110 protein-coding genes and 1 tRNA gene (2 of these 111 running past the window's edge) are annotated in these 114552 nt (G+C 60.5%); 59 read left to right on the forward strand and 52 right to left on the reverse strand.

Annotated elements, in window-relative coordinates; translation table 11 throughout:
* The 5 genes from AB1462_RS05155 to groL all read left to right on the forward strand — a co-directional run.
* On the forward strand, positions 1-722 hold the 3' portion of the coding sequence (locus AB1462_RS05155; RefSeq protein WP_259191453.1) for a DUF481 domain-containing protein. It extends 286 nt beyond the left edge of the window; the window shows 722 of its 1008 coding nt (coding positions 287-1008); its start codon lies beyond the left edge, outside the window; the stop codon is at positions 720-722.
* 94 nt (positions 723-816) lie between these two features.
* Entirely contained in the window at positions 817-1548 is a 732-nt protein-coding gene (locus tag AB1462_RS05160; protein WP_259191451.1) for a HugZ family protein, read from the forward strand.
* A gap of 66 nt (positions 1549-1614) precedes the next feature.
* Positions 1615-2091 carry an FxsA family protein gene (locus AB1462_RS05165; RefSeq protein ID WP_024077215.1) on the forward strand — a complete coding sequence of 159 codons (477 nt, stop codon included), beginning with the start codon at positions 1615-1617 and terminating at the stop codon, positions 2089-2091.
* A 247-nt stretch (positions 2092-2338) separates the two neighbouring features.
* On the forward strand, positions 2339-2635 hold the full coding sequence (gene groES / locus AB1462_RS05170; RefSeq protein WP_003175874.1) for a co-chaperone GroES: 297 nt from the start codon (positions 2339-2341) through the stop codon (positions 2633-2635).
* 50 nt (positions 2636-2685) lie between these two features.
* Positions 2686-4332 (forward strand): chaperonin GroEL, encoded by a 1647-nt coding sequence (gene groL, locus AB1462_RS05175; RefSeq protein ID WP_090400617.1) that lies wholly within the window; start codon positions 2686-2688, stop codon positions 4330-4332.
* Positions 4333-4410: 78 nt separating this feature from the next.
* Here groL and AB1462_RS05180 read toward each other — a convergent pair whose 3' ends face one another.
* Both AB1462_RS05180 and AB1462_RS05185 read right to left on the reverse strand, forming a co-directional pair.
* Positions 4411-5130, reverse strand: coding sequence for a phosphatase PAP2 family protein (locus tag AB1462_RS05180; RefSeq protein WP_367246298.1), 720 nt, complete (start codon positions 5128-5130; stop codon positions 4411-4413).
* Positions 5131-5181: 51 nt separating this feature from the next.
* Positions 5182-7131 carry an LTA synthase family protein gene (locus tag AB1462_RS05185; protein ID WP_259191448.1) on the reverse strand — a complete coding sequence of 650 codons (1950 nt, stop codon included), beginning with the start codon at positions 7129-7131 and terminating at the stop codon, positions 5182-5184.
* 201 nt (positions 7132-7332) lie between these two features.
* On the opposite strand from AB1462_RS05185, the gene colR reads away from it, so the two are divergent.
* The 5 genes from colR (at position 7333) to AB1462_RS05210 (ending at position 11103) form a co-directional block, all read left to right on the forward strand.
* Positions 7333-8016: a two-component system response regulator ColR gene (colR, locus tag AB1462_RS05190; RefSeq protein WP_027605482.1), complete on the forward strand. Its 684-nt coding sequence runs from the start codon at positions 7333-7335 to the stop codon at positions 8014-8016.
* Complete coding sequence (locus AB1462_RS05195) at positions 8006-9286, forward strand: HAMP domain-containing sensor histidine kinase (protein WP_315336316.1); 1281 nt, start codon at positions 8006-8008, stop codon at positions 9284-9286. The genes colR and AB1462_RS05195 overlap by 11 nt, the downstream gene beginning before the upstream one ends.
* 188 nt (positions 9287-9474) lie before the next feature.
* Positions 9475-10155 (forward strand): class I SAM-dependent methyltransferase, encoded by a 681-nt coding sequence (locus AB1462_RS05200; RefSeq protein WP_090400613.1) that lies wholly within the window; start codon positions 9475-9477, stop codon positions 10153-10155.
* Between the two features lie 4 nt (positions 10156-10159).
* Complete coding sequence (locus AB1462_RS05205) at positions 10160-10879, forward strand: lipopolysaccharide kinase InaA family protein (protein ID WP_090400612.1); 720 nt, start codon at positions 10160-10162, stop codon at positions 10877-10879.
* Positions 10876-11103 (forward strand): hypothetical protein, encoded by a 228-nt coding sequence (locus tag AB1462_RS05210; RefSeq protein WP_090400611.1) that lies wholly within the window; start codon positions 10876-10878, stop codon positions 11101-11103. Before AB1462_RS05205 ends, AB1462_RS05210 begins: the two co-directional genes overlap by 4 nt.
* Before the next feature lie 93 nt (positions 11104-11196).
* Here AB1462_RS05210 and AB1462_RS05215 read toward each other — a convergent pair whose 3' ends face one another.
* The 3 genes from AB1462_RS05215 to AB1462_RS05225 are packed head-to-tail and all read right to left on the reverse strand — an operon-like array spanning position 11197 to position 14832.
* Positions 11197-12294: a DUF1513 domain-containing protein gene (locus tag AB1462_RS05215; RefSeq protein ID WP_259191499.1), complete on the reverse strand. Its 1098-nt coding sequence runs from the start codon at positions 12292-12294 to the stop codon at positions 11197-11199.
* Positions 12295-12296: 2 nt separating this feature from the next.
* Positions 12297-13361, reverse strand: coding sequence for an imelysin family protein (locus tag AB1462_RS05220; RefSeq protein WP_090400609.1), 1065 nt, complete (start codon positions 13359-13361; stop codon positions 12297-12299).
* A gap of 31 nt (positions 13362-13392) precedes the next feature.
* Entirely contained in the window at positions 13393-14832 is a 1440-nt protein-coding gene (locus AB1462_RS05225; protein WP_367246299.1) for a di-heme oxidoredictase family protein, read from the reverse strand.
* 139 nt (positions 14833-14971) lie between these two features.
* On the opposite strand from AB1462_RS05225, the gene AB1462_RS05230 reads away from it, so the two are divergent.
* Entirely contained in the window at positions 14972-15535 is a 564-nt protein-coding gene (locus tag AB1462_RS05230; protein ID WP_090400607.1) for an NAD(P)H nitroreductase, read from the forward strand.
* Positions 15536-15645: 110 nt separating this feature from the next.
* On the opposite strand, the gene AB1462_RS05235 is transcribed toward AB1462_RS05230, so the two are convergent.
* The 7 genes from AB1462_RS05235 to gap all read right to left on the reverse strand — a co-directional run bounded on the left by AB1462_RS05235 (position 15646) and on the right by gap (position 24908).
* Positions 15646-17784, reverse strand: a complete 2139-nt coding sequence (locus tag AB1462_RS05235) for a methyl-accepting chemotaxis protein (protein WP_090400606.1) — start codon at positions 17782-17784, stop codon at positions 15646-15648.
* Between the two features lie 140 nt (positions 17785-17924).
* Complete coding sequence (locus AB1462_RS05240) at positions 17925-18326, reverse strand: YbaN family protein (protein ID WP_367246300.1); 402 nt, start codon at positions 18324-18326, stop codon at positions 17925-17927.
* A 394-nt stretch (positions 18327-18720) separates the two neighbouring features.
* On the reverse strand, positions 18721-19329 hold the full coding sequence (locus AB1462_RS05245; RefSeq protein ID WP_367246301.1) for a biliverdin-producing heme oxygenase: 609 nt from the start codon (positions 19327-19329) through the stop codon (positions 18721-18723).
* Between the two features lie 134 nt (positions 19330-19463).
* Entirely contained in the window at positions 19464-22028 is a 2565-nt protein-coding gene (locus tag AB1462_RS05250; RefSeq protein WP_259191442.1) for a TonB-dependent receptor, read from the reverse strand.
* Between the two features lie 117 nt (positions 22029-22145).
* Positions 22146-23114, reverse strand: a complete 969-nt coding sequence (locus AB1462_RS05255; RefSeq protein ID WP_315336328.1) for a FecR domain-containing protein — start codon at positions 23112-23114, stop codon at positions 22146-22148.
* Between the two features lie 74 nt (positions 23115-23188).
* Positions 23189-23707 carry a sigma-70 family RNA polymerase sigma factor gene (locus tag AB1462_RS05260; RefSeq protein WP_090400601.1) on the reverse strand — a complete coding sequence of 173 codons (519 nt, stop codon included), beginning with the start codon at positions 23705-23707 and terminating at the stop codon, positions 23189-23191.
* A gap of 199 nt (positions 23708-23906) precedes the next feature.
* Positions 23907-24908, reverse strand: a complete 1002-nt coding sequence (gene gap / locus AB1462_RS05265) for a type I glyceraldehyde-3-phosphate dehydrogenase (protein WP_090400600.1) — start codon at positions 24906-24908, stop codon at positions 23907-23909.
* Between the two features lie 221 nt (positions 24909-25129).
* Between gap and edd the strand changes: the two genes are divergently transcribed.
* From edd to AB1462_RS05285, 4 genes are all read left to right on the forward strand, one after another.
* On the forward strand, positions 25130-26956 hold the full coding sequence (edd, locus tag AB1462_RS05270; RefSeq protein ID WP_090400599.1) for a phosphogluconate dehydratase: 1827 nt from the start codon (positions 25130-25132) through the stop codon (positions 26954-26956).
* On the forward strand, positions 26953-27909 hold the full coding sequence (locus AB1462_RS05275) for a glucokinase (protein WP_367246302.1): 957 nt from the start codon (positions 26953-26955) through the stop codon (positions 27907-27909). Before edd ends, AB1462_RS05275 begins: the two co-directional genes overlap by 4 nt.
* A 134-nt stretch (positions 27910-28043) precedes the next feature.
* Complete coding sequence (locus AB1462_RS05280) at positions 28044-28778, forward strand: response regulator (RefSeq protein WP_024077192.1); 735 nt, start codon at positions 28044-28046, stop codon at positions 28776-28778.
* A complete protein-coding gene (locus AB1462_RS05285; protein ID WP_090400596.1) occupies positions 28768-30237 on the forward strand; it encodes an ATP-binding protein in 1470 nt (489 codons plus the stop codon). The genes AB1462_RS05280 and AB1462_RS05285 overlap by 11 nt, the downstream gene beginning before the upstream one ends.
* Positions 30238-30361: 124 nt before the next feature.
* Here AB1462_RS05285 and AB1462_RS05290 read toward each other — a convergent pair whose 3' ends face one another.
* Positions 30362-31291, reverse strand: coding sequence for an AraC family transcriptional regulator (locus AB1462_RS05290; protein WP_090400595.1), 930 nt, complete (start codon positions 31289-31291; stop codon positions 30362-30364).
* Between the two features lie 327 nt (positions 31292-31618).
* Between AB1462_RS05290 and AB1462_RS05295 the strand changes: the two genes are divergently transcribed.
* Positions 31619-31960 carry an antibiotic biosynthesis monooxygenase family protein gene (locus tag AB1462_RS05295; protein ID WP_090400594.1) on the forward strand — a complete coding sequence of 114 codons (342 nt, stop codon included), beginning with the start codon at positions 31619-31621 and terminating at the stop codon, positions 31958-31960.
* 42 nt (positions 31961-32002) lie between these two features.
* Positions 32003-32248, forward strand: coding sequence for a hypothetical protein (locus tag AB1462_RS05300; RefSeq protein ID WP_027605503.1), 246 nt, complete (start codon positions 32003-32005; stop codon positions 32246-32248).
* A gap of 125 nt (positions 32249-32373) precedes the next feature.
* Here the strand turns inward: AB1462_RS05300 and AB1462_RS05305 are convergent, their stop codons facing one another.
* From AB1462_RS05305 to AB1462_RS05325, 5 genes are all read right to left on the reverse strand, one after another.
* On the reverse strand, positions 32374-33006 hold the full coding sequence (locus AB1462_RS05305) for a flavin reductase family protein (protein WP_259191438.1): 633 nt from the start codon (positions 33004-33006) through the stop codon (positions 32374-32376).
* Positions 33007-33142: 136 nt separating this feature from the next.
* Positions 33143-34462: an MFS transporter gene (locus AB1462_RS05310; protein WP_065925869.1), complete on the reverse strand. Its 1320-nt coding sequence runs from the start codon at positions 34460-34462 to the stop codon at positions 33143-33145.
* A gap of 167 nt (positions 34463-34629) precedes the next feature.
* Positions 34630-35964, reverse strand: coding sequence for a sigma-54-dependent transcriptional regulator (locus AB1462_RS05315; RefSeq protein ID WP_367246306.1), 1335 nt, complete (start codon positions 35962-35964; stop codon positions 34630-34632).
* Complete coding sequence (locus tag AB1462_RS05320; RefSeq protein ID WP_090400590.1) at positions 35958-37724, reverse strand: ATP-binding protein; 1767 nt, start codon at positions 37722-37724, stop codon at positions 35958-35960. The genes AB1462_RS05315 and AB1462_RS05320 overlap by 7 nt, the downstream gene beginning before the upstream one ends.
* A 106-nt stretch (positions 37725-37830) precedes the next feature.
* Entirely contained in the window at positions 37831-39354 is a 1524-nt protein-coding gene (locus AB1462_RS05325; protein ID WP_010208051.1) for a fumarate hydratase, read from the reverse strand.
* Between the two features lie 216 nt (positions 39355-39570).
* On the opposite strand from AB1462_RS05325, the gene AB1462_RS05330 reads away from it, so the two are divergent.
* Entirely contained in the window at positions 39571-40503 is a 933-nt protein-coding gene (locus tag AB1462_RS05330; protein WP_259191434.1) for an iron-sulfur-binding ferredoxin reductase, read from the forward strand.
* 30 nt (positions 40504-40533) lie between these two features.
* Positions 40534-41283: an enoyl-CoA hydratase-related protein gene (locus tag AB1462_RS05335; protein WP_259191432.1), complete on the forward strand. Its 750-nt coding sequence runs from the start codon at positions 40534-40536 to the stop codon at positions 41281-41283.
* Positions 41284-41394: 111 nt separating this feature from the next.
* Here the strand turns inward: AB1462_RS05335 and pyk are convergent, their stop codons facing one another.
* Positions 41395-42846 carry a pyruvate kinase gene (pyk, locus tag AB1462_RS05340; RefSeq protein WP_090400587.1) on the reverse strand — a complete coding sequence of 484 codons (1452 nt, stop codon included), beginning with the start codon at positions 42844-42846 and terminating at the stop codon, positions 41395-41397.
* Between the two features lie 175 nt (positions 42847-43021).
* Here pyk and AB1462_RS05345 point away from each other — a divergent pair, with 175 nt between their 5' ends.
* Positions 43022-43396, forward strand: a complete 375-nt coding sequence (locus AB1462_RS05345; protein ID WP_090400586.1) for a hypothetical protein — start codon at positions 43022-43024, stop codon at positions 43394-43396.
* 225 nt (positions 43397-43621) lie between these two features.
* Positions 43622-43981, forward strand: coding sequence for a PilZ domain-containing protein (locus tag AB1462_RS05350; protein WP_090400585.1), 360 nt, complete (start codon positions 43622-43624; stop codon positions 43979-43981).
* Between the two features lie 60 nt (positions 43982-44041).
* On the opposite strand, the gene AB1462_RS05355 is transcribed toward AB1462_RS05350, so the two are convergent.
* The 6 genes from AB1462_RS05355 to AB1462_RS05380 are packed head-to-tail and all read right to left on the reverse strand — an operon-like array spanning position 44042 to position 50703.
* A complete protein-coding gene (locus tag AB1462_RS05355; RefSeq protein ID WP_090400584.1) occupies positions 44042-45373 on the reverse strand; it encodes a DUF58 domain-containing protein in 1332 nt (443 codons plus the stop codon).
* Positions 45374-45380: 7 nt separating this feature from the next.
* The gene (locus AB1462_RS05360; protein WP_090400583.1) at positions 45381-46376 is read right to left on the reverse strand and encodes a MoxR family ATPase; all 996 of its coding nucleotides are present in this window, start codon (positions 46374-46376) and stop codon (positions 45381-45383) included.
* Positions 46373-47530, reverse strand: coding sequence for a DUF4350 domain-containing protein (locus AB1462_RS05365; RefSeq protein WP_367246310.1), 1158 nt, complete (start codon positions 47528-47530; stop codon positions 46373-46375). Before AB1462_RS05365 ends, AB1462_RS05360 begins: the two co-directional genes overlap by 4 nt.
* Positions 47527-49047: a DUF4129 domain-containing protein gene (locus tag AB1462_RS05370; RefSeq protein ID WP_090400581.1), complete on the reverse strand. Its 1521-nt coding sequence runs from the start codon at positions 49045-49047 to the stop codon at positions 47527-47529. The genes AB1462_RS05365 and AB1462_RS05370 overlap by 4 nt, the downstream gene beginning before the upstream one ends.
* Entirely contained in the window at positions 49034-50014 is a 981-nt protein-coding gene (locus AB1462_RS05375; RefSeq protein ID WP_090409787.1) for a stage II sporulation protein M, read from the reverse strand. Before AB1462_RS05375 ends, AB1462_RS05370 begins: the two co-directional genes overlap by 14 nt.
* Positions 50011-50703 (reverse strand): RDD family protein, encoded by a 693-nt coding sequence (locus AB1462_RS05380; protein ID WP_315336351.1) that lies wholly within the window; start codon positions 50701-50703, stop codon positions 50011-50013. Before AB1462_RS05380 ends, AB1462_RS05375 begins: the two co-directional genes overlap by 4 nt.
* A 166-nt stretch (positions 50704-50869) precedes the next feature.
* Here AB1462_RS05380 and sbcB point away from each other — a divergent pair, with 166 nt between their 5' ends.
* Entirely contained in the window at positions 50870-52297 is a 1428-nt protein-coding gene (gene sbcB, locus AB1462_RS05385) for an exodeoxyribonuclease I (protein ID WP_367246312.1), read from the forward strand.
* A gap of 89 nt (positions 52298-52386) precedes the next feature.
* Here sbcB and mvaT read toward each other — a convergent pair whose 3' ends face one another.
* Positions 52387-52761, reverse strand: a complete 375-nt coding sequence (mvaT, locus tag AB1462_RS05390; protein WP_003175830.1) for a histone-like nucleoid-structuring protein MvaT — start codon at positions 52759-52761, stop codon at positions 52387-52389.
* Positions 52762-53107: 346 nt separating this feature from the next.
* Between mvaT and purU the strand changes: the two genes are divergently transcribed.
* Both purU and AB1462_RS05400 read left to right on the forward strand, forming a co-directional pair.
* On the forward strand, positions 53108-53956 hold the full coding sequence (gene purU, locus AB1462_RS05395; protein WP_015885632.1) for a formyltetrahydrofolate deformylase: 849 nt from the start codon (positions 53108-53110) through the stop codon (positions 53954-53956).
* 86 nt (positions 53957-54042) lie between these two features.
* A complete protein-coding gene (locus AB1462_RS05400; RefSeq protein WP_367246314.1) occupies positions 54043-54216 on the forward strand; it encodes a hypothetical protein in 174 nt (57 codons plus the stop codon).
* Between the two features lie 32 nt (positions 54217-54248).
* Here AB1462_RS05400 and AB1462_RS05405 read toward each other — a convergent pair whose 3' ends face one another.
* Positions 54249-56138: a methyl-accepting chemotaxis protein gene (locus tag AB1462_RS05405; protein WP_367246316.1), complete on the reverse strand. Its 1890-nt coding sequence runs from the start codon at positions 56136-56138 to the stop codon at positions 54249-54251.
* 190 nt (positions 56139-56328) lie between these two features.
* On the opposite strand from AB1462_RS05405, the gene AB1462_RS05410 reads away from it, so the two are divergent.
* Positions 56329-57807, forward strand: coding sequence for a helicase HerA-like domain-containing protein (locus AB1462_RS05410; protein ID WP_367246318.1), 1479 nt, complete (start codon positions 56329-56331; stop codon positions 57805-57807).
* 4 nt (positions 57808-57811) lie between these two features.
* Here the strand turns inward: AB1462_RS05410 and AB1462_RS05415 are convergent, their stop codons facing one another.
* Entirely contained in the window at positions 57812-58267 is a 456-nt protein-coding gene (locus tag AB1462_RS05415) for a DUF721 domain-containing protein (RefSeq protein ID WP_027605525.1), read from the reverse strand.
* Between the two features lie 294 nt (positions 58268-58561).
* On the opposite strand from AB1462_RS05415, the gene secA reads away from it, so the two are divergent.
* The 3 genes from secA to AB1462_RS05430 all read left to right on the forward strand — a co-directional run bounded on the left by secA (position 58562) and on the right by AB1462_RS05430 (position 63601).
* A complete protein-coding gene (gene secA / locus AB1462_RS05420) occupies positions 58562-61297 on the forward strand; it encodes a preprotein translocase subunit SecA (RefSeq protein ID WP_090400577.1) in 2736 nt (911 codons plus the stop codon).
* Positions 61298-61420: 123 nt separating this feature from the next.
* Positions 61421-62638: a bifunctional glutamate N-acetyltransferase/amino-acid acetyltransferase ArgJ gene (argJ, locus tag AB1462_RS05425; RefSeq protein WP_259191421.1), complete on the forward strand. Its 1218-nt coding sequence runs from the start codon at positions 61421-61423 to the stop codon at positions 62636-62638.
* Between the two features lie 18 nt (positions 62639-62656).
* Complete coding sequence (locus AB1462_RS05430; RefSeq protein ID WP_367246319.1) at positions 62657-63601, forward strand: Nudix family hydrolase; 945 nt, start codon at positions 62657-62659, stop codon at positions 63599-63601.
* 129 nt (positions 63602-63730) lie between these two features.
* On the opposite strand, the gene AB1462_RS05435 is transcribed toward AB1462_RS05430, so the two are convergent.
* Genes AB1462_RS05435 through AB1462_RS05445 form a run of 3 tightly spaced genes read right to left on the reverse strand, consistent with a single transcriptional unit; the run spans position 63731 to position 67309 of the window.
* The gene (locus AB1462_RS05435) at positions 63731-64309 is read right to left on the reverse strand and encodes a cob(I)yrinic acid a,c-diamide adenosyltransferase (RefSeq protein WP_259191419.1); all 579 of its coding nucleotides are present in this window, start codon (positions 64307-64309) and stop codon (positions 63731-63733) included.
* Between the two features lie 2 nt (positions 64310-64311).
* Positions 64312-66345 (reverse strand): ATP-binding protein, encoded by a 2034-nt coding sequence (locus AB1462_RS05440; RefSeq protein WP_259191418.1) that lies wholly within the window; start codon positions 66343-66345, stop codon positions 64312-64314.
* Positions 66346-66391: 46 nt separating this feature from the next.
* Positions 66392-67309 carry a putative 2-dehydropantoate 2-reductase gene (locus tag AB1462_RS05445; protein WP_259191417.1) on the reverse strand — a complete coding sequence of 306 codons (918 nt, stop codon included), beginning with the start codon at positions 67307-67309 and terminating at the stop codon, positions 66392-66394.
* Positions 67310-67432: 123 nt separating this feature from the next.
* Here AB1462_RS05445 and AB1462_RS05450 point away from each other — a divergent pair, with 123 nt between their 5' ends.
* Both AB1462_RS05450 and AB1462_RS05455 read left to right on the forward strand, forming a co-directional pair.
* Positions 67433-67918: a YajQ family cyclic di-GMP-binding protein gene (locus tag AB1462_RS05450; RefSeq protein ID WP_367246320.1), complete on the forward strand. Its 486-nt coding sequence runs from the start codon at positions 67433-67435 to the stop codon at positions 67916-67918.
* Positions 67919-68054: 136 nt separating this feature from the next.
* Positions 68055-68897, forward strand: a complete 843-nt coding sequence (locus AB1462_RS05455) for a mechanosensitive ion channel domain-containing protein (protein ID WP_315336366.1) — start codon at positions 68055-68057, stop codon at positions 68895-68897.
* A gap of 189 nt (positions 68898-69086) precedes the next feature.
* On the opposite strand, the gene AB1462_RS05460 is transcribed toward AB1462_RS05455, so the two are convergent.
* The gene (locus tag AB1462_RS05460) at positions 69087-70385 is read right to left on the reverse strand and encodes an OprD family porin (protein WP_259191416.1); all 1299 of its coding nucleotides are present in this window, start codon (positions 70383-70385) and stop codon (positions 69087-69089) included.
* A gap of 745 nt (positions 70386-71130) precedes the next feature.
* Here AB1462_RS05460 and AB1462_RS05465 point away from each other — a divergent pair.
* Together AB1462_RS05465 and AB1462_RS05470 are read left to right on the forward strand one after the other, a co-directional pair.
* The gene (locus AB1462_RS05465) at positions 71131-71556 is read left to right on the forward strand and encodes an HIT domain-containing protein (RefSeq protein ID WP_259191415.1); all 426 of its coding nucleotides are present in this window, start codon (positions 71131-71133) and stop codon (positions 71554-71556) included.
* Between the two features lie 3 nt (positions 71557-71559).
* The gene (locus tag AB1462_RS05470; RefSeq protein WP_027605535.1) at positions 71560-71766 is read left to right on the forward strand and encodes a SlyX family protein; all 207 of its coding nucleotides are present in this window, start codon (positions 71560-71562) and stop codon (positions 71764-71766) included.
* Between the two features lie 69 nt (positions 71767-71835).
* On the opposite strand, the gene AB1462_RS05475 is transcribed toward AB1462_RS05470, so the two are convergent.
* Positions 71836-72438, reverse strand: a complete 603-nt coding sequence (locus AB1462_RS05475; RefSeq protein ID WP_090400569.1) for a cold-shock protein — start codon at positions 72436-72438, stop codon at positions 71836-71838.
* A 429-nt stretch (positions 72439-72867) separates the two neighbouring features.
* Here AB1462_RS05475 and AB1462_RS05480 point away from each other — a divergent pair, with 429 nt between their 5' ends.
* The 22 genes from AB1462_RS05480 to nadA all read left to right on the forward strand — a co-directional run bounded on the left by AB1462_RS05480 (position 72868) and on the right by nadA (position 89282).
* Complete coding sequence (locus AB1462_RS05480) at positions 72868-73341, forward strand: Dps family protein (protein WP_003193874.1); 474 nt, start codon at positions 72868-72870, stop codon at positions 73339-73341.
* 179 nt (positions 73342-73520) lie between these two features.
* Positions 73521-73862, forward strand: a complete 342-nt coding sequence (locus AB1462_RS05485) for a ribbon-helix-helix domain-containing protein (protein WP_090400568.1) — start codon at positions 73521-73523, stop codon at positions 73860-73862.
* Between the two features lie 179 nt (positions 73863-74041).
* Positions 74042-74263, forward strand: a complete 222-nt coding sequence (locus AB1462_RS05490) for an FmdB family zinc ribbon protein (protein WP_090400567.1) — start codon at positions 74042-74044, stop codon at positions 74261-74263.
* Positions 74264-74370: 107 nt separating this feature from the next.
* A complete protein-coding gene (aspS, locus tag AB1462_RS05495) occupies positions 74371-76146 on the forward strand; it encodes an aspartate--tRNA ligase (protein WP_027605538.1) in 1776 nt (591 codons plus the stop codon).
* Between the two features lie 149 nt (positions 76147-76295).
* On the forward strand, positions 76296-77042 hold the full coding sequence (locus tag AB1462_RS05500) for a YebC/PmpR family DNA-binding transcriptional regulator (protein WP_259191413.1): 747 nt from the start codon (positions 76296-76298) through the stop codon (positions 77040-77042).
* Positions 77043-77199: 157 nt separating this feature from the next.
* The gene (gene ruvC, locus AB1462_RS05505; protein ID WP_024077147.1) at positions 77200-77724 is read left to right on the forward strand and encodes a crossover junction endodeoxyribonuclease RuvC; all 525 of its coding nucleotides are present in this window, start codon (positions 77200-77202) and stop codon (positions 77722-77724) included.
* Positions 77725-77792: 68 nt separating this feature from the next.
* Positions 77793-78404, forward strand: coding sequence for a Holliday junction branch migration protein RuvA (ruvA, locus tag AB1462_RS05510; RefSeq protein WP_003175802.1), 612 nt, complete (start codon positions 77793-77795; stop codon positions 78402-78404).
* A complete protein-coding gene (gene ruvB / locus AB1462_RS05515) occupies positions 78405-79463 on the forward strand; it encodes a Holliday junction branch migration DNA helicase RuvB (RefSeq protein ID WP_003193867.1) in 1059 nt (352 codons plus the stop codon). It begins immediately after the preceding gene.
* The gene (locus tag AB1462_RS05520) at positions 79447-79593 is read left to right on the forward strand and encodes a hypothetical protein (protein WP_159440113.1); all 147 of its coding nucleotides are present in this window, start codon (positions 79447-79449) and stop codon (positions 79591-79593) included. The genes ruvB and AB1462_RS05520 overlap by 17 nt, the downstream gene beginning before the upstream one ends.
* A gap of 10 nt (positions 79594-79603) precedes the next feature.
* Positions 79604-80059 (forward strand): tol-pal system-associated acyl-CoA thioesterase, encoded by a 456-nt coding sequence (gene ybgC / locus AB1462_RS05525; protein ID WP_032890914.1) that lies wholly within the window; start codon positions 79604-79606, stop codon positions 80057-80059.
* A gap of 1 nt (position 80060) precedes the next feature.
* Positions 80061-80756: a protein TolQ gene (gene tolQ / locus AB1462_RS05530; RefSeq protein WP_090400565.1), complete on the forward strand. Its 696-nt coding sequence runs from the start codon at positions 80061-80063 to the stop codon at positions 80754-80756.
* Positions 80757-80779: 23 nt separating this feature from the next.
* On the forward strand, positions 80780-81232 hold the full coding sequence (gene tolR / locus AB1462_RS05535) for a protein TolR (RefSeq protein WP_161793227.1): 453 nt from the start codon (positions 80780-80782) through the stop codon (positions 81230-81232).
* Positions 81232-82305, forward strand: coding sequence for a cell envelope integrity protein TolA (gene tolA / locus AB1462_RS05540; protein WP_090400564.1), 1074 nt, complete (start codon positions 81232-81234; stop codon positions 82303-82305). The genes tolR and tolA overlap by 1 nt, the downstream gene beginning before the upstream one ends.
* A gap of 17 nt (positions 82306-82322) precedes the next feature.
* The gene (gene tolB, locus AB1462_RS05545; RefSeq protein ID WP_043293513.1) at positions 82323-83603 is read left to right on the forward strand and encodes a Tol-Pal system beta propeller repeat protein TolB; all 1281 of its coding nucleotides are present in this window, start codon (positions 82323-82325) and stop codon (positions 83601-83603) included.
* Between the two features lie 55 nt (positions 83604-83658).
* A complete protein-coding gene (gene pal, locus AB1462_RS05550) occupies positions 83659-84159 on the forward strand; it encodes a peptidoglycan-associated lipoprotein Pal (RefSeq protein ID WP_003209827.1) in 501 nt (166 codons plus the stop codon).
* Positions 84160-84165: 6 nt separating this feature from the next.
* Positions 84166-85002 (forward strand): tol-pal system protein YbgF, encoded by an 837-nt coding sequence (gene ybgF, locus AB1462_RS05555; protein ID WP_090400562.1) that lies wholly within the window; start codon positions 84166-84168, stop codon positions 85000-85002.
* Between the two features lie 164 nt (positions 85003-85166).
* Positions 85167-85814, forward strand: coding sequence for a 7-carboxy-7-deazaguanine synthase QueE (queE, locus tag AB1462_RS05560; protein WP_090400561.1), 648 nt, complete (start codon positions 85167-85169; stop codon positions 85812-85814).
* 1 nt (position 85815) lies between these two features.
* Positions 85816-86493: a 7-cyano-7-deazaguanine synthase QueC gene (queC, locus tag AB1462_RS05565; RefSeq protein ID WP_367246325.1), complete on the forward strand. Its 678-nt coding sequence runs from the start codon at positions 85816-85818 to the stop codon at positions 86491-86493.
* A gap of 63 nt (positions 86494-86556) precedes the next feature.
* Positions 86557-86632, forward strand: a tRNA-Lys gene (locus AB1462_RS05570).
* 188 nt (positions 86633-86820) lie between these two features.
* Positions 86821-87399 (forward strand): NAD(P)H-dependent oxidoreductase, encoded by a 579-nt coding sequence (locus AB1462_RS05575; RefSeq protein WP_090400559.1) that lies wholly within the window; start codon positions 86821-86823, stop codon positions 87397-87399.
* A gap of 159 nt (positions 87400-87558) precedes the next feature.
* Positions 87559-87942, forward strand: a complete 384-nt coding sequence (locus AB1462_RS05580; RefSeq protein ID WP_090400558.1) for a MerR family transcriptional regulator — start codon at positions 87559-87561, stop codon at positions 87940-87942.
* Positions 87943-88223: 281 nt separating this feature from the next.
* Positions 88224-89282 carry a quinolinate synthase NadA gene (gene nadA, locus AB1462_RS05585; RefSeq protein WP_090400557.1) on the forward strand — a complete coding sequence of 353 codons (1059 nt, stop codon included), beginning with the start codon at positions 88224-88226 and terminating at the stop codon, positions 89280-89282.
* Positions 89283-89358: 76 nt separating this feature from the next.
* On the opposite strand, the gene AB1462_RS05590 is transcribed toward nadA, so the two are convergent.
* The 12 genes from AB1462_RS05590 to arcD (AB1462_RS05645) all read right to left on the reverse strand — a co-directional run bounded on the left by AB1462_RS05590 (position 89359) and on the right by arcD (AB1462_RS05645) (position 103695).
* Entirely contained in the window at positions 89359-89847 is a 489-nt protein-coding gene (locus tag AB1462_RS05590) for an RDD family protein (protein WP_090400556.1), read from the reverse strand.
* Positions 89848-89941: 94 nt separating this feature from the next.
* Complete coding sequence (locus AB1462_RS05595) at positions 89942-90154, reverse strand: cold-shock protein (RefSeq protein WP_014339904.1); 213 nt, start codon at positions 90152-90154, stop codon at positions 89942-89944.
* 389 nt (positions 90155-90543) lie between these two features.
* On the reverse strand, positions 90544-91668 hold the full coding sequence (gene gcvT, locus AB1462_RS05600) for a glycine cleavage system aminomethyltransferase GcvT (RefSeq protein WP_367246328.1): 1125 nt from the start codon (positions 91666-91668) through the stop codon (positions 90544-90546).
* Positions 91669-91707: 39 nt separating this feature from the next.
* Positions 91708-93084 (reverse strand): L-serine ammonia-lyase, encoded by a 1377-nt coding sequence (locus AB1462_RS05605; RefSeq protein WP_259191395.1) that lies wholly within the window; start codon positions 93082-93084, stop codon positions 91708-91710.
* A gap of 151 nt (positions 93085-93235) precedes the next feature.
* Entirely contained in the window at positions 93236-96076 is a 2841-nt protein-coding gene (gcvP, locus tag AB1462_RS05610) for an aminomethyl-transferring glycine dehydrogenase (protein WP_259191394.1), read from the reverse strand.
* Positions 96077-96086: 10 nt separating this feature from the next.
* Positions 96087-96470, reverse strand: a complete 384-nt coding sequence (gene gcvH, locus AB1462_RS05615) for a glycine cleavage system protein GcvH (RefSeq protein WP_090400552.1) — start codon at positions 96468-96470, stop codon at positions 96087-96089.
* A 310-nt stretch (positions 96471-96780) separates the two neighbouring features.
* Positions 96781-98289: a sigma-54-dependent transcriptional regulator gene (locus AB1462_RS05620; protein ID WP_315336396.1), complete on the reverse strand. Its 1509-nt coding sequence runs from the start codon at positions 98287-98289 to the stop codon at positions 96781-96783.
* Between the two features lie 149 nt (positions 98290-98438).
* A complete protein-coding gene (locus AB1462_RS05625; protein ID WP_090400550.1) occupies positions 98439-98801 on the reverse strand; it encodes a DUF5064 family protein in 363 nt (120 codons plus the stop codon).
* Between the two features lie 18 nt (positions 98802-98819).
* A complete protein-coding gene (gene arcC, locus AB1462_RS05630; RefSeq protein ID WP_367246330.1) occupies positions 98820-99749 on the reverse strand; it encodes a carbamate kinase in 930 nt (309 codons plus the stop codon).
* 157 nt (positions 99750-99906) lie between these two features.
* Positions 99907-100917, reverse strand: coding sequence for an ornithine carbamoyltransferase (locus tag AB1462_RS05635; protein ID WP_015885593.1), 1011 nt, complete (start codon positions 100915-100917; stop codon positions 99907-99909).
* Between the two features lie 69 nt (positions 100918-100986).
* Positions 100987-102243: an arginine deiminase gene (gene arcA / locus AB1462_RS05640; protein WP_027605560.1), complete on the reverse strand. Its 1257-nt coding sequence runs from the start codon at positions 102241-102243 to the stop codon at positions 100987-100989.
* 24 nt (positions 102244-102267) lie between these two features.
* The gene (gene arcD / locus AB1462_RS05645; RefSeq protein WP_027605561.1) at positions 102268-103695 is read right to left on the reverse strand and encodes an arginine-ornithine antiporter; all 1428 of its coding nucleotides are present in this window, start codon (positions 103693-103695) and stop codon (positions 102268-102270) included.
* Positions 103696-104137: 442 nt separating this feature from the next.
* Between arcD (AB1462_RS05645) and arcD (AB1462_RS05650) the strand changes: the two genes are divergently transcribed.
* On the forward strand, positions 104138-105565 hold the full coding sequence (gene arcD / locus AB1462_RS05650; protein WP_065939153.1) for an arginine-ornithine antiporter: 1428 nt from the start codon (positions 104138-104140) through the stop codon (positions 105563-105565).
* 104 nt (positions 105566-105669) lie between these two features.
* Here arcD (AB1462_RS05650) and AB1462_RS05655 read toward each other — a convergent pair whose 3' ends face one another.
* The 7 genes from AB1462_RS05655 to AB1462_RS05685 all read right to left on the reverse strand — a co-directional run bounded on the left by AB1462_RS05655 (position 105670) and on the right by AB1462_RS05685 (position 111215).
* Positions 105670-107019 carry a CoA transferase gene (locus tag AB1462_RS05655; RefSeq protein ID WP_367246332.1) on the reverse strand — a complete coding sequence of 450 codons (1350 nt, stop codon included), beginning with the start codon at positions 107017-107019 and terminating at the stop codon, positions 105670-105672.
* Positions 107020-107059: 40 nt separating this feature from the next.
* Positions 107060-108403 carry a HAMP domain-containing sensor histidine kinase gene (locus AB1462_RS05660; protein ID WP_315872395.1) on the reverse strand — a complete coding sequence of 448 codons (1344 nt, stop codon included), beginning with the start codon at positions 108401-108403 and terminating at the stop codon, positions 107060-107062.
* Between the two features lie 68 nt (positions 108404-108471).
* On the reverse strand, positions 108472-108936 hold the full coding sequence (locus tag AB1462_RS05665) for an LTXXQ domain protein (protein WP_074847523.1): 465 nt from the start codon (positions 108934-108936) through the stop codon (positions 108472-108474).
* Positions 108937-109118: 182 nt separating this feature from the next.
* Positions 109119-109796 carry a response regulator transcription factor gene (locus tag AB1462_RS05670; protein ID WP_027605566.1) on the reverse strand — a complete coding sequence of 226 codons (678 nt, stop codon included), beginning with the start codon at positions 109794-109796 and terminating at the stop codon, positions 109119-109121.
* A 7-nt stretch (positions 109797-109803) separates the two neighbouring features.
* Entirely contained in the window at positions 109804-110211 is a 408-nt protein-coding gene (locus AB1462_RS05675) for a translation initiation factor 2 (protein ID WP_027605567.1), read from the reverse strand.
* A 106-nt stretch (positions 110212-110317) separates the two neighbouring features.
* Positions 110318-110617: a YciI family protein gene (locus AB1462_RS05680; protein ID WP_027605568.1), complete on the reverse strand. Its 300-nt coding sequence runs from the start codon at positions 110615-110617 to the stop codon at positions 110318-110320.
* Between the two features lies 1 nt (position 110618).
* Positions 110619-111215, reverse strand: a complete 597-nt coding sequence (locus AB1462_RS05685; RefSeq protein WP_065925914.1) for a septation protein A — start codon at positions 111213-111215, stop codon at positions 110619-110621.
* An 87-nt stretch (positions 111216-111302) separates the two neighbouring features.
* Between AB1462_RS05685 and AB1462_RS05690 the strand changes: the two genes are divergently transcribed.
* The 4 genes from AB1462_RS05690 to scpB all read left to right on the forward strand — a co-directional run.
* On the forward strand, positions 111303-112166 hold the full coding sequence (locus AB1462_RS05690) for a PHP domain-containing protein (protein WP_367246334.1): 864 nt from the start codon (positions 111303-111305) through the stop codon (positions 112164-112166).
* A gap of 13 nt (positions 112167-112179) precedes the next feature.
* Positions 112180-112809 carry an L-threonylcarbamoyladenylate synthase gene (locus AB1462_RS05695; RefSeq protein ID WP_090400538.1) on the forward strand — a complete coding sequence of 210 codons (630 nt, stop codon included), beginning with the start codon at positions 112180-112182 and terminating at the stop codon, positions 112807-112809.
* A gap of 120 nt (positions 112810-112929) precedes the next feature.
* Positions 112930-113628, forward strand: a complete 699-nt coding sequence (locus AB1462_RS05700) for a ScpA family protein (RefSeq protein WP_186731547.1) — start codon at positions 112930-112932, stop codon at positions 113626-113628.
* A gap of 12 nt (positions 113629-113640) precedes the next feature.
* On the forward strand, positions 113641-114552 hold the 5' portion of the coding sequence (scpB, locus tag AB1462_RS05705) for an SMC-Scp complex subunit ScpB (RefSeq protein WP_259191386.1). 15 nt of this gene lie beyond the right edge of the window; only the first 912 of its 927 coding nucleotides appear in the window; the start codon lies at positions 113641-113643; the stop codon falls past the right edge of the window.

The raw sequence follows: 114552 nt of genomic DNA on the forward strand, positions 1-114552 counted from the left end.
ATGGCGAGGCGCCCAAGACGGTCGAGCTGGCAAGTATCCAGCAGATCATCAAGCCCAAGCCGGTGATCGAAGACCTGGTGTGGAAGGGCAATGTCGATATGGCGCTGGACTACAAGCGCGCCGAAAAAGACACCAACGACTACGACATCGACTTCAAGACCACCGCGCGTCATGGCCAGTGGCGTCACACGGGGGAGGGCGAATACAACCGCGAGTTCCAGGACGACGTCACCACCACCGACAACTGGGCCCTGGAATACGACCTGGACCGCTTCATCACCGAACACTGGTTCTGGCAGGGCCGTCTGACCTATAAGCGCGACAAGGTCGAAGACTTGGCGCGCCAGCGCACCGTGGGTACCGGCCCGGGCTACCAGTTCTGGGACGACGAGCTGGGCGCATTCTCCCTTGGCTCGCTGGTCAACCGCACCGATTACGAATACGCCGATGGCGGAAAGGACAACTTCTATTCCCTGGCCATGAAGTGGAACTACAACCGCTACCTGGTGGGCAAGACCGTTGAGTTCTTCACCAATGGCGAGGTGGGCAAACCTATCGGTGGCCCGGCGGAGTACTCCCTGGATGCGGAAATGGGCCTGCGCTACAAAGTGACCGAGTGGGCGTCGCTCAACCTCAAGGCCGAGCGCGACGTGATCAGCGGCGATTCGGAAAGCAGTTTGAGCAAGACCCGCTATACCGCAGGCTTCGGCGTTGCCTGGTAATAGAGCCGCTGGCAACCGGCGCGTATATTGATTACCTTGTGTTGAGATCCATTCCCATACGCTATGGGCGGCTGAATACCCGAGGAGTTATACGTTGAGCGCGCAGGTTGCCAAGAACGCCCGAGAGCTGTTGCTCAAGGAATACCGTGGGGCTCTCTCCACACTGTCCAAGGCCATGCCCGGCTTTCCGTTCGGCTCGGTCGTGCCGTATTGCCTGGACGAGCAGGGTCGCCCGCTGCTCCTGATCAGCCGCATTGCCCAGCACACTCATAACCTGCAAAAAGACCCCAAGTGCTCGCTGCTGGTCGGCGAGCGCGAAGCCGATGACGTGCAGGCCGTGGGGCGCCTGACCTACCTGGCCGAGGCCGAGAAACTTGAGGAGGCGACCGCCATCGAAGTCGCGGCCGAGCGCTATTACCGCTACTTCCCCGATTCGGCCAACTATCACAAGGCGCACGATTTCGACTTCTGGGTGCTCAAGCCGGTACGCCACCGTTATATCGGCGGGTTTGGCGCGATTCACTGGATCGACCAATTGACCCTGGCCAACCCCTTCGCGGGCAAGGCCGAGCGCAGCATGATCGAGCACATGAACAGCGATCACACCAAGGCCATTGCCCATTACGTCGAGTTGGCCGGCTTGCCTGCTTTCGAGCCCGCGCAATTGGCCGGCATCGACAGCGAAGGCATGCACCTGCGCATCGGCCAAGCCCTGCACTGGCTGCCGTTTGCGGAGTCTTGCAACACGCCGACACAAGTACGCGAGGCCCTGGTTTCATTGGCCCACGCCGCTGTCTGGCCGAAAAAAGCCGCTGCTGAAGCTTGAATTCACGAAACGGCGACGTCATCTAAGGTGGACTGGCAAGGCATTCTTGCGTTGAGGAACCATTTGATGCGCCCTTTTTTATTGCTCTTTCTGCTGTTCCCGGTGTTGGAGCTGTTCGTATTCGTTCAAGTCAGCGGTGCGATCGGGTTCTTCCCGGCGCTGTTGCTGATCATTCTCGGCTCGATGCTCGGCGTTCTGGTGCTGCGCGTCGCCGGCCTGGCCACGGCGCTGCGTGCCCGTGAAAGCCTGAATCGTGGCGAACTGCCAGCCCAGACCATGTTGGAAGGGCTGATGATGGCGTTGGCGGGTGGCCTGTTGATCCTGCCGGGCTTTATAAGCGACGTGGTCGGCCTGGTGATGCTGCTGCCGTTCACCCGCAAGCTGTTGGCGGGCAAGATGCGCCAGCGCGCCGAAGAAGCCGCGATTCGCCAACGTGCGTTCGCCGACGACCTGCAACCCCGTGGCGGCCCGGCTCCGCGCCAGCCGTTGGGGCGAGAAGGCGATGTGATCGAAGGCGAGTTCGAACACCGCGACAGCAAATAACCGTTTCACTGGCACGGCACCTTTTGGGTGCCGTGCTGCTTTTATAGGCCGACCGACGCAAAAAAATTCATCCTCGGCCCCTTGTAATAAGCTTATGCGCCCTTATGTAACGGTCACCGCAAGGTTTCTGGTGGCAACACCAGACAGACTTCCGCGTTTCGCCCAGCGAACCGCGACCGGCACCGCCGGATTAAACCTGCCGGTACTGACACCGGCCGATGAAAAACACAATTAGGAGAGATCGACAATGAGCAAGCTTCGTCCTCTGCACGACCGCGTCGTAATCCGTCGCAGCGAAGAAGAAAAGAAAACCGCTGGCGGTATCGTTCTGCCAGGTTCGGCTGCTGAAAAAGCCAACCACGGTGTGATCGTCGCTGCAGGCCCAGGCAAGACTCTGGAAAACGGTGACGTACGTGCGCTGGCCGTTAAAGTCGGTGACAAGGTTGTATTTGGCCCTTACTCCGGCAGCAACACTGTGAAAGTCGACGGCGAAGACCTGCTGGTTATGGCTGAGAACGAGATTCTCGCTGTTCTGGAAGACTGATTTCCCCGCTCATTTTCCCGTTACTACAAAGTATTTAAGGAATATCGATCATGGCTGCTAAAGAAGTTAAATTCGGCGATTCCGCCCGTAAAAAAATGCTCACCGGTGTCAACATCCTGGCTGACGCAGTAAAAGCGACCCTGGGCCCGAAAGGCCGTAACGTGATCATCGAGAAGAGCTTCGGCGCTCCGACCATCACCAAGGACGGCGTTTCCGTCGCCAAAGAAATCGAACTGGAAGACCGTTTCGAAAACATGGGCGCGCAGCTGGTCAAAGACGTTGCCTCCCGTGCCAACGATGACGCAGGCGACGGTACTACCACCGCCACCGTTCTGGCTCAGGCCATTGTCAACGAAGGCTACAAGGCCGTTGCTGCCGGCATGAACCCGATGGACCTCAAGCGCGGCATCGACAAGGCGACCATCGCCATCGTTGCTGAGCTGAAAAACCTGTCCAAGCCTTGCGCTGACACCAAGGCAATCGCTCAGGTAGGCACCATCTCCGCCAACTCCGACAGCTCCATCGGCGACATCATTGCCGAAGCCATGGAAAAAGTCGGTAAAGAAGGCGTGATCACCGTTGAAGAAGGCACTGGCCTGGAAAACGAACTGTCGGTTGTTGAAGGCATGCAGTTCGACCGTGGCTACCTGTCCCCGTACTTCGTCAACAAGCCGGAAACCATGGTTGCCGAGCTGGACAACCCGCTGATCCTGCTGGTCGACAAAAAGATCTCCAACATCCGCGAAATGCTGCCAGTGCTGGAAGCCGTTGCCAAAGCCGGCCGTCCACTGCTGATCGTTTCCGAAGACGTTGAAGGCGAAGCCCTGGCGACCCTGGTTGTGAACAACATGCGTGGCATCGTTAAAGTCGCAGCCGTCAAGGCTCCAGGCTTCGGCGACCGTCGCAAGGCCATGCTGCAGGACATCGCAGTCCTGACCGGCGGTACCGTAATCTCCGAAGAGATCGGCCTGAGCCTGGAAAGCGCCACCCTGGAAAACCTGGGTAGCGCCAAGCGCGTGACCATCTCCAAGGAAAACACCATCATCGTTGACGGTGCTGGCGTTGAAGGCGACATCCAATCGCGCATCACTCAGATCCGTGCCCAGGTTGCCGAGACTTCCTCGGACTACGACCGTGAGAAACTGCAAGAGCGTCTGGCCAAGCTGTCCGGCGGCGTTGCAGTGATCAAGGTTGGCGCTGGTTCCGAAGTTGAAATGAAAGAGAAGAAAGCCCGCGTTGAAGACGCCCTGCACGCAACCCGCGCAGCCGTCGAAGAAGGCGTGGTACCTGGCGGTGGCGTTGCGCTGATCCGTGCCCTGGAAGCGCTGACCAACCTGACCGGCGACAACGCCGACCAGAACGTCGGTATCGCTGTGCTGCGTCGTGCCGTTGAAGCACCGCTGCGCCAGATCGCTGCCAACTCCGGCGACGAGCCAAGCGTTGTGGTCAACGAAGTCAAGAACGGCAAAGGTAACTACGGTTACAACGCTGCGACTGGCGTCTACGGCGACATGATCGAAATGGGCATCCTGGACCCTACCAAGGTGACTCGTTCCGCGCTGCAAGCAGCATCCTCCATCGGCGGCCTGATCCTGACCACCGAAGCTGCGATCGCTGATGCACCGAAGAAAGAAGGCTCGGCTGGCGGCGGTATGCCAGACATGGGCGGCATGGGTGGCATGGGCGGCATGATGTAAGCCAGCTTTACCCTTGTACTGAAAAAGCCCCGCCTGCAGTGATGCAGGCGGGGCTTTTTTTTGGGCGGTGACTTGGGGTCAGGTGGGCGTTGCGTGTTTGGATGGCCGGTAAAGCAACAGGCAATACAGCCCCAGGCAGATCAGCCAGCAGAAAATTGCCGTCCACACGTTATGGGAAAAGAAGTGCGCACCTTGCATCATACGGCTCACTGAAAAGACGCTGCCCAGGCCGACGGCAAAGATGAATGCGTAGCGCGCCATGCGCGGCTGTCGGTCACGCAGTGCAAAAAACAGGGCGAACAAGGCGAACCCGGTGGCGGCATGACCGCCAGGCCAGCAGCGCCCGGGTTTATCGGTGGGTGGGCGAGGGCTCAGCAGTTTGCTGTAGGTTTCCTGGCCGCCGAACTCCTGGACGCTCCAGGGGCACTGGACGCCGGTGATGGTTTTCAGCGGAGAGACAAACGCGGTCGCCAGTCCCAGTGAGAGCACCAGGCAGCCCAGTTCACGACGATAGGGTTTGAGCCGTCGGAGGATAAACGTGCCGGCAAATCCCAGGATCGCCAAGACCGAGAACAGGATGACCAACTGTTTGGCGCGGTCATGCAGGATGTCTTCGAGGAAGAAACTGTAGCGCCCGATGAAACCACCCTCCGCGCCGTTGTAGAACAGCTTGGCGAGGTCCATGTCCAGCGAGGTCAGCTCCAGCAACAGCAATACGAGCGCAGCGCCGCCGGGGAGGCCCAGGCAGAGCCATAAGTTGAGAAGTTTGGAGACGGGTACGGCGGGGGTGGTGCTCATGGTGAACCCTGGTGGAAAACGTCCCGTACTGACCTGCACGGGACGTTTTGGTTAGCGCATGCTCAGTGCCGGGGCCTCTTCCTTGGGTGCTCTCCAGCTCAGCAACTGTTGTTTGAAGTCATAACTGGCGGCCTGGTAGTAGGTGATCGCCCGCTGGATCAACGGGTCATCGCTGCCGACCCGCAACTCCTGGCTCTCACCCAGGGCCTGGTCGTGGCGGCGCAGGCCCAGGCGTGGGCTGAGAATGGCCAGGTCCTTGCCGTCGAACAACCCCAGGTGCTGGTAGTTGCCGACCACGACCCGAGGTGGCAGTGGGTTTTCCAGCAGCAGGTTGCGGCCAAAGAAGGTGGATTCGTAGCTAAGGTTGAGCAGGCCCAGCAGCGTGGGCGCCAGGTCGATCTGGCTGGCCAGTTGCGCGCTTTCCCGTGGGTCGATCAGCTTGGGTGCATAGATGAACAGCGGGATCTGATAGTTGGTAATAGGCAGGTCTTCTTTACCTGCGCTGCCGGCGGTGTGGTCGGCGACGAAGATGAAGATCGTGTTATCGAACCACGGTTTTTGACGGGCGGCGTCCAGGAATTGGCCGATGGCGTGGTCGGTGTATTTCACCGCGCCGTCGCGGCCATTCCCGGATTTGATGTCAATACGCCCATCCGGGTAGGTGTAGGGGCGGTGGTTGGAGGTGGTCATCAGTTGCAGCAAAAACGGCTGCTGCCTGGCGTAGTCGGTGTCGGCCAGTTTCAGGGTTTGGTTGTACAGGTCCTCGTCAGCCATGCCCCAGGCGTTCTTGAACGAGATTTGCGACTCGGGCACGCTGCTCTGGTCCACGACGCGATAACCGTTGCCGCTGAAAAACGCGTTCATGTTATCGAAGTAGCCGCGCCCGCCGTACACGAACACGCTGTCGTAACCGACGGCCGTGAGTTGTTGGCCCAGGCTGGCGAAGCCGCTTTCACGACCAATGCGCTTGACGATCGAGCGTCCAGGCGTAGGGGGGATCGCCAGGGTGATCGCCTCCAGGCCACGGTCGGTGCGGGTGCCGGTGGCATAGAAATTATTGAAATACAGGCTCTGTTTACGCAGCGCATCCAGATTAGGCGTGAGGTTGCGCTCGTCGCCGTTGCTGCCCATGTACTTGGCGCTGAAACTTTCGATGGTCACCAGCACGATATTGGGTTTGCGCGGCGTGCCCGGATTGGTGATGGCACGACGAATATCCAGCGGGTCCTGGCCGATAAAGCGGGCGTTGGGTTCACTGAGCTCTGCACGCAGTTGCTTGGCGACAACGTCGGTCGGCAAGCTTTTGTAGAACTGTGGGTAATCCAGCTCGTTGTTACGGAATGCGGCGAAAAACTGATACGGACCATTGCTGGCCAGTTCGTTCTTGTAGGCATTGCCGCCCTGGGCGCGCGGGCTGTCCTGACTGATCAGTTGCAGGCTGAGGCCGGCAACGACCAACAGGGCCAAGGCATTCACCAAGCGGCCGCGCATTGCCGGCAGTGGGGCGCTCATCGCCGCATTGAACGGTTTGCGCAAGGCCAGGCTCAAGACAATCGCCAGCATGGCGAGCAGGCTCAGCAGTTTGCCGATCGGGTAGGACTCGAGCAGGTTGTTCAACACCTCATCGGAGTACACCAGGTAATCGACGGCAATGAAGTTGAAGCGCACGCCGAACTCATCCCAGAACAGCCACTCGGCCACCGAGGTAAACAGCATGGCGAACAGGCTGACGGTGAGCACCGCCTGCAGGAACCAGCGGTGGCCGCGACGGCGCCACAGCGCGGGTGGGCACAACAGCAAGTACAGGCCCAGTGGCAGTGCCGCATAGGCGAGGAAACCCAGGTCGTACAGCAGGCCCACACTAAACACCGGCAGCAGGTTGCCGCCGACTTCATCCAAATGAGTGATGAGCAGCACGCTGCGAGTGAGCAGGAAAATAACCAGCCAGGCACCGGTTACCAACAGCAAATAGCGCATTGGCGCCGTCTTGAGAAACCCCATGTCCATGTTCCTTATATCAATGGGGGGCGATCTTCTGCCTGACACTGTAGTCAGTTTGTGAAGCTATAGTGAAAAACTCGTTGGTAAACTGAATCGGTTGAAAACCTTTATCGGCACGCCTTTCAGCTCTATCCCTGAGCCACACTTGGCCTTAAGCTGCGCGAGCCAACACGGCCGTTACCGCGTACGGAGACACTGCCCATGCGAATTCTATTGGTTGAAGACAACCGCGATATTCTGGCCAACCTGGCCGACTACCTGGGGCTAAAAGGCTACACCGTGGACTGTGCGCAGGACGGTTTGTCGGGCCTGCACCTGGCCGCGACCGAGCATTACGACTTGATCGTGCTCGACATCATGCTGCCTGGCATCGATGGCTACACCTTGTGCAAACGCCTGCGTGAAGACGCCCGCCGCGACACACCGGTGATCATGCTCACCGCCCGCGACCAGTTGGATGACCGGCTGCAGGGCTTCAAGTCCGGCGCCGATGATTATTTGCTCAAACCGTTTGCCCTGTCGGAATTGGCCGCGCGCATCGAAGCCGTGCTGCGCCGTGCCCAAGGAGGCGGTCGCCGCGCCCTGCAAGTGGCCGATCTGAATTACGACCTCGATACCCTGGAAGTTACTCGCGAAGGGCGCCTGCTCAAACTCAACCCGGTCGGCCTGAAGCTGCTCGCGGTCTTGATGCAGAAAAGCCCCCACGTACTGCGTCGCGAAGTGCTCGAAGAAGCGCTGTGGGGCGATGATTGCCCGGACAGCGACAGCCTGCGCAGCCACGTGCACCAGTTGCGCCAAGTGATCGATAAGCCGTTCGCCAAGCCGTTGCTGCAAACGGTGCATGGTGTGGGTTACCGCCTGGCCGAGGGCCGTGATGGAGTTTAAGCAAAGCCTTGCCCAGCGGATCATCATTGCCTTTGCCTTGATGAGTGCGTTGGTGGCGGGGGCCTTCGCCATGGGCATCGTCGCGACCGTGCACCTGGTGGAAGAGAAGTTGATTTCGGCAGGCTTGGGCGGTGACTTGCAGCGCCTGCTGTTGATGGACACCGTCGAGGACTGGCGGCACCGGCCCGAGCCCGACCAGCTGTTTTACTTCAGCGGTGGCCCCGGCGATTTTGAATTGCCCAAGGACCTGCGACATCTGGAACCAGGGTTTCATGAGGTGTTTCGCGAGGCGCTGTCGTACCACGCCATGGTCGAAGTGGTCGACGGTCGGCGCTATGTGCTGCTGCAGGATCAAAGCGATTTCGAAGAGCGTGAGCGCGTGCTGTTTGCCGTGGTGCTGGTGGGCTTCGTGCTCAGCCTCGCGCTGGCGGTGTTCCTCGGCTGGGTGCTGGCCCGCAAAGTGATGGCGCCGGTGGTGCGTCTGGCCCGCCAGGTGCGGCACCGCGACCAATTGCTTGGCCTGGCACCGCCCCTGGCACCGGACTACGCGGCCGACGAAGTCGGGGAGCTGGCCGTGGCCTTCGACGCCACGCTGGGGCGCCTGCGTCAGGCGCTATCCCGCGAGCAGTTGTTTACCAGCGATGTCAGCCACGAACTGCGCACGCCCTTGATGGTGCTGGCCAGCTCGTGCGAATTGCTGCTGGAAAACCCCGCCATCGATCAGCGTGGGCGCAACCAGGTCGAGCGAATTGCCCGTGCCTGTGAAGAAATGCGTGAACTGGTCCAGACCTTCCTGATGCTCGCTCGTGCGCAACATGACGACGGCAGCATGTCGCCCAAGGCCAACCTGTCGCAGGTGGCTGATGATCTGCTCGGCATCTGGCGCGAGCCCATCGAGCACAAGGGCCTGGAGTTGATCTACCAGCCGGGCAACCCCTTGGATACCCGCTACAACGCGACCTTCCTGCATGCCGTGATGGGCAACCTGTTGCGAAATGCCCTGCACTACACCGAGCGCGGCTTTATCCGGCTGACCCTCGAACCGACCGGATTTGTGGTGGAAGACAGCGGCGTCGGCATTCCCGAAGACAAGCGTGAAGCGATGTTCGAGCCGTTCGTACGCGGCAGTGAGAAGCGCGGTGAGGGCCTGGGGTTGGGTTTGTCTCTGGTCCAGCGCATCTGCGAGAACCAGGGCTGGAGCGTTACCCTCAGCACCATGGAGCCCAATGGCTGTCGCTTTCATGTCCAGTTGAGTCAGGTCAACGCCTGACCATTCCCCCTGCCGCTATCCTGCCAGAGATCCCCGTAATTCGGCGAAGATGGCCCCATGATATTGCTTGTGTCTGTAAAGTTTTGAAATGTATGAGAGTGGACAGGACAAGTTTTTCACAAAGGGTTGACCTGTTGATCACAGGTCGCTGCTTAAGGTCGTAGGCATCAGCAACAGGAGATCCGTTGATGCCTACCCCGATCAAGCTCGAATTTTCCGACAAGTACGACGATCAGCACGCCCAAGAATATTTGCTCAAGCATCAGGACAATCTGGCTCGCCGGTTGTCCCACAAACGCGACGAGCAACTGGCCCGTGGCGCGCTGGCAATGGCCGGCGAGCCTGGCCTGGTGCTGGACCTGCCGTGCGGCGCCGGGCGTTTCTGGCCGCTGCTGGCGGAAAAGCCCAACCGTGTGATCATCGGCGCCGACAATTCGGCATCCATGTTGAAGGTAGCGACGGTCGCCCAACCCGCGGATGTGGTGAAACGGGTACGGCCCTTGCAGACGTCTGCCTTTGATATTGATTTGCCGGATAACTCGGTCGACAGCATTTTCTGTATGCGCCTGCTCCACCACATTGGTGACCCGGCGCACCGGCTGGCGATTTTGCGCGAGTTTCAGCGGGTTACCCGTGACAGCGTGATCATTTCGCTGTGGGTCGATGGCAATTTCAAAGCCTGGAAACGCAAGCGTCTCGAAGGAAAGCGTCGCAAGAAAGGTGAGCAGGAAGGTTACCAAAACAGATTTGTGTTACCGGCTGCTACTGTTGAAGCAGAGTTCGAGCAAGCCGGTTTCCGTGTTCAGGATTCCCTGGACTTCATTCCGCTCTACGCCATGTGGCGTGTGTATGTATTGCGCAAGAGGTAACAGGATGGCAGTTGAGTGCGTAGCAGGCAGTCACGTAGCTCCCGAAGAACGCTTCGATTATTTCTGGCGTCAGCAAGGCGAATGGGTCGAAGAGCCCAATCGCCGGCGTGGCGGTGAGAGTGGTGTACAGCGTGTAATGACTGCCAATGGCCGTTTGCTCTACAGCAAGCGCCAGACGGGCCATATCTACCGCAGTTGGCTGCACCCGTTTGGACGCCCCACCGTGCTGCGCGAGCGTGATGCCCTCAGGGGCTTGCGGGGGTTGGATGTACGTGTCCCCGAAATGGTCTTTTGTGAGGCGCGTCGTGACCCCGAGCACCACTGGAAGGCACTGCTGGTTACCGCTGCCCTCGACGGCTTCGACGAAATTGAAAACTGGTACGCCGCCGGTGCCCGCGAACAGTACGGCGAGCGTGTGCATGAGCGCTTGCTCAAAGAGTTGGCCACCACCCTGGCCCGTATGCACAAAGGACGCTGGCAGCACGGTTGCCTTTACATCAAGCATATTTTCGTGCGGGTGACGGGCGAGGGCGACGCGGCCCAGGTGGAAGTGGCGTTGCTGGATTTTGAGAAGTGCCGCCAGCGCTTGACGGCTTATCGTGCGGCTTCCCATGACATGTTGCAGCTGCGTCGCCATTCGTCGTGGAATAGCACCGACTGGGAAAAACTCAGCTACTTTTACGAGACGGCGTTTGGCAGCGCTATCAAGGGTTTAACCAAATGAAGTTAGAAATAGCACGAGGTTTGTTCCTGATCGGGGCCCTGGGCATTGCAGCCCTGGCCCTGGCAGCATGGGAGCAACCTCGCACACAAGTGCTCAGCGCGGTGCCAGGTGGCGCGCAATGCCTGCTGCCGCGCGTCGCCAAGGCGAGCACGGCGGCCAAGCCTGATCATGAGCTGTTGCTGTTCATGTTTGGGATGTCTCAAGGGATGAGGCCGCAGAGTTGAAACGATTCAAACCCCCGAAAAAGGGCCTTGCGATGCGAGGCCCTTTTTTTTGCCTTTCAAACCTTATCCGCAACGCGTCTGACGCAGTTCAGTTCAGATCAGATGCAGATGGTTATCCCAAAGCCCCGCCGGTAATTCCAACGGTTTGGCGACCAGCTGTTTCTGGCGGCAATCGTAGTAGCGGCAACGGCCCTGGCCCGAGGTGACGACAAACCCGTCTGCCACCGCACCGACGCCTGCGCAATCGGGCAACGGTCCATCCAGGCGCAGCTCAGCGGTGTCCATGTCCCAGATAAAGAAGCGGTTGCCACGCGGTGCGGTCAACGCCACCAGGCGCAATTCGCTGTGCACTGCGACGCTGGCGGTGTAATGCCCCATGGCCTGCAACTGCTCATCGGCCGCTGGGAAGGCCACGAACGGCTGGCCCGGACGCTTGATCGCGAGCAACTCGGAACGCTCCTGGGAAGGCCCCATGAACTGCTGGCCGGTCAGAATGGTGCCATCGCTGGCGATGCCCATGTGGCGCACGCTGTTCATTTGCTGGCCGAGGGTTTCCTTGCTGATCAGGGTGCCATCGCGCTGCATCAGCACCAGGCTCGGTTCCATGGCGTTGAGGTTCATCTCCACGCGGCTTTCGGCTTCGGTGCGAATGCCGCCATTGGCCACCACCAGGGTTTCGCCGTCGGGCATCCACGACACCTGGTGCGGTCCGATGCCATGGGTGGAAATCTCGCCGCTGTGCACCAGCCGCTCGCCTTCAAACTTATACACACCGAGCAGGCCACGGCCGGGGTCGGACGTGTCGTTCTCGGTGGCGTACAGCCAATCGCCGCTCTTGTGGATGACCGCATGGCCATAGAAGTGGCGGTTGGCGTTCGAGGTGATGGTTTGCAGCAGGCTGCCATCGCGCAGGTCGATCAGGTAGCTCTCGGTGCCCGGCCGGCGGGCAACGAACAGCGCAATCGGCAGCGTCGGGTGGTTGATGATGTCGTGGCAGCGCTGGCCGACCTGGGTGGCAAACACCTGCTTGCCGTCCAAGTGAAAGCCTACGGCGTAGTGCTTGCCGTCTGCATCATCGCGCGCCGACAGCAGCAGCGGGCGCTTGTCTTTCCCTTTGAACAGCGTCCAGCCACCCAACGTGAGTGCGCTGAGCAGCACGCTGCCGATGGCCAAAGCCTGTCGCCTGAGCATCATCAGTCACCGTCGTTGGCATTGAAGCCCAGTTGGATCCCCAGCGCCTTGGCCAGCTCGCCTTCGTGCAGGCGGTGGACGACGTTGAGGCTGTCGTAAATGTCGTTGAGCTGCTGGCGCCCGGCGTCATCGTTCAACAGTTCGTTGAGGGTGCGCTGGTTGCTGGCGAACAGTTTCAGCGAGGCGGCATAGGCCGCGTCGATCTTGTCGGCCAATGGCTTTTGATCCGCCGGCAGCAAACCACGCAGGCCCTTGTTGTCGACGCCGACCCACACGGTCTGGGCGGCGGCGAGGCTGGCCTCCAGGCTTTGCAGGGACGACTGGCTGCGCCATGCATCGGCCTGGAACGGCTGCGGGATGCCCTTGGTCTGGCGGCCCATGGGCGTGCCGAGTTTTTTCTTCAGGGTGTCCAGTGCGGTCACTTGTACGCGCAGCAGGTCGGCGATGGCTTCGTGGGAATCGGCGTAGCGCTGGTTCGGAAACTTGCTCATCTGCGCGAGCATGCCGTCGGTGCTGTTCCAACTGGCCAGGATCTCTTCGGCCAGGGCTTTCTGGCGATCACCGATGGCTACCAGCAGCGGGCAGTAGCGGGCTTTCTGCGCATCGTCGGCGATGTCGGTCTTGGCGTCATAGAGAATGTATTCGTAGGCCGACAGGCCCTGAACCACCACGCTGGACTTGGCCAGTGCGGCGCCGTCGATCTGCGGCTGGGCGGCGACCAATTGCTCGACCTGGCGGCCCACGAGGTTCTTCTTGTCCGGCCAGAACTGCACCTGCCACGAGCGGTTGCCCTCGGCCAGCGGGCCGATCAGCAGCGGCTGCAACTCGGCCCAGGCTTTTTGCGCGTGGAGGAAGTCGGCGCGGGCGGTGTCCAGGCTTTCCTTGCCCTGGCAGTAGGCGAGGGCGCTGACGGCCAACTGGCGGTCGGCTTCGACCCAACGGCTGTAGGTCGGCAGGATCACCTGCTTGGCGATCGCCGCCGAGGTCACGGCTTGCGGGTCTTGGGGCGAGCAGGCACCCAGGGCGAGGGCGGCCAGGCTGGTGAACAACAACTTGGGACGGAACATGTCGAGCTCCCTTCTGTAATTGGGGCGAAGCTTATAAAGAATTCAGGAACGCCAGCAACGCAGCGCGCTGCTCGGCATTGAAGGACAACACATGCTGCTGCGCCGCTTGTGCTTCACCGCCGTGCCACAACACGGCTTCGAGCAGGTTGCGGGCGCGGCCGTCATGCAGGAACTGGGTATGGCCGCTGACGGTCTGCGTCAGCCCGATGCCCCACAACGGCGGCGTGCGCCAGTCGCGGCCACCGGCCTTGAATTCCGTGCGGTGGTCGGCCAGGCCTGGGCCCATGTCGTGCAACAGCAAATCGCTGTAGGGGCGAATCACTTGGTTGGCCAACTCGGGTTCGGCGGCATTCCCGGCGGTGGTGAATGTCGGTTTATGGCAACCCTGGCAACCGGCCTGGTAGAACAGGTTTTTCCCGGCCAGCACCTGCGGCGTGTTGACGTCGCGGCGCACGGGCACGGCCAGGTTGCGGGTGTAGAACAGCACTAGGCGCAGGATGTTATCGCTGACTTCCGGCTCGCCATCGCGGCCATTGCCGTTGGGCGCCTGTTTGCAGGCGACTTGGGCGTCGGTGCAGTCATCGAAGGGTCTCAGGGAGGTGGTGAGGCCCATATCACCAGAAAACGCGTGAACATTTTGTTGATTGAGGTTGGGTTGCCCGGCTTTCCAGCCAAAACGCCCGAGTACGGTTTTTTGCGTGTCGTCATCCCAGACCCAATTCGCCCGGCCGATGAGGGCTTCCTTGTCGGCGGTCTTCGGCTCGGTGTTGCGCAGGATGTCCGCGTCGCTGATGGCTTCGAGCAGGCCCAGGCCGATCATCGGCGGGGCGATGCGCGCGGAGAAGCGCGTGTCCGGGTGCATCGGGCCATAGCCGAGCTGGGTGATCTGCAGGTCGGGCTTGCGCAGCTCGACGACGCTGCCGTCCTTGAACGTGACGTTGACCGGTGTGTAGTCGACCCGGACCTTGCCTTCAGGCGGCACGCCGGGCACTGCCATGTCCTGCAATTGCCCGCCGTAGACGGGCTCGGGCACCACGCCCGCCTGCTCGATGAGCTTGGCGTAGAGCGGCTGCTCCTGGATAGACACGGGGATCGACAGGCGCACCAGCATCGACACCGCATTGGCCGCGTCGGGCAGCGGCGGGTGGCCACGGCCGTCCTTGATATGGCAGTTCTGGCAGGCGTTGGTGTTGAACAGCGGGCCCAGGCCATCACGGGCGGTGGTGGTGGACGGCGCGATCACCCAAGGGCTGCGAAAGAAGCTGTTGCCCACGCTGAAATCCAGGCGGCGCGTGGGCGACAGGTTGGCCGAGGGCAGGGAATACGCATTCTGGTCGCGCTTGTTCACCGTCGTCGCGCCGCCCGCTCGCGATTCACCCGGCTCGGCCTTGGTGAAGCGCGGGGCGTCATCGCAGGCGGCCAGGCTCAAGGCCATCAACGCTGCGCACAGGCGAATAAGCGAACGAAACATCGAGTTTCCCGGACGAAGGCTGAAAATAAGGTCGCAAAGTCTAACAGGGCCGGGCGGATTGAATAAGAGCAATTATCGTTTGGTGGCATCCCGATTGATTCCCGCTAGAATGAGCGCACATTTTTTCTGGAGGTGGCCAATGCAGGCTCTCGACGCTTTGCTCAACCGTGTTTCCGTGCCGCGTTTGCTGGAACCGGCACCGACCCAGGAGCAGCGCGATGTGCTGTTCGCCGCCGCCATGCGTGCGCCCGACCACGGCCAACTGCGCCCTTGGCGTTTCCTCACCGTGGAAGGTGCCGCCCGTGAGCAGCTGGGCACGCTGTTGGCCGAAGCCGCCCGCCTGCAAGACGCCGATGCCCCGCAAGCCGCCATCGACAAGGCCCAGAACGGCCCGTTGCGCGCGCCGCTGGTGGTGGTGGTGATTGCCCGCCTGCAGGAGCACTTCAAGGTGCCCAAATCCGAACAACGGCTGGCAGCCGCCTGCGCGGCCCACGGCATTCTGCTGGCGGCCTATGCCCAGGGGATTGGTGCGGTGTGGCGCACGGGTGAATTGTCCTACTCGGCCCACGTCGCCAAAGGCCTGGGGCTGACGGCGGATGAGGAAGTGATTGGCTTCCTCTATTTGGGGACACCACAGAATCCACCGCGTACCGCAGCTAAAGAAGATGTGGCGGCGTTTGTGAAGGCCTGGCCTGGTCTTTGACAATGTGGGAGGGGGCTTGCCCCCGATTGCAGTGTGTCAGTCAACTCATCTGTAGCTGACACATCGCCATCGGGGGCAAGCCCCCTCCCACATTGGTCCTGTGGTGTTTCTTAAACCTTGAACTGATCCATGAGTTTCATCTGCTGGCTGGCCAAGGCATTGAGCTGGCTGCTGATGGCCGCCGATTCGGTGGCCTGGCCGGTGAGGGTTTCGGTCACGGTGCGGATCGCCGAGACGTTGCGGTTGACCTCTTCGGCCACGGCGCTTTGCTGCTCGGCGGCGCTGGCGATTTGCAGGTTCATGTCACTGATCACCGTCACTGCATCACTGATCTTGCCCAAGGCCTGCACGGCTTGATGGATCTGTCCGGCATTGCTCTGGGCTTGGCTTTGGCTGGAGTGCATGGTCGCCACCACCCCTCGGGTGCCGCTCTGGATGCGTTCGATCACCAGGCGGATTTCCTCCACCGAATCCTGGGTGCGCTTGGCCAGGTTGCGCACTTCGTCGGCCACCACCGCAAACCCCCGGCCGCTTTCCCCGGCGCGTGCGGCTTCGATCGCCGCGTTGAGCGCCAGCAGGTTGGTCTGCTCGGCAATGCTGCGGATCACTTCCAGGACTGAACCGATCTGTTCGCTGTTGACGGCCAGGGCTTCGACTTCGCCCACGGCCTTGCTGACTTCTTCGGCGAGGGTGGTGATGTCGCGGGTGCTCTGCTCGATGATCGACATGCCTTCACGCGCTGACTGGTCGGCGCCGCGCGCTGCGTTGGCAGCATTGGAGGCGCTGTTGGCGACGTCGTGGGCGGTGGCGCTCATCTCGTTGGACGCCGTGGCCACTTGGTCGATTTCGCGGAACTGCACCTGCATGCCTTCGCTGGTCTGGCGCGCGATGGCCGAGGACTGGTCAGCCGTGCCGCGTGCTTCGGTGATGCTTTGCTTGATCTGCGCGATGGTCGGTTGCAGCTTGTCGAGGAAGCGGTTGAACCAGTTCACCAGTTCGCCCAGCTCATCCTTCTTGGCGTAGGCCAGGCGCTGGGTGAGGTCGCCGTCGCCGCTGGCGATGTCTTTAAGCATGGCTGCCACGCTGTTGATCGGACGGGTGACGCCGGTGGCGGTGAGCCAGATCAGCAGCAAGCCGAGCAGGCCGGCGGCGGCACCGACCAGCAGGGCCTTGAGGGTGCCGCTGGCCTGGGCTGCGTCGAGCACGCCTTGAAGTTTCGTGCTGTCGGCAAGCATCACGTGTTTGGGCAGTTTGATCACTACGCCCCAGGCTTTGGCATCGGCAATGGGCTTGACCGGGTAAACCGCGCGGATGGTGTCGCCTTGTTCGCGGTTGACATAGCTGCCACTGGCGAGCAGTTGCACGATCTCCTTGCCTTCTGCACCGAGGGTGTCGACCAGGTTTTTTCCAACCTTGGCGGGTTCGCCACTGTAGGCCGCAATCAGGCCGTTGCTGGAAATGATCTCAAGGTGTGCCGCACCGTCGAACAGCTCTTTTTGCGCGGCGTCCGTGCTGGCTTGCAGGGTGTTGAGGGCGATATCGACACCGACCACGCCAATGACTTTCCCGTCCACGATCATCGGCAAGGAGATGGTGGTCATCAGTACTGGTGTGCCGGTCACCGTGTCTTCATATGGGTCCAGCAGGCAGGTGCTTCGGGTGTCCCGGGGGCAGGTGTACCAAATGTTGTAGGGCGTTCCGCTGAGGTTGAGGGTGGTCTTGGTCAGGTCTTCCTCGAGCATGATGGTGTTCAATGGTTCACCACCGACGCGGTTCCAGTAGCTGGAGAAGCGGCCTTTTTCGTTGGACGCGCGGGTCTTGTCATTGGCGAACTCGCTGTCCTTGCCGTCCAGGCCATTGGGCTCGAACGCCAGCCAGATGCCGAGCACTTTGCTGTTGCGTTCGAAGGTGGTTTTCAGGCTCTGGTTGAGTTCTTCACGCAAGGCGCCGGGGTCCAGCGAGCGCTTGGTGGCCAGGTTGCGCAGGTCTTTGACCTGATCGGCGATGGCGGTGATCACGGTAAGATTTTCACCAAAGGTTTTCCGCAGCAGCACGGCTTGCTCCGCTGCCTTGGCTTGCAGCAGGTTCTGCACGCTGCTGGTGAGCATTCGCGAGCTTGAATCGCTGATCAGATGGTCGTTCTGGTTGGTTTCGTAAAGGTTGATGCTGATGATCAACGCTATTACGCCCAGCAGACATAGCCCGGACAGCAGCACGATTTTCAAACGTATGGAGAGGGTGTCGAACATAGGTTCACTCGCGAATGGGCGTGTGGAAATGCATGCAATCCAGGGCCAAGTCCATTCAGCGCTATGTCTGAAACATCGGCGTAACAGATCAATTCATGAGAGATAGGCGATGGGCGGTAGGAAAACACCTACAGCCAGCGTCACACGGGCTGTGCGAGCCGTTCGGGGCGTGACCAGATCCACAGGTTGCCCAGGCTCATCCCGGCAATCGCCAGGTAGATCGGCCAGCTGTGGTCGAGCATCACCAGCATCAGGATGGCGCACAGCAGCATGCTCACGGTGGCACTGACTTTGGCCTGGCGCGCGATGATCTTGCCGTTGCGCCAGTTGAACAGGATCGGCCCGAACAGGCGGTGGTTTTCCAACCAGGCACTGAGACGCGGCGAGCTTTTGGTCGCGGCCCAGGCGGCCAGCAGGATGAATTCGGTAGTGGGCAAACCCGGCACGACAATCGCCACCAGCCCGATGCCGAGGCTGACGTAGGCCAGCAGGCCGAAGAGGATCTGCGCGATTTTCGAGGTGGATTGGGGTTTGCGGGTCATGGTGTGTGCAAAGTAGGGGATAACAAAAGAGTCGGCATTGACATGCGGTTTAAATGTGGGAGGGGGCTTGCCCCCGATAGCCATAGGTATCTACACAATTTTCAGAGACTGGCGAGTTCCCCTGTGGCGAGCGGGCTGGTCCCGCGTGGGGCCGCGTAGCGGCCCAAAAACAGCCGCTATGGAGTTTCTGATACACCGCATTCTGCTTTACTGGGCTGCTACGCAGCCCAACGCGGGACCAGCCCGCTCGCCACAGGGAGATTTGTCAGGGGCTGAAAAGTTGTGTAGATACCCATGCCCCGATAGCGGTGCATCAGCCAACAAATAGGTAACTGACCCTACGCCATCGGGGGCAAGCCCCCTCCCACAGTTGATTGCATTTCAATGTGGGCGATCAGGCCAGTTCAGGGGCGCTAGCGTACGCCTGTTCCAGCAGCACGGTGAAGCGTACAAACGCATCCACCGCGCCTTTTTCCGCTGCGGCTTCTTCCTCGGCGCTCAATTGCAGCACATCCAGGGTGCGAGTGAAGCTTTTCCAGCCTTCGGCGCGACCACCGGCCGGCTCACCCAGGTGGCGGGCACCGAAGGTTTCGCTCAGGCCCAGGCCTACGGCGCGCTTGATCAGGAACGCAGCGCCCAGCTTGGAGCCTTCGGACACGAACAGCCAGCCCAGGGCTTCGGCCTTGCTCGGGTTCTTCAGTGCACCCGCGACCGGGGCAGGCACTTCGGTATCCAGGTCTGCCAGGTCCAGCTTGGCGGCCTCGGCGCGGCAGCGTTCGGCCAGGTCAGGCACGATCTTGATCAGTTCGGCATCGTTGTACAGGGGCGCCAGTTCCGACTGAAACAGGTACTGCGCGACCACGAAACGCGCGAAGTTGGCCTGGGTTTCAAACGGGCCGTGGGCCTTGACCAGTGCATCCAGCTTGGTGTGCGGCGCGTGGGTGATCTGGTTCAGGCGCTGGGAGCGCAGGCTTGGGCGTTCTGCGGTAGGAGAAGCGGTCATGAAAAAGTCCTTGAGAAGGGGAGCGCCTTGTTGCCCTAAAGAGAGCTGTTATCAACTAGACGAACAAGAAGACGCGGCACAGTAAAAAATCCTCACCTCGCCGCTGAAATTTCGACGAGGTGAGGAAAGCTTTGTCAGATGTCCCAGATCACGTTGATCGCAAAGTTGCGGCCTGGCTGGGTCAGGCGGTCGAGGTTGGCCGGGCCGGTCACAGCGGCTTCGCCGACACTGTCGTAGCTGCGCACGTCATCCCAGTTCCAGTATTTCTTGTCGGTGAGGTTGTAGAGGCCGCCGTTGATGGTCACGTCGTTGGTGACTTTGTAGAAGGCAGTCAGGTCGACAACACCGAAGCCAGGGGTTTTGAAGGGGCCGCTGGTGTCGCCGTCCGGCGCGTGGAAGGTACTGCTGTCGACGCGATCCTGCTTTTTCACCAGGGTCCAGCTCAACAGGCCACCGTAGTTGTCCTGGTCGTAGCCCAGGCCGAATACGCCCTTGAGCGGGTTGACGCTGTTCAGCGGCTCGCCGTTATCGTCGTTGCGGCCGTAGGCATAGGACACCGAACCCTGGGTGTAGAGCCCTTGCGGGGCTCCGAATGCATCCAGGTTCAGGCGGCCTTTGGCTTCGGTCCCCCTGATGGTGGCGCGCTTGATATTGACGGCTTGGAACTGCTCAACGGTGCCGCCGACGACGGCGTTATCTTCGTCGATAAAGTCGCGGTACTTGTTGTAAAACACGGCGATCTCGAAGGAGCCTTCGTCGAACTTGCCGCGAATCCCGGTTTCGATGCCTTTGCTGGTTTCTGGCTTGAGGTCGGGGTTCGGCTCGACGGTGTAGCCCAGGTTCAGGTTTTCAAAGCGGCCGTACAGCGCCTTGGCGGATGGCGTACGGAAACCTTCGGCATATTGACCGAACCAGGTGTATTGATCGGTCAGGGCATAGGTCAGGCCAAACTTGGGCGTCACACGGTGCCAGGTTTTTTCCTTGTCGCTCACCGGGTCCGCACCTGTCGGGTTGACGGTGTTGAGGAACTCCTGGGTCAGCTTGGGTTTGAGCTGGGTGTAGTCGTAGCGCACGGCGGGCAGGAAAGTCCATTTGTCCCAGGTGATCTGGTCCTGTGCGAACAGCGAATACGTGTTGATGGTCGGGTCGGGGAAGTCGCTGGACTTCTTCACACTGTCGGAAGCCATCGGGCTGGGCGCGCCGATGGCGGTGCAACCACTGCCGACGGCCACGCAGGTCGCGTTGCCCTCCCGTGAGCCGGTGACTTTCTGCTGCTTGAGGGTGGTGCCGTAGGTCACTTGGTGATCGGTTTCACCGAGGCTGAACGCTTTGTCCAACTGGGCATCGAAAATCCACTGTTTTTCCTGGTAGAGCGTGTCGCGGGTGCGCAGGACACGACGGCCTGACTGATAGATCTCGGCGGTGGTCTGGTCGGTCTTGGCGATCTGGTAATTGAGGCTGGTCTTGATCCGGTCGGCAATCGGCGACTCAAGGGCGAAGCTGTTTTCCAGGCCGAAACGTTCACGGGTAATGGTGTCGTTACCACGACGATCGCGGTAGAGGTTGAAGCCTCGGCCGCCGACGAACGGGCCGCCCACCGCGTTCTTCAGGTTGACGTCGCGATCATCCTTGTACTTCTCATAGGTCAGGCCCAGGCGGTTGTCATCGCCATAGTTCCAGCCGAGCTTGGCCAGGATGTTGGTGGTGCGCGCGTCCTCGGGGTTGGCGCCGGTACGGGCCAGGCCGGTGGCGTTGTTGCCGTCGTAGGACTCGGTCTCGTGGCCGTTGCGCTGGCTCAGGTGCAGCAAGCCATCGAAGTCCTGCACGCGGCCGGCGACAGTGCCGGAGGTGAGCCAGCTTTCATCGGCGGAACTGTAGCCGGTCTTCAGGCGTGCGCCGACGTCCTGGCCGGGCTTGATGATGTCATCCGGGTCGAGGGTGAAGTAACTCACGGCGCCGCCGATGGCGCTGCTGCCGTAGAGGGCCGAGGCCGGGCCGCGCAGGATCTCGACGCGCTTGACGATCTCCGGGTCGACGTAATTGCGACGGGTCTTGGCGTAGGGGCCGTTGAAGAAGTTGTCGGGCACTTCCACACCGTCCACCTGGGTGAGGATGCGGTCGCCGTCGATACCGCGGATGTTGAAGCCGGCATTGCCGGCACGGGTGCCTGCGCCGCCCACCGAGACGCCGGGCTCGTAGCGCACCAGTTCGCGGATGTTGTTGACGTTCTGGCGGTCCAGCTCTTCGCGTTCATGCACGCTGACGGTGCTCGGTACGCTGTTCACATCCTGCTCGTTACGGGTGGCGCTGATGGTCACCTGTTGCAGGTTGAGGGTGCTGCCCGCCGTACGCTTTTCCAGCACGATGTTGTTATTGCCCAGCTTGCGGTAGCTCAGGTTGGTCCCCACCAACAGCCGGTCCAGGGCTTTCTCCGGCGACAGTGCGCCGCGCACGCCAGGGGACGACACGCCCTGGCCCAGCTCGGCGGGCAGGCCGACTTGCCAGCCGGTCACGGTGGTAAAGGCGTTCAGGGCCGAGACCAGTGGCTGCTGCTCGATGCTGAAGCTGTAGTTACCGTGACTGCGGGCGGCAGGTTCGGCGGCAGTCGCGGCCATCACTGGCGAACCGGCCAGCAGGATGGCGGCGGTCAGCAAGGACAGCACGGGCGAGGAGGACCGGCGGTTGAAGCAAGAGGACATCGAGAGCGCTCCGGAAGGTACGAATCTTATAGTTGCGAACCGAATCAAATAGGAATCAGTTGCATTGGCTAAGACGAGACGTACCGCCGAGGGCTATCGAGTAAAAATAATTCTCATTTAGTTCAAGATCACCAGCGCGGGGTATTCCGACAACGTGGCGGAAGTGATGTGGGCCAGCGAGCGCACTACGTCGAGGGGCTGATCAAGGCGGTAATTGCCGGTGACGGCAACGCTGGCGAGCTTGTCGTTGGTGTTGACGATCCAACCGGGGTAGTAACGACGCAACTCGGCGAGCACTTCGCTCATCGGGCAGTTTTCGAAAATCAGCCGGCCTTGTACCCAGGCCAGGTCCTTGTTGGCATCCAGCCTGGCCGGTTGGCCAAAGCCCTTGGGCCCGATGCGGATGCTTTCCCCGGCGCGAAGGCGTACGCGGGCATCGTCGAAGGTGTTGCTCAGGTCGACATCGCCGCGTTGCACCTGCACCTGGGCTTCGCCATTGAGGTAGCGCACGGCAAAGGCGGTATCACGCACGCTGGCGCGCACGGGGCCAGCGTCGATCTCCAGCGGCAGGCCATGGCCGGGCATGATTTCGAAAAAGGCTTCGCCCTGATACAGGCGGGCGATGCGCTGGTGGTCCTTGATGCTGCTGGAAAACGCCGAATTGGTGTTCAGTAACACTTTCGAGCCGTCGTCCAATTGCAGGCGTTGGCGTTCGCCCACCACCGTGAGATGGTCGGCTTGCAGGCGCACCGGCAGGTTGCTGAAGCTGAACAGGCCGATCAACAGCACGGCGGCGGTGGCCAGCGGTTTCCAGTGCGGCTTGATCCGGCGCCAGCCGCTGGGCTTGCGCGGCGCGGCCAGGGCGACGGCGGCGCTGTGTACCGGCGCGCCACCCCAGGCGGCCTGGGCCTTGCCGAAGGCGTGGACGTGGGCGGGGTCTTGGGCCAGCCAGGCTTCAAACTCGGCCTGCTGCCCAGGCGCTGGGCACTGCAAGGCGATCAGCCAGTCGAGGGCTTGGTCCATCGCCGTGTCTTGCAACACCTCATGAGCCAGCTCATGGGGGCGCAGTTTATTCGGGTCCGTCACGGTGTACCTCGGGTCTTCGCCACGTTCTATTCATCTTTCCTACAGCTTGGATCGACACTTCTGTCGGCTGAAGCTTAAGGCCGATCCAGTCTTTCGGCCACACCTACACAAATAGCCATGATCAATTTCAGTTCCTTTTGCACGGTGCTCAAGGACACGTCCAACTGATCGGCAATCTCCTGGTAACTGCACCCGTGCAGGCGGTTGAGGATGAAAATCTGCTGCTGGCGAGCGCTCAACTGGCCGAGGCTGATGCTCAGGTGCTCAAGCAATTGCTCGGCCTGGGTTGCGTCTTCGGGGGTGCTGATGGGGGCGGCGACGCTTTGCAGGATGTCCAACGGTACATCTTCCTGCAACGTACGCGCCTGAATCCTGCGCGAACGCAAGTGATCCAGCGCCAGGTTACGCGCGGTTTGGTAGACGAAGGGTTCGAGGTGATCGATCGGCCGCTCGCTGAGGGCCCGGGTGACGCGCAGGTAGGTTTCCTGCAACAGGTCCTCGGCGGTGCTGTGGTTATTCACCATCCGCTGCAAGGTGCGTAGCAGAATCACCCGTTGGGTGAGAAAGACTTGATTGAAGCGAGATTGGCTCACAGTGATACCAGACCGATTTGCAGTTAATGATAATGCTTATCATCAACTTAAATGGCAAGTGGCTATTTCTGCAGGCGTACTTAGATCAAATGTGGGAGGGGGCTTGCCCCCGATTGCAGTGTGTCAGCAGTACATTCATAACTGACCCACCGCCGTCGGGGGCAAGCCCCCTCCCACATAAGCTCATCACAAGACGGGGTTACTCTGCGTTGCACAGCGCCAGGCAGTTATCCAGCATGCGGTTCGAGAAGCCCCACTCGTTGTCGTACCAGGCCAGCACTTTCAGCAACTTGCCGCTGACCTTGGTGTGGTTGGCATCGAAGATCGACGACAGCGGGTTGTGGTTGAAGTCACTGGAAACCAGCGGCAGGGTGTTATAGCCGAGGATCTTCGAGTGTTGGCTGGCTTCCTTGAGCAGTGCGTTGACTTCGTCGGCGGTGGCTTCTTTCTTCAACTGCACGGTGAGGTCCACCAGCGACACGTTGATCACCGGTACACGCACGGCCATGCCGGTCAGCTTGCCTGCCAGCTCCGGCAGCACCAGCCCGACCGCTTCGGCGGCGCCGGTCTTGCTCGGGATCATGTTCTGGGTGGCCGAACGCGCGCGGTACGGGTCGGTGTGGTAGACGTCGGTCAGGTTCTGGTCGTTGGTGTAGGCATGGATCGTGGTCATCAAACCGCTTTCGATGCCCAGCTCGCGGTGCAGCACCTGGGCGACCGGCGCCAGGCAGTTGGTGGTGCACGACGCGTTGGAGATGATCTGGTGGGATTGACGCAGGATGTCGTGGTTCACACCGTAGACCACGGTCGCGTCCGCGCCTTTGGCCGGGGCGGAGATGATCACCTTGCGTGCACCGGCGGTAATATGGGCGGCAGCCTTGTCGCGGTCGGTGAACAGACCGGTGCATTCGAACACCACGTCGACCTTGTGCGCAGCCCACGGCAGGTCGGCCGGGTTGCGAATGGCGCTGACGGCAATCCGGTCACCATTGACGGTCAGGCTTTCCTGATCGTGGGCGACCTCTGCATCGAAAGTGCCATGGACGGTGTCGTATTTAAGCAGGTGGGCATTGATCGAGCTGTCGCCCAAATCATTGATGGCGACGATCTGCAAATCCTGGCGATAGCCTTGGGTATACAGTGCGCGCAGGACATTACGGCCGATACGGCCAAAACCATTGATTGCGATACGAAGAGTCATTGGAAAGTGCCTGTCGTCGATTTGTTGTAAGAATTACAAGATTATTCGCATAAAAATAGAAAACAAGCCTTTTTAGTGGCAATATTTTGTTCAATCTACAACGAGTGACCTGAATCAACTGGTCCGATGATCCAAACGACTCCCTGCCATCCGATGAGCGGTGGGCGTTTGATCAGCATAGACACTCAGGTCGCCACATCCGTTAGCCTGGAGTTCTACACATGCATCCCCGCGTCCTTGAGGTCACCGAACGGCTTATCGCCCGCAGCCGCGCCACTCGTGAGGCTTACCTTGCGCTCATTCGCGGCGCAGCCAGCGACGGTCCGATGCGCGGCAAGCTGCAATGCGCCAACTTCGCCCATGGCGTGGCCGGTTGCGGCACCGAAGATAAAAACAGCCTGCGCATGATGAACGCCGCCAACGTGGCAATTGTTTCGTCATATAACGACATGCTCTCGGCGCATCAGCCGTACGAACATTTCCCCGAACAGATCAAGAAAGCCCTGCGCGAAGTCGGCTCGGTCGGCCAGTTCGCCGGCGGCACCCCGGCCATGTGCGACGGCGTGACCCAAGGCGAGCCCGGCATGGAGCTGAGCCTGCTCAGCCGTGAAGTCATCGCCATGTCCACGGCGGTAGCGCTGTCCCACAACATGTTCGACGCGGCGCTGATGCTGGGCATCTGCGACAAGATCGTGCCCGGCCTGATGATGGGCGCGCTGCGCTACGGCCACCTGCCGATGATCTTCGTCCCGGGCGGGCCGATGCCGTCGGGTATCTCCAACAAGCAGAAGGCCGACGTGCGCCAGCGCTACGCCGAAGGCAAGGCCAGCCGCGAAGAGCTGCTGGAATCGGAGATGAAGTCCTACCACAGCCCCGGTACCTGCACCTTCTACGGCACCGCCAACACCAACCAATTGCTGATGGAAGTGATGGGCCTGCACCTGCCCGGCGCCTCGTTCGTCAACCCGTACACGCCGCTGCGTGACGCCCTGACCCGCGAAGCTGCGCACCAGGTCACGCGCCTGACCAAGGCCAACGGCAACTTCACGCCGATCGGCGAGATCGTCGATGAGAAATCCATCGTCAACGCCATCGTTGCGCTCAACGCTACCGGCGGTTCCACCAACCACACCCTGCACATGCCGGCCATCGCCATGTCGGCGGGCATCCTCCTCACTTGGGACGACATGGCCGACCTCTCCGAGGTGGTGCCGACCCTGTCCCACGTGTATCCAAACGGCAAGGCCGACATCAACCACTTCCAGGCGGCGGGCGGCATGTCGTTCCTGATTCGCGAACTGCTCGAAGCCGGCCTGCTTCACGACGACGTCAACACCGTGGCCGGCAAGGGCCTGAGCCGTTATGTCCAGGAACCGTTCCTGGTCGATGGCGAACTGGTATGGCGCGACGGCCCGATCGAAAGCCTCGACGAAACCATCCTGCGCCCTGTGGCGCGCGCGTTCTCGCCGGAAGGTGGCCTGCGTGTGATGGAAGGCAACCTCGGTCGCGGTGTGATGAAAGTCTCTGCTGTAGCTCCTGAGCACCAGATCGTCGAAGCACCGGCGGTGGTGTTTCAGGACCAGCAGGACCTGGCCGATGCGTTCAAGGCCGGCCAACTGGAAAAAGATTTTGTCGCGGTGATGCGCTTCCAGGGCCCGCGCTCCAACGGCATGCCGGAACTGCACAAGATGACGCCGTTCCTCGGTGTGTTGCAGGACCGTGGTTTCAAAGTCGCGTTGGTAACGGATGGGCGTATGTCCGGCGCGTCGGGTAAGATCCCCGCCGCGATTCACGTCAACCCCGAAGCCCAGAGCGGCGGGCCGCTGGCGCGGGTGCGCGATGGCGATATCATTCGCGTGGATGGCGTCAAAGGCACCTTGGAGCTTAAGGTGGACGCCGAAGAATTTGCAGCGCGCACGCCTGCCACGGGCCTGTTGGGCAATAACGTGGGGGCCGGTCGCGAGCTGTTTGCATTTATGCGCTTGGCCGCAAGCTCCGCAGAGCAGGGCGCCAGCGCCTTTACCTCTGCCTTGGAGACGCTTAAGTGAAGTTAGCGCTGGTCGGTGACATCGGGGGTACCAACGCCCGTTTTGCGTTGTGGCGAGATCAGGCACTGCATTCGATTCGGGTGCAGGCCACGGCTGATCACCAAAGCCCTGAGGACGCGATCAAGGTCTATCTCAAGGAAGAAGGCCTGGAAATTGGCGACATCGGTGCCGTGTGCCTGTCCGTCGCCGGGCCGGTGGGTGGGGATGAATTTAAATTCACCAACAATCACTGGCGCCTGAGCAAGACTGCGTTTTGCCAGACGTTGCAAGTGGATGAGCTGCTGCTGGTGAATGACTTCTCGGCCATGGCCCTGGGCATGACGCGCCTCAAGCCCGACGAATTCCGCGTGGTGTGCGAGGGTACGCCGGAACCGTTGCGCCCGGCGGTGGTAATCGGTCCGGGCACCGGCCTGGGTGTCGGTACCCTGCTGGACCTCGGCGCTGGCCGTTATGCGGCGTTGCCAGGGGAGGGCGGTCACGTCGACCTGCCCCTGAGCAGCCCACGGGAAACCCAGCTGTGGCAGCATATCTACAACGAGATCGGCCACGTCAGCGCCGAAACCGCCTTGAGCGGCGGCGGTCTGCCGCGTCTGTACCGGGCGATTTGTGCGGTCGATGGCCATACACCGGTGCTCGACACGCCCGAAGCCATCACGGCGGCGGGCCTGGCGGGCGACCCGGTGGCCATGGAAGTGTTGGATCAATTCAGCATCTGGCTGGGCCGGGTGGCCGGCAACAATGTGCTGACCACCGGTGGACGCGGTGGTGTGTATATCGTGGGCGGGGTGATACCGAGGTTTGCCGACTTCTTTATCAACAGCGGTTTTGCCAAGAGTTTCAGTGACAAAGGCTGCATGAGCGACTACTTCAAAGGCATTCCGGTGTGGCTGGTGACCGCGCCGTATTCCGGGTTGACCGGGGCTGGCGTCGCGTTAGAGCAGGCATTTGCTTAGGCCGTGATGGCCTCATCGGGCGCAAGTCGAATCGTCGCACCGCGCCTCCCACATTGGAATGCGTTTCAAATGTGGGAGGGGGCTTGCCCCCGATGAGGCCATCAAGAACACCCCATAACAACAAGGAGGACCCCGTGAGCGTAATCAGTAAATCGATTCTCCTCGTCGATGACGACCAGGAAATCCGCGAATTGCTGCAAACCTACCTCAGTCGCGCCGGTTTCCAGGTGCGTGGCGTGCCGGACGGCGCGGGGTTCCGCCAGGCGATGAACGAGGCGCCGTGCGACCTGGTCATCCTCGATGTGATGCTGCCGGACGAAGACGGTTTCAGCCTTTGCCGCTGGATTCGCCAACACCCGCGCCAAGCTCAGGTGCCGATCATCATGCTCACCGCCAGTTCCGACGAAGCCGACCGCGTGATCGGCCTGGAACTGGGGGCCGACGACTATATCGGCAAGCCGTTCAGCCCGCGCGAGTTGCAGGCACGGATCAAGGCCCTGTTGCGTCGCTGCCAGTTCGGCCAGGAGCGCAGCGGAAATGGCGATGTGCTGGTGTTCGATGAATGGCGCCTGGACATGATCAGCCACCGGCTGTTCCATGTGGATGGCGAAGAGGTGATCCTCTCCGGTGCCGACTTTGCCCTGCTCAAGCTGTTTCTCGATCATCCCCAACAGATTCTCGACCGCGACACCATCGGCAACGCCACCCGTGGCCGTGACCTGATGCCGCTGGACCGGATCGTCGACATGGCTGTCAGCCGCTTGCGCCAACGCCTGCGCGACACCGAAAAACCCCCGAGGCTGATTCGTACCGTGCGCGGCAGCGGTTATCAACTGGCAGCCAGCGTGGTTGCCGGCAATGCCCACTGAACTGCTGACCGAGCGCCGCCGCCGCTTCCCGGTCCCGCGCTCGTTGCTGGGGCGCATGTTGCTGCTGACCTTGCTCGCGGTGCTGTTCGCGCAGACGCTGTCCAGCGTGATCTGGGTCTCGCAGTTGCGTGCCACCCAGCTCGAAGGCCTGGTCACCAGCGCACGTAGCCTGGCGCACTCGATGACCGCCAGCGTGAGTTACTTCCGTTCGTTGCCGGTGGCCTATCGCCCGTTGGTCCTCGACCAGTTGCGCAGCATGGGCGGGACCCGTTTTGTCGTGACCCTCAATGACCGGCCGCTCGACATGCAAGTGTTGCCGCAAACCCCGCGTAAACAGGCGGTGCTGGTGGCCGTGGATGACGTCCTGCGCCAGACCTTGGGCGCTGACGTACCTATCTCGGTGGAGTTCGTCAGTGCTGAAGACCTGCGCATCTTCAACGCCGGCTTGAAACTGGATGAGTTGCCACGCTCCTGGGCGCATTACGCGCTGACCCTGGAACCCGTCAACCCGCCGGTATTGGTCACCCAGATCGAACTCGCCCCCGGCGAATGGCTGTACATCGCTTCGCTGTTGCCCGAGCCCTACACCAGCCTGGAAGAACAGGGCCTGCCGTCCCAGCAAGTGTGGTTTATCGTGCTGACCAGCGGCTTTTTGCTGCTGTTCATCGGCCTGTTGGTGCACTGGCAAAGCCGGCCGCTCAAGCGCCTGGCGCGGGCGGCGCGGGACATGTCCCTGGGCGCCGATGTGGAACCGGTGGCCGAAGGCGGCGGCAGTGAAGTGGTGGAAGTGGGCCGCGCGTTCAATGCCATGCGCGAGCGCATCAGCCGTTACCTGACCGAGCGCAGCCAGTTGTTCAGCGCGATTTCCCACGACCTGCGTACGCCGATTACGCGTCTGCGCCTGCGCGTGGAATTGCTCGAAGACGAGAACCTGCAAACCAAGTTCGGCCGTGACCTGGATGAGTTGGAGTTGCTGGTCAAAGGCGCGCTGCAATGTGTGAAAGACACCGATATTCACGAGAACATCCAGCCGGTCGACCTCAACCATGTGCTCGAATGCCTGGTGGAGCCTTATGTGGCCCCCAACGGTAATGGCCGGGTTACCCTGGACGGCGCAGCAGTGGCGGCGTACCCGGGCAAGCCGCTGGCGCTCAAGCGCTGCATCGGCAACCTGATCGACAATGCCTTGAAGTACGGGCAGAACGCCCATTTGCATATCGAGGACGATGGCGCGGAGTTCATCCTGCACGTCGACGACGAAGGCCCCGGCGTGCCGGAACAGCGCCTGGAACAAGTGTTCGAACCGCACTTTCGCCTGGCCGGCCAGCAGCAGGGTTACGGTTTGGGGCTGGGCATTGCGCGCAATATCGCCCACAGCCATGGCGGTGAGGTGAGTCTGCAGAATTTGCGCGAAGGCGGCTTGCGGGTCACCCTGCAACTGCCCCGGACCTTGGACTGAAAAATACCATTGGGCAAATGTGGGAGGGGGCTTGCCCCCGATGGCGGTGGGTCAGCGACAGATAAACTGACTGATACTCTGCCATCGGGAGCAAGCCCCCTCCCACATTTTGATCTTCATTGGGTCAGACGCTTTGGCGCAGTCTGGCCAAATCCCTCAGCGGTGGTGCCCCAAACAACCGGCTGTACTCCCGGCTGAACTGCGACGGGCTTTCATACCCCACCCGATACCCCGCCGCCGACGCTTCCAGCCCTTCGGCAATCATCAGCCGACGTGCCTCCTGCAAACGCAACTGCTTCTGGTACTGCAGCGGGCTCATGGCCGTAATCGCCTTGAAACGGTGGTGCAGGGTCGAGACGCTGAGGTTCACTTCCTTGGCCAGGTCATCGATGCGCAGCGGTTGTTCGTAGTTGCCATTAAGCCACTTGATCGCCTGGCTGACGCGATGGCTCTGGCTGTTGGCCACGGCAATTTCGTACAGGCGATAACCCTGCGGCCCGCGCAGCAAGCGGTAGAGAATTTCACGATTGATCAGCGGCGCCAGCATGGCGATGTCTTTGGGCGTATCCAGTAAGCGTGCCAGGCGCAGTACTGCGTCGAGCAACTGGGGGTCGATGCGGTCCACATACATCCCGCGCGATGTCGGGCGCGTTGGCACGCCCATGGGGCCCGCCTCGGCGATCAAGGCCGTGAGCTGCGCCGGGTCGATATTGATGCGCACTGACAGGTTCGGATCTTCCGGCGTGGCATCGATGATCCGCCCGGCCACCGGCATCGCCACCGAGAACACCAGGTAATTGAGTGGGTCGTAGGCAAAGATTTCGTCGGCCAGGCGCACTTCCTTACTGCCGTTGGCGAGGATGCACAATGCCGGCTCCACCAGCACCGGCATGAAGTCACGCGGTGTGTTATGGCGGTTCAGGAACAGTGACGTAATCGCCGTGCCATAGGAGCCGTCTTCCCAAGTATGACGACGCACGATGCTCGCCAGTTCGGCGCGCTGTTTTTCCGTCTCGGCATCGAGGGGCATGGACTGATGTTCGGGCGACGGCATAAGGCGTCCTCTGCATGCTTTTTTGATGGGCTCAGCTTAGCGGCGGCTTTTCAAACAGTGTTAGGTCGATTCTGCACAATCCTTGCCTGATCCTGCGACACCGCGTGAATCAGGCAAGCGTCGGGGCTGTCATCTCCCTGAAACAAGGCGTTGGCCTGTGGAATAAACCGGCGGGGCAAACGTCCTGTCTGCGCTTCTCGCAGGATTGTGCAATAAGGCTGCAGGAATTGACTAACCGCGCCCGCACCCGCGCCGTTATCTTTGATCCTGTGGCAGCACGCCCTCACAGTGCTTGCCGAGCATCACTTCTCAACGGGAGAGTCGAACATGTCCACCCCCATTCCCGCGAGCCATATGGCCTTTATCCGCGCCCGCATCGGGTGCAGCACCGAACTGGGTGCACGCTTGAGCAGTTTGATCGAACCGGGCCGTCAGGCTCAGGGTTGCCTGCAATTCTCGTTGCAGCATTCCCAGGTCGATCCCGATGTCTGGTTGATCTCGGGTTTCTGGAGCAGCGAGCAGGCGATGAGCGCCTACTTCAACTCTCCGGCCCTGATGATCTTTACCGAGCTGTTGAACGACATGGTCGTGCGCAGCATGGACTTCCAGACCTTCACCGACGCAACCGCCGCGAATGCCTACGGCGAGTACCTGCAACTGGCCGGTTAATGGTTAGAATGGCCAACTTTTCCATTGGCCAGGACCTGCAACATGGCACGTAAACAATTTGCCCACCACGAAGCCGTATCCGCCGTAGTACCGGGTGAAGGGGGCTACAGCGCCGCCGTCGCCGTCAAGGCACTGGATGGCATGGGCGCACCGCAGTTTCACAAGATCCTGGATGGACAGACGTTCAAGACGGCCTCCGATGCCGATGATGCAGCCACCGTGCAGCTTGAGCGGTTGATCGGCGTGGATGAAGAGGGTCAATTGACCTGGGCGAGCGCCGCGAGCTGAACAACGCCGACCATCTAATGTGGGAGGGGGCTTGCTCCCGATAGCAGTGTGTCAGTCAACAACGATGTTGGATGTGCCATTGCCATCGGGGGCAAGCCCCCTCCCACTTTTTTGGTGTATTTCAGTCAGGGTTTGCTGGCGCCTGGGCGGTACATCTTGAACAACGCCTCCGGTCCCAGCTGGAAGTAATCCGCCGGGCCACCGCCACGCAAGATCGGCTCGGCGGCGGCGGTGTCGTACACCCCATCCTTGAGCAACCACTTGGCAATGTGCACCGCGACCACCTCGCCCAGCACCAACCAGCTTGGCACCAACTGCTGGTCGGCGCGCTGCAGCTGGATGATCTGCGTCACCTTACACTCGAAAGACACCGGACTCTCGCCCACCCGTGGTACGCCGACGATTTTCGACGCCACCGGCGTCAGGCCGGACAACTCGAATTCATTCACATCCGGCGAGACTGCCGCGCAACTCTGGTTCATCTGCTCGGCCAACGGGCGGGTGGCCAGGTTCCACACAAACTCGCCGGTCTGTTCGATGTTGTTCAGGCTGTCTTTGCGCCCGACGCTGGAAAACCCAATGATCGGCGGAATGTAGTTGAACGCATTGAAGAAACTGTAGGGCGCCAGGTTCAGGCGGCCTTCGTGGTCGTGTGACGAGATCCAGCCGATCGGCCGTGGTCCGACGATGGCATTGAAGGGGTCATGGGGCAGGCCGTGGCCGTTGGCGGGTTCGTAGAAATGGATAGCGTCAGACATGGCCGGGGTTCTGTTCTTAATTCTGGGGCAAACATCATAACCAATGTGGGAGGGGGCTTGCCCCCGATAGCAGTGTGTCAGTCAGCTGGTTTGTAGCTGATACACCGCCATCGGGGGCAAGCCCCCTCTCACATTTTTAGTCGGTGGTAATCCGCGAATGCTTGCGTGTGTCCTTCATGGTCACATAGACCACGAGTGACACCGCGATGCACGCGGTCACGTACCAGTAGTAACCGGTTTCCATGCCGATGCTCTTGAACCACAGCGCGATGTATTCAGCGGTGCCACCGAAGATCGACACGGTCAATGCATACGGCAGGCCTACGCCCAGGGCGCGGATTTCGGTCGGGAACAGTTCAGCTTTGACCACTGCGTTGATCGAGGTGTAGCCGCTGACGATGATCAGCGCCGCCATGATCAGGAAGAACGCGCCCCACCAGGTCTGGATGGTGTGCAGGGTGGTGAGGATCGGCACGGTGAACAGGGTGCCGAGGATGCCGAAGGCGATCAGGATCGGCCGACGGCCGACTTTGTCCGACAGCCCACCGACGATCGGTTGCAGGCACATGAACAGGAACAGCGTTGCCGCCGAGATGGTGGTGGAGTCGGAAATGCTCATGCCGACGGTGTTCACCAGGTACTTCTGCATGTAGGTGGTGTAGGTGTAGAAGGCCAGGGTGCCGCCCATGGTCAGGCCGACCACGGTCATCAGTTCCTTGGGGTGGCGCATCAAGGTGCGCATGGCGCTTTCCTTGGCTTTTTCCTTCTTGGTAAACGACTCGGTTTCTTCCATGCCGCGACGCAGGTATAGCGCGACCACTGCGCACAGGGCACCGATGGCAAACGGGATACGCCAGCCCCAGTCGTACAGTTGCTCGGTGGTGAGCACTTGTTGCAGCACGATCAGTACCGCCAGGGCGATGAGCTGGCCGGAGATCAGGGTCACGTACTGGAAGCTGGAGAAGAAGCCGCGACGCTCCTTGGTCGCCATTTCACTCAGGTAGGTGGCCGAGGTGCCGTATTCGCCACCCACCGACAAGCCTTGCAGCAAGCGGGCGAACACCAGCAGGATCGGCGCGCCGACGCCGATGGTTTCGTAACCGGGGCTCAGGGCGATGATCAATGAGCCGAAGCACATCAACAGGACCGAAGCCATCAGTGCCGCTTTACGACCCGCACGGTCGGCGTACAGGCCCATCAGCCAGCCGCCGATCGGGCGCATCAGGAAGCCCACGGCGAAGATCGCGGCGGTGTTGAGCAATTGGGCGGTGGTGTCGCCTTTCGGGAAGAAGGCTTTGGCGAAGTACAGCGAGAAAGCGGCGTAGACGTACCAGTCGTACCACTCGACCATGTTGCCGACGGATCCGCTGAAGATCGATTTGATCCGGCTGGTGGTGGTGCGTTCTTTAGCCGGCGCGGCCGCCGACCCCAGAGGCAAGGTGTTGGAGTTATCCATTAAAGGATCCTTCATCTAGTTGTTTTTATGGAGCGGCGCGAGCGCAGCCTGGCTGGGGCTATAGCACGAGCTGTGCCAGATAGATGAAGGCCCGGCCCAGAAGGGTTTGGGGTTTTTTTTGAGCGGAAATTCGCTGACGTTTTTGAGGGTGATGAGCGGAAATCCGCTTATTCGTCTTTGAGGAACATGTCCCTGGCCAACCCATGGCGCTGCATCTTTTCGTTAAAGGTGCGCCGTGGCAGCTGCAACTCCGCCAGCACCGCCTTGATGTCGCCTTTATGCCGGGTCAATGCGGCCTTCAGGCAATGCGCTTCGAACGCCTCCTGCTGCGCGGCCAACGATTGTCCGGCTTCGATACCTTCCGGCTCCGGCTCGCCAAGGCCCAACACCTGGCGTTCGGCGACATTGGCCAACTCGCGCACGTTGCCCGGCCAGTTATGGCTGAGCAGGCGCCCCAACTGCGCGCCGCTCAGCGGTTCCACGCTGCGGCCCAGGCGCTCGGCGGCGCTTTGGGCAAAGTGGTCGAACAGCAGCGGGATGTCTTCGCGGCGCTCGCGCAGAGGCGGCAGGCGCAGTTGTGCGACGTTCAGTCGATAGGCCAGGTCTTCGCGAAAGCGCCCGGCGCGGGCTTCTTCCAGCAGGTCCGGCTTGGTGGCGGCAATGATGCGTAAATCCACATGAATGCTTTGATTGGAGCCCAAGCGTTCCAGCTTCTGGTCCTGCAACACCCGCAACAGCTTCACTTGCTGGGCCAGGGGCATGCTTTCGATTTCATCGAGGAACAGCGTGCCGCCATGGGCGTACTCCAGTTTGCCGATACGCTTGCCCTGGGCGCCGGTGAAGGCGCCGCTTTCGTGGCCGAACAGTTCGGCCTCGAACAGTTGCTCGGGGATCGCCGCACAATTGAGCGCCACAAACTGCTTTTTCGCGCGGGGGCCGAAATCATGCAGGCAACGGGCGACCAGCTCCTTGCCGCTGCCGGTCTCGCCACGAATCAGGACGTTGACCGGCAAGGTCGCCAGGTCGAGTACCTGCCGGCGCAGGTTCTGCAAGCCACGGGAGACGCCGAGCAGGCTCGACTCCAACTGCGCTCGATGATCGGCTTGTTGGTGCAGGCGGCGGTTTTCGAGGATCAGCCTGCGCTTGTCCAGCGCGCGGCGCAGGCTGTTGAGCAGGGCATCGGGGCTGAAGGGTTTTTCGAGGAAGTCGTAGGCACCGTCGCGCATGGCTTCGACGGCCATCGGTACATCGCCATGTCCGGTCAGCAGGATGACGGGCAGGTCGGCGTCACGGCGCTGCACTTCGGCCAGCAGCTCCAGGCCGCTGAGCCCGGGCATGCGCACGTCGCTCAGGATCACTCCGGGAAAGTCCTTGGGCAGTTGTGCCAGGCAGGCTTCGGCGCGGCTGAACAGCTTCACCTCGAACCCCGACAAGCTCAACCATTGCTCGACGGCCGTACGAATGCTGGCTTCGTCATCGACCACAATCACCGCGTTCAACATAAGTCGGGTGTCTCCAGCGCGATAGGCAAGGTCAGGGTAAATACCGCGCCGTCGCCACGGTTACTGGCGATCAGGCGCCCGCCCAATTCGTGCACGATAGCGTAGGAAACCGCCAGCCCCAAGCCGAGCCCGTCGCCCACCGGCTTGGTGGTGAAGAACGGGTCGAACACGCTGTTGAGGTGCTCTTCGGCAATCCCGCCGCCGCTGTCGCTGACCGTGAGTTGCCACAGTTGCTGATCGGCGTGCAGGCGGATTTCCAGGCGCTTGCGTGGTTTGTCGGCCATGGCGTCGAGGGCGTTGCGCAGCAGGTTGATCAGCACCTGTTCGAGGCGGATCGCATCGCCACGTACCCAGGCGGGGCGGGTCAGGTCCAGCACGGTGCCGATGGCTTCATCACGCAGGCGTGCGTCGAGCAGGTGCAGGGATTGGTCGACCACGGTGGCCAGGTCCAGGCGTTCGCGCAGGCCGCTGGGGCTCTTGCGCGCAAAGGTCTTGAGGTGGCCGGTGAGCGCTGCCATGCGTGTGAGCATATCGTCCAGCGGGGTCAGGGCCTTGTAGGCGTCGTCCACCCGGCCGTGGTCCAGCAGCAATCGCAGGGTCGCCAACTGCATGCGCTGGGCGGTCAGGGGCTGGTTGATCTCATGGGCGAGGGCGGCGGACATCTGCCCCAGCGCCGCCAGCTTGGCCGATTGCACCAAGCCATCCTGGGCGGTGCGCAGGGCCTGGGTGCGCTCTTCGACAAGCTGTTCGAGTTCTTCGCGGCTGCGCTGGCGCAAACGGGCCAGTCGCCAGCGTTGGCTGAGGAACAACACCAGGAACACCAGCGCCAGCCAGGAGCCGGCGGCGGCGAGGCCGGCGTTGCGTTGGTCTTCAAAGGCGAACTGGGGTTTGCGCAGCAGGTGCAGGGTCCAGCCCTCGGCCTTCAGCGGGAGGGACTCCCAGATGTAATTGGCGTTGCCATCGGGGCCGTTGACGCGCATCAGGTGGCTGTTTTCGTCGAAGCGTTGCAACGTTTGGGTGTCCAGCGGCTGCAGTTGTTTCTTGTCGTATTGGCGGGTGGCCTTGAGTTCGGCGAGGTCACTGGCGGACAGCGCGCGCAGGTTGCGATAACGCCAGCCCGGTTGGTTGGCGATAAACACGATGCCGCGTGCATCGCTGACCAGCAACAGGTCATTGCCCTGGGCCCATTCGCGCTCCAGCTCAGGGAATTCCAGTTTCACCACCATGGCGCCAAGGAACTGCTCGTGTTCATCCAGCACCGCGCTGGAGAGGAAGTACCCCGGAATCCCGGTGGTCACGCCTACCGCGTAAAAGCGCCCGGTGCCCTGGCTCTTGGTCTGGCTGAAATATGGCCGAAACCCGTAGTTGTGCCCGACATAGCTGCTCGGCAACGCCCAGTTGCTGGCCGCCACGGCGAGGCCGGTGCGGTCCATCAACTCCAGGGTGGAGGACTGCGCCGCACCGTTGATGCGTTCGAGCTTGCGATTGAGCAGGTCCTGGGTGCTGGCATCCAACGGGCCTTTGAGCGCGTTGATCATCTCCGAGTCCAGCGCGAGCACGGCGGGCAGGGCGCGGTAGCGTTCAATCAGGGTGTGCAGGGAATTGGCGTACAGCGCGAGTTGCTGGTTGGCGCGGGCGGCATCGTCCACCAATGCCTGGCGTTCGGCATGGCGCGTGGCCAAGGCGGCGGCGAGCAACGCACCGGCGATGATCAGCAGGGAATAGAAGGTCAGGCGCAGGGGACGAGGGATCACGATCATACAGTGATGGGCAGGCACAGTAAGGGGAGTGCACCATAGCATGCGCCATGAAAAAGGCGACTGGGCCATGGGGCCGCAGTCGCCTTTATCCGTGCGGGAAAAGTGCTTACTGCACTTCTACCGCCAGGCTTTCACTGATCTTTTTCTGCCAGATGGCAGGACCGGTGATGTGGACGGATTCGCCCTTGCTGTCCACCGCAACGGTGACCGGCATGTCTTTTACGTCGAACTCGTAGATCGCTTCCATGCCCAGTTCGGCGAAGGCAACCACGCGCGACTTCTTGATGGCTTGCGCCACCAGGTAAGCGGCGCCGCCCACGGCCATCAGGTACACGGCCTTGTGGTCCTTGATCGCTTCGATCGCGGTAGGGCCGCGCTCGGATTTACCGATCATGCCCAGCAGGCCGGTTTGCTCGAGGATCTGACGGGTGAACTTGTCCATCCGCGTCGCGGTAGTCGGGCCAGCTGGGCCAACCACTTCTTCGCGCACCGGATCAACCGGGCCGACGTAGTAGATGAAGCGACCCTTGAGGTCCACCGGCAGGGTTTCGCCCTTGTTCAGCATCTCGACCATGCGCTTGTGCGCCGCGTCGCGCCCGGTGAGCATCTTGCCGTTGAGCAACACGGTTTCGCCCGGTTTCCAGCTCTGCACTTCTTCCGGGGTCAGGGTGTCGAGGTTGACGCGACGGGCCGATGGGCCGGCTTCCCAGACGATTTCCGGGTAGGCGTCCAGCGGAGGCGCTTCCAGCGACGCCGGGCCCGAACCGTCGAGCACGAAGTGCGCGTGACGGGTGGCGGCGCAGTTGGGGATCATGCACACCGGCAGCGACGCGGCGTGGGTCGGGTAGTCCATGATCTTCACGTCGAGCACGGTGGTCAGGCCACCCAGGCCCTGGGCGCCGATGCCCAGTTGGTTGACCTTCTCGAACAACTCCAGGCGCATCTCTTCGATACGGTTCTGCGGGCCGCGCTTTTTCAGCTCGTGGATGTCGATGGATTCCATCAACACTTCCTTGGCCATCACTGCGGCCTTCTCGGCGGTGCCGCCGATGCCGATACCGAGCATGCCCGGTGGGCACCAGCCCGCGCCCATAGTCGGAACGGTCTTGAGCACCCAGTCGACGATCGAGTCGGACGGGTTGAGCATGGCCATTTTCGACTTGTTCTCGGAACCGCCGCCCTTGGCCGCCACGTCCACTTCCACGGTGTTACCCGGCACGATGGAGTAATGGATCACGGCCGGGGTGTTGTCCTTGGTGTTCTTACGTGCGCCTGCCGGGTCGGCCAGGATGGATGCACGCAGGACGTTTTCCGGCAGGTTGTAGGCGCGACGCACGCCTTCGTTGATCATGTCGTCCAGGCCCATGGTGGCGCCATCCCAACGTACGTCCATGCCTACGCGCACGAACACGGTGACGATACCGGTGTCCTGGCAGATCGGGCGATGGCCGGTGGCGCACATGCGCGAGTTGATCAGGATCTGCGCGATGGAGTCACGGGCTGCCGGCGATTCTTCGCGCAGGTAGGCCTCGTGCATCGCCTGGATGAAGTCAACGGGGTGGTAGTAGGAAATGAATTGCAGGGCGTCGGCAACGCTCTGAATCAGGTCGTCTTGCTTGATCACGGTCATGAGTCGCGCTCCTCTATAAGGGAACATTCAATAAAGGTGGCTCCAGTGTTGCATCGGTCGGCTGAAACCACCTTTCCAAGGCACGCCAAAGTGGTGCAGGCGCGACGCTAAAAAGGCGCGGCAGTATAACCCGGCACGGTGGCCGATACACCCGACTATGGTCAAACTGTCGCAGGCATGATTCCCTGTGCGCGCCCCTTGTGATTGAGTCCTGATATGCCTGAACTGTACGTCGGCGAACGCCATTGGTCGGTAGCCACCGGCAGCAACCTGCTGGATGCCTTGAACCAGGCGGGTGTGGCCGTGCCTTACAGTTGCCGTGCCGGCAGTTGCCATGCGTGCCTGGTGCGCTGCCAGGGCGAGGTCGAGGACCCGCAACCCGATGCCCTGAGCCCGGTGCAACGCCAGGAGGGCTGGCGCCTGGCGTGCCAGTGCCAGGTGATCGGCGATCTGCAGGTCGAAGCCTTCGATCCGCTGCGTGACGGTTTGCCGGCCCAGGTCGTGGGTGCCGATTGGTTGAATGCCTCGGTGCTGCGTCTGCGGCTGCAACCGGAGCGCGGGTTGCGGTATCGCGCCGGGCAGCATCTGGTGGTGTGGGCGGGGCAGGTGGCACGGCCTTATTCCCTGGCCAGCCTGCCTCAGGAGGATGCCTTCCTGGAGTTTCATATCGATTGCCGCCAGCCCGGCGCATTCAGCGATGCCGCGCGCGCGTTGTCGGTGGGTGATCACCTGCGCCTGGGAGAGTTGCGTGGCGGCGCGCTGCAATACGATCCCGACTGGCAATCCCGGCCGCTGTGGCTGCTGGCTTCCGGTACCGGCCTGGGACCTTTGTGGGGTGTGCTGCGCGAGGCGTTGCGCCAGGATCACCAGGGCGCCATCCGCCTGATTCACCTGGCCCATGATGGCGACGGGCATTACCTGGCTGGGCCCCTGGCCGAGCTGGCGGCACATCATCCCAACCTGACGGTGGAGTTGTGGACCGCGGCGGAGTTGACCCAGGCATTGGCGCAACTGCGGCTTGTTTCCCGGCAAACGCTGGCCTTACTCTGCGGGCACCCCGTCAGCGTCGAGGCGTTTTCCAAACGCTTGTTCCTGGCGGGACTGCCGCGCAATCAACTGCTGGCCGACGTGTTCCTGCCCCGTGGTTGAGTGCTGAATTCCACTGCCGTGAGATTCGCCATGACCGACGCCATCCTGCAGCACCGCGAGCGCGGGCTGCTGACCCTGCAGCTCAATCGCCCGGACAAGAAAAACGCTCTCACTCGAGCCATGTACAGCCAATTGGCCGAGGCGTTGGAGCAGGCCGACGCGGACCCGGACATCACCGCCGTGCTGATCCAGGGCAGCGGCGAGTGTTTTACCGCCGGCAACGACATCGGCGATTTTCTCGAACAACCGCCCAGCGACCTCGACAGCCCGCCGTTTCACTTCATGAAAAGCCTGCTCAACTGCCGCAAGCCGGTGATCGCAGCCGTCGCGGGTGCGGCGGTGGGTATCGGCACGACCCTGCTGCTGCATTGCGACCTGGTGTACATCAGCCGCGATGCACGGTTGCGCATGCCGTTCGTCAATTTGGGGCTGTGTCCGGAGTTTGGCTCCAGCCTGATCCTGCCGCGTTTGCTGGGGCACGCGAAGGCGGCTGAATTGTTGCTGCTGGGCGAAGGGTTCAGTGGTGAACAGGCTGCCGCGTGGGGCATCGCCACCGAGGCGTTGGGCAGCGGTGAAGCTGCGTTGGCCAAGGCACGTGAGATAGCCTTGCGCTTTGAAACCCTGGCGCCGGGCGCGGTGCAGGTGACCAAGCAGTTGATGAAAAGCGTTGATCGCGAGCAGTTGAGGCAGGTGATCGAGGAGGAGGGCGCGCTGTTTACCCAGCGGCTGAGGTCGCCGGAGGCGATTGCGGCGTTGTCGGGTTTCAGGGACAGGCGCTAACCAAATGTGGGAGGGGGCTTGCTCCCGATGCGGTGTGTCAGTCAGCTAGTTTGTAGCTGATTCACCGCCATCGGGAGCAAGCCCCCTCCCACATTTTTTTCAGCGGGTCACTCAGACCATTGGGTCGCCAACGTGCAGGATCTTCATGCCGTTGGTGCCGCCGATGGTGTGGTAGCTGTCGCCCTTGGTCAGGATAACCCAGTCGCCTTTCTCTACAACGCCGCGCTTGATCAGCTCGTCGATGGCAGCCTGGCTGACTTCATGGGGCGGCAACGAAGCCGGGTCGAACGGTACGGTGTACACACCACGGAACAGGGCCGCACGGGCCTGGGTTTCGCGGTGCGGGGAGAACGCGTAGATCGGCACCGAAGAACGGATACGCGACATGATCAACGGTGTATAGCCACTTTCGGTCAGGGCAATGATCGCTTTCACGCCCGGGAAGTGGTTGGCGGTGTACATGGCTGCCAGGGCGATGCTCTGGTCGCAGCTCTCGAACACTTTGCCGATACGGTGGCTGGAGGTCTTGCTGGTCGGGTGCTTTTCGGCACCGACGCAGATGCGCGCCATGGCCTGCACGGCTTCCAGTGGGTACGGACCGGCGGCACTTTCAGCCGAGAGCATCACGGCGTCGGTGTAGTCGAGCACGGCGTTGGCCACGTCGGACACTTCGGCTCGGGTCGGCATCGGGTTCTGGATCATCGACTCCATCATCTGGGTCGCGACGATCACCGCTTTGTTGTGGCGGCGGGCGTGCAGGATGATCTTCTTCTGGATACCGATCAGTTCGGCGTCACCGATTTCCACACCCAGGTCGCCACGGGCAACCATCACGGCGTCGGACGCCTTGATCAGGCCGTCGAGGGTTTCGTCATCGGCCACGGCTTCGGCGCGTTCGATCTTCGCCACCAGCCAGGCGGTACCGCCGGCTTCATCGCGCAGTTTACGAGCGTATTCCATGTCGGCGGCGTCGCGCGGGAAGGACACGGCGAGGTAGTCCACTTCCATTTCAGCGGCGAGCTTGATGTCGGCCTTGTCTTTTTCAGTCAGGGCTGGGGCGGTCAGGCCACCACCGCGACGGTTGATGCCTTTGTGATCGGACAGCGGGCCGCCGATGATCACGGTGCAATTCAATTCAGTCGGAGTCGCGGTATCAACGCGCATTACAACGCGACCGTCGTCCAGCAGCAGCTCGTCACCGACACCGCAATCCTTGACCAGGTCCGGGTAGTCGATACCCACGACGTCCTGGGTGCCTTCGGTCAGCGGGTGGCTGGTGGAGAAGCTGAACTTGTCACCGATCTTCAGCTCGATACGCTTGTTAGCGAACTTGGCGATACGGATTTTCGGGCCTTGCAGGTCACCCAGCAGTGCGACGAAGCGGCCGTGCTTGGCGGCCAGGTCACGCACCAGCTTGGCGCGAGCCTTGTGCTCGTCCGGGGTGCCGTGGGAGAAGTTCAGACGGGCAACGTCCAAACCAGCCAGAATCAGCTGTTCGAGGACTTCCGGCGAGTTGCTGGCCGGGCCAAGGGTGGCGACGATTTTGGTACGACGGACGGACATGCACAGACTCCTGAGTTCAAGCGCTGAGGAAGGCTACTATGCTCTTTGGTTGTAGTCATTGTTCGTTTGCACTACTTATCGATGATTCGTTTGTTTTCGCTTCGATTGAATAGATGAACAGCCTTGAAGATTTTTGACGAGGGGTCGATACACTGCACAAGACAGGAGAACCCTCATGCGAATTTTGCTCATTGCTGCCCTGGCCGTCAGTGTTGGCGGCTGCACCCGTTGGTCGATGGACCACCATTTGAACAATGCCTACCGTGCGTACAAGGTCGGTGATTGCGAGCGTGTCACTTTGGAACTATCCCAGGTCGACCGCGAGAGCCGTACCCGGCGTTATGTACAGCCGGAAGTCTCGATGTTGCGCGGGCAATGCCTGGAACGACAGAAGCTGTTCGTTGACGCAGTGCAAACCTATCAATTCATCATTAACCAATATCCGTCGAGCGAGTATGCCTACCGTGCCCGCGCGAGGCTGGACACCCTGCAGCAACTGGGTCATTACCCTGGTGCGAGCGTGGCACAGCCGCGTCCTGCCTCGTTGTAATGGCATTCGTCGTTTAATCACTGGCCCGTTGCCAGTCTTGGGCTATTCTTTCAATGTTCGTTTGTACAAGTTTCTATTCGAGCGGATGCAAGGCCCGGATTCGGCAGCTGTCTAGTGACGAAATGTTGTTCGTTGTCACACCGAGATCCAGGGAGAGCGAGCGCTCGCGCTCGTTCCGAATCACTGGCACGGCCAGAGTCATGGCCACTGGATGGCGATCTCACCATGTTTACCGACCGACGGATCGAGCGGCATCAACTACCGTATTTCCTGCAAGTGTTTAACCGTCTCACCGACAAACCCATAGGTTTTCTGGGTAACGTCTCTGAAGATGGGCTGATGTTGATCAGCCAGTTACCCATGATGGTCGATGTTGATTTCGAGTTGTGCTTGAAGATACCCGGGGCGGACGACACGTTCCATGTCATCGACATCACGGCGACCTGTCTGTGGAGCCATGAAGATATTAACCCGCAGCACTACGATTCCGGGTTCAGCGTGCTTGAGGCTCCCGAGGAATATGGGCAACTGATCAACGTGTTGTTGCAGTACTTCAGTTTTGATCCCTTGCAGGCTTCGGCCTAGACGCAGCGCGTCGTCGACGCGGCCGGGGGCTACTGTCCCTGCCGCAGTCGTGCGCTTTTTTTAGAAAACCCCGGCTTTCTTCCAGCCCAGGTAGCGTGTCACCAGGGCCGCCCCCATTTCTGATGGCAACGTATCCAACACCGACAGGCCGTGGGCGGTCATGCGGTCATGCAATTCATCCCGCGTATTGAGGTAGTCGACAGTGCCGCTGTAGGCCAGGGCCTCGGGCAAGGTTTGTACGGGGGATTGGCGCAGCAGATCGAGTACTTCCTCACGCATACTGGCCACCAGCACCCGATGTTGGCGACTGATGCGCTTGACGGCGGAGAGCAGGGCTTCATCGTCCTCATCCCGCAGGTTGCTGACCACGATTACCAATGCCCGACGTTTTTGCCGGGCCAGCAGTTGGCTGGCTGCTGCCTGGTAGTCGGCGGTTCGGCGGGTGGTGTCCAGGTCATAGACCGTATTGAGTAACAGGTTCAACTGGCTACTGCCCTTGACCGGCGCCAGGTAGCGTGGCTGGTCAGTGGCAAAGGTGCACAACCCCACCGCATCGCCCTGGCGCAGGGCCACATAACTGAGCAGCAGGCAGGCATTGAGGGCGTGGTCGAAATGGGACAGCTCATCATCCTGGCTGCGCATGCGGCGGCCGCAATCGAGCATGAACACGATCTGCTGGTCGCGCTCGTCCTGATACTCCCGGGCGATGGGGGTACGTTGCCGCGCAGTAGCTTTCCAGTCGATTTGCCGCAGGCTGTCGCCCTCACGAAATTCGCGTAACTGATGAAACTCCAGTCCCAAGCCTCGTCGTTGCCGTTGACGTACCCCCAGTTGGCTCAGCCAGTTATCCACACCCAGCAGTTGTGCCCCGTACAGGCGGGCGAAATCCGGATAGACACGGGTGGCATCCTCGGCTTCGATAAAGCGTCTTGCAGACCAGAGCCCCAAGGGGCTGGGCAGGTGGATTTCGCAGCGACTGAAAGTGAAATGCCCGCGCCGCAAGGGGCGCAGGCGATAACCCAGTTCACTGCGTTCACCGGGGCGCAATTCGATGGCCTGGGGCAGGTTTTCCACACTTAACCCATCGGGGACGTGATCGAACACCTGCACCGTCAGCGCCTGTGGGTAGTCATATTCCAGGGTCAGACGGACTTCGCCCCAGCGGCCCAACGCCAGGCTGCCGGGCATCTGCCGGTACACGCGCGGCGACGGGCGACGGCGCAGTCGCAGCGCGTCCAGCATGGCCAGCAGCAACAGCGCCAGGAGCAAGCCCCACGCTATTGAGTGCAAGGTGTCGGGGACCTTGAACTGCAAGGCTGCCGCAGCGCCCAGCAGGATGCTCAAGCCCAGCAGTACGCCAAGCCAGGCCAATAACAGACGGGTCGGTTTCATGGACGGGTCATTGCCGGGGGGCCGGAATCTGGTCCAGCAGTTGCTTGAGCACCTGGTCGACCTCCAGCCCATCTATATCCAGTTCTGGCGCAAGACGTACACGGTGGCGCAGTACTGCCAGGGCACAGCCCTTGATGTCATCCGGCGTGACGAACTCGCCTGCACGTAACAATGCGCGTGCGCGTGCGCCGCGGACCAAGGCGATGGAGGCTCGTGGGCCGGCGCCTATGGCCAGTCCCGGCCAGCTGCGAGTAGCTCGCGCCAGGCGCACGGCATAGTCGAGCACTTGTTCATCCAAGGCCAGTTCACTGGCGACCAATTGCAGTTGCAGTACGTCCTCGGCCTTCAGCACGGTGCGCAACGGTTGCACGTCCAGCATGTCGGCCCGTGATGAGCGCGTCACTTCACGCACCATATCCAGTTCCTGCTGCGCTTCGGGGTAGTCCATGCGTACCTTGAGCATGAAACGGTCCAGTTCGGCTTCCGGCAGGGGGTAGGTACCTTCCTGTTCGATGGGGTTTTGCGTGGCAAGTACCATGAACGGCTGACCGATGGGCAGCGCCTCGCCTTCGAGGGTGACTTGCCGTTCCTGCATGGCTTCGAGCAGGGCCGCCTGGGTCTTGGCCGGGGCGCGGTTGATTTCGTCAGCCAGCAACAAGTGGGTGAACACGGGACCCTTGCGCAGCTTGAACTGTTCGGTGTGCAGGTCGTACACCGCGTGGCCGGTGACATCGCTTGGCATCAGGTCCGGGGTGAACTGGATCCGCGCGAATTCGCCGTCAAAGCAACGGGCCAGGGCACGCACCAGCAAGGTCTTGCCCAGCCCGGGTACGCCCTCGAGCAATACGTGGCCGCCGGCGATCAGGGCGGTGAGTACATCATCGATCACCTGATCCTGCCCGATCACCGCCTTGCGCAGTTCAATGCGCAGGGCCTGGGCCTGCTGGCTGGCACGTTGCAGGGGTTCGCCGGGCAGGGTGTTAGCGCTGGGAAATTCGCTCATAGGGCATTCCTGAGGGTTTGCAGGCACGCCACCTGCCGGCTGAAATCGGCACTGGAAAGCCGTTTTGCCGGGAGTGGGCCGAGGGCCTGGCTGATGACGTGAGAAGGTTGGCGCGTCAGGTGGGCAAGCACTCGCCCCCGTTCGGTGTTGTCGAGATGTTCAAAGCCGGGATGACGCCGCTTTGCGGCGCGCAGGATGTCGCGCTGCAAGGCCTGCAATAGCGTGCCTTGGCCGCTGCGGCGCAGCAGGAAGTCGGCGCTGGCCTTCAGGTGTTCCTGCAATTGCCGACGCGCCTTGGGGCCGGGCGCCTGGATTGGTCCCTGGCGCATCCCCGCCTGCCAGAGTGCCAGGGCAATCAGGGCAATGAGCGCCACCAACGCCTGGGGGAAGTAACGCAACAGCAGGGTGAACAGGTCATCCACATGGCTGTTGAACAACAAGGTCACGGCACTGCCCTGAGTCAGATACCACAGCAGCCAGGCATTGTCGTGCTTGCCAATAGCCGGTGTTTTCCACAGGTCGCTGTCGGTGATCACCGTTACGCGGCCCTGCCCTAGGTCGAGTTGCATCAAGTGGCTCGACCTGGCGCTATTGGCTGAAAATTGTGCCAGGTGCTTGGGGTCGATGAGGTTGAAGTCGGTGTCGAAACTGAAATACGCCAGGGCGGTGTCATTGTCGACATAGAGTTTGGTCAAGTCCGGTGCTTTGTTTTTGCGGGCCGGGGCTGTGTCCTCGGGTTCGTCGCTCAGAGCCTGGTGGATATGCAGGCGATCAAGCAGCAGGTCGCCGCTCTTGCCGGTTTCTTCATCCCACAGAGCCTCGGCGACTACCAGTAGATGGCCGCCGGACTTGGCCCAGTCCAGGAGTTGACCTACCTGGCGTGGCGACATGTTGCTGCGTTCGCCCAGTAACAGCAGGCTGTTGCCCTTGGCGGGCAGGGTAGTCAGGCGTTCCAGGCCATTGGCGTGTTCCACGGCCAGGCCTTGCTGGCGCAGAAAGTGTTCGGCCGCCAGGTAAGGGTTGGCCATGGCTTCCGGGGAGGGGCCGCGGTCCACCACTTCTTCATAGGGGATCGCTTTGCTCCAGGCATAAAAGCCGCCCGCTCCAAGCAGGCACGCCAACAGCAGCCCCACCCACAGTAATGGCCGGTTCATTGGGCGCCTCCCGAACTGAACAGGACGCGCCAATCGTTGCACAATTTCTGCTGGGCTGAGACCGGGGGCAGGTGGTGGCCATAGGCAAGGTTTTGCCAGTGCCGAGTCAATTCATCACTGAAGGCCAGTAACTGCGGCTGTTGCAACTGGTGAACGCGTTGCAGGACCTGACCTTCGGTGTCAGCGCTTTTAAGGGGCAGGTTGAAGTCATGCAGCAACCTGCTCAGCAGGCCACGATACAAAAGGCCGAGGGCTTCCCGTGGTTGGTTAGGCCAGAGTTGCTCGGCAGTGCTGGCGATATCCTCAGGCAGGGTCTCGGTGCCCAGTTCCAGGCCGAACAATTGCGCGGGTGATGGTTTCGCCGCTTTGGGTATACGTGCCCCGCGCTGGCTGACAAAGGTGCGCAACCAGTCCCGATAACGCCATATCACCAGGGCCACGCCACCGATAAGCAGGCTCCATAACAGTACTTCCAGGCCTTGGGCGACAGGCTTGAAAGTATCGCTGTTGAGGTTGTCCAGTAGTGCCTGCAGCCACGCCGGAAGTTTGCCGTCACTGTGCGCCTTGTTTTTAACGACGGGCTTTTCTTCGCCAAAGCGATAGCGGGTGACGGTTTCCGGATTTTTGAAGGGTGGTTTGTCCAGCAGCGACTTGATGGACTGGCTTGCGCTTTGGGGTGGCAGTGGTTTGGTTTCATCCGCCATGGCGGGCGGGTTGAATGGCAGCAAGGTCAGCCCGAGCACCAGCATTAACAGGGGCGCCACATTGCTCAGGCGCTGGCGCAGGCGTCGGAATACCAGCTCCAGGTCCCACGCCTCCAGTAGGGTGCGACGATTCAGATAAAGGCTGAAACCGCAGGCGACGTAGATGGGCTCCCAAAATACCAGGATCAAGGCGTAGAAGGCGTTGCTCAAGTGCTCCAGCCAGACCCCCTCGGCGCCTGTCGCCAGCGCCAACCGTTGCCAATCCCAATCCAGTTCAAGTTGTTGCGGAATGAATAGATAGAACAGCGCCATGCAGCCGAACCACAACCCGATTTCCAGGTGCACCCCAACGGTGGTCAACCAGCGCGCCGCACCGGAATTGCGCTGTTGCAGCACGCCCAGGCGTTTCTGACGCGCCTGGCCGTCCAGGCCTTCGAGCTGGCTGACTGGCATCACAAAACTGCGGCTGAGGCTAAGTCGGCGCCAGGTCAGGCTGGCCAGCAGTTGGTGGTTGAGCAGTCTTGGCCATTCGCGCACAGCCTGCTTAAGGCTTGGCGTTTCGCCGAACAGGGCTTTGGAGAGGATATATAGAGGCAAGCGGTCGAACGCCGGTTTGAACCACCAGAACAGGAACATGGCTGTGGACGGGTATTTCCACAGCAACGCGGTAAGCAGGGCAAAAACCGGCAGGGTCACCAGCGCCCAACTGCTCATCAACAGCAGGCGATGTTCCCGGGCCATTAGTACCCCAAGGTCCATGGCCTCCCATGCGGTACGCGGGCGAATCGCCACGCTGGCATTACTCAGGCGCATGGCGAGTCCGTCCGGCAAAGGTAAGGTAAGTCGCCACCAGCAGCCAGAGTGCAGCGCCTACCAGGTATTTGACCCAAGGGGCGATCTGGGTGGTGGAAGACCAGTAGGCTTCGATAAATGCGGCGATCAGCAGGAACACCATGACACCGCACAGCAGTTGCACACTCTTGCGCGCTGCGAGCCGCAGGGATTCGCCACGGGTCAGTTGCCCCGGGGCGATCAACGCCCAGCCCAGTTGCAAGCCCGCGGCACCGGCGAGTGCAATGGCCGTCAACTCAAAGGCCCCATGGCCGATGACAAATGACCAGAAGGTCTGTCCATAGCCGATTTCGGTCAGGTGCCCGGAAACCGCGCCGATGATCAGCCCGTTGAATATCAGGAAAAACACACTGCCCAGGCCGAACAGCAAACCGGCGGCAAATGTCTGAAAGGCGATACCGATGTTGTGCATGACGTAGTAGCCAAACATCATCCAGTCTTCGCTCGACGCACGTTCGGCGGCGCGCCCCAGCCGGCTGGCCTCAGGGTCATACATGCCCTGCATCTCGGCCACCTGCTGGGGGCTGACAATGCTGTAGATCAGGTCGGGGAACAGGTAGACCAGCAGGGCAATGCCCAGCAGGCTGCCAAAGAACAGCAGGCTGGCAATCAACACGAAACGCCACTGTTCTCGCACCAGTCGCGGGAAGTCGGCGAGTATGAAACCCAGCACATTCGCCGCCAATTGGCTGCGGTGGCGATACAGTTGTTGATGGCCGCGCAACGCCAGTTGTTGCAGGGGGTCCACCAGGTAACTGCTGTAGCCGCGCTCCTGGGCGAGGGCCAGGTGCTGGCATAGGCGTCGGTATTGATGAGGGAAATCGGCCACGTCACTGGCCTTGGCCTTGCCTTGTTCCAACTGTTTCAGTTGTTCGGCAAAAGATTGCCACTGGTGTTGGTGACGGCTTTCGAAAAGACTCTGCTTCATGTTGGCCCCAGCAGGCCGCGGGCCACGCCATTGAGTTGCTCCACGGCGCGGGCCGGAGACACTTGCAGCGGCGTTGCAAGGATCGAGGCGAGCTCGTGTACCCGTTCTACGGACAGTTCACCCTGGCGTTCCGCGAAGCCAAGAATCGCTCGCTGCTCACTCAGGTCCAGGGCAAACGGCAAGCGCAGTGCCGCAGCTGGAGGTACCTGTGGACGTGCCAGAGGCTGTTCGCGGTAGACCACCAGGGTGCCGGCGGCCAGGTCGCCAAGGCGTTTGAAGTGAGGGTGTTGCAGGCAACTGATTGCGCCGAGAAAGTAGCCGAAAGGCAGCATGTCGACAAACCGCAGGAGGTTGCGAATCAGCGACGCTGACCAGCCTATGGGGGTGCCGTCGTCCTGCACGACCCGTAAGCCCATGACCTGTTTGCCCGGTGAGCAGCCCTGGTTGAGTACCTCGAACAGCACCATGTACCACCAACTGACCAGGAACAGCAGAAGCGACCCCAGGCCGATACCTATATTGCCGAGCAACGCCAATGGCACCAGCAGCACGCCCATGATCACGGCACGTGCGCCGAGGTCGAAGGCAAATGCCAGCGCCCGTGGCACCAGGCCGGCGGGGCGAAGTGGCAGGTCGATGCCCTCCGGGGTCTCGATCTGGTAGAGGGTATCCAATGGGGCTGATGGCATCGCGATCCTTGGCAGTGCAGAGCGGTTGGAGACACGGATGCTAACAGCGTCGGCGATGGAAGCAACTATTCAAGGTTTTGCTGGATGTTTGTACAGTTTAATTGGTGCTGGCCCCGAACACGGCTCAACGCCTAGACTTTGTCGATCTTCAGCACAGGAACAGCCCGTGACCTCCATTTTCTGGTACGACTATGAAACCACCGGCATCAACCCACGCAGCGATCGCCCACTCCAGGTTGCCGGCATTCGCACGGATCTCGATCTCAACGAAGTCGGCCCGCCGGTCAATCTTTACTGCCAGCCCAGCGACGACATCCTGCCCCATCCCGCCGCCTGTGCCATTACCGGCATCACCCCTGTAACACTGGCGGAAAAAGGCCTGGCCGAGGCCGATTTCATGACCCGTGTACATGCCGAACTGGCGGCTCCGGGTACGTGCGGCGCAGGCTACAACACCTTGCGGTTTGACGATGAAATGACGCGCTACAGCCTGTATCGCAATTTTTTCGATCCCTACGCGCGGGAATGGCAGGGCGGTAACAGCCGTTGGGACCTGATCGATGTGGTTCGCACTGCCTACGCCCTGCGCCCGGAAGGCATCGAGTGGCCGCAGCAGGACGGGCGCGTGACCCTCAAGCTCGAGCGCCTGACCGCCGCCAACGGCATTGACCACGGCCAGGCCCACGATGCGTTATCCGACGTGCGTGCCACGATCGCCCTGGCGCGCCTGATTCGTGAGAAGCAGCCCAAGCTATACGACTGGCTGTTTCAACTGCGCAGCAAGCAACGGGTGATGGACCAGGTGCGCTTGCTGCAACCCATGGTGCATATCTCCGGACGTTTTTCTGCCGAGCGTCATTACCTGGGGGTCGTGCTGCCCTTGGCCTGGCACCCGCGTAACCGCAATGCGCTGATTGTCTGCGACCTGGGGCTCGATCCCCAGGGGCTGCTGGACCTGGATGCCGCTGCCTTGCGCCAACGCCTGTATACCCGTCGTGAGGACCTTGCCGAAGGTGAGCTGCCGGTGCCGCTCAAGTTGGTGCATATCAACCGTTGCCCCGTGGTCGCGCCCTTGAACGTACTGCGGGCCGAGGATCGTGAACGCCTGCAATTGGATATGGATATTTGCCAGGCGCGGGCGCTGCGGCTAACTGACGCACAGGAACTTTGGCGCGATAAGTTGGCGGTCATTTACGCCGAGGAAGATTTTGCACCGAGTTCAGACCCGGAACAGCAGCTTTACGAGGGTTTTATCGGGGATCGTGACCGACGCTTATGCGAGCAAGTCCGGGCGGCTGAGCCTGCGCAATTAGCTAGCCAGCAGTGGCCTTTTGATGATCACCGTTTGCCTGAACTATTGTTTCGCTACCGGGCGCGTAACTTCCCCGATACGCTGAACAGCGAGGAGCAACAACGCTGGAAACTTTTCTGTCAGCAACGTTTGGAAAATCCTCAATTCGGCGCGCCGAATACCCTGGAGGCATTTAATCAGGCTCGGCAGGAGTTGGCCGTTAGTGCCACGCCGTTTCAGCAGCAGGTGCTGGAGCAGTGGCAGGAATATGCTGACTCTTTAGCCGCTCGTGTGAATGCGTAATAGCGGTTTGTAGAAAAGACGATCAATAAAAAACGCCAGCAGGCTGGCGTTTTTAATGGGTCGCGTATCAAGCGCAGACCTGGCGAAGCTTAGCCCAGCAGGGTAGCCCAGCCTTCAACCACATCACCGCCCCACTTGGCTTTCCACTCTTTCAGGGTTTTGTGGTTGCCGCCTTTGGTTTCAATCACTTCGCCATTGTGTGGGTTTTTGTATTGTTTGACCTTGCGAGCACGCTTGGTACCGGTAGTTTTTACGGCGCCACGGGGTGCTTTAACTTTCGACTCTGGATCCAGCAGCGCGATGATGTCACGCAGGGATTTGGAGTACTCGCCCATGAGGGTGCGCAGTTTGCCTTCGAATTCCAGCTCGGTTTTGAGTTTGTCATCTTGGGACAGATTCTTCAAACGAGCTTGCAGCTCTTTGATAGCTTCTTCGGTGGCACGGTATTCGTTGATCAGAGACATGTGGACTACCTTATGTAGAACGCTGATTGACAGGATAGTGGCCCAATAATAGTCAGGCGGTTTCCTCAAGTAAACATTTAACAACGCATTTAGGTGAATTACTTTAAATGTTTGTGAAGGCGCTATGCAATCGAGTTAATTAATAGGTGCTACCCCGAAAATAATGTCCTTAAAATTTGCATAATTGCTGCAGCTTGCGCTGTTCGTTCATATAGCGCTGGTAAACCATGCGCTATTAAGGGGGGTGGCCAGGGCAGGGGATCAGAATAAGGCTCATCGAATACTGCAGTTTTTCTGCACAATCGCTAGAATGGCGGCCTTTGCGAAGTTCTGGAGTTCCCCCCTAATGCGCACTTTTCGGCTGGTGATTGCTTGCCCGGACCGGGTCGGCATCGTTGCCAAAGTCAGTAACTTTCTGGCCTCCCACAACGGCTGGATCACCGAGGCGAGTCATCACTCGGACAATCTCAGCGGTTGGTTCTTCATGCGTCACGAAATCCGTGCCGACACGCTGCCCTTTGGTCTTGAGGCTTTCCGCGAGGCATTTGCGCCAATCGCAGAAGAGTTTTCGATGACCTGGCACATCACCGACACCGAGCAGAAAAAGCGCGTGGTGTTGATGGCCAGCCGCGAATCCCACTGCCTGGCTGACTTGCTGCACCGCTGGCACAGCGATGAGCTGGACTGCGAGATCGCTTGCGTGATCTCCAACCATGACGACCTGCGCAGCATGGTCGAGTGGCATGGCATTCCCTACTACCACGTGCCCGTCAACCCGCAGGACAAGGAGCCGGCGTTCGCCGAGGTCTCTCGCCTGGTCAAGCAGCACGAGGCCGACGTGGTCGTGCTGGCGCGCTACATGCAGATCCTGCCGCCGGAGCTGTGCCGCGAATACGCGGGCAAGGTGATCAACATTCACCACAGCTTCCTGCCGTCGTTTGTGGGGGCCAAGCCTTACCACCAGGCTTCGCTGCGTGGCGTGAAGTTGATTGGCGCAACCTGCCATTACGTCACCGAAGAGCTGGATGCCGGTCCGATCATCGAGCAGGACGTGGTGCGCGTCAGCCACAGCGACAGCATTGAGGACATGGTGCGGTTTGGTCGGGATGTCGAGAAGATGGTACTGGCCCGTGGCCTGCGCTATCACCTGGAAGACCGCGTGCTGGTGCACGGCAACAAGACCGTCGTGTTCTGATCAACGCGTTCGGATTGAAGAATGGAGGGCCTGGGCGTTAAATCGCTGCAGGCCCTTTTTCTTTGTCTGCCGTTGAGGATTGAGTGATGAGTGACCCATTCGACAAAGCGACCTCCAAAGCCCCCGCGACACTGGGTGAGGGGTGTTTGAGCCGGTATGACCCGGACGAGCTGGACAGTGACGACGGCACCGAATTTCCAGGTGCCGCCGAGTTGTGGGAGCAGGAACAGGAAACGTCCCAATCCATAGAAGAAAAATAACCCGCCGCTGAATCCAGCGACGGGTGCCTGGATCAGATCCGGAAGCTCCCCACCAGCTGTTTCAACCGCGCCGCCTGTTGTTCCAGGTCGGCGCATGCGCGCAGCGTCGATTGCAGGTTTTCCACACCTTCCTGATTGAGGGTGTTGATCTCGGTGATGTCCATGTTGATCGACTCCACGACCGAGGTCTGCTCCTCAGTGGCGGTGGCCACCGATTGGTTCATGCCGTCGATCTCGCCAATACGTTGGGTCACGCTGTTAAGGCGCTCACCGGCCAGGTTGGCGATTTCCACGCTGTCATGGCTATGGCGCTGGCTGTCGCTCATGGTGCTGACGGAGTCTCGGGCGCCGACTTGCAGTTCCTCGATCATCTTTTGTACTTGCTGTGCCGATTCCTGGGTGCGATGGGCCAGGTTACGCACTTCATCGGCGACCACCGCAAACCCGCGCCCGGCTTCCCCGGCGCGTGCAGCTTCGATGGCAGCGTTCAATGCCAGCAGGTTGGTTTGCTGGGAAATACTGGTGATCACTTCGAGAATCTGGCCGATATTCACCGTCTTGCTGTTAAGTGCTTCGATATTGCTGCTTGAAGCACTGATCATTGCAGACAGCTGAGTCATCGCCTTGATATTGCGCTCAACCACCTGTTGACCGTCTTCGGCCAGGTGGCGCGCATCGCTGGCCTGATTGGAGGCTTGTGCGGCGTTACGGGCGATTTCCTGGGCGGCGGCGCCCAGTTCGTTGATCGCGGCGGCAACGCTGTTGGTGCGGTTGGCCTGTTCGTCGGAGTTGACCATCGACGAGTTGGACGCGCTGACAACCCGAAGTGCGACTTCATTGACCTGTTCGGTGGCCGAGGATACTTCGCGGATGGATGTATGAATCCGCTCCACGAAGCGATTGAATGCAGTGCCCAGGGTGCCGAACTCATCGTGATTCTCGATGGTCAGGCGGCGAGTCAGGTCACCTTCGCCGTCGGCGATGTCTTGCATGGCACGGGTCATCACGTGCAGCGGTTGCAACAGGACGCGAATCAGCATGCCCAACAAGGCAATGATGATCACCACCGCAATGAGCGTGGCGATCACCGCCGAGGTGCGGAATTCGCTGAGCATGGCGTAGGATTTGTCTTTATCCACCGAAATGCCCAGGTACCAGTTCACCGACGGCAGGCCCTTGATCGGTCTGAAGGTCACGATGTTGTCCTTGCCGTTGGCTTGGACTTCACTGAAGTCGCCGCTGATCTTCGGCGTGTTTTTTGGATACATGTCGGCCAGGGTTTTCATCACCAGGTTTTTGTCCGGGTGCACCAGCACTTTGCCGTCGGCGCTGACCAGGAACGCGTAGCCCATGCCGCCGAAGTTCAGCGCACCAATGTTATCCACCAGGGTTTGCAGGCTCAGGTCGCCGCCCACCACGCCGATGCTCTGGCCGCCTTTGGCGCTGGGGGTGGCGATGGAAATGATCAACTGCCCGGTAGCGGCATCGATATACGGTTCGGTCAGTGTTGAGCCGTTGCTGCTTTGGGCGCCCTTGTACCAAGGCCGAACGCGTGGGTCGAAGCCATCTGACATCTTCGTGTCGGGGCGGATGGTGAAGGCCCCTTTGCTGTCGCCCACGTAGGTAGCCATGAAGGACGACGTCAGGGCTTTCTGCTCCAGCAGGCTGGCAACGGTCGAAGGCTCAGGGTTGATGGCGATGTTTTGTGCCGCGTTTTCCACCAGCGCAATGCGCCCGGTGAGCCAGGTCTGAATGTTGCTGGCGGTGACATCGCCCATTTCATGCAGGTAATTGTTGAGGTCGTCGCGAATGGCGTTGCGTTGCAGGTAGTCGTTGTAGAGGGTGAACAGTGCGAAGGCCGCGATGACGATAAGGGAGGCTGCAAGCAGGATTTTATGGCTGAAACGCAAGTTTTTATTCATAGCTTGAAGGGTCCGCTAAGGTCTTAATATCCGAAGCGCGTCCTTGTGGAACACGCGGGAGGGTAGCGTCAAAAAAGTTTGATATTTCCGTTGGTCCCTGTAGGAACTATCTGAGCGTTTTTTAGACTTTGTAGGTCTCACATCTGTCTTATCGACCTGGCGACATTAAAGATTAACCATGGGTGACGAAATGCCTGACTCCACGCAACTCCTTATCGGGGCCGGTCTTGACGGCCAGCCCATTGCCCAGGCCATGCGCCTGGCCAACCGTCACGGGTTGATCGCCGGCGCCACGGGCACCGGCAAGACGGTCACGTTGCAACGCCTGGCCGAAGCCTTCAGTGATGCGGGCGTGGCGGTATTTGCGGCTGATATCAAAGGTGACCTCTGTGGCCTGGGTGCCGCCGCCACCCCCCAGGGCAAGGTGGCAGAGCGTATCGCCGGCATGCCTTTCCTTAATTACACAGCCAAGGCGTACCCCGTCACGCTGTGGGACATCCATGGGCAGTCCGGTCATCCGCTGCGCACCACCATCAGCGAAATGGGGCCGTTGTTGCTCGGCAGTTTGCTGGAACTCACCGACAGCCAGCAGTCGGCCCTTTATGCGGCCTTCAAGGTGGCGGATCGCGAAGGCCTGTTGCTGCTGGATCTCAAGGACCTCAAGGCACTGCTCAACCACCTGCGCTATCACCCGGAGTTGCTCGGCGAAGACGCGGCGCTGATGACCACCGGCTCCAGCCAGGCGCTGTTGCGGCGCCTGGCAGTATTGGAGCAGCAGGGCGCCGAGGCCCTGTTTGGCGAGCCGGCCTTGCAGCTTGAAGACATCTTGCAGCCCGCCAGCGATGGGCGCGGGCGTATCCATCTGTTAGACGCCAGCCGCCTGGTGCATGAAGCCCCGAAGGTGTACGCGACCTTCCTGCTGTGGCTGTTGGCGGAATTGTTCGAGCAACTGCCGGAGCGCGGCGATGCCGACAAACCGTTGCTGGCGCTGTTTTTCGACGAGGCGCATTTGTTGTTCGCCGACACGCCCAAGGCTTTGCAAGAGCGCCTGGAGCAAGTGGTGCGGCTGATTCGCTCCAAAGGTGTGGGGGTGTATTTCGTTACCCAATCACCGGGCGACCTGCCGGACAGCGTGCTGGCGCAACTGGGTTTGCGGGTCCAGCATGGCCTGCGGGCATTCACCACGAAAGAACAGAAATCCTTGCGGGCGGTAGCAGACGGGTTCCGGCCGAACCCGGCGTTTGATGCTTTATCGGTATTGACCGAGTTGGGCACCGGTGAGGCATTGGTGGGCACGTTGCAGGAAAAAGGTACCCCGGAAGTCGTCCAGCGCATATTGGTCGCTCCGCCGCAATCGCGAATCGGGCCGCTCAGCGCCGCTGAACGCGTCGCATTGGTGACCAGTTCGCCGTTGCAGGGGCGCTATGACAAGCCGATTGATCGCGAGTCGGCCTATGAAGTATTGATGGCGCGCAAGGAGCTTGGACCGACCGAAGAGGCCAGGCAGGCGGACGAAGAACCTAGCTTCACTGACAAGGCCGGGGCGTTTCTGGGAACCACCGCAGGCAAGGCGCTGAAATCCGCGATGCAGCAGGCGGCCAATCAGATGGGGCGCCAACTGGTGCGTGGTTTGTTGGGGTCTTTGCTGGGGGGCAGCAAGCGCAAGTAGCGGTTCAGGGCTTGGGCTTGCCATGGGCGGCCAGCCGCTCAAGTGCCGCGCGCAAGCCCGGATCGCTGATGCCGTCGGCCGTGGCCTGAATCGTCTCGGCCGCCGTCTCCGACAAGTCCATCGTGTGGCCTGCCGCGCCTTGCTGTACGGTCGGCGGCTGCACCTTGAACTGGATGCGCGTCAAGCTGGCAAACTCATCGAATGCCATTAATTGACGCTGCAGGCGTTTTTGCTGATAGCGCAGGCGGGTTGCCCAGTGACCATCTGTGACAATCAGCAGTAGGTTGCCTTCACGCCAGGACGCCACATGGCAGTGTTCGCGGGCGGCCGGTTGCAGTTGGCTTTCGAGCAGGCGTTGCAAATGGCCCAAGCGCTGCGCATGGCCAAAGATGGCTTTCAACGGCTTGGCTTCGCGAAGCAACACGCTGGGGGCGCGGGCTGTAAGAGGGCGAAATGCCATGATTGGACACCTTAAGTAACAGAGCGGCCATCTTAGCAGAAAGCGTCTACGCGGCCCCGGGCAATGCATTGCCGGGGCTTTATCCACAAAATCCATAAGCTCCACGGGTTGAAGTTCGCGCAAAAGCCCTTATTTTAAACAAGCCCTCTCATAGCCCCATGCCAGCCTCGGGGAACAACGCCACTTTCCTCACCCACGATTCCGGGTAGAATGCGCGTTCGCATGCGGCCGTGAGGGCTGCTCGGGCCACTCACGGTGCGCCCTCCATCCCTATGTGTGGAAGAACCTGCCGATATGTTTGCGCCTTTGTTAAAGAAACTTTTTGGAAGCAAGAATGAGCGCGAAGTCAAACGCATGCTCAAGACGGTGCAGCTGGTCAATGCCTTCGAAGAGCAGATGGTTGCTCTTTCGGACGAGCAATTGCGCGCCAAGACCGAAGAGTTCAAGGCCCGCATAGCCAAAGGTGAAACCCTCGACAAGCTGCTTCCCGAAGCCTTTGCGGTTGCCCGTGAAGCCGGTAAGCGTGTCATGGGCATGCGCCACTTCGACGTCCAGTTGATCGGCGGCATGACCTTGCATGAAGGCATGATTGCCGAAATGCGTACCGGTGAAGGCAAGACCCTGGTGGCAACCCTGGGTGTTTACCTCAACGCACTGTCCGGCAAGGGCGTGCACGTTGTGACGGTGAACGACTACCTGGCTCGCCGGGACGCCAACTGGATGCGCCCGCTGTATGAATTCCTCGGCCTGACCGTCGGCGTGGTAACGCCGTTCCAGCCGCCGGAAGAGAAACGCGCCGCCTACGCCGCCGACATTACCTACGGCACCAACAACGAATTCGGTTTCGACTACCTGCGCGACAACATGGCGTTCAGCATGGAAGAAAAATTCCAGCGCGAACTCAACTTTGCCGTGATCGACGAAGTCGACTCCATCCTCATCGACGAAGCCCGTACCCCACTGATCATCTCCGGCCAGGCCGAAGACAGCTCGCGCCTGTACACCGAGATCAACAAGTTGATCCCGCGTCTTGAGCAGCACATCGAGGAAGTGGAAGGCGTGGTGACCAAAGAAGGTCACTTCACCATCGACGAGAAGACCCGCCAGGTTGAACTCAACGAAGCCGGTCACCAGTTCGTCGAAGATATGCTGACCCAGATCGGCCTGCTGGCCGAGGGCGAAAGCCTCTACTCGGCACACAACCTGGGCCTGTTGACCCACGTGTATGCCGGCCTGCGCGCCCACAAGCTGTTCCACCGCAACGTCGAATACATCGTGCAGGACGGCCAGGTCGTACTGGTTGACGAACACACCGGTCGTACCATGCCGGGTCGTCGTCTGTCCGAAGGCCTGCACCAGGCCATCGAAGCCAAGGAAGTGCTTAACATCCAGGCCGAAAGCCAGACGTTGGCGTCCACCACGTTCCAGAACTACTTCCGTCTGTACAACAAGCTGTCCGGCATGACCGGTACCGCCGACACCGAAGCGTTCGAATTCCACCAGATCTACGGTCTGTCGGTAGTGGTTATCCCGCCGAACAAGCCGCTGGCCCGTAAAGACTTCAACGACCTGGTGTTCCTGACCGCCGAAGAGAAATACGCGGCGATCATCAACGACATCAAGGACGGCATGGCCCAGGGTCGTCCGATCCTGGTGGGTACCGCCACCATCGAGACTTCCGAGCACGTCTCCAACCTGCTCAACAAGGAAGGCATCGAGCACAAGGTCCTCAACGCCAAGTTCCACGAAAAAGAAGCCGAGATCATTGCCCAGGCCGGTCGCCCAGGCGCGCTGACCATCGCCACCAACATGGCCGGTCGTGGTACCGACATCCTGTTGGGCGGCAACTGGGAAGTGGAAGTGGCTTCGCTGGACAACCCGACCCCCGAGCAGATCGCCCAGATCAAGGCCGACTGGCAGAAACGCCACCAGGCCGTGCTGGAATCCGGTGGCTTGCAGGTGATCGCGTCCGAGCGTCACGAATCGCGTCGTATCGACAACCAGCTGCGTGGTCGTGCCGGCCGCCAGGGTGACGCCGGTTCCAGCCGCTTCTACCTGTCCCTGGAAGACAGCCTGATGCGTATCTTCGCCTCGGATCGGGTGAAGAACTTCATGAAGGCCCTGGGCATGCAGTCCGGTGAAGCGATCGAGCACCGCATGGTGACCAATGCCATCGAGAAGGCCCAGCGCAAGGTCGAAGGCCGTAACTTCGACATTCGTAAGCAACTGCTCGAGTTCGATGACGTCAACAACGAACAGCGTAAAGTGATCTATCACATGCGTAACACGTTGCTGGCCGCCGACAACATTGGCGAGACCATCGCCGATTTCCGTCAGGACGTGCTCAACGCCACCGTCAGCGCCCATATCCCGCCACAATCGCTGCCTGAGCAGTGGGACGTCGCCGGTCTGGAAGCTGCATTGAAGAGCGACTTCGGTGTCGACTTGCCGGTCCAGCAATGGCTCGACGAAGACGACCACCTGTACGAAGAAACCCTGCGCGAGAAGCTCATGACCGAGCTGCTGGCCGCGTACAACGAGAAGGAAGAGCAGGCGAGTGCCGAAGCACTGCGCACCTTCGAGAAGCAAATCGTACTGCGCGTGCTGGACGACCTGTGGAAAGACCACCTGTCGACCATGGATCACCTGCGTCACGGCATCCACCTGCGTGGCTATGCCCAGAAGAACCCGAAGCAGGAGTACAAGCGCGAGTCGTTCACGCTGTTCTCCGAGTTGCTGGATTCGATCAAGCGCGATTCGATTCGTGTGCTGTCCCACGTTCAAGTGCGTCGCGAAGACCCGGTCGAGGAGGAAGCTCGCCTGCGTCAGGAAGCCGAAGCACTGGCGGCGCGCATGCAGTTCCAGCACGACGAAGCGCCGGGCCTGGAAGTACCTGAGGTGTTGGGCGAGGAGGTCGATGTGGCCCTGGCCCAGACCCCGGTACGCAACGATCAGAAGCTGGGCCGCAACGAACTGTGCTACTGCGGTTCGGGCAAGAAATTCAAACACTGCCACGGCCAGATCGAATAAGATTTTCGCCTGACGCTGCAACACCCCGCGCCGCGACCGGCCTCTGCCGTCGCGGCGTTTTGCCATTAATTTCACCGTCGATCACGACGGCACAGACATCACCTATTTTTAAGGAGCGCATTCATGGCTGTTGGTCTTGGTCCTTTGCCCACATTGCACCCGGTTGCCGGTTTTGAACTCGGTATCGCTTCGGCCGGCATCAAGCGCCCAGGGCGCAAGGATGTGGTGGTGATGCGCTGTGCCGAAGGCTCGACCGTTGCGGGCGTGTTCACCCTCAACGCCTTCTGCGCCGCGCCGGTGATCCTGGCCAAACAACGTGTTGCCGGCCCGATCCGTTACCTGCTGACCAATACCGGTAATGCCAACGCTGGTACCGGCGAGCCTGGACTGGTCGCCGCTGCGCGCACCTGCGCCAAGCTGGCCCAACTGGCCGGTGTGGACGCCAGCCAGGTGCTGCCGTACTCCACCGGGGTCATCGGTGAGCCGCTGCCGGTGGAGAAAATCGAAGGCGCCCTGCAAGCCGCGCTGGATGACTTGTCTGTGGATAACTGGGCAGCCGCCGCCACCGGCATCATGACCACCGATACCCTGCCAAAAGGTGCGAGCCGCCAGTTCGTGCACGATGGCGTGACGGTCACCGTGACCGGCATCAGCAAAGGCGCGGGCATGATCCGCCCGAACATGGCCACCATGCTTGGCTATATCGCCACCGACGCCAAGGTCTCCCGCGACGTGCTGCACAGCCTGATGCTGGATGGCGCCAACAAGTCGTTCAACCGCATCACCATCGACGGCGATACCTCGACCAACGATTGCTGCATGCTGATCGCCACCGGTAAAGCCAACCTGCCGGAAATCACCTCCACCAGCGGCCCGCTGTTCGCGGCGCTGAAGCAAGCGGTGTTCGAGGTGTGCATGGAAGTGGCCCAGGCCATCGTGCGTGACGGCGAAGGCGCGACCAAGTTCGTGACGGTTGAAGTCAACGGCGGCGGCAACCACCAGGAATGCCTGGATGTCGGCTACACCGTGGCCCACTCGCCGCTGATCAAGACCGCGCTGTTCGCCTCCGACCCGAACTGGGGCCGCATACTGGCTGCCGTCGGCCGTGCCGGTGTGCCGGACCTGGACGTGAGCAAGATCGACGTGTTCCTTGGCGACGTGTGCATCGCCAGCCGTGGCGCCCGCGCCGAAACCTACACCGAAGCCCAGGGCTCGGCGGTGATGCAGCAGGAAGAAATCACCATCCGCATCGAACTCGGTCGTGGTGAGTGCAGCGAAACCATCTGGACCACCGACCTGTCCCACGAGTACGTGAAGATCAATGCGGAATACCGTACCTGATAGAAGAGGATAAGCGCGGTGAAACGAGTGCATGTAGCAGCAGCGGTGATCCGCGGTGTCGACGGCAGGATCCTGCTGGCGCGCCGTGCCGATACCCAGCATCAGGGCGGTCTCTGGGAGTTTCCCGGTGGCAAGGTGGAGGCCGATGAGTCGGTCGCCACGGCCCTGTCCCGTGAATTGCAGGAAGAGCTGGGTATCCAGGTCACCACGGCGCGACCGCTGATCAAGGTGCAGCATGACTACCCGGACAAGCAGGTGTTGCTGGATGTCTGGGAAGTCTCGGCCTTTACCGACGAGCCCCACGGTGCCGAGGGACAACCGCTGGAATGGGTGGCCCCGAGGGATTTGCCCAACTATGAGTTTCCAGCAGCCAATGCGCCGATCGTGGCTGCTGCGCGCTTGCCCGCCGACTACCTGATCACTCCCGGCGAGCTGGAAACGCCAACGCTCTTGCGCGGGATTCAGAAGGCTGTCGCCGGCGGTATCAAGCTGATCCAGCTGCGTGCGCCCAACGGTTACGACCCCAAATACCGCGACCTTGCGGTAGATGCGGTGGGCCTGTGCGCCGGTAAGGCGCAGTTGATGCTCAAGGGGCCGTTTGAATGGCTCGGGGACTTCCCGGCGGCCGGCTGGCATATGACCTCGGCTCAACTGCGCAAATATGCGAGCAAAGGTCGGCCATTGCCGAAGGATCGCTGGTTGGCGGCGTCATGCCATAACGCGGAAGAACTGGCATTGGCGCAATTGATGGACGTGGATTTTGTCACGCTGTCGCCGGTGCAGCCGACCCAGACCCATCCCGATGCCCAGCCGTTGGGCTGGGAGCAGGCTGCGGAGTTGATCCGTGGGTTCAGCAAGCCGGTATTTCTGTTGGGTGGGGTAGGGCCTGCGCAGCGGGAGCAGGCGTGGGAAGCCGGCGCTCAAGGTGTCGCAGGGATTCGGGCGTTCTGGCCTGAGGTTTGATGGTGCTCTGAAGGACCCTATCGGGGGCAAGCCCCCTCCCACATTCGACCGAGTTCCAACTTTGGAATGTGATCAAAATGTGGGAGGCGGCTTGCCCCCGATGAGGCCCTATCAGTCACCGAATCATCATCAGTGTGGCTTTGCCGCCGCCTGCCACAACACTTCTGCAACACCCTGGCGCTTGGCAATCACCCGCGCGGCCACAAACAGCAAATCCGACAACCGATTGATATACGCCAACCCCACCCCTTCCAGCGGTTCCACTGCATTCAGGTGCTGACAGCGTCGCTCGGCACTGCGCGCCAGGCTGCGGCATACATGGGCCTGGGCAATCAGCGCTGAACCACCAGGCAAGATAAAGTTTTCCAGCGGCCCCACTTCCTCATTCCAGCGATCAATCGCCGCTTCCAGCCGATCCACTTCTGCTGCATTCAGGGCTTTGTACTCTGGCATCGCCAACTCGCCGCCCAGATCGAACAATCGATGCTGGCAAGGCGTCAGCACCTCGATCACATCCTGTAAGCCTGGATACTGCCCGCCGAGTGCTTCGAGATAGGCCAGCAATAATCCGAGCTGACTGTTCAACGTATCCACTTCGCCGATGGCTTCCACCCGTGGATGGTCCTTGGGCACGCGGCGACCGTCGCCGAGGCCGGTTTCGCCTTTATCGCCGGTACGGGTGTAAATCTTCGACAGGCGAAAGCCCATGGTCAGTGCTCCAGTTGGGTGAGTTCGTAAGCTGGCAGTTGGCCCGCCAAGGGCAGGCGCAAGGTGAAGCAGGTGCCCTGGCCGAGGGTGGAGTGCACTTCCATCTGGCCTTTGTGGTTGTTGGTGATGATGAAATACGACACCGACAGCCCAAGCCCGGTGCCCTGGCCGATTTCCTTGGTGGTAAAGAACGGCTCGAAGGTGCGTTTGCGCACGTTCTCGCTCATGCCGATGCCGTTGTCTTCCACCTGGATTTCTGCCCACGGCGGGTTGAGGCGCGTGCGCAGGATGATGCGCCCCGGCTCGCTGTCGTCTTCACGTAGATGAATGGCCTGGGCGGCGTTTTTCAGCAGGTTGAGCAGCACCTGTTCGAGTTCGTTGGCAGTGCCGGGCACCGGGCCCAGTTGCGGATCGAACTGACGGATGATCGCCTGGCCCTTGAAGTCGAAGCCAATGGCCAGGTCAAAGTCGTTACCGGCGATCTCTACCGCCTGGTCGATCAGCGCCGGCAAGTCGCAAGGTGCCATCTGCCGGTTGCTGCGGCGGCTGAAACTGAGCATGTGGGTGACGATTTTCGCCGCCCGTGCCCCCGCCTGCTGGATGCCGTCGAGCAATTGCGGCACTTCGCGGCTTTGCAGGTAGCGGTTGACGGTGTCCAGCTCAATGCCCACCTGTTCGGCATGCTCCAGGTTCTTGGGCAGGTCCGGGGACAGGCGACGGCGAATGTTCTGCACGTTATGCAGGATCGCCCCCAGCGGGTTGTTGATCTCGTGGGCCATGCCGGCAGCAAGCCCGCCGACGGAGAGCATTTTTTCCGACTGCACCATCATTTCTTCCAGTGACAGGCGCTGGGTGATGTCGTCGATACGGATCACCACGCCGCGTCCGGCACCGCCCATCAGCGGGTAGAAAGTCAGGGCGTAATGCTTGGGTTCGTCGTCCTTGATCCAGGTAACGCGCTCGATGCGTTCCACCGTGTGTTGCTCCACCGTAGCCTTGATCTGTGGCAGGTAGGGCTTGAGCGGTTGGAAGGCGAGGTAGATCGGTTGATTCAGCGCTTCATCCAGGCGTGTGCCGGACAGGGCCGTGGCCTCCTGATTCCACTGGGTGACGTAGAGCTGTTCGTCCAAGGCGATCAGTGCCGAAGGCATGGAGTCGATGATGCTGTTCAGGTAGTTCTGGAAACCGGTGAGTTTTTTCTCGATCTTGCTGCGCACCTGGACTTCCAGCTCCAGCTTGCGGTTGGTGTGGCGTGTCTCTTCGGCCAACCCTTGTGCCTGGTCGTAGGCCGCCTGGGAATCGTCCCGCGCGCGTTTGAGCTGCTGCTCACGGGCTTCGATGCGCGACAACATGGTGTTGAAGGCTTCGGCCAGGCTGCCGATTTCATCGTGGTTGCCACGGCTGGCGCGCAGGGCGTAGTTCTCTTCGCGGGTTACCTGGCGCGACAGTTCTTCGAGTTCATGGATCGGCCGGGTGATCAGGCGTTTGATCTGCCGGGCGATGATCAGCCACAGCAGCACACTGAAAATCAGGATGCCCAGGCTCGCCGTCAATGTGCCGGTATAGAAGGCCACCGGCAGTTCACTGCTGGCCACCAGCAGCAGGTGACCGGACGCTTGGCCGGGGCGGGGCAGGGTGATGACCTGGTTACTGCGAAACTCGGTCACTCGCCAGGCTTCGATATGCCGGTAGTTGTCCGGCAGGTGCAGGCGATCGCCGTGTTGCATCTGCGCCAGGAGATTGCCTTCGCTGTCGTACAGGGCGGCAGCGCGCAGGGGCGAATAGCTGGTCAGTTCATTGAGCAGCGCATCGGCCTTGGCCGGGGATTCGAGGGCTTCGGCAGCGAGGGCCGGGTTGGACACCAGCCGGCCGATGGCCTGCAAGGCCTGGGGTGCCATGCTTTCCTGGGAGATCCAGTAGGCGGCACTGATAAAGGTCAGGTTGGCCACCAGCAAGACGGTGGTCAGCAGCACCAGCAGGGCGGCCAGCAGTTTCTGCCCGACCGGTAGGTTTTCTAGACGCTGGCGCAGCGGCATCAGGGTTTTCCTAGGTGATAGACAGGCGGGCAGGGTAGCGCGTGGCTCAGTCGCGGGGCAATCCGCGTGCAAGTAACTGGTCAACCAGGCGCACTTGCAGCTGTTGCAAATGCGGCAGGCTCAATTGGTGACGGGCAGCCGCCTGGCAAGCATAGCCCAACAGGTAGCTGATTTCGGTGCGGCGGGCGTTGGCCACGTCCTGGTACATGGAGGAATAGTTGGCGGCCGTGGCCTGGATGACCCGTTCCACTTCATGTTGCAGATCCAGCGCGGCAGCGGGCTGGCCGCAGCATTCCAGCAGTTCGCCGAGTTCGGCGCACAGGGTCGCGACTTCACATTGATGGCTTTGCAGTTCGCCGTTGCGGCATTGGTAAAGCACGGTCAGCGGGTTGATCGCGCAATTGAGCGCCAGCTTGCGCCACAGCCGCGTCAGAATGTCGGTACTCCATTCGTGGGGGATGCCGGCGGTGTGCAGATCCTCCAGCCAGATCGGTGGGGTAGGGTGGCTCGCGTCCCCCAGCCAGGTGTAGCCATGGCCGGCAAATACCACGCGCCAGTCACCGTCGCGAAACGCGCCTTCGGTGCTGGAGGCAAAAATGCAGCGCGCCTGGGGCAGTTGCGCGGCTACCGCGTCCTGGCTGCCGAGGCCGTTTTGCAGCAGGATCAGCTCGGCGTCCGGTGCCAGGCGATGTTGCAGTTGTGCGACAGCGCCCTCGGCGTCGTAGGCCTTGCAGGCCACCAGCAGGCGATGAATCGGCTCGGGGCTGTCGGGTTTTTCGGCGAACACCGGGTAGGTGTGGGCTACGCCGTGTTCCACCAGGGTCAAACCGGGTGAAGCCCGGTAGCTGGCCAGGCGCGCGGCATCGCGCAGGATCAACCTGACGGGCACGCCGGCGCGAGCCAGGCGGGTGGCCCACAGTGTGCCCAGGCTGCCGGCGCCGAGAATATGCCAGATGGTCGACATCAGTTTTTGCTCCGTAGGGTCTCTCACAGTGAACGGGACGAAAGAACCGCTATAATGCCCCGGCATTTTAGCTCGGGCGCGCTCCATCTCTACTGAGCCGGCCCCTTATATTGGAGAAATCACATGCCTTCGTTCGACGTGGTATCTGAACTGGACAAACACGAAGTCACCAACGCCGTCGAGAACGCCGTCAAGGAGCTGGACCGCCGCTATGACTTGAAAGGCAAGGGCAGCTTCGAATTCAAGGAAAAGGAGCTGACGGTCAACCTGACCGCTGAAGCCGATTTCCAACTGGAAGCGATGATCGAGATCCTCAAACTGTCGCTGGTCAAGCGCAAGATCGACGCGCAGTGCCTTGAAGTCAAGGACGCCTACGCCTCCGGCAAGCTGATGAAGCAGGAAGCCGTACTCAAGGAAGGCATCGACAAGGAGCTGGCGAAGAAGATCGTCGCCCATATCAAGGATGCCAAGCTGAAAGTCCAGGCTGCCATCCAGGGTGAGCAGGTTCGCGTCACCGGCAAGAAGCGCGATGATCTGCAGGACGCCATTGCCGCCCTGCGCGCCAAGACCTTCGATATGCCGCTGCAGTTCAATAACTTCCGCGACTGATGGCACTTTGGGGAACCTGTGGGTTTTTTTGACGTCCCACGCCCCAGAACCTGTGCCTGCACTTGAGCCCTACGGGGCTCATTTGCGTTATTAGGCCGCCAATAAAACCGCACATCCGCCATACAGGAGACGCTACATGGATTTAAACGCTGAAATGGATCACTTGATCAAGACTTCACAGTCGTGGATCCCGATGATCATGGAATATGGCAGCCGGGTGTTGCTGGCGGTGATCACCCTGGCCATCGGCTGGTGGCTGATCAACGTATTGACCCACCGCGTGGGCCGCCTGCTGGCCATGCGGAACGCGGACCTGGCGCTGCAGCACTTCATCACCAGCCTGGCCAATATTGCGCTGAAAGTCATGCTGATCGTCAGTGTGGCCTCGATGATCGGCGTGGCAACCACCTCGTTCGTGGCTGCCATCGGTGCCGCTACCCTGGCCATCGGCCTGGCGTTGCAAGGGAGCCTGGCCAACTTCGCCGGTGGCGTGCTGATTCTGTTGTTCCGCCCGTTCCGCATTGGTGACTGGATCGAAGCCCAGGGCACCTCGGGGACTGTCGATAGCATCCAGATCTTCCATACCGTACTGCGTACCGGCGACAACAAGACCGTGATCGTGCCCAACGGCATCCTGTCCAACGGCATTATCACCAACACCAACCGTCAGCCGACCCGCAAGGTGGTGTTTGATGTGGGTGTGGACTACGAGGCTGATCTGCAGAAAGCCCGTGAAGTGCTGCTGGAACTGGCAAAAGACCCGCGCGTATTGACTGATCCGGCTGCAGTGGCCGTGGTTTCGACCTTGGGCGATAGCTCGATCACCGTTTCCCTGCGCTGCTGGACCAACACCCCGGATTATTGGGATGTAGTGTTCATGCTTAATGAACTGTCGCGTGACCGTTTAAAGGCCGCGGGGATTGATATTCCATTTCCGCAGCGCGTTATTCGAGTCATGCAGGAAGCAGTACCGAAGTAAGCGAAAGACGCGTGTTTAACTTGGCCGAAAGGTCAGGTTAAACGTGTCATCTGAATCTCGTTAGTTAGCTTGCTAGTTATTTAGTTGCTGAAATAAAACTGCAATAAAAAGCCGCTCCCTTGTAAACAGGGGAGCGGCTTTTTTGTTTAAGGCCGAGGCCTTAAGTCATCGTTGTAATTGAACCGGCAATTACAGGATGTTCAGCGGGTAGTTCGCGATCAGACGCAGTTCGTCGATCGAAGGCGAACCGTAGTACACGCCATCACCGGAGCGATAGGTCGCTTGACGCAGACGCAGGCTCAGGTCTTTGGCAGGACCGCTTTGGATCACGTACTTGGCTTCGATGTCGCGTTCCCACTCTTTACCGTTCGAGGTGGTGGCGGTGTTGGCGCCGCTACCGGTTACGTAACGAGTCATGAAGCTCAGGCCAGGAATGCCGAAGGTTGCCATGTTAATGTCGTAACGAGCCTGGTAAGACTTCTCGCCTTCGGCGTTGAAGTCGGAACGGGCAATGGAGTTGGCCAGGAACACTGTGCCGCCGCCGTCTACACCGTAGCCGTAGTCGCCGTCGCCGGTAACCTTCTGGGCTGCCAGGGTAAAGGTGTGAGCACCGATGGTGTAAGCACCCTGCAAGCTGAATGCGCGGTTGTCGAGCTTGGTCGTGCCATCTTTTTCGGCGCGCTGCAGGCCGGCACCGTCGCTCTTGGTGTCGTAGATGTTGAAGTCCAAGGCGAACGACTGGTCGTCGCTAAGTGCATGGGTCCAGTTCAGGTTGCTGTAGTACTTGCGGAAGTAATCTTCGGTTTTCGCGTAGTACAGGCTGCCGGTGAACTCTGGGGTAAACGAGTAGACGCCGCCGACAAAGTCGGTCTTCGTCAGGCCCAGGCTGTCATGGTAGGTCTGGCTCTGCGCGACGCTGGAAGTGAAGTGACCGCCTTCCAGTTTCAGGCCCTTGATCTCGTTGCTTGTGATCGAGATGCCTTGTGGCAGCTCTGGCAGCAGACGGCTGTCATCGGAAGCGAACACTGGAGCTGTGGTGTACTGGTCACCGATTTTCAGGACGGTATTGGAGATACGGAACTTAACGGCGCCACCGCCTTTGGAGTAATCGTCTTGTGAACGACCATCGGAGCCGGTTGGGAACAGGCCGGTACCTGCACGACCCTTACCGCTGTCGAGTTTCACGCCCAGCAGGCCGATTACGTCAACACCGACACCTATAGTGCCTTGGGTGAAGCCGGACTCGTACAGAGCATTGAAGCCTAAGCCAGTTTCTTCAGCCCGGCTTTTACGCTTGCCGTTGACGGTGTCGTAACCGCCCGCTGGCTCATTACGGAAATCGCGGCTGAAGTACAGAGCGCGAGTGTTAATGCTGAACGTACTGTCTTCAACAAAGCCCTTGGAATCGTCCTGGGCGGACGCCATTGCGAACTGCGAGGTGCCTGCTGAAACAGCCAGGGCGATCATGCTCCACTTCATCACGCGCATCGTGATTTGCTCCTTTGGTTTTAGGAAGAGTACTGCCGTCCCACCTGTATTTTTATCTGGGCGGCTCTTTCTTTTTTGTGTCGGCGCAAAGTTATATCACGCAGACCCTATTGACGATACTTACCCATCTTTCCTTTCAGCTTCTTTACGAGGCTGTCGTAAATTGCTAGCTCCATGTCGCAAATTCACAGTCCGAATGTAACGGGACTGACAACTTCAATGCTGTTTTAAAACGCCTCTCCGCGTTTGCCGTCTTCCTTGGTGCGCATTGAAACGCCACTGTTTCTTATCGCGAAACACTCACTTCCATGCGGGTGCCGTTGTCGACGATATGGGGTTGAATGCAACAAGCGCGCCCAAACCGGTAACTGAATGTCATTTTTTCGTGAAAAACGTTACGGCGGTGTAAAAACCGCATAAGCACGGGCTTTTTACGCCGTTTGGTTTGGGCTTGACGCCCGTGTGTTACGGCTGTTGGGTGGTACAAAAAAACGCTCCAAGAGAAAAACGTTACCGGTCCACCCTCATGGGTGGGTAGTTGGCGGATCTCTTTGAAGCACAAGTGGGTCATTTTGGTGCATCCCGGTGAGGCCCGAATTAGCGTAGCTCAATTATTCGCCTGCCTCGAAAGAGTGCGATTTTTTTATCGAGATGCGCCGGGGCTCTCCCGTATTCGCCGTGAAGCCGCATGCATTCGAAGGTATGCTGGGCGCCAGAACTTGACTTGCCAAACGGAGTGCCCGTGGTGTTCGCCTTAGATCAACGCCTGCAACAAGACACACTGGTCATCGGGGACTTCCCGTTGTGCCGCCTGCTGCTGTCCAATGACTCGAACTACCCCTGGTTCATCCTGGTGCCACGCATCAACGGTATCAGCGAAGTGTTTCAGCTGGATGTCGCAGATCAACAAATCCTCTGGAAGGAAACTACGTTTCTGGCGCAGTTACTCAACGAAGGCCTGGGCGCCGACAAGATGAATATCGGTGCGCTGGGCAATGTCGTCAGCCAATTGCATGTGCATGTGATCGTACGCAAACGGGATGACGCCGCCTGGCCGGCGCCAGTGTGGGGCAAGCATCCGGCACAGCCGTACACTGAAGAACAAGTGGCGGCGATTCGTGTGCGCCTGCGCGAGTTGCTGCCTGCCGACTTCATCTTTACCCAGGGTTGAACCATGGACTTGCAAGACCGCGTCACCGATCTGGAAAGCCGCCTGGCGTTTCAGGACGACACCATCGAGACCCTCAATGACATCCTGGTCGCCCAGCAACGCGCGGTTGAACGCCTGCAACTGCAGATGACCGCGCTGCTCAAGCGTCAGGAAGAAATGGGCGGTCAGTTCGAGACGTCCGAAGAAGAGGCGCCGCCACCGCACTATTAATCCGGGTGCAATAAAAAACCGCGACCCAGCCAGGCTGGATCGCGGTTTTTTTTGCTGCGCCGGCTGGAATCAGCGGCGCGGCAGGGCAGCGATCACGTCTTCGGCTTGCAGGCCTTTGTCGCGATTCATCACGGAGAACTCCACGCGCTGGCCTTCCACCAGGACGCGATGGCCTTCGCCACGGATCGCCCGGAAGTGCACGAAGATGTCGTCGCCCGAATCACGGGAAATAAAGCCGAAGCCTTTGGAGGTATTGAACCACTTGACGGTACCGGTATCCCGGTTGGTCATGTCGTAGTTTTGCGACGCGGCCGCTGGGGACGAACGGTAGAAGCTGATGGCCAGGTGAAGAACGATGGCGACCACAGCAATCACCAGGCTGAGCAGGATAGCCGGATGGCCGCCCACTTCAGGCATAGGTGCCAGGAGGGTGAGGGTTTGTACGACAACGGTCAGTACCAGCAGCGCGCTGACCAGGTTTTGCAGTTGATGACGCGTGCCTTTGTTCCAGTAAGGAATTACGGGAGCGAGCGTCAGGTTAAGAAGGCCGAACAAGGCCAGGTACAGAGCGTCGTGTTGTTGCAGGTAGGGCAGGCTTTCAGGCTGCAGGTTCGGGATAAAGGACAGCAGCAAAGCTGCAACGCCCGTTAGCAGGTGGACGATTTTCAACATTTTGATTAACTCACGTTAAGACGGATCACAAGGAAGAGCTGACCGGCACGGTTCGCTTCTGAACAATGGGAGGCGTTGGGCACGTGCGCGGGTATCAGCCTATGCCGCTTGCCGTGGAATTTAACGGCGGCGACACGCTGCCTATTTAACAGCAAAGGCCGTGCCTACTCAAATCAAGCATTTTGTGGGGTTGAAAGGGGTATGGCATTTCCGGGGGAAACGCTGGTCCTAGACATGTGCAGGAGTTTCAGGCGGTCTTAAAGGAAATTTCCTATGCGTCCCACAGGCTTGCCCTGCACGGGGTGACCGGTCGTGCGGGGGCGATTTGCCGCATGTCGCCGGAGGGGGGCGGGCTGCGCATCTCCGGCGCTCTTGCTAGAGTGGTCCTGCACCGGATCAATGAATGCTTGTCAATTGAAGGGGATAAACATGGCAATCGATATCGGTATCAGTGAAGAAGATCGTAAATCCATCGTCGATGGACTTTCACGGCTGCTTTCCGATACCTATGTACTGTACTTGAAGACCCACAACTTCCATTGGAACGTCACGGGCCCCATGTTCCGTACGCTGCACCTGATGTTCGAAGAGCAGTACAACGAGCTGGCGCTGGCGGTGGACTCCATAGCCGAGCGTATCCGTGCCCTGGGTTTCCCGGCACCGGGCGCCTATTCGATCTACGCCCGTCTTTCCTCCATCAAGGAAGAAGAGGGCGTACCCAGCGCAGAAGAGATGATCAAGCAACTGGTGGCGGGCCAGGAGGCGGTCACGCGTACCGCGCGCGGTATTTTCCCGTTGCTCGACAAGGTCAGCGATGAGCCGACTGCGGACCTGCTGACCCAGCGCATGCAGGTTCACGAGAAAACCGCGTGGATGCTGCGCTCCCTGCTCGAAAACCAGTAAACGTCACCCTGAGTGGCGCCATTGTGGCGCCACTTGCTTGTTTCCACGCATTTCCTGGCGTTGTCCTACGCCTATAAACGTCCCGTCTTCTGGCTGCCTGCTGCGTCCTGCTGTCTTATAGGGCCACTGTCCAATGGGAGAACCCATGGGCTGTTGTTTGGCAATGGAGTGTCAGGTGTATGTCACGTGGAGTGGATATTGGAGTGATGGAAACCGCTGGTTTTCATAAGATAAACGTCGACCCCTTCGCCAAGGGTTTCGATATGGGGCTGGCCAAGCCATTGTCCCGATCAGTAAGGCTCAATGGGTTTTCCACTTGTCTTCGGCTTGAGCAGATCTATTGGAATATCCTCACGGAGATAGCCAGGATCAATGCCTGCTCTGTCAGTGCATTGCTGTCCTATGTCGATCGGGAAGTGCACTTGCGCTATGGAGGCGTGAAGAACTTCAGTGGGTTGGTCAGGGTGGTGTGTGTGGTTCATCTGTTAAAAGGCCGTGCCAGCTTACCGAACCCTGAGTAATCGGCAGGCCCCGGGGCTGGTCCGCCGTCGAGGTGGACCAGGCTCCGGGCAGAAAGCCGGCTGCGCTGCCTCGATTTACCAGATATAATCCCGCGCTTTGCTGCTGCCGGGGCTTTCTCCCTCTGCTCTCTATCAGGAGCGGGCGCGGCACAGTAACGATCGATCGCCGAGACATCGCCATGCCCATGTACGACTATCAATGTGCTTCCTGTGGACATCAGTTGGAAGCCATCCAGAAGATCAGCGCCGAGCCGCTGGTCGATTGCCCGGCCTGCCAGGCACCTGAACTCAAGAAGATGTTGTCGATGCCGGGCTTCCGCCTGAGCGGCAGCGGCTGGTACGAGACCGATTTCAAGACCGGTTCGAAAAAGAACCTGGCGGGCGGCGACAAAGCAGACTGAGTTGAACTCCATGCGCAGGCTCCTGCATTATCCGTCCCCTGCTTTAATGTACGGTGACGAGGCAGGCCTCCACCGAATTTCGAATTACGAGAAGTGAAACCACTACCATGATGCGCAGCCACTATTGCGGCCAACTGAACGAGACCCTGGATGGTCAGGAAATCACCCTTTGCGGATGGGTTCACCGTCGCCGCGACCACGGCGGGGTGATCTTCCTCGATATCCGTGATCGTGATGGTCTGGCCCAGGTGGTATTCGATCCGGACCGCGCCGAGAGCTTCGCCGCCGCTGACCGCGTGCGCAGCGAGTACGTCGTGAAGATCACCGGCAAGGTTCGCCTGCGTCCTGCCGGTGCCGTGAACGCGAACATGGCATCCGGTGCGATCGAAGTGCTGGGCTACGAGCTGGAAGTACTGAACGAATCGGAAACCCCGCCGTTCCCGCTGAATGAATACTCCGACGTCGGCGAAGAAACCCGCCTGCGCTACCGCTTCCTGGACCTGCGTCGTCCGGAAATGGCCGAGAAGCTGCGCCTGCGTTCGCGCATGACCACCAGCATCCGCCGCTTCCTCGACGAGAACGGCTTCCTTGACGTCGAGACGCCTATCCTGACCCGGGCCACCCCGGAAGGCGCGCGTGACTACCTGGTGCCTAGCCGTACCCACGCCGGCAGTTTCTTCGCCTTGCCGCAATCGCCGCAGCTGTTCAAGCAACTGCTGATGGTGGCCGGCTTTGACCGTTACTACCAGATCGCCAAGTGCTTCCGCGACGAAGACCTGCGCGCAGACCGTCAGCCGGAATTCACCCAGATCGACATCGAGACCAGCTTCCTCGATGAAAAAGAGATCATGGGCATCACCGAGCAGATGATCCGCAACCTGTTCAAGGAAGTGCTGGACCTGGAGTTCGGCGAATTCCCGCACATGACCTTCGAAGAAGCCATGCGCCGCTACGGTTCCGACAAGCCAGACCTGCGTAACCCGCTGGAACTGGTGGACGTGGCCGACCAACTCACCGAAGTTGATTTCAAGGTATTCAGCGGTCCGGCCAACGACCCGAAATGCCGCATCGCCGCCCTGCGCGTGCCTGGCGGCGCAAGCATGCCGCGCAAGCAGATCGACGACTACACCAAGTTCGTCGGCATCTACGGTGCCAAGGGCCTGGCGTACATCAAGGTCAACGAACGCGCCAAGGGTGTTGAAGGCCTGCAGTCGCCAATCGTGAAGAACATCCCGGAAGCCAACCTCAATGTGATCCTGGATCGCGTGGGCGCGGTCGACGGCGACATCGTGTTCTTCGGCGCCGACAAAGCCAAGATCGTCAGCGAAGCCTTGGGCGCGCTGCGGATCAAGCTGGGCCACGACCTGGACCTGCTGACCTGCAAATGGGCACCGATGTGGGTCGTCGACTTCCCGATGTTCGAAGAAAACGACGACGGCAGCTTCAGCGCCTTGCACCACCCGTTCACCGCGCCGAAGTGCTCGCCCGAAGAGTTGGAAGCCAACCCGGCAGGCGCGCTGTCCCGCGCGTATGACATGGTGTTGAACGGTACTGAGCTGGGTGGCGGTTCGATCCGTATCCACCGTAAAGAGATGCAGCAAGCGGTCTTCCGCCTGCTGGGCATCAACGAAGCGGAACAGGAAGAGAAATTCGGCTTCCTGCTCGACGCCCTGAAATACGGTGCGCCGCCCCACGGTGGCTTGGCTTTCGGCCTCGACCGCCTGGTGATGCTGATGACCGGTGCCCAGTCGATCCGTGAAGTGATCGCCTTCCCGAAAACCCAGAGTGCTGCCGACGTCATGACCCAGGCTCCAGGTGTGGTGGATGCCAAGGCGTTGCGCGAGCTGCACATCCGTCTGCGTGAGACGCCGAAGGCTGAGTAAGGCTGCTGCGTGAAAGCGCACTGAGATTTACGCAGTCTTAAAGGCGCATCTTCGGATGCGCCTTTGCGTTACAAGGGCTGTGCTTTAAAGAAAGAAATCCGGCCTGGGGCGGGATTGATAAGGTTTCTAGAGAATTTCGGAGTTGTGTTATGGCTGGCCATTCCAAGTGGGCGAACATCAAGCACCGCAAAGAGCGTCAGGATGCCAAGAAAGGCAAGATCTTCACCAAGTGGATTCGCGAGCTGACGGTCGCTGCCCGCCAGGGCGGTGGTGACCCGGGCTCCAACCCGCGTCTGCGCCTGGCGCTGGACAAGGCCCTCGGCGCCAACATGAGTCGTGACATTATCGACCGTGCCGTGGCTCGTGGCGCGGGCGCTGCCGACACCGACGATATGGTCGAGTTGAGCTACGAAGGCTACGGCCCGGGTGGCGTGGCAGTGATGGTCGAATGCATGACCGATAACCGCAACCGCACCGCCGCTGCCGTGCGTCATGCGTTCAGCAAGTGTGGCGGTAACCTCGGCACGGATGGTTCGGTGGCTTATCTGTTCGAACGCAAGGGCCAGATTTCCTTTGCGCCGGGCACGGATGAAGACGCGCTGATGGAGGCTGCAATGGAGGCCGATGCCGACGACGTGGTCACCAATGATGATGGCTCCATCGACGTGTTTACCTCGTTCGCCAGTTTCTACGCGGTGCGTAATGCGCTCGAAGCTACCGGTTTCAAAGGTACTGACGCGGAAATCGTGATGCTGCCGACCACCAGCGCCGAGCTGGACCTGGATGGTGCGCAGAAGGTGCTGAAGATGCTGGATATGCTCGAAGACCTGGATGATGTGCAAAACGTGTATTCCAACGCCGACATCCCGGAATCCGTAGCCGAACAGCTAGGCTGAAGAATGACGTAGATCCAAATGTGGGAGGGGGCTTGCTCCCGATAGCGGTGTATCAGTCAGCTTATGTCTAACTGGACGACCGCTATCGGGGGCAAGCCCCCTCCCACATTGGAACTACGGTGTATCAAAAAATGTGTTTACCCGACCTGCAGGCGTTATGACTTTAATCCTAGGTATCGACCCCGGTTCGCGCATCACCGGTTTTGGTGTGGTGCAACACACCCCGCGCGGCTGCGTCTACGTCGCTTCGGGCTGTATTCGCACCGGCGCCGGCGAGTTGGCCGAGCGCCTGCAGATCGTTTATCGCGGTGTGCGTGAAGTAATCCAGACCTACGGGCCGGTGACCATGGGCATCGAAAAAGTGTTCATGGCAAAAAACGCCGACTCGGCCCTTAAGCTCGGGCAAGCCCGTGGCGCTGCCATCGTGGCAGGAGCCGAAGAGGGCATGGAAATCGCCGAATACACCGCGACCCAGGTCAAGCAGGCCGTGGTCGGCACCGGCGCGGCAAATAAAGAACAGGTGCAGATGATGGTCATGCACATGCTCAAGCTCACCTCAAAACCGCAGATCGATGCCTCCGACGCCCTGGCCATTGCCATTTGCCATGCACACACCCGCTCCAGCCTGCTGCCTCACGGCTTGGGTACGGCACGCAGTCGTGGCGGACGCCTGCGTCTCTGATAGCATCAGCGCAATCGTTATTTCCGGTCAGGCCTTGATCTGACCTCCAAGCTTTAAGGATCTGAACCGTGATTGGACGCTTGCGCGGCACCCTGGCTGAGAAACAGCCGCCGCACCTGATTCTGGATGTAAACGGGCTGGGGTATGAGCTGGAAGTGCCCATGACCACCCTGTACCGCCTACCGTCGGTCGGTGAGCCGATAACGCTGCATACCCATCTGGTGGTGCGCGAAGATGCGCAACTACTCTATGGTTTCATTGGCAAGCGCGACCGCGACTTCTTCCGCGAACTGATTCGCCTCAATGGCGTGGGGCCTAAATTGGCCCTGGCGTTGATGTCGAGCCTGGAAGTGGATGAGCTGGTACGTGCCGTTTCGGCCCAGGACACCTCGGCGCTGACCAAGGTGCCGGGTGTGGGCAAGAAAACCGCCGAGCGCCTGCTGGTAGAGCTCAAGGACCGCTTTAAGGCCTGGGAAGTGGTGCCGAGCATGTTCGCCCTGGTGCCGAACCAGCCGGATATGCCGGCGGGCCAGGTCGCGAGTGCTGAAAGCGATGCGGTGAGTGCGCTGATTTCCCTGGGCTACAAGCCGCAGGAGGCCAGCAAGGCCGTATCGGCCATCAAGGACAAGAACCTGAGCAGCGAAGACATGATCCGCCGAGCCCTGAAGGGAATGATTTAAGTGATTGAAGCTGATCGTCTGATCGCGGCCACCGGGCCCCGTGACCGTGAAGAAGTCCAGGACCGGGCCATCCGCCCCCTGAGCCTGGCCGAATACATCGGCCAGCCCACCGTGCGCGAGCAGATGGAGTTGTTTATCCAGGCCGCGCGCGGGCGCAGTGAGTCCTTGGACCACACCTTGATCTTCGGCCCGCCGGGGCTGGGTAAAACCACCCTGGCCAACATCATTGCCCAGGAGATGGGCGTGTCGATCAAGTCCACCTCCGGCCCGGTGCTGGAGCGCCCAGGTGATTTAGCGGCATTGCTCACCAACCTCGAGCCCCATGACGTTCTGTTTATCGACGAGATCCACCGGCTCTCGCCAATCGTCGAGGAAGTGCTGTACCCGGCGATGGAAGACTTCCAGCTCGACATTATGATCGGCGAAGGCCCGGCCGCCCGCTCGATCAAGCTCGACTTGCCACCGTTCACGCTGGTGGGGGCGACGACCCGTGCAGGCATGCTCACCAACCCGCTGCGAGACCGTTTCGGCATCGTTCAACGTCTGGAGTTCTATAGCACTGCCGACCTGGCGACCATCGTCAGCCGTTCGGCCAGTATTCTCGGCTTGCCCCTGGACCCGGAAGGCGCGTTCGAAATTGCCCGTCGGGCCCGGGGCACGCCACGGATTGCCAACCGCCTGCTGCGTCGCGTGCGTGACTTTGCCGAAGTACGGGCCAAGGGGCACATCACCAAGGCTGTGGCGGACCTGGCCTTGAACCTGTTGGATGTGGACGAGCACGGCTTCGATCATCAGGATCGACGTCTACTCTTGACCATGATCGAGAAGTTCGACGGCGGCCCGGTGGGTGTCGACAGCCTGGCGGCGGCCATCAGTGAAGAGCGCCATACCATCGAAGATGTGCTGGAGCCGTACCTGATCCAGCAGGGCTATATCATGCGCACGCCAAGGGGCCGTGTGGTGACGCGCCATGCCTATCTGCACTTCGGGTTAAACATTCCGTCACGATTGGGTGAGATGCCCGTGGTAGACGAATTCCTTGATGCAGTGGACGATTAAAAGCTTCACGCAAGTCGATTTATTCGATGTTTGTGCTGTCCTAGTGGCTGGCGTCGTCATTCAGTCACTGGATATGTTTTTCGAGAATGAAAAAACAGTTGCCCTGCCGGATTGGCAACCTGAGGAGTAAGCACTAGAGTATGCGCGCGCAAAACGGGGATCAGTCGTTCGCACATCGCTGTCGCGTTTATTACGAGGACACCGATGCCGGCGGTATCGTTTATTACGTCAATTACCTCAAGTTCATGGAGCGGGCTCGAACCGAGCGGCTACGGGAGCTGGGCTTTGCCCAATCCCAGCTGGCAGGGGAGGACCTGTTATTCGTCGTGCATTCCAGCGAGGCGCGTTACCACGCACCGGCGCGACTGGACGACGAGTTGCTGGTCAGCGCTGAAGTAATCGAATTGAACCGTGCCAGCCTGCGTTTCAAGCAGCAGGTCAGGCGGGCAACGGATGCAACGCTGCTCTGTGAGGGGCAGTTCCTGGTGGCGTGTGTGCGCACCAATAGTTTGAAACCTCGGGCCATTCCCGAAACTCTACGTGCGGCCTTTGCCGCCGTGAGCGGCGCGGGTAAACAATCAAAGCAGGAGATTTAGCGTGGAACCTACCGTCGTCGACCATTCCTCCATGTGGAGCCTGGTCAGCAATGCCAGTGTCGTGGTTCAACTGGTGATGCTGACCCTGGTAGCCGCATCGGTTACCTCATGGATTATGATTTTTCAGCGCAGCAACCTGCTGCGTGCCGGTCGACGTGCCCTGGAGAGCTTTGAAGAGCGCTTCTGGTCGGGTATCGACCTGTCCAAGCTGTACCGCCAGGCCGGCAGCAACCCGGACCCGGACTCGGGCGTCGAGCAGATCTTCCGCGCCGGCTTCAAGGAATTCTCGCGCCTGCGCCAGCAGCCGGGTGTGGATCCGGAAGCGGTCATGGAAGGCGTGGCCCGTGCCATGCGCGTCGCCATTTCCCGGGAAGAAGAGAAACTGGAGCAGAGCCTGCCGTTCCTCGCTACCGTCGGTTCCGTCAGCCCGTACATCGGCCTGTTCGGTACCGTGTGGGGGATCATGAACTCGTTCCGCGGCCTGGCCCAGGCCCAGCAAGCGACCCTGGCCACCGTGGCCCCGGGTATTGCCGAAGCCCTGATCGCCACCGCGATCGGCCTGTTTGCCGCTATCCCCGCAGTAATTGCCTACAACCGCTTTGCTGCCACCAGCGAAACGTTGATCAGCCGTTACTACACCTTCGCCGATGAATTCCAGGCGATCCTGCACCGTAAAGTGCACACCAGCGAAGAATAAGCAGGTAATTCCCAATGGCTTTAATCGCTCGAGCTCGCAAAAAGCGCAAGCCGGTCGCCGAGATGAACGTAGTGCCCTACATCGACGTGATGCTGGTGCTGCTGGTGATCTTCATGGTGACCGCGCCGATGCTCAACCAGGGCGTGAAAGTTGATCTGCCCAAGGTTTCCAGTGAAGCCTTGCCGCAAGACAACAACACTCAGGTCCTGACCATTTCGATCAAGGCTGACAAGACCTATTACTGGAACCTTGGCAGCGAAGTCGACACTCAGAAACAACAGGACAAGGCCTTGACCCTGCCGGCGATGACCGATGCGGTGACCAAGATCATTCGCTCCGGCAACGAAGGCGGCAAGCACACCCAGGTGTTCATCCGCGGCGACAAGTCGGTCGACTACGGCTCCGTCATGGGCGCCATGGGCGGGCTGCAGAAGGCCGGCGTCGGCAACGTTGGCTTGATTACCGAGGCGCCCTGATGCAGCAACAGCGAGAGCCGTCCGCCTCGGAAAGCTTCTTCTGGCCTAGCGTCTGGGCAATTGCCCTGCACGTCCTGGTGTTTGGCATGCTGTTCGTCAGCTTTGCCATGACCCCGGACCTGCCGCCAGCCAAACCGATCGTGCAGGCGACCCTGTATCAGCTGAAATCGAAAAGCCAGGCCACTACCCAGACCAATCAGAAGATTGCGGGTGAGGCCCAGAAGTCGGCTGCGCGCCAGACTGAAGTCGAACAGATGGAACAGAAGAAGGTCGAGCAGGAAGCGGTGAAGGCTGCTGCGGAACAAAAGAAAGAAGAGGCGGCTCAAAAGGCCGAGGAATCGAAAAAGGCTGACGAAGCCAAGAAGGCCGACGAGGCGAAAAAGGCTGATGAAGCCAAGAAAGCCGAGAAAGCTGCCGAAGCTAAAAAAGCTGAAGAGAAACAATTGGCTGATATAGCCAAGAAGAAATCTGAAGAAGAAGCCAAAAAGGCTGCCGAAGAAGAGGCCAAGAAACAGGCCGCTGAAGACGCCAAGAAAAAGATAGTCGAAGACGCGAAGAAGAAAGCCGCCGAAGACGCCAAGAAAAAAGCTGAAGCAGACGAGGCGAAGAAGAAAATCGCCGACGACGCGAAGAAGAAAGCTGCCGCCGATGCCACCAAGAAAAAGGCCCAGGAAGCAGCGCGTAAATCCGCCGAAGAGAAAAAGGCCCAGGCCTTGGCAGATTTGCTCTCCGACACGCCGCAGCGTCAGCAGGCCTTGGCCGATGAACGTGGTGATGAAGTCGCGGGCAGTTTCGACGACCTGATTCGGGCGCGGGCAGCAGAAGGCTGGACACGTCCACCTTCGGCACGCAAAGGCATGACAGTAGTGCTGCAGATCGGCATGTTGCCGGACGGTACGGTGACTTCGGTCAGCGTGGCCAAGTCCAGTGGTGACGGTTCGTTCGACAGTTCGGCGGTTGCCGCAGTCAAGAATATTGGCCGGTTGACCGAGATGCAGGGAATGAAACCAAGCGACTTCGCTCCCTATCGTTCATTCAAGATGACATTCACACCTGAGGATCTAGCCTTGTGAGAAACCTTCTTCGAGGAATGCTTGTCGTTATTTGCTGTATGGCAGGGATAGCGGCGGCGGATGAAAAGAACATCCTGGTCACCAGCGGCAGCGATCGGGCCACCCCGATCGCGGTAGTACCGTTTGGCTGGCAGGGCGGCAGCGTGCTGCCGGACGACATGGCCCAGATCGTCAGCGACGACCTGCGTAACTCCGGTTACTACGCACCGATTCCGAAAGGCAACATGATCAGCCAGCCGACCCAGGCCAGCGAAGTCATCTTCCGTGACTGGAAAGCGGTGGGCGCGCAGTACCTGATGGTCGGCAGCATCACGCCGGCCGGTGGTCGCCTGCAGATCCAGTACACCTTGTTCAACGTGGCCACTGAGCAGCAGGTCTTGACCGGCAGCGTATCGGGCACCGCCGAACAACTGCGGGACATGGCCCACTACATCTCGGACCAGTCGTTTGAAAAGCTCACCGGCATCAAGGGGGCGTTCTCGACGCGTCTGCTTTATGTAACGGCTGAGCGTTTCTCCGTAGACAACACTCGCTACACCCTGCAGCGTTCGGACTACGACGGCGCGCGCGCCGTTACCTTGCTGCAATCGCGTGAGCCAATCCTGTCGCCGCGCTTCGCGCCGGACGGCAAGCGTATTGCCTACGTGTCTTTCGAACAGAAGCGTCCGCGTATCTTCGTCCAGCACATCGATACTGGCCGTCGTGAGCAGATCACCAACTTCGAAGGCCTCAACGGTGCGCCGGCCTGGTCGCCGGATGGTTCGCGCCTGGCATTCGTACTGTCCAAGGACGGCAACCCGGACATCTACGTGATGAACATGGCTTCGCGCCAGATCAGCCGTGTGACCAGTGGCCCAGGTATCAACACCGAACCGTTCTGGGGCAAGGATGGTTCGACCATCTACTTCACCTCCGACCGCGGCGGCAAGCCACAAATCTACAAAACGAGTGTTGGCGGTGGGGGCGCGGAACGCGTGACCTTTATCGGTAACTACAACGCCAATCCGAAGCTTTCGGCTGATGAAAAGACGTTGGTGATGATTCACCGTCAGGATGGTTTCACTAATTTCCGGGTTGCGGCCCAGGATTTGCAGCGCGGAACCGTAAAAATCCTCACAGATACCAACCTTGATGAGTCAGCCACTGTTGCGCCCAACGGCACCATGGTAATCTACGCCACCCGCCAGCAGGGCCGGGGAGTCTTGATGCTCGTGTCCATTAATGGACGCGTAAGGCTCCCGCTTCCTACCGCACAAGGCGAAGTCAGAGAACCATCCTGGTCCCCTTACCTGAACTGACGCGGCGCTACAAAAAGATTTGCTTAACACACTGGGGTTCATTAGGAGTTTCACGATGGAAATGCTGAAGTTTGGTAAGTTTGCTGCTCTGGCTCTGGCTCTGTCCGTAGCCGTTGGTTGCTCGTCTAAAGGCGGCGACAATGCCGGTGAAGGCGCAGCTGTTGATCCAAACGCTGGTTACGGCGCTAACACTGGTGCAGTTGACGGCTCCCTGAGCGAAGAAGCTGCTCTGCGCGCAATCACCACTTTCTACTTCGAATACGACAGTTCGGACCTGAAACCAGAAGCCATGCGCGCTCTGGACGTTCACGCGAAGGACCTGAAAGCTAACGGCGCTCGCGTTGTTCTGGAAGGTAACACCGACGAACGTGGTACTCGTGAGTACAACATGGCACTGGGCGAGCGTCGTGCGAAAGCCGTTCAGCGCTACCTGGTACTGCAAGGTGTTGCTCCAGGCCAACTGGAACTGGTTTCCTACGGTAAAGAGCGTCCAGTTGCTACTGGCCACGACGAGCAGTCCTGGGCTCAAAACCGTCGCGTCGAACTGCGTAAGTAATTCGTCATGCGAACGTGCCGTCGTGCTCTAACTGTATTGGCTCTCAGCCTCGCCCCGCTTGCGGTGTGGGCTGCGGTTCCTGTGGAAGATAGCAACTCTGGCTATAACAATAGCGGGAGCAGCTATCCGCCAGCGGGTTATGGCACGAACGGCGCCTATGCTGGGGGAGCGGCTACGTCTGCTCCCTCGGCACAGGGCGAACTGTTCAACCAGCTGCAACGCATGCAGGATCAATTGGCGCAGCAACAAGGCACCATTGAAATTCTGCAGAATGAAGTGCGTCAGCTGAAGCAAGAAGGCCTGGAGCGTTACCAGGATCTTGATCGACGTATAGGAGCCGGTGTTGCACCTGCCGCTACTCCTGATAATTCTTCTGCCGGTGGCGCGCCCAGCGCTGCTATCGGTGGTGCTGCAGCAGGGGCCGCCGCTGCGAGCCAAGCCCCTGCCGCCAGCAGTGAACCGGGTGATCCGGCGAAGGAAAAGCTGTATTACGATGCAGCCTTCGACCTGATCAAGGCCAAGGATTTCGATAAGGCCAGCAAAGCCTTTACCGCGTTCCTGGGCCGCTACCCAAACAGCCAGTACGCGGGTAACGCCCAATACTGGTTGGGCGAGGTAAATCTGGCAAAGGGTGATCTGCAGGGGGCGGGCCAGGCATTTGCCAAGGTCAGTCAGCTGTATCCCAAGCACGCCAAGGTGCCGGACTCGCTGTACAAACTCGCTGACGTAGAACGCCGCCTGGGTCATACCGACAAGGTCAAAGGTATTCTGCAGCAGGTCGTAGCCCAATATCCGGGCACTTCCGCCGCACAGTTGGCTCAACGGGATCTGCAACGCTTGTAAGCGATGCAGCCCGTTTAGAAGAAACCCGCGCCTGGCGCGGGTTTTTTCGTTAGAATCCACGCCCTTTTATGACACACGCTTCCTGGGGTCTACGCGTTGGCGGGGTTCTTTGAAGTGCCTGACGGAGGCGGACAGCCTGTTTAGCTGTTACGCCCGTGGCGACTATGCAAGACACATTACGCATCACCGAAGTTTTTTACTCGTTACAGGGTGAAACGCGAACCGCTGGCCTGCCCACAGTTTTTGTGCGCCTGACCGGCTGCCCCTTGCGTTGCCAATACTGTGACAGCGCCTACGCCTTCAGTGGCGGAACCGTGCGCACCCTCGAAGACATCCTGGAGCAGGTTGCCAGCTACCGGCCGCGCTACGTCTGTGTGACGGGTGGCGAGCCCCTGGCCCAGCCTAACGCCATACCCTTGCTCAAACAGCTGTGTGACGCCGGTTACGAGGTATCCCTGGAAACCAGCGGCGCCCTGGATATTTCTGCGGTAGATCCGCGTGTGAGTCGAGTGGTTGACCTCAAGACGCCGGGCTCCAAGGAAGTGCACCGCAACCGCTACGAGAACATCGAGCTGCTGACGCCCAACGATCAGGTCAAGTTCGTGATTTGTTCCCGTGAGGACTACGACTGGGCCAACTCCAAGCTGATCCAGTACGGCCTTGACCGCCGTGCCGGTGAGGTATTGTTCTCTCCCAGCCACCATGACCTGAACGCGCGCGATCTGGCCGACTGGGTGGTTGCCGATAACCTGCCCGTACGCCTGCAATTGCAGCTGCATAAATACCTGTGGAACGACGAGCCAGGGCGTTGAGATGACTGATCAACAGCGCGCCGTCATCCTGCTGTCTGGCGGCCTCGATTCCGCAACGTTAGTGGCCATGGTTCGCGCTGAAGGTTACAGCTGTTACACCATGAGCTTCGACTACGGTCAGCGCCACCGTGCCGAACTGGAGGCAGCCGCGCGTGTTGCCCGAGACCTGGGGGTGGTTGAACACAAGGTGATTGGCCTGAACCTCGACGGCATGGGTGGCTCTGCCTTGACCGACAGCACTATCGACGTCCCAGAGGGCCCCACCGAAGGCATCCCGGTCACCTACGTACCGGCACGCAACACCGTGTTCCTGTCACTGGCCCTGGGCTGGGCGGAAGTTCTGAATGCCCGTGACATCTTCATCGGGGTTAATGCCCTGGATTACAACGGCTACCCGGACTGCCGCCCGGCGTTCGTCGAATCGTTCGAGCGCATGGCCAACCTGGCGACCAAGGCGGGTGTAGAGGGGCAGGGGTTTCGTATTCAGGCACCGCTGCAGAACTTGAGCAAAGCCGATATCGTGAAGGCTGGCGTAGGACTTGGTGTCGATTACTCGCTGACTGTTTCCTGCTATCAGGCCGACGATGACGGCCGTGCCTGTGGGAAATGCGATAGCTGCCGACTGCGTGCGGAGGGCTTCCAAATGGCCGGAATTACGGACCCAACGCGTTATTTCTGATTTATTTCAAATAAGGTGTTGAATAATCCTTAGAAATCAGTATTATACGCGCCACCACACAGCGGGTCGTTAGCTCAGTTGGTAGAGCAGTTGGCTTTTAACCAATTGGTCGTAGGTTCGAATCCCACACGACCCACCATTTTTGGCGGTTTAGAAAATCCGGAAGGCCCACGCAAGTGAGGATTTCCGGGTTTTTTTTTGCCTGTGATTTGGCGCTTACTACCGGTACGCAATGCACCGGCTACACCTGCTTTTGGCAAACCGCCCTATTGACTCTCCTGTTACGGGCACACCCTATTCTGAGCGCCCTACATTCAGGATGCAGTGATGATGAGTAAGCGAGTACTGGTGATTCTGGGGCACCCTTCAACCGACAGTTTCTGCGGGGCATTGACCGACACCTATATGAAGGAGGCCACCAGTGCCGGGCACGACGTGCGTCTGTTACGCCTGGATGCACTGAGTTTTGATCCAGTGCTGCACGCTGGCTACAAACAGGTTCAGTCGTTGGAGCCCGATCTGCTCAAGGCCCAGGCCGATATCACGTGGGCCGAACACCTGGCGTTTGTCTATCCGATCTGGTGGGGCGGGATTCCAGCGTTGATGAAAGGCTTTTTCGATCGGATATTCCTGCCTGGTTTTGCCTTCAAGTACCGCGAAGGCAAAGCCTTTCCCGACAAGCTTTTGAAAGGGCGCACGGCTCACCTGCTGGTCACGATGGATACCCCGCCGTGGTACTACAAGTGGGTCTACCGCATGCCGGGCTTGCACCAGGTGCGCAAGACCACCCTGGAGTTCTGCGGCATCAAACCATTGAAGACCCTCACGTTCGGGCCAGTCCTCGGCTCCGACGCCTCCCAGCGTGACGCTTGGCTCAAGCAAGCCCAGGCTCTCGCTGGCCGCTGAAACATTCGTTGCACAGCATCGCCTTGCAACAGGCGATGCCGGCGTCCTACTTGCCATATATTGCCTTTTGACACCTTCGCGTTTCCGACTCCGCAGACATATGTGAAGATGCGCGCGCCAAAGTGCTCTCCCCACTCTTGTGCCAAAAAAGGACTTTTCATGTATATCGGCAAAGCAGCCCAGCTGTCGGGCACCACCGTCAAGACTATCCGCCACTATGAAGACATTGGTTTGCTGCCGCCGCCCGTGCGCGAAGGGACGTATCGGGTCTATAGCCAGCAAAGCGTTGAGCTGCTGACGTTCATCAAATGCGCTCAGCAACTAGGCTTCAAGCTCAAGGAAATGCAAGTGATCCTTCAGGATCACCGGGGGAAGGAGCTGCCGTGGGATTTGGTCAGCCAGGCCATTGCGGATAAAAAGCTGGAGCTGAAAAACCAGATCCAAGGACTGCAAAACGTCTATGACGGCCTTGAACAGTTCGAAAGCAGCCTCAAGGACGCCCAGTACCAGTGCCGGTTTGAACATCTTTCCAAAATGGCCTGAACGAACGCGCTGCATGACCTCTGCCCGCTGACGGCTATTTGCGTGAGATGATTTCTAAAGGTGGGGGAGACTCCAAGTGCCATTGCGGGTTTTTAACCGACAGGCGAGCGCGTCAAAGCCAGATTAGGCTTTTGAAACCATTGGATATTCTGTAGCCTTGCGCAGCTTCACTTTTAGCCGTGCTTGATGAACACAATCACTTCGTCCGGCGGCGCCCGAAGGGCTCCAGAGCCGGTGGTACACTCGACTTTCGCGCAGCTGCGCCTGCAGGTCTTGCGAACATGACGCACATTTCCGAACGCCTACTGGTTCAAGCCCACCTCGACGCCAAGCAGCCCAAGGCCCTCAGCGCCGAGGAAGAGGCAAGCCTGCGTGCCGCCATCGCCGCCGAGCTCAAGGCTCAGGACGCGGTGCTGGTTGCCCACTTCTACTGCGATCCGGTGATCCAGGCCCTGGCCGAAGAAACCGGCGGCTGTGTCTCCGACTCCCTGGAAATGGCCCGCTTCGGCGCAGCCCATCCGGCCAAGACCGTATTGGTCGCCGGTGTACGTTTCATGGGCGAGACCGCCAAAATCCTCACCCCCGAAAAACGTATCCTCATGCCGACCCTGGAAGCCACGTGCTCCCTGGACCTGGGGTGCCCGGTGGATGAGTTTTCGGCGTTCTGCGACCAGCATCCCGAGCGCACCGTGGTGGTGTATGCCAACACCTCGGCGGCAGTCAAAGCCCGCGCCGATTGGGTGGTGACTTCCAGCTGTGCGCTGGAAATCGTCGAAAGCCTGATGGATAACGGCGAGACCATCATCTGGGGCCCGGACAAACACCTAGGGACCTACATCCAGCGCCAGACCGGTGCCGACATGCTGCTGTGGGACGGTGCGTGCATCGTCCACGAGGAGTTCAAGTCCAAGCAGTTGGAAGACATGAAGGCGCTGTACCCGGACGCAGCGATCCTGGTGCACCCGGAATCGCCGACCTCGGTGATCGAATTGGCCGACGCGGTGGGTTCCACCAGCCAGTTGATTGCGGCGGCACAGCGTCTGCCGAACAAGACCTTCATCGTGGCGACCGACCGCGGCATCTTCTACAAGATGCAGCAGCTGTGCCCGGACAAGGTCTTCGTCGAAGCGCCCACCGCCGGCAACGGCGCCGCGTGCCGCAGTTGCGCACACTGCCCGTGGATGGCGATGAATACGCTGGAGCGCACGCTGCAGTGCCTGCGTGAGGGCAGTAACGAGATATTCGTCGAGCCGTCGGTGATTCCCCACGCCGTGCGGCCGCTCAAGCGCATGCTGGATTTCACTCAGGCTGCGCGCCTGAAGCTGGTGGGTAACGCCTGAACCGAGGCGAGCTCGGTTAAAAATGTGGGAGGGGGCAAGCCCCCTCCCACATTTTGATCTCCAATTAAGAAAGGTATTATTTCTTTTGCTTCGGGATGCGCACCAACTGCGTATCCGAGTAGATGTCATGCCAACTGCGTTTCTGCTTGTCGAACAACGACCAGACAAACCCCAGCCCCACGCACAACCATGACGCAATCGACACGACAAAGCGCAACAGCGCCTGCCACAGGCTGATGCGCGTGCCGTCGGCGTTTTGCACGCGTACGCCCCAGACCTGCATGCCCAGGGTTTGCCCGGAATGGGTCCAGAACTTGGCAAAGAAACCAAACAGCACAAAGAACAGAATCGTCGACAGCAGCGGGTCACCGTCCAGCGCGCCGGATTCGGTGAGGGTGCGCATCTTGGCTTCGCCCACGAACGCGATCCACACCAGCTTGTAGATAAACGCGGTGACGATCAGCAGCGCGGTGCACAACAGGAAGTCATAGAACATCGCTGCCAGGCGACGGCCCAGGCCAACGGCGGGGAACTCGCCTTGGGGACTCAGCAAGGGTTTGGGCATGGCTGGGCTCTCTGAGGAAAAAAACCATTTTACGGAATAGCGCCCATAAAAAAGCCCCTGATGTCATGTCAGGGGCTTTTTGTTGCAGAAAGGATCAGCCTTCTGCTTGTACTTCGTCAGCCTGCATGCCTTTCTGGCCTTGAACTGCAACGAAGGTGACCTTCTGGCCTTCCTTCAGGCTTTTGAAGCCGTTGCCTTGAATAGCGCGGAAATGCACGAACAGATCCGGACCGCTTTCTGGAGTGATAAAACCAAACCCTTTCTCGTCGTTAAACCACTTGACGGTACCGCTCTGACGATCAGCCATTTTCTTATTTCCTTGACGCTAAAAATTAATGACAGCCCCTTTCACAGGAAAGAGTACTGGGCTGGGTTGCAGGAAAGTAAGAGACGTCGAACGGGTTGTAGCAAACTTTGGCTACTGCCCAGGTCCAGGTTCCAAGCGACCCATGCAAACACAGTGGGCAAACTCTACGCCAACTAATATAGAAAAAACAAGCCCCGCCAAAAGCCCAGCGTTTACTCGGCCACATGGCACTTCGCTGAATAATGGGAGGCTTGCTTATTCGATAGAACAGGTCACTTGTTATAGGTTAAATCCTATAACGATGACTATCGTCGCTGCACTGTTTTATGGCGGTTGCGTTACAGATTAGTGCACGTTAACGCAACCGCGTTACTTATAGGAACAGTCAATCAGCCACGATAGTAACGTTGCGGCACGAATGGCATTTTACTTACACGAAGTGGCACCTTTTTCCCACGCACCAACGCAGACACTTCGGTGTCCAGCGCGATGAATGCGCTGTCCAGGTAACCCATGGCCAGCGGGCCGCCCAGGCTCGGGCCAAAGCCACCGCTGCACACACTGCCGATCACGGTGCCGTGTTCGTCGACGATCTCTGCACCTTCACGCACCGGGGTGCGTTCCTGGGGCAGCAGACCTACGCGCTTGCGGCTCACACCGGTTTGCTGCTGGGTGAAGATGCGGTCGGCACCCGGGAAGCCAGCGGCACGTGCACCGTCGGCGCGACGGGCCTTGGAGATCGCCCACAACAGGCTGGCTTCGATTGGGGTGGTCTCGGTGTTCATGTCGTGGCCGTACAGGCACAGGCCGGCTTCCAGGCGCAGCGAGTCACGGGCGCCCAGGCCGATGGCCTGCACTTCGTCCTCGGCCAGCAGGCTGCGTGCCAGGCTTTCGGCGTTGGCGGCGGGCACGGAGATTTCAAAGCCGTCTTCACCGGTGTAGCCGGAGCGGCTGACGTAGCACTCCACGCCCAGCAGGCGCAGGGAGGCGAATTGCATGAAGGTCATCTGGGTGACTTCCGGTGCCAGGCGCGCCAGCACCTTGACCGCCGCCGGGCCTTGCAGGGCGAGCAGGGCGCGCTCTTCGAACAGCGGCTCGATGCTGCATTGATCGCCGATATGCGCACGCAGGTGCGCCAGGTCCTGGTCCTTGCAGGCGGCGTTGACCACCAGGAACAGTTCGTCGTTACCCAGGTTCGCCACCATCAGGTCGTCGAGGATGCCGCCCTGCTCATTGGTGAACATCGCGTAGCGCTGCATGCCGACCGGCAGGTCGATGATGTCGACCGGTACCAGGGTTTCCAGGGCCTTGGCGGCGTTGGCGCCGGTGAGGCGGATCTGGCCCATGTGGGACACGTCGAACAACCCGGCCTGTTCACGGGTGTGCAGGTGCTCCTTCATCACGCCCAGTGGGTATTGCACCGGCATGTCGTAGCCGGCAAAGGGCACCATGCGTGCACCCAACTCGAGGTGCAGGGCGTGCAATGGGGTTTTCAACAGGGTTTCGGTGGACATATTCAGCTCCTGAAAAACGTGCTGGCGCGCCTTTAGGCGTCAGCACTCGATAATGTTGACCGCCAAACCGCCACGGGCGGTTTCCTTGTATTTGCTTTTCATGTCGGCGCCGGTCTGGCGCATGGTGCGGATGACCTTGTCGAGCGAGACGAAGTGTTGCCCGTCGCCACGCAAGGCCATGCGCACCGCATTGATGGCCTTCACCGAGCCCATGGCATTGCGCTCGATGCACGGCACCTGCACCAGCCCGCCAATCGGGTCGCAGGTCAGGCCGAGGTTGTGTTCCATGCCGATCTCGGCGGCGTTTTCCACCTGGGAAACCGTACCGCCCAATACTTCGCACAACGCGCCAGCGGCCATGGAACAGGCCACGCCGACTTCACCCTGGCAACCGACTTCGGCCCCGGAGATCGAGGCGTTTTCCTTGTACAGAATCCCGATGGCGGCGGCGGTGAGCAGAAAGCGCACCACGCCGTCTTCGTTCGCGCCGGGGATAAAGCGCATGTAGTAATGCAGCACCGCCGGCACAATCCCGGCCGCGCCGTTGGTGGGCGCCGTGACCACGCGCCCGCCGTTGGCGTTTTCTTCGTTGACGGCCAGGGCGTACAGGTTGACCCAATCCAGTACCGACAGCGGGTCGCGCAGGGCCGACTCCGGGTTCTTGCACAACTGGCGATGCAAGGCGGCGGCGCGACGCTTGACCTTCAAGCCGCCGGGCAAGATGCCTTCGTTGCGACAGCCGGCTGCCACGCAGTCCTGCATCACCTGCCAGATCTTCAGCAGGCCGGCGCGGGTCTCTGCTTCAGGGCGCCAGGCACTTTCATTGGTGAGCATCACCTGGCTGATGGACAGCCCATAGGTGGTGCAATGGCCGAGCAAGTCCTTGGCATGCTTGAACGGGAACGTCAGGGGCGTGGCGTCTTCGACGATCCGGTCGGCGCCGGCGGCGTCTTCATCCACCACGAAACCGCCGCCGACCGAGTAGTACTCGCGGCTGCGGATCTGGATGCCCGCCGCATCAAAGGCACGAAAGATCATGCCATTGGGGTGGTAGGCCAGCGGTTTGCGAATCATCGCCAGATGTTCTTTCTCGTTGAACGTAATGCTGTGTTCGCCGAGCAGGTTCAAGCGACCGTCGCCGCGCATCTGCGCAAGGCGCGCGGCCACGGTTTCGGTGTTCACGGTGTCCGGGTGTTCGCCTTCCAGGCCCAGCAGCACGGCCTTGTCGCTGCCGTGCCCTTTGCCGGTGGCGCCGAGGGAGCCATAGAGTTCCACCTTGATGCCGGTGGTGGTGCTCAGCAGGTTGTCACGCTTGAGGCCCTCGGCGAACCGAGCGGCCGCGCGCATGGGGCCGACGGTGTGGGAGCTGGAGGGGCCGATGCCAATCTTGAACAGGTCGAACACGCTTAACGACATGAGTTGTTCTCCGGTTTCTTATTATTCATGGGGTCAAAATGTGGGAGGGGGCTTGCCCCCGATAGCGGTGTGTCTGTCACCAGATTGATCAACTGACACTCCGTTATCGGGAGCAAGCCCCCTCCCACATTTGATTGAGTTCAGCCTCGGGTTATGCGTAGCTCTCGATTGAAGGGCATGCGCATACGAGGTTGCGATCACCAAACACGTTGTCGACCCGGCCAACCGGCGGCCAGTACTTGCCTTCGATCAGAGACGCTACCGGGTATACCGCTTGTTCGCGGCTGTAAGGGTGGCTCCATTCGCCCACCAGTTCCGCCGCAGTATGCGGGGCGTTTTTCAGTGGGTTGTCGTCCTTGTCCAGGGTGCCGTTCTCCACTGCGCGGATTTCTTCGCGGATGGCGATCATGGCGTCGCAGAAGCGGTCCAGTTCTTCCTTGGATTCGCTTTCGGTCGGCTCGATCATCAGCGTGCCGGCCACCGGGAACGACATGGTCGGTGCGTGGAAGCCGAAGTCGATCAGGCGCTTGGCCACGTCGTCTACGCTGATGCCGCTGCTGTCCTTCAGCGGGCGCAGGTCCAGGATGCATTCGTGCGCCACCAGGCCGTTGCTGCCGGTGTAGAGCACGGGGTAGTGCTCTTCCAGGCGACGGGAAATGTAGTTGGCATTCAGGATCGCCAACTGCGACGCGCGCTTGAGGCCGGCGCCGCCCATCATGCTGATGTACATCCAGGTGATCGGCAAAATGCTCGCGCTGCCGAACGGCGCCGCACACACCGCGCCTTCCTTGCGCGCCATGGCCGCGTGGCCGGGCAGGAACGGGGTGAGGTGGGACTTGACGCCAATCGGGCCAACGCCCGGGCCGCCACCGCCGTGGGGGATGCAGAAGGTCTTGTGCAGGTTCAGGTGGGACACGTCGCCGCCGAACTTGCCCGGGGCACAGAGGCCGACCATGGCGTTCATGTTGGCGCCGTCGATGTACACCTGGCCGCCGTTGTCGTGAACGATGCCGCAGATTTCGCGGATGCCTTCTTCGAACACGCCGTGGGTGGACGGGTAGGTGATCATCAGTGCCGCGAGGTGTTCGCGGTGCTCGATGGCCTTGGCGCGCAGGTCTTCGATGTCGACGTTGCCACGGGCATCGCAGGCGGTGACGACCACGCGCATACCGGCCATGTTGGCGGTCGCCGGGTTGGTACCGTGGGCCGACGACGGGATCAGGCAGATGTCGCGACGCTCTTCGCCACGGCTCTGGTGGTAGGCACGGATCGCCAACAGGCCGGCGTATTCACCCTGGGAACCGGCGTTCGGTTGCAGCGAGATTGCGTCGTAACCGGTGGCCGCGCAGAGCATGGCTTCCAGCTCGGAGGTCAGTTGCAGGTAACCGCTACTTTGCTCGGCCGGGGCGAACGGGTGCAGGGCACCGAATTCGGCCCAGGTCACTGGGATCATTTCGCTGGCGGCGTTGAGCTTCATGGTGCATGAGCCCAGCGGGATCATGGTGCGGTCCAGGGCCAGGTCTTTGTCCGCCAGCTTGCGCAGGTAGCGCATCAGCTCGGTTTCGGAGTGATAACGGTTGAACACCGGGTGGCTGAGGATCGGCGACTGGCGCAGCAATGCGGCAGGCAGGCTGCTGTCCACGGCGGTGTTGAAGTCCGGCAGGGCTTTGCCCGCAGCGAAGAGCGCCCACAGGGTTTCGATATCGGCTTGGGTGGTGGTTTCGTCGACCGACAGGCCAACCCGCTCAGCATCCACCACGCGCAGGTTGATGCGCTGGGTGCGGGCCTTGTCGTGCAGTGCGCCAGTGTCGGCGCCGGTGTGCAGGGTCAGGGTGTCGAAGAAGTGTTCCTGCTCGACCTTGAGGCCCAGTGCGGTCAAGCCCTTGGCGAGGATCGCGGTCAGGTGATGAATGCGGTTGGCGATCTGGGTCAGGCCCTTGGGCCCGTGGTACACGGCGTACATGCTGGCGATGTTGGCGAGCAGCACTTGGGCGGTGCAGATGTTGCTGGTGGCTTTCTCGCGGCGAATATGTTGCTCGCGGGTCTGCATGGCCAGGCGCAGGGCCGGCTTGCCGAAGCGGTCTACCGACACACCGACGAGACGCCCCGGCATGTCGCGCTTGAACGCATCCTTGGTGGAGAAGTACGCCGCGTGCGGGCCACCGAAGCCCAGTGGGACGCCGAAGCGTTGCGCGCTGCCGATGGCCACGTCGGCGCCGAACTCACCCGGAGGGGTCAGCAGGGTCAGGGCCAGCAGGTCGGCGGCCACGGCCACCAAGGCGTTGGCGGCGTGGAAGCGCTCGGTCAGCGCGTGGTAGTCGAACACGTCACCGTTGCTGGCCGGGTATTGCAGCAGGGCGCCGAAAAACGCGCTGACGTCGGTCAGTTCGCGTTCATCGCCCACGACCACGTCAATGCCCAGCGGCTCGGCACGCGTGCGCAGTACATCGAGGGTTTGCGGGTGGCTGTGGATAGAGGCGAAGAAGGCGTTGCTGCCCTTGTTCTTGCTCAGGCGCTTGCAGAAGGTCATGGCTTCGGCGGCGGCGGTGGCTTCATCCAGCAGCGAAGCGTTGGCGATCGGCAGGCCGGTGAGGTCGCTGATCAGGGTCTGGAAGTTCAGCAGCGCTTCCAGGCGGCCTTGGGAAATCTCTGGCTGGTAGGGGGTGTAGGCGGTGTACCAGGCCGGGTTTTCCAGCAGGTTGCGCAGGATCGGCGACGGCGTATGGCAGTTGTAGTAGCCCTGGCCGATGTAGGTCTTGAACAGTTGGTTCTGGCTGGCAATGGCCTTGATCTTGGCCAGGGCCTCGGCTTCGCTCAGGCCGTCTTCCAGGCCGAGCACGCTGGTGCCCTTGATGCTTTCCGGGATCACGCTGGCGCTCAGGGCTTCCAGGGAATCGAAGCCCAGGCTGGCGAGCATTTGCTGCTCATCTTGCGGGCGCGGGCCGATGTGGCGGGCGATGAATTCGTTGGCGGTGCTCAAGTTGATCGTCATGGCGCGCTCCTCAGGCTTCAGCGTTGGCTTTGATCAGGCGGTCGTACGCGTCCTGATCCAACAGTTTAGCTACCGCCCCGGCATCGGCCGGTTTAAAGCGGAAGAACCAGCCTGCGCCCATCGGGTCTTCGTTGACCAGTTCCGGGCTGCCATCGAGCTTGTCGTTCACTTCCAGCACTTCACCGTCCAGCGGCATGTACACGCCGCTGGCGGCCTTGACCGATTCTACGGTGGACGCTTCAGCGCCCTTGGCGTAGGCCTGCAACTCCGGCAGTTGCACGAAAACCACATCACCCAGCGCGTCCTGTGCGAAAGCGGTGATACCCACGGTGACGCTGCCGTCAGCTTCGGCGCGCAGCCATTCGTGATCTTCAGTGAAACGCAACTCGCTCATGGAAACTCCTCAGGGCCAGATTCGTCTGGCGGACGGGATTGGAATAATGGGGAGTTACTTAGCAATATCGCGGCCAATCTTATTAATTCGTTATAAATCAACAGGTTAATAAATTTGGTTATAGGCTTATACGTTTCCACTGTAGCGATTTCGCTACAGTCAGGCCTGGGAAAAAAAGCCTATGTGGATCAAAGCCTTGGATGGCGCGCAAAAAGCAGGGTTGTAGCGAAATCGTTACGCTGTAGCGCTTTCAGTACAGCGGATGTCGTTCTCAGACCCTTTTTGAAACGCAACCCGGTAGGCGTCCAGCTCAGGGCTTATTGGGTATGCCGTACTTGCGCAATCGATGGGCGATGGCTGTGTGGGAGGTTTGCAGGCGACTGGCCAATTGCCGGGTCGAGGGATAGCTGGCGTAGAGTTTCTCCAGCAGGCCGCGTTCGAAATCCTCGACCGCCTGTTCGAGGCTGTCGATTTCACCGTCGCTTTGGCGGGCCACCGAGGTGCCGGCAATGTCCAGGTCGCCGATGTCCACCAGGCTGCTTTCGCAAATGGCGGCGGCGCGGAAGATCACGTTCTGCAGCTGGCGCACATTGCCCGGCCAACGGTTGCCCAACAGCGCCGGATAGGTGCCGGGCGCCAGGCGACACACCGGGCGCTGGATCTGCGCGCAGGCCTGCTGCATGAAGTAACGGGCCAGCAACAGGATGTCCTGGCCGCGTTCGCGCAGCGGCGGCACTTCGACGTTGAGCACGTTGAGACGGTAGAACAGGTCTTCGCGAAAGGTGCCTTCGCTGACCATTTTTTCCAGGTTGCGGTGGGTGGCGCTGAGGATGCGCACATTGACCTTCACTTCGCGGTCGCCGCCCACCCGACGGAAGCTGCCGTCGTTGAGAAAACGCAGCAGCTTGGCCTGCAAATACGGCGACATTTCGCCGATTTCATCAAGGAACACCGTGCCCTGGTTGGCCAGCTCCATCAGCCCCGGCTTACCGCCGCGCTGGGCGCCGGTAAAGGCGCCGGGGGCGTAACCGAACAATTCGCTTTCGGCGAGGTTCTCCGGCAATGCGGCGCAGTTCAACGCCAGGAACGGTGCACTGTAGCGCGCGCTGATGGCGTGGCAGGCCCGCGCCACCAATTCCTTGCCGGTGCCGGTTTCGCCCTGGATCAACAGCGGTGCATCCAGCGCGGCCACCCGTTGCGCGCGGGCCTTGAGGGTGCGGATCGCCGGTGATTCGCCCAATAGCGCGTCAAAGCCTTCGGCATGGTCGTGGTGCAGCGCCGACAGTTGTTCACCGATGCGGTTCGGCTGGTACAGCGTGAGCAGGGCGCCGGCATCGGTGATTGGCGTGGCGTCCAGCAAGAGGGTCTGGCCGTTGACGCTGATCTCGCGCAGGGGCAGGCGAAAGCCCTGTTCCAGCAAGGTGTCCAGCAACGCCGGGTCGTTGAACAGCTCGGTGATGCTTTCCCCCGCCGGTTCGCGCCCGTACAGCGCGATCAGTGCCGGGTTGGCCAGCAGGATCGTGCCCGCGCTGTCCAGCGCCAGCACCGGGTCGGTCATGGCCGCCAGCAGGGCGTCGAGTTGCAGGTGACGGCGTTGGCCAGGGAGGATGTCTACCACCGTCACCGCCTGTACACCGTGCACGCTGAACAGCGCGTCGCGCAGCTCTTCGAGCACCTCGGCGCTCAGCGTCGGGGCGTCGATGTAGACGTTGGGCGGCACCATTTCCACCGCATCCAGGTTGAGATTGCGCCCACCAAGCAAGGCCAGGACTTCCTGGGTAATGCCGACGCGGTCGATGAAGCTGACGTGGATACGCATGGGGCGGTTAGCAATTCTGGAGAGCGGGAGGCGGCAAGTATGCCTTGGAGCGGGGCACAGGTGAAATCTGACAAATAATGGAGATCAAAATGTGGGAGGGGGCAAGCCCCCTCCCACATTTTGCACAGTGTTATGTCAGTGCAAGCGCATTACGCCAAGTGTTCAGGCTTGACCGGGTCGCCGGATTTCACATCCAGTTGATGCCGCACATCCTCGAACATCTGGTCGTACTGCTTGTGCATCGAGCCATTCAACACCGCAATCTTCGGCATCCCATACTTCTGCGCGATGTTCATCGCATGCCGGGCAAAGTCGAATGCCTGGTCCTTGGGTAAAAAGAACTCTTCCTTGAGATCCTTGCCCTGCACCGAGCCGTGCAGCTTGAACAGCATGCCCTTGCCTTCCTTTGGGTCCTGGCTGACTTCGTAATCGATGCACAGGTTGTAGCTGTAGTCGTCCTTGTTAAGGGCGTGACGTTCGACGTGCAGGTGACCGGGTTCAAAGGTGGCCATAGGCGTATCTCCTCTACTTCACAGATAGGTGATGCCAGGTGTTGCCGTGCTGATGCGCGTGCCGGCGCTGCCCTGGACGATGGCTTCGATGTCGGAGAGTGAACCGATCACTGCGGTTTTGCCAGTCTGGCGGGCGAACTCGCAGGCGGCTTGCACCTTGGGGCCCATGGAACCGGCGGCGAAGCCGAGTTTTTCCATGTCGTCGGGGTGGGCCTGGCCGATGGCTTTCTGGGTCGGCTTGCCGAAGTCGATAAAAGCGGCGTTGACGTCGGTGGCGATCACCAGCAAATCGGCGTCCAGTTGCGTGGCCAGCAACGAGGAGCACAGGTCTTTGTCGATCACGGCTTCGATGCCTTTGAGCTTGCCGTCTTCACCGTACAGGGTCGGGATACCGCCACCACCGGCGCAGATCACGATGGCGCTTTTTTCCAGCAGCCACTTGATCGGGCGAATCTCGAAAATACGTTTGGGCCGTGGGCTGGCCACGACGCGGCGATATTTATCGCCATCCGGGGCGATGGCCCAGCCTTTCTCGGCGGCGAGTTTTTCCGCTTCGGCCTTGGAGTACACCGGGCCGATGGGCTTGGTCGGGTTCTGGAAGGCAGGGTCCTTGGGGTCCACTTCCACCTGGGTGAGCAGGGTGGCGAACGGCACTTCGAAGTCCAGCAGGTTGCCCAGTTCCTGTTCGATGATGTAGCCGATCATGCCTTCGGTCTCGGCACCGAGCACGTCCAGCGGGTACGGCGAAACGCTGGTGTAGGCCGCCGCCTGCAACGACAGCAGGCCGACCTGCGGGCCATTGCCGTGGGCGATGACCAGTTCGTTGCCGGCATGGATCTTGGCGATCTGTTCGGTGGCGATGCGGATATTGGCGCGTTGGTTGTCTGCGGTCATGGGTTCACCACGGCGCAGGAGGGCGTTGCCGCCCAGGGCTACGACGATGCGCATAATGCAATCCTTCTATGGGTGTGAACACAGAGGCCAATGTGGGAGGGGGCTTGCTCCCGATAGCGGTATGTCAGGCAACTTATCTGTAGCTGATCCGCCGCCATCGGGGGCAAGTCGAATCGTCGCACCGCCCCTCCCACATTTGACCGTGTAGCCTTTAGATATCCGCGAGTGCCGACACCAGGATCGCCTTGATGGTGTGCATGCGGTTTTCCGCTTGCTCAAAGGCGATGTTGGCCGGCGACTCGAAGACTTCCTCGGTCACTTCCACGCCATTGGCCAGGTTCGGATACCGCGCGGCGATGTCCTTGCCGACTTTGGTTTCGCTGTTATGGAACGCCGGCAGGCAGTGCATGAATTTCACCCGAGGATTGCCCGAGGCTTTCATCATCTTGGCGTTGACCTGGTACGGCAGCAGTTGCTCGATGCGTTCGTCCCACGCTTCCACCGGTTCACCCATGGACACCCAGATATCGGTGTGGATGAAGTCCACGCCCTTGACTGCTTCCTTCGGGTCTTCGGTGATGGTGATGCGCGCGCCGCTTTCTTCGGCAAACGCCTGGCACTGTTTGATGAAGTCTTCGTGGGGCCACAGGGCTTTCGGCGCGCCGATGCGCACGTCCATGCCGAGCTTGGCGCCGATCATCAGCAGCGAGTTACCCATGTTGTAGCGAGCGTCGCCCAGGTAGGCGTAGCTGATGTCATGCAGCGGCTTGTCGCTGTGCTCGCGCATGGTCAGGGTGTCGGCGATCATTTGGGTCGGGTGGAATTCGGCGGTGAGGCCGTTGAACACCGGCACGCCGGCGAACTTGGCCAGCTCTTCGACGATTTCCTGCTCGAAGCCACGGTACTCAATGGCGTCGAACATGCGGCCGAGGACGCGGGCGGTGTCTTTCATGCTTTCTTTGTGGCCGATCTGCGACGACACCGGGTCGATGTAGGTGACGTGGGCACCCTGGTCGTGGGCTGCCACTTCGAAGGCGCAACGGGTGCGGGTCGAGGTTTTTTCGAAGATCAGCGCGATGTTCTTGCCTTGCAGGTGCGGACGCTCGGTGCCGGTGTATTTGGCGCGCTTGAGGTCGCGGGACAGGTCCAGCAGGTAATTCAGCTCGCGGGTGGTGTGGTGCATCAGCGAGAGCAGGCTGCGGTTGCGCATATTGAAAGCCATGGTGGATCTCCTTAGGTTTCGGTTATCCCCTTGGCCACTGCTGGATAAGCAGCGGCCAAGGCCAAAAAATTAATAGTCGATTGGGTCGCGGATGATCGGGCAGGTCATGCAGTGGCCGCCGCCACGGCCACGGCCGAGTTCACCGGCGCTGATGGTGATGACTTCCACGCCGGCCTTGCGCAGCAGGGTGTTGGTGTAAGTGTTGCGGTCGTAGCCGATCACCACGCCCGGCTCCACGGCCACCACGTTGTTGCCGTCGTCCCACTGCTCGCGTTCGGCGGCGAAGCTGTTACCGCCGGTCTCGACCACGCGCAGGGCCTTGAGGTTGAGCGCAGCGGCCACGGTCTCGAGGAAGTTGGTTTTTTCGCGCTGAATGTCGATGCCGTGGGGCTTGCTTTCGTCAGGGCGCAGGGTGAAAGGCACGATCTGGTTGACCACTTCGGGGAAGATGGTCACCAGGTCGCGGTCGCAGAAGCTGAACACGGTGTCGAGGTGCATCGCTGCGCGGGATTTCGGCAGGCCGGCAACGATCACGCGCTCCACGGCTTTGTTCTTGAACAGGTTGCGCGCCAGTTGGCCGATGGCCTGGTGGGACGAACGCTCGCCCATGCCGATCAACACCACGCCATTGCCAATCGGCATGACGTCACCGCCTTCGAGCGTGGCGGCACCGTGTTCCTGGTCGGGGTCGCCGTACCAGATCTGGAAGTCTGCGTTGGTGAATTCGGGGTGGAATTTGTAGATGGCGCTCGCCAGCAGGGTTTCCTGGCGTCGCGCCGGCCAGTACATCGGGTTGAGCGTCACGCCGCCGTAGATCCAGCAGGTGGTGTCGCGGGTGAACTGGGTGTTGGGCAGCGGCGGCAGGATAAAACTGGCGTGGCCGAGGAAGTCGCGGAACATCTCGATGGTCTTGCCACCGAAGCTGCTCGGCAGGTCATCGGCCGACACGCCACCGATCAGGAACTCGGCGATCTTGCGTGGCTCCAGGCTGCGCAGCCAGGAGCTGACTTCCTCGACCAGGCCCAGGCCCACGGTGTTGGAGGTGATCTTGCGTTCCAGGATCCAGTCCAGGGCTTCGGGGTTGGCAACGATATCGGTCAGCAGGTTGTGCATTTCCAGCACATCAATGTCCCGTTCGCGCATCTTGGTCACGAAGTCGAAATGGTCGCGCTTGGCCTGGGCTACCCAGAGCACGTCATCGAACAGCAGTTCATCGCAGTTGTTAGGGGTCAGCCGCTGGTGGGCCAAGCCTGGGGAGCACACCATGACTTTGCGCAGTTTGCCGGCTTCGGAATGTACGCCGTACTTCACTTTTTCCGTGGTCATTACAGATCCTCCAGTGAACGTCAGTTACAGAGTCAGGAAGCCGTCGTAGAGGCCATAGGCAGCCACCAGGGCGCCAATGACGACTGCGGCGAAAATCAGCTTCTCGACGTTGGTGAAAATCGGTTTGCCCAGTTCATGCTTGGCCTTGGCGAACAGGATCGCGCCGGGGGCATAGAGCAGGGCGGACAACAGCAGGTACTTGGTACCGCCGGCATAGAGCAGCCAGACCGCGTAGATCAGTGCGATCGCGCCGATAAACAGGTCCTTCCTGCGCTCCTTGAGGGCGTTTTCGTAGGTTTCGCCGCGTACCGCCAGCAGCAGCGCATAGGCCGCCGACCACAGGTAAGGCACCAGGATCATCGAGGTGGCGAGGTAGATCAGCGACAGGTAGGTACTGGCGGAAAACAGCGTGATCACCAGGAATATCTGGACCATGGCGTTGGTCAGCCACAGGGCGTTGGCCGGCACATGGTTGGCGTTTTCCTTGCGCAGGAACTCCGGCATGGTGTGGTCCTTGGCGGCGGCGAACATGATCTCCGCACACAGCAGCACCCACGACAGCAGCGCCCCCAGCAACGAGATGATCAAGCCGACGCTGATCAGCACCGCACCCCAGTGGCCCACCACATGTTCCAGCACGGCGGCCATCGACGGGTTCTGCAGCTTGGCCAATTCCGGTTGGGTCATGATGCCCAGGGACAGCACGTTCACCAGCATCAGGAACAGCAGCACGGTGATAAAGCCGATCACGGTGGCCTTGCCGACGTCGCTGCGTTTTTCAGCACGGGCCGAGAAGATGCTCGCGCCTTCGATACCGATGAACACCCACACGGTGACCAGCATCATGTTGCGCACCTGGTTCATCACGCTGCCCAGGTCCGGGTTCTTCACGCCCCAGATGTCAGCGGTGAAGATGTCCAGCTTGAAGGCGAACACGGCGATCAACACGAACAGCACCAGCGGCACCACCTTGGCGACGGTGGTCACCAGGTTGATGAACGCCGCTTCCTTTATCCCGCGCAGCACCAGAAAGTGCACGGCCCACAGCAAGACCGACGCGCCAATCACCGCCGCAGGCGTATTGCCTTCGCCAAAGATCGGGAAGAAGTAACCGAGGGTGCTGAACAGGAGGACGAAGTAACCGACGTTGCCCAGCCAGGCGCTGATCCAGTAACCCCAGGCCGACGAAAAGCCCATGTAGTCACCGAAGCCGGCCTTGGCGTAGGCGTAGACGCCGCCGTCCAGATCAGGTTTGCGATTGGCCAGGGTCTGGAAGACGAAGGCCAGGGTCAGCATGCCCACGGCGGTAATTACCCAACCGATCAATACCGCGCCAACATCGGCACTGGCGGCCATGTTTTGCGGCAGAGAGAAGATCCCGCCGCCAATCATTGAGCCGACGACAAGTGCAACCAGTGCACCCAATCGAAGTTTTCCGGGAGATTCAGACATCGCATAACTCCAATGCAGGAGAAGAGAGACCACAGAATAATTCCGTGCGCTAATCAAACAGCTGACTCAGATCACTTCATTGGCACATTCCATTGTGAATTAATGACTTAGACTGGAAAGTCGTGGGCAATAGTTTTCCGCGCAAAGGCGCTTTCCAGAGCGATCTCTGCGGTTTGGTCAATCATTTAGTGCTGCGTATGGACGTTTGAAACTAGCCCGTTTTCCCGAATGTGCAAACTTTTCGCAACGGCGACAATAAATAGCTTGGAAGCGACAAAGTATTCGGCGTATTTAAAATCTAAATAAGCCTAAACTATAAAAACTGTCATGCCGTTGAGTTATGAGCGTGGCGGTTTTATCGCTGTCTTTAATAAACGCTACACTCGCTGAGTTAATTAGTTGAGTGCACGGTTGTCCGCTCAAATCTTATTCAGGAGTCTGCATGTCTCAACCGACCCAGAAACTTCGGCTTGGCGCCCTGATTGCCCTGGTGGTGGGCTCGATGATCGGCGGGGGGATTTTCTCGTTGCCGCAGAACATGGCCGCGCGCGCGGAGGTGGGCGCGGTGTTGATCGGTTGGGCGATCACCGCCGTGGGCATGCTGACCCTGGCCTTCGTCTTCCAGACCCTGGCCAATCGCAAGCCGGAACTGGATTCCGGGGTGTACGCCTACGCCAAGGCGGGTTTCGGCGACTACATGGGTTTTTCGTCGGCCTGGGGTTACTGGATCAGCGCGTGGATGGGCAACGTCGGTTATTTCGTGTTGCTGTTCAGCACCCTCGGCTATTTTTTCCCGGTGTTCGGCCAAGGCAACACGCCGGTGGCCATCGGCTGCGCATCGTTGCTGCTGTGGGCCGTGCACTTCCTGGTGATGCGCGGGATCAAGGAAGCCGCGTTCATCAACCAGATCACCACCGTGGCCAAGCTGGTGCCGCTGCTGATGTTCGTGGTCATCGCCGCCGTGGCGTTCAAGGCGGATATCTTCACGGCTGACATCTGGGGTCTGGAAAAGCCGCAATTCGGCAGTGTGGTGGACCAGGTGCGCAATATGATGCTGGTCACGGTATTTGTGTTTATCGGCATCGAAGGCGCCAGTGTGTATTCGGCGCGGGCCGAGAAGCGCGCGGACGTGGGGCGGGCCACGGTGATCGGCTTTCTCGGCGTGCTGGCGCTGTTGGTGCTGGTGAATGTGTTGTCCCTCGGCATCATGAGCCAGGCGGAGCTGGCCGGCCTGCAAAACCCGTCCCTGGCCGGTGTGCTCGAGCATATCGTCGGTCCCTGGGGCGCGTTGCTGATCAGTATCGGCCTGGCCGTGTCGCTGCTGGGGGCCTTGTTGTCCTGGGCGCTGCTGTGTGCCGAGATCCTCTATGCCACCGCCCATGACAAGACCATGCCGGCCTTCCTGAAAAAGGAAAATGCCAACCAGGTGCCGGTCAACGCCTTGTGGCTGACCAATGTGATGATCCAGGTCTTCCTGGTGATCACGCTGTTTTCCCACAGCACCTACACCACCCTGATCTACCTGGCGTCGTCGATGATCCTCGTGCCTTACCTGTGGTCGGCGGCTTACGCGGTGTTGCTGAGTGGGCGTGGTGAAACCTATGAAGGTGCCCACCGCCATCGCATCAAGGACCTGCTGGTGGGGTTGATCGCCCTGGGTTACGCCGTATGGTTGCTCTACGCCGGGGGCCTTAAATACCTGCTGCTGTCGGCGCTGCTGTATGCGCCGGGCGTGATCCTGTTCGCCCTGGCCAAGCGCGAACAGGGCCAGCCGTTGTTTACCCACGTTGAGAAAGGCATTTTCAGCTGCGTGATCGCCGGTGCAGGGCTGGCGGCGTATGGGTTGTACAGCGGGGTGTTGTCGTTGTGATGGGGTGACGGTACTGGCCTCATCGGGAGCAAGCCCCCTCCCACATTTTGAATATGTTCACCCATCAAAGTGTGGGGGGCTTGCTGCCGCTAGCGGCCGTCAAGTCACCATTGAGGCCGGTGGGAGCCCAATTCTCCCGCCGGCAAATCCCATTGCAATGGCGTACCGCTGATAGTCAGCGGGGGCAGCAGCCGATGGGCCTGGCCCCAGGCGGTCTGTTCGACGACCAGGCCTTGATCCCCTGGTTCTTCCTCGCGCAACGACGGTTGCTCGGGCACTTGGCCTGCTTGCACCAGTAACGTTGCGGTGCGTGCCAACGACAACCGCGCCGAACCACCGCGCCCCGACTGCAGCCGTTCGCCCAGCGCCTGAATCGCACTGGCCGCCATCAGATACCCGGTCGCGTGATCCAGCGCCTGCAACGGCAGTGGCACCGGTTTATCCGCGTGTTTCCAGAGCATGCCGGCCTCGGCGATCCCGCTGCTCATCTGCACCAGGCTGTCGAAGCCCCGGCGATTACGCCACGGGCCGCTCCAGCCGTAGGCGTTGAGGCTGACGTCGATCAGGCCTGGGGCGAGGTGTTGCAGTTCGGGGGCGGTGTAGCCCAGATGCTCCAGGGCGTCAGCGCGGTATCCGTGGAACAGGATGTCGGCGTCCCTGAGCAAACGCTCGAAAACCCGCCGACCTTCGGGCGTTTTCAGGTCCAGGCGCGCGCAGCGTTTGCCCAGGGTCATTTCCGGGACTACACCGGGTTCGTTCCAGGTGGGTGAGTCGATGCGCAGTACATCCGCGCCGAGGCCGGCAAGGAAACGACTGGCCACCGGGCCGGCCAATACGCGGGTCAGGTCCAGCACCTTGAGGCCGGCCAGCGGGCGTGCCAGCGAACCGTGCCAGGGTTTGTCGGTCGTGGTTTCGAAGGTCTGGCGTTGGACCAGCGCCTCGGCGTTCACCGCCAACCCCTGCGGATGTTGCTGCCAGGCTTGCCAGGCACGCATCTGCGCGGCGCAGCCACCTTGGTCGACAATCGCCTGTTCCAGTTCTGCCGCGTTCCACGCCGCGACCTTGCCGGCCATCCCGGCGCGGTCGGCGACCTTGCCCAGCACCCGCTCGGCGGCGGCACGGTGATGAGGCGCGTTGGTATGCAGGCGAATCCAGCCATCGGCGCTGGCGTAATCGCCGGCCACCGGATCCCACAACGGTGGCACTTGCCAGCCCAGCGGGCGGATCGAGGACGAGAACCAGAAAGAGGCGAGGCGTCGGTCCACACTCACCTCGGGCTGGCGCCCGGTCTGTTGCCGGATCAACTGGGCGACGGCCTGCCCGGCGGCGCCGATGCTGGCACTGGCCAGCTCGGTGACAGCGAAGGTCGAGGGCAGGGCGCCAGCCTCGGTGAAGGTCAGCGGGGTGTGGGGTAGATCGAGTGCGGCTTGGATGGGAGTCAGCAGGTCAGTCATCAAAGGCCCTCCGTAAGAGAAGGGCCACTATAGAAGATCATCACACCGGCGTGACAACTCCCGGTTCCAACGGCAGGTCGATGCTGGCGATAAAACCACCGGCTGGGTGATTGGCCAGGATCAGGCTGCCACCGTGGCGTTCGGCCGCGCGTCGCGCGATCGCCAGGCCCAGGCCGTGGCCTTGGGCGGTCTGGCCGGGAGCGCGGTAGAACGGTTCACCGAGTTGGCTCAGGTGTTCGGCGTCCACGCCGGGGCCATGGTCGCGCACGCTGATCAGGATACGTTCGCCCTGGCGCTGGGCGTGCAAATCGATCGGTTGCCCCGGCGGGTTGAAGCGCTGGGCATTGCGCAGCAGGTTATCCACAGCCCGTTCGATCATGGTCGGCCAGCCCTTCAGTTGCAGGTCGGCGTCGGTGCTCAGTTGCACCACCTGGTCCGGCGCGCTGAGTTGGGCATCCTTTTGCAGGGTTTTGAGCAGGGGGATGAGGTCGATGTCTTCGGCGCTGGCATTGTCGGCATCGACGCGGGCCAGCACCAGGATCTCGCTGATCAGCGCTTCCAGGCGGTCGCATTCGCGGGTCAGGCGTGGCCAGAGTTTTTCCCGTTCTTCGGGGCTGGCGCGCTCGGCCAAGGCCAGGGCGATGCGCAGGCGCGCGAGGGGCGAGCGCAGCTCATGGGACACGTCGCGCAGCAGCTGGCGTTGACTGCCGATCAGGCTTTGCAGGCGTGCGCCCATGCGGTTGAAGTCGGTGGCGAGTACGCCGAACTCATCGCGGCGGTTAGCCAGTTGCGCCAGGCTGTTCTGCTGGTAGGTGGCCTGGCCGAGGTCATGCACGGCGCCGCGCAGGCGGCTTAGTGGGCGGGTGATGGACAAGGTGACGAACAGGCTGAACAAGGTCAGTACCACCAGGGCAATCGTCAGTGCGCTCAAGGGCCATGCCAGGCTGCTGCGGTGCCACTCGTCCAGTTCCGGGTGCGGGATGCGGTAGATCAACAGGTAGGTGTCGCCGGTCTTCTCGCTGGTGTACTCGGCGGTCAGGCGTCGCCAGGGCAGATGGCCTTCCTTGCTGTCGTTCTGTCGGGCTTCAAAGGCGGCGGCGCGGCGCGGGAAGGTGCCGCGCACCACCGGCTCGCCGCTTTCGTTGAGCACTTGCACGTCGATGTGGTACTGGCGCTTGCGCTGTTGCAGCAGGTCCTGGGCAGCATCCTCACCCTGGGTTTCGTAGAGCTGGGTCCACTCTTGCGCCAGGTTATTGAGGCCGGGGTGGCGGCTGAGAATCCAGGCATCCTGGTTAAGCATGTGCCCAAGCAGGATCGACAACCCGGCAACCAAGGCGATGGCCAGCCAGAAACTGGCCAGGATGCGCCAGAACAATGAACGCACAGGAAACCCTCAAACAGGAAAAGCCCAGTGGTGGTGGCCACTGGGCTGGGAGTGTTAACGCGGGTGCATTATTGCGCTTTTTGCGACTGTTGCGCTTTCCAGGCCTGGAATTCCTTCCATTCTGCACGGCGCTGTTCTTGCTTCTTGACGATCTCGTCGAACTTCTTCTGCTGGTCAGGCTTGAGCACGGCACGGATATCGGCCTGGGTTTTCTGCTTGCCGGCGGCGATTTCATCCTGCATGGCTTTCTGGTCGGCGGCCGGGAGTTTGTCCAGGTACTTTTTGACCAGGTCCTTGCGAGCGTGCCATTGGTCACCCATCAGCTTGCCGATCTGCTCGCGCTGTTCGCGGCTCAGGTCCAGTTGGCTGAAGGGGCCGCCTTTGCCACGCGGACCGTGTTCACCGCCGTGGCCCGGGCCACCCATCATGTGCCCTTCAGGGCCGCCCATCGGGCCCGGGCCTTCAGGCAGTGCGGCCATGGCAACGGTCGGCAGGGCGGCGGCGAACATCAAAGCGATAAGGGTCTTGCGCATGGTGATTCTCCTGTTTCTATTCCGGTGAGTCCGGATGTGAGTAGATTACGGAGATCAAGGTCAGCCGCCGTCAGGAGAGGGTAAAGGTTTGGTAAGGGGGGCGGCAGCTGCAAGTTTTTAGCTGCAAGCGGCAAGTAACAGCTTTTCACTTGCCGCTTGTAGCTTGCAACTTATAGCTGCCTCTAGAGGCTGTAATAGTAGCCCCGGCTGCGCAACGCCACGATCCGTGGCCGGCCATCGGGGTGAGGGCCGATCTTCTTGCGCAGGTTGCTGACGTGCATGTCCAGGCTGCGATCGTAAAGGGTCAGCTTGCGGCCCAGGGCGATCTGCGCCAGTTCCTGCTTGTCCAGTGGCTCGCCGGGCTGGCGCAATAATGCTTCCAGCAGGCGGCTTTCGGAGACGGTGAGGGTGAATTCCTGCTCATCGATGCTGACCACGCCGCGCACCGGGCTGAAGCACAGGTCGCCCAGTTCCAGTTGGCTGGACACGGCGGCCGGGTGGCTGCGGCGCAATACCGCGCGCAGGCGCGCGGTGAGTTCGCGTGGGTCGCAGGGCTTGGCCAGGTAGTCGTCGGCGCCCAATTCCAGGCCGAGGATGCGGTCCAGGGGTTCGCCCCGCGCCGAAAGCATCAGCACCGGCAGCTCCGGATGGTCGTTGCGCAATTGCTTGAGCAGCTCCAGGCCGCTGCCGTCGGGCAGCATCACATCCAGTACCACCGCCGCCGGGGCGCTGTCGGCCAAGGCCTTGCGCGCGCTCAAGCCATCGTGGCAGGCGCGCACCTGGAAACCTTCCTGGCTCAGCCAACTGCTCAGCAGCTCGCAGAGCTCCTGGTCATCATCTATCAGTAACAGCTCGCTCATGACTCACTCAATTTAGCCATTGTCGACGGCGACGGTGCCCACCGCTGGCGAAGATCCCGCACAACAGGGCGATCAGTGCGACGGCCCCACCCGTGACGAACCATTGTTGCTGCTCGGTCAGCCAGCGGGTCAAGGCGCCGCCCTGTGCATCTTTGAGTTGCTGGGCCAGGCGTTGGTTCTCCTGGCGAAGGCGACTCAATTGAGCGCTTTCGCGGGTGGCATCCGCGCTTTGCAGTTGCTTGCTCAGTTCTTCACGCTGCCGCTCGCTTTCTTTCAAGCGTTGCTGCAACTCGGTGATCTGGGCGCCGGCGCTCAAGGACAGGGGCGTGGAACTGCCGGTGCTCGAGGTTTCTTCAGCGTGGGCCGTAGCCCCGATCATTAACACTGCCAACAGACACAACTGACGTAAGCGCATCGGAACTCCTGATTCCACACGAATATTCAGAACGTTGTCGGCAGGTTGCCGAAAATAATGAGCAATTAGGAGTGCGCCGTACTCAATAGGTTCGGCGCAATCGGGATCAGGGCAGGACTTGCTTGAAGGGTTTGATCACTACGTCGGCGTAGACCCCTGCGGCGACATAGGGATCGGCCTTGGCCCAGGCCTGGGCATCGGCCAGCGAGGCGAACTCGGCGACGATCAGGCTACCGGTAAAACCGGCGTCGCCCGGGTCGTTGCTGTCCACGGCCGGGTGCGGGCCGGCCAGCACGATGCGGCCTTCGGCTTGAAGGACTTTCAGGCGCTCGACGTGGGCCGGGCGCACGGACAGGCGTTTTTCCAGCGAGTTGGCAACGTCGGTGGCAATGATGGCGTAGAGCATGTCAGTCCTCGGTTTTCGGCGTAGTAGGCTCGGTGTCATGCAGGTGGCGCGACAGGTAGATGCCCTGGGCGACCAGGAACAGCACGGTCATGCCCAGGCTGCCGAACACTTTGAAGTCGACCCAGTAGTCCTGGAAGGTAAACGCCACGAACAGGTTGGCGGCACCGCAGAAGATGAAAAACACGATCCAGGCCACGTTCAAGCGTGTCCACACCGGTTCCGGCAGGGTCAGTGCGTGGCCCATGATCCGCTTGATCAGCAGGCGATCACCGATGAAGTGGCTGCCGATGAATGCCAGGGCGAACAGCCAGTTCACCACCGGCGCTTTCCATTTAAGGAAGGTTTCGCTGTGGAAGGCCAGGGTCAGGCTGCCGAAGACCAGGCAGGCGACCAGGGTCAGCCACTGGCTTTTTTCCAGTTTGCGCTGGGAAATGAAGATGGCGCCGTAGACCACCACAGAGCTGATGATGAGCACGGCGGTGGCACTGTAGATGCCGCCGACAGTCAGCTCATGGCCGGCCAGGTCGATGACCCTGGGGTCGAGTTTGTAAACGATGAAAAACAGCAACAGCGGGATGAAGTCGATGAATTGTTTCACAGTAAGAGCCAGAAGCTGGATGTGGCGGCATAATAACAAACATCCTTGGTTGCGATAGCGCCAGCTGACTTGAGGTTACACACCCCCGTGAATGTTGATTTGCACTGCCACAGCACGGCCTCCGACGGCGCCCTGGCGCCCGCGGTACTGGTTGCGCGTGCGTTTGAAAAAGGCGTGCGAGTCCTCTCGTTGACCGACCACGACACCCTCGAAGGCCTCGACGAAGCGCGTACAACGGCCCATGCCCTGGGCATGCAACTGGTCAACGGGGTGGAATTGTCCTGCACCTGGGGCGGCGCCACCATTCATGTGCTCGGCTACGGCTTCGATCAAAAAGCGCCGCCGCTGGTGGAGGCTATCGCGCAATTGCACGATGGCCGCTGGCTGCGGTCCGAAGAAATAAGCCGAAAACTCAGCCTCAAAGGCATGCCCAACGCCCTCGACGGCGCCCGCGCCCTCCAGCAGGAACTGGGTGACAGCGGCAACGCGCCGGCCCGTCCGCACTTTGCCGACTGGATGGTGCGTGAGGGTTTTGTCAAAGACCGCGCCGAAGCCTTTCGCAAGTGGCTGGGCGCCGGCAAGTTGGGCGATGTGAAGCAACATTGGCCGACCCTTGAAGACACCGTCGAGACCCTGCGGGCCTCCGGGGCCTGGGTCAGCCTCGCGCATCCCTGGCATTACGATTTCACCCGCAGCAAGCGCCGCAAGCTGATTGGCGACTATATTGGAGCGGGCGGCCACGCGATTGAGGTGGTCAACGGGCATCAACCCGCTGAACAGGTCGGCAGCCTGGCGATCCTTGCCCGCGAATTTGGTCTGCTGGTCAGTGCCGGCAGTGATTTTCATGGCCCTGGCGGCTGGTCCGAGATCGGCGAGTACCGCGCGGTCCCGGAAGATTTGCCGCTGTTGTGGGGGAGATTCAAGCATGACCCCATTATTGCCACCGTCTGAACAGGTAGAACCCGTGAGTCAATTCTTCCAGATTCATCCGGAAAACCCCCAGGCGCGCCTGGTCAAGCAGGCCGTAGAGATCATTCGCGCTGGCGGCGTGGTGATCTATCCAACCGATTCGTCCTACGCCATCGGTTGCCAGATCGGCGACAAGGGCGCAGTCGAACGTGTAAGACGCTTGCGTCAGCTGGATGACAAGCACAACTTCGCGCTGATCTGTAGCGACCTGTCCCAGCTGGGCCTGTTCGCCAAGGTCGACACCGGCACCTTCCGCTTGCTCAAGGCCCACACCCCAGGGCCCTACACCTTTATCCTCAACGCCACGCGTGAAGTGCCGCGCCTGCTGCTGCACCCGAAAAAGCGCACCATCGGCCTGCGGGTGCCGGAGCATCCCATCGCCCTGGCGCTGCTGGCCGAGCTGGGTGAGCCGTTGATGAGCGTGTCGTTGATCATGCCCGGGGAAACCGAGCCGCTCTACGATCCTTACGAAATGAGGCGCCTGCTGGAAAAACATGTCGACCTGATCATCGATGGTGGCTACGGCGGCAACAAGGCGTCCACCGTGATCAACCTGGCCGACGGCGAACCTGAAGTGATTCGTGTCGGTTGCGGCGATCCTGCGCCCTTTATGGCCGAGGCCTGAATGTCAGCTGTGGAAACCGTCGACAGCCAGGCGGGCGCCCAGCAGGAGCTGCCGTTTGCCATGGTGTACGGCCAGGCGGTGCTGGAAATGCCGCTGGACCTGTACATTCCGCCGGACGCCCTGGAAGTCTTTCTTGAGGCTTTCGAGGGGCCGTTGGACTTGCTGCTGTACCTGATCCGCAAACAAAACATCAACATCCTCGACATACCGGTGGCGGAAATCACCCGCCAGTACATGGGCTATGTCGAGTTGATGCAGTCGGTACGCCTGGAACTGGCTGCCGAGTACCTGGTGATGGCCGCCATGCTTGCCGAGATCAAGTCGCGCATGCTGCTGCCGCGCGCGGAGACGGTCGAGGCCGAAGAGGACGACCCGCGCGCCGAACTGATCCGCCGCCTGCAAGAGTACGAACGCTTCAAGGCCGCCGCCGAAGGCATCGACGGCCTGAGCCGCGTGGGCCGCGACGTGGTGGTCCCCAAGCTCGACGCCCCCGAAGCCCGGGCGCGCAAGCTGCTGCCGGACGTGAGCCTGGAAGAGTTGCTGATGTCCATGGCCGAGGTGCTGCGCCGGGGCGATATGTTCGAACACCACCAGGTCAGCCGCGAGGCCCTGTCCACCCGCGAGCGCATGAGCGATGTGCTCGAACGTCTCAAAGGCGGTGGTTTTGTGCCATTTGTCGAGCTCTTCACGCAGGAAGAAGGGCGCCTGGGGGTGGTGGTGACCTTTATGGCGGTCCTCGAACTGGTCAAGGAATCCTTGGTCGAGCTGGTCCAGAATGAGCCTTTTGCGGCTATCCACGTGCGGGCGCGAGCCGAATAAAGAGCTGAATCGATGAATTTGACTGAACCCCGCGAACTGGCCCCGTTGCTGGAGGCCTTTCTCCTGGCCTCGGGTAAACCGCAATCCCTGGAGCGCCTGTTCGAACTGTTTGAAGAAGCCGAGCGCCCTGAACCGCCGGTGTTCAAGAAGGCGCTGGAAATCCTGCGCAAATCCTGCGACGGCCGCGCCTTTGAACTGCGCGAGGTCGCGTCGGGTTATCGCCTGCAGATCCGTGAGAAGTTTTCCCCGTGGGTCGGGCGCCTCTGGGAAGAGCGCCCGCAGCGCTATTCACGGGCGATGCTGGAAACCATGGCGCTGATTGCCTATCGCCAGCCGATTACCCGCGGTGAAATCGAAGACGTGCGGGGCGTGGCGGTCAACAGCCATATCGTCAAGACGCTGCTGGAGCGTGAGTGGATCCGCATCGTCGGCTACCGCGACGTGCCCGGCAAACCCGCGATGTTCGCCACCACCAAGGTGTTCCTCGACCATTTCAACCTGAAAAACCTCGACGACCTGCCGCCCCTGGCCGAATTGCGCGAGATGGAAGCCGAGCCGGTCCTCGACTTCGACGACGCCCCAGTCCCGGAGAGCTTGCAGGAGCTGGCCGACGCCACGGCCGAGCCGGAAGAACCGAAGGACGAAACCAGTTTCCACACGTTGTTGCTGGAACTGGACGACATGGAACAGGGCATCAAGACCGACTTTGACGACTTGTTGCGTGATGGTGCGGTCGAGCCTGACACCCAGGTGAGCGTTGAACCTGAGCCTGAGGCCGAAGCCGAAGCCGAAGAAGATGTCCTGGGCGTGGCCGAAGCCCGGGAAAAACTCCTGGCCGCCGTCGCCGCCCTCGAACAGCCGCCGCTGAGCGACGAGGAAGACGAAGCCAGGGCATTGGCCGAAGCCATCGAGAACGAGCGCCGC

This window comes from Pseudomonas sp. SB113 (assembly GCF_040754745.1).
Lineage (GTDB): Bacteria > Pseudomonadota > Gammaproteobacteria > Pseudomonadales > Pseudomonadaceae > Aquipseudomonas > Aquipseudomonas grimontii.

Coding starts and splice junctions, on each gene's coding strand:
- AB1462_RS05165 (WP_024077215.1), top strand. CDS start 1,615: ATGCGCCCTTTTTTATTGCTCTTTCTGCTGTTCCCGGTGTTGGAGCTG.
- groES (WP_003175874.1), top strand. CDS start 2,339: ATGAGCAAGCTTCGTCCTCTGCACGACCGCGTCGTAATCCGTCGCAGC.
- groL (WP_090400617.1), top strand. CDS start 2,686: ATGGCTGCTAAAGAAGTTAAATTCGGCGATTCCGCCCGTAAAAAAATG.
- AB1462_RS05180 (WP_367246298.1), bottom strand. CDS start 5,130: ATGAGCACCACCCCCGCCGTACCCGTCTCCAAACTTCTCAACTTATGG.
- AB1462_RS05185 (WP_259191448.1), bottom strand. CDS start 7,131: ATGGGGTTTCTCAAGACGGCGCCAATGCGCTATTTGCTGTTGGTAACC.
- colR (WP_027605482.1), top strand. CDS start 7,333: ATGCGAATTCTATTGGTTGAAGACAACCGCGATATTCTGGCCAACCTG.
- AB1462_RS05195 (WP_315336316.1), top strand. CDS start 8,006: ATGGAGTTTAAGCAAAGCCTTGCCCAGCGGATCATCATTGCCTTTGCC.
- AB1462_RS05200 (WP_090400613.1), top strand. CDS start 9,475: ATGCCTACCCCGATCAAGCTCGAATTTTCCGACAAGTACGACGATCAG.
- AB1462_RS05205 (WP_090400612.1), top strand. CDS start 10,160: ATGGCAGTTGAGTGCGTAGCAGGCAGTCACGTAGCTCCCGAAGAACGC.
- AB1462_RS05210 (WP_090400611.1), top strand. CDS start 10,876: ATGAAGTTAGAAATAGCACGAGGTTTGTTCCTGATCGGGGCCCTGGGC.
- AB1462_RS05215 (WP_259191499.1), bottom strand. CDS start 12,294: ATGCTCAGGCGACAGGCTTTGGCCATCGGCAGCGTGCTGCTCAGCGCA.
- AB1462_RS05220 (WP_090400609.1), bottom strand. CDS start 13,361: ATGTTCCGTCCCAAGTTGTTGTTCACCAGCCTGGCCGCCCTCGCCCTG.
- AB1462_RS05225 (WP_367246299.1), bottom strand. CDS start 14,832: ATGTTTCGTTCGCTTATTCGCCTGTGCGCAGCGTTGATGGCCTTGAGC.
- AB1462_RS05230 (WP_090400607.1), top strand. CDS start 14,972: ATGCAGGCTCTCGACGCTTTGCTCAACCGTGTTTCCGTGCCGCGTTTG.
- AB1462_RS05235 (WP_090400606.1), bottom strand. CDS start 17,784: ATGTTCGACACCCTCTCCATACGTTTGAAAATCGTGCTGCTGTCCGGG.
- AB1462_RS05240 (WP_367246300.1), bottom strand. CDS start 18,326: ATGACCCGCAAACCCCAATCCACCTCGAAAATCGCGCAGATCCTCTTC.
- AB1462_RS05245 (WP_367246301.1), bottom strand. CDS start 19,329: ATGACCGCTTCTCCTACCGCAGAACGCCCAAGCCTGCGCTCCCAGCGC.
- AB1462_RS05250 (WP_259191442.1), bottom strand. CDS start 22,028: ATGTCCTCTTGCTTCAACCGCCGGTCCTCCTCGCCCGTGCTGTCCTTG.
- gap (WP_090400600.1), bottom strand. CDS start 24,908: ATGACTCTTCGTATCGCAATCAATGGTTTTGGCCGTATCGGCCGTAAT.
- edd (WP_090400599.1), top strand. CDS start 25,130: ATGCATCCCCGCGTCCTTGAGGTCACCGAACGGCTTATCGCCCGCAGC.
- AB1462_RS05285 (WP_090400596.1), top strand. CDS start 28,768: ATGCCCACTGAACTGCTGACCGAGCGCCGCCGCCGCTTCCCGGTCCCG.
- AB1462_RS05290 (WP_090400595.1), bottom strand. CDS start 31,291: ATGCCGTCGCCCGAACATCAGTCCATGCCCCTCGATGCCGAGACGGAA.
- AB1462_RS05295 (WP_090400594.1), top strand. CDS start 31,619: ATGTCCACCCCCATTCCCGCGAGCCATATGGCCTTTATCCGCGCCCGC.
- AB1462_RS05300 (WP_027605503.1), top strand. CDS start 32,003: ATGGCACGTAAACAATTTGCCCACCACGAAGCCGTATCCGCCGTAGTA.
- AB1462_RS05305 (WP_259191438.1), bottom strand. CDS start 33,006: ATGTCTGACGCTATCCATTTCTACGAACCCGCCAACGGCCACGGCCTG.
- AB1462_RS05310 (WP_065925869.1), bottom strand. CDS start 34,462: ATGGATAACTCCAACACCTTGCCTCTGGGGTCGGCGGCCGCGCCGGCT.
- AB1462_RS05315 (WP_367246306.1), bottom strand. CDS start 35,964: ATGTTGAACGCGGTGATTGTGGTCGATGACGAAGCCAGCATTCGTACG.
- AB1462_RS05320 (WP_090400590.1), bottom strand. CDS start 37,724: ATGATCGTGATCCCTCGTCCCCTGCGCCTGACCTTCTATTCCCTGCTG.
- AB1462_RS05325 (WP_010208051.1), bottom strand. CDS start 39,354: ATGACCGTGATCAAGCAAGACGACCTGATTCAGAGCGTTGCCGACGCC.
- AB1462_RS05330 (WP_259191434.1), top strand. CDS start 39,571: ATGCCTGAACTGTACGTCGGCGAACGCCATTGGTCGGTAGCCACCGGC.
- AB1462_RS05335 (WP_259191432.1), top strand. CDS start 40,534: ATGACCGACGCCATCCTGCAGCACCGCGAGCGCGGGCTGCTGACCCTG.
- pyk (WP_090400587.1), bottom strand. CDS start 42,846: ATGTCCGTCCGTCGTACCAAAATCGTCGCCACCCTTGGCCCGGCCAGC.
- AB1462_RS05345 (WP_090400586.1), top strand. CDS start 43,022: ATGCGAATTTTGCTCATTGCTGCCCTGGCCGTCAGTGTTGGCGGCTGC.
- AB1462_RS05350 (WP_090400585.1), top strand. CDS start 43,622: ATGTTTACCGACCGACGGATCGAGCGGCATCAACTACCGTATTTCCTG.
- AB1462_RS05355 (WP_090400584.1), bottom strand. CDS start 45,373: ATGAAACCGACCCGTCTGTTATTGGCCTGGCTTGGCGTACTGCTGGGC.
- AB1462_RS05360 (WP_090400583.1), bottom strand. CDS start 46,376: ATGAGCGAATTTCCCAGCGCTAACACCCTGCCCGGCGAACCCCTGCAA.
- AB1462_RS05365 (WP_367246310.1), bottom strand. CDS start 47,530: ATGAACCGGCCATTACTGTGGGTGGGGCTGCTGTTGGCGTGCCTGCTT.
- AB1462_RS05370 (WP_090400581.1), bottom strand. CDS start 49,047: ATGCGCCTGAGTAATGCCAGCGTGGCGATTCGCCCGCGTACCGCATGG.
- AB1462_RS05375 (WP_090409787.1), bottom strand. CDS start 50,014: ATGAAGCAGAGTCTTTTCGAAAGCCGTCACCAACACCAGTGGCAATCT.
- AB1462_RS05380 (WP_315336351.1), bottom strand. CDS start 50,703: ATGCCATCAGCCCCATTGGATACCCTCTACCAGATCGAGACCCCGGAG.
- mvaT (WP_003175830.1), bottom strand. CDS start 52,761: ATGTCTCTGATCAACGAATACCGTGCCACCGAAGAAGCTATCAAAGAG.
- purU (WP_015885632.1), top strand. CDS start 53,108: ATGCGCACTTTTCGGCTGGTGATTGCTTGCCCGGACCGGGTCGGCATC.
- AB1462_RS05400 (WP_367246314.1), top strand. CDS start 54,043: ATGAGTGACCCATTCGACAAAGCGACCTCCAAAGCCCCCGCGACACTG.
- AB1462_RS05405 (WP_367246316.1), bottom strand. CDS start 56,138: ATGAATAAAAACTTGCGTTTCAGCCATAAAATCCTGCTTGCAGCCTCC.
- AB1462_RS05410 (WP_367246318.1), top strand. CDS start 56,329: ATGCCTGACTCCACGCAACTCCTTATCGGGGCCGGTCTTGACGGCCAG.
- AB1462_RS05415 (WP_027605525.1), bottom strand. CDS start 58,267: ATGGCATTTCGCCCTCTTACAGCCCGCGCCCCCAGCGTGTTGCTTCGC.
- secA (WP_090400577.1), top strand. CDS start 58,562: ATGTTTGCGCCTTTGTTAAAGAAACTTTTTGGAAGCAAGAATGAGCGC.
- argJ (WP_259191421.1), top strand. CDS start 61,421: ATGGCTGTTGGTCTTGGTCCTTTGCCCACATTGCACCCGGTTGCCGGT.
- AB1462_RS05435 (WP_259191419.1), bottom strand. CDS start 64,309: ATGGGCTTTCGCCTGTCGAAGATTTACACCCGTACCGGCGATAAAGGC.
- AB1462_RS05440 (WP_259191418.1), bottom strand. CDS start 66,345: ATGCCGCTGCGCCAGCGTCTAGAAAACCTACCGGTCGGGCAGAAACTG.
- AB1462_RS05445 (WP_259191417.1), bottom strand. CDS start 67,309: ATGTCGACCATCTGGCATATTCTCGGCGCCGGCAGCCTGGGCACACTG.
- AB1462_RS05450 (WP_367246320.1), top strand. CDS start 67,433: ATGCCTTCGTTCGACGTGGTATCTGAACTGGACAAACACGAAGTCACC.
- AB1462_RS05455 (WP_315336366.1), top strand. CDS start 68,055: ATGGATTTAAACGCTGAAATGGATCACTTGATCAAGACTTCACAGTCG.
- AB1462_RS05460 (WP_259191416.1), bottom strand. CDS start 70,385: ATGCGCGTGATGAAGTGGAGCATGATCGCCCTGGCTGTTTCAGCAGGC.
- AB1462_RS05470 (WP_027605535.1), top strand. CDS start 71,560: ATGGACTTGCAAGACCGCGTCACCGATCTGGAAAGCCGCCTGGCGTTT.
- AB1462_RS05475 (WP_090400569.1), bottom strand. CDS start 72,438: ATGTTGAAAATCGTCCACCTGCTAACGGGCGTTGCAGCTTTGCTGCTG.
- AB1462_RS05480 (WP_003193874.1), top strand. CDS start 72,868: ATGGCAATCGATATCGGTATCAGTGAAGAAGATCGTAAATCCATCGTC.
- AB1462_RS05485 (WP_090400568.1), top strand. CDS start 73,521: ATGTCACGTGGAGTGGATATTGGAGTGATGGAAACCGCTGGTTTTCAT.
- AB1462_RS05490 (WP_090400567.1), top strand. CDS start 74,042: ATGCCCATGTACGACTATCAATGTGCTTCCTGTGGACATCAGTTGGAA.
- aspS (WP_027605538.1), top strand. CDS start 74,371: ATGATGCGCAGCCACTATTGCGGCCAACTGAACGAGACCCTGGATGGT.
- AB1462_RS05500 (WP_259191413.1), top strand. CDS start 76,296: ATGGCTGGCCATTCCAAGTGGGCGAACATCAAGCACCGCAAAGAGCGT.
- ruvC (WP_024077147.1), top strand. CDS start 77,200: ATGACTTTAATCCTAGGTATCGACCCCGGTTCGCGCATCACCGGTTTT.
- AB1462_RS05520 (WP_159440113.1), top strand. CDS start 79,447: ATGCAGTGGACGATTAAAAGCTTCACGCAAGTCGATTTATTCGATGTT.
- ybgC (WP_032890914.1), top strand. CDS start 79,604: ATGCGCGCGCAAAACGGGGATCAGTCGTTCGCACATCGCTGTCGCGTT.
- tolA (WP_090400564.1), top strand. CDS start 81,232: ATGCAGCAACAGCGAGAGCCGTCCGCCTCGGAAAGCTTCTTCTGGCCT.
- tolB (WP_043293513.1), top strand. CDS start 82,323: ATGCTTGTCGTTATTTGCTGTATGGCAGGGATAGCGGCGGCGGATGAA.
- pal (WP_003209827.1), top strand. CDS start 83,659: ATGGAAATGCTGAAGTTTGGTAAGTTTGCTGCTCTGGCTCTGGCTCTG.
- ybgF (WP_090400562.1), top strand. CDS start 84,166: ATGCGAACGTGCCGTCGTGCTCTAACTGTATTGGCTCTCAGCCTCGCC.
- queE (WP_090400561.1), top strand. CDS start 85,167: ATGCAAGACACATTACGCATCACCGAAGTTTTTTACTCGTTACAGGGT.
- queC (WP_367246325.1), top strand. CDS start 85,816: ATGACTGATCAACAGCGCGCCGTCATCCTGCTGTCTGGCGGCCTCGAT.
- AB1462_RS05575 (WP_090400559.1), top strand. CDS start 86,821: ATGATGAGTAAGCGAGTACTGGTGATTCTGGGGCACCCTTCAACCGAC.
- AB1462_RS05580 (WP_090400558.1), top strand. CDS start 87,559: ATGTATATCGGCAAAGCAGCCCAGCTGTCGGGCACCACCGTCAAGACT.
- nadA (WP_090400557.1), top strand. CDS start 88,224: ATGACGCACATTTCCGAACGCCTACTGGTTCAAGCCCACCTCGACGCC.
- AB1462_RS05590 (WP_090400556.1), bottom strand. CDS start 89,847: ATGCCCAAACCCTTGCTGAGTCCCCAAGGCGAGTTCCCCGCCGTTGGC.
- AB1462_RS05595 (WP_014339904.1), bottom strand. CDS start 90,154: ATGGCTGATCGTCAGAGCGGTACCGTCAAGTGGTTTAACGACGAGAAA.
- gcvT (WP_367246328.1), bottom strand. CDS start 91,668: ATGTCCACCGAAACCCTGTTGAAAACCCCATTGCACGCCCTGCACCTC.
- AB1462_RS05605 (WP_259191395.1), bottom strand. CDS start 93,084: ATGTCGTTAAGCGTGTTCGACCTGTTCAAGATTGGCATCGGCCCCTCC.
- gcvP (WP_259191394.1), bottom strand. CDS start 96,076: ATGACGATCAACTTGAGCACCGCCAACGAATTCATCGCCCGCCACATC.
- gcvH (WP_090400552.1), bottom strand. CDS start 96,470: ATGAGCGAGTTGCGTTTCACTGAAGATCACGAATGGCTGCGCGCCGAA.
- AB1462_RS05620 (WP_315336396.1), bottom strand. CDS start 98,289: ATGCGTATCCACGTCAGCTTCATCGACCGCGTCGGCATTACCCAGGAA.
- AB1462_RS05625 (WP_090400550.1), bottom strand. CDS start 98,801: ATGGCCACCTTTGAACCCGGTCACCTGCACGTCGAACGTCACGCCCTT.
- arcC (WP_367246330.1), bottom strand. CDS start 99,749: ATGCGCATCGTCGTAGCCCTGGGCGGCAACGCCCTCCTGCGCCGTGGT.
- AB1462_RS05635 (WP_015885593.1), bottom strand. CDS start 100,917: ATGGCTTTCAATATGCGCAACCGCAGCCTGCTCTCGCTGATGCACCAC.
- arcA (WP_027605560.1), bottom strand. CDS start 102,243: ATGACCACGGAAAAAGTGAAGTACGGCGTACATTCCGAAGCCGGCAAA.
- arcD (WP_027605561.1), bottom strand. CDS start 103,695: ATGTCTGAATCTCCCGGAAAACTTCGATTGGGTGCACTGGTTGCACTT.
- arcD (WP_065939153.1), top strand. CDS start 104,138: ATGTCTCAACCGACCCAGAAACTTCGGCTTGGCGCCCTGATTGCCCTG.
- AB1462_RS05655 (WP_367246332.1), bottom strand. CDS start 107,019: ATGACTGACCTGCTGACTCCCATCCAAGCCGCACTCGATCTACCCCAC.
- AB1462_RS05665 (WP_074847523.1), bottom strand. CDS start 108,936: ATGCGCAAGACCCTTATCGCTTTGATGTTCGCCGCCGCCCTGCCGACC.
- AB1462_RS05670 (WP_027605566.1), bottom strand. CDS start 109,796: ATGAGCGAGCTGTTACTGATAGATGATGACCAGGAGCTCTGCGAGCTG.
- AB1462_RS05675 (WP_027605567.1), bottom strand. CDS start 110,211: ATGCGCTTACGTCAGTTGTGTCTGTTGGCAGTGTTAATGATCGGGGCT.
- AB1462_RS05680 (WP_027605568.1), bottom strand. CDS start 110,617: ATGCTCTACGCCATCATTGCCACCGACGTTGCCAACTCGCTGGAAAAA.